At 40.9% G+C, this 115343-nt stretch carries 123 protein-coding genes, 1 tRNA gene and 3 pseudogenes (1 of these 127 running past the window's edge); 55 read left to right on the top strand and 72 right to left on the bottom strand.

What is annotated here, in order from left to right; all coding sequences use genetic code 11:
* Nucleotides 1-4: 4 nt before the first annotated feature.
* A complete protein-coding gene (locus NQ560_RS14685) occupies nt 5-247 on the top strand; it encodes a TIGR03905 family TSCPD domain-containing protein (protein ID WP_040015626.1) in 243 nt (80 codons plus the stop codon).
* Nucleotides 248-630: 383 nt separating this feature from the next.
* Here the strand turns inward: NQ560_RS14685 and NQ560_RS14690 are convergent, their stop codons facing one another.
* Entirely contained in the window at nt 631-1110 is a 480-nt protein-coding gene (locus NQ560_RS14690; RefSeq protein ID WP_040015625.1) for a DUF6147 family protein, read from the bottom strand.
* Between the two features lie 78 nt (nt 1111-1188).
* Complete coding sequence (locus NQ560_RS14695) at nt 1189-2070, bottom strand: DUF4367 domain-containing protein (RefSeq protein WP_005335032.1); 882 nt, start codon at nt 2068-2070, stop codon at nt 1189-1191.
* Between the two features lie 175 nt (nt 2071-2245).
* On the opposite strand from NQ560_RS14695, the gene NQ560_RS14700 reads away from it, so the two are divergent.
* Nucleotides 2246-3310, top strand: coding sequence for an undecaprenyldiphospho-muramoylpentapeptide beta-N-acetylglucosaminyltransferase (locus tag NQ560_RS14700; RefSeq protein ID WP_005335030.1), 1065 nt, complete (start codon nt 2246-2248; stop codon nt 3308-3310).
* Between the two features lie 75 nt (nt 3311-3385).
* Here the strand turns inward: NQ560_RS14700 and NQ560_RS14705 are convergent, their stop codons facing one another.
* Together NQ560_RS14705 and NQ560_RS14710 are read right to left on the bottom strand one after the other, a co-directional pair.
* Nucleotides 3386-3940, bottom strand: a complete 555-nt coding sequence (locus NQ560_RS14705) for an RNA polymerase sigma factor (protein WP_005335029.1) — start codon at nt 3938-3940, stop codon at nt 3386-3388.
* Between the two features lie 22 nt (nt 3941-3962).
* Nucleotides 3963-4373, bottom strand: coding sequence for an HIT family protein (locus NQ560_RS14710; protein ID WP_005335028.1), 411 nt, complete (start codon nt 4371-4373; stop codon nt 3963-3965).
* A 100-nt stretch (nt 4374-4473) separates the two neighbouring features.
* Here NQ560_RS14710 and NQ560_RS14715 point away from each other — a divergent pair, with 100 nt between their 5' ends.
* Nucleotides 4474-5304, top strand: coding sequence for a sensor histidine kinase (locus NQ560_RS14715; protein ID WP_005335026.1), 831 nt, complete (start codon nt 4474-4476; stop codon nt 5302-5304).
* Nucleotides 5305-5311: 7 nt separating this feature from the next.
* Here the strand turns inward: NQ560_RS14715 and NQ560_RS14720 are convergent, their stop codons facing one another.
* The 12 genes from NQ560_RS14720 to NQ560_RS14775 all read right to left on the bottom strand — a co-directional run bounded on the left by NQ560_RS14720 (nt 5312) and on the right by NQ560_RS14775 (nt 14674).
* Nucleotides 5312-5911, bottom strand: a complete 600-nt coding sequence (locus NQ560_RS14720) for a rhomboid family intramembrane serine protease (protein WP_005335024.1) — start codon at nt 5909-5911, stop codon at nt 5312-5314.
* Between the two features lie 52 nt (nt 5912-5963).
* Nucleotides 5964-6197 (bottom strand): hypothetical protein, encoded by a 234-nt coding sequence (locus NQ560_RS14725; protein WP_040015624.1) that lies wholly within the window; start codon nt 6195-6197, stop codon nt 5964-5966.
* A gap of 75 nt (nt 6198-6272) precedes the next feature.
* Nucleotides 6273-7016: a DUF6382 domain-containing protein gene (locus NQ560_RS14730; protein WP_005335017.1), complete on the bottom strand. Its 744-nt coding sequence runs from the start codon at nt 7014-7016 to the stop codon at nt 6273-6275.
* Nucleotides 7006-7431, bottom strand: a complete 426-nt coding sequence (locus NQ560_RS14735; RefSeq protein WP_005337518.1) for a TadE family protein — start codon at nt 7429-7431, stop codon at nt 7006-7008. Before NQ560_RS14735 ends, NQ560_RS14730 begins: the two co-directional genes overlap by 11 nt.
* Nucleotides 7428-7907 carry a prepilin peptidase gene (locus NQ560_RS14740; protein ID WP_147567789.1) on the bottom strand — a complete coding sequence of 160 codons (480 nt, stop codon included), beginning with the start codon at nt 7905-7907 and terminating at the stop codon, nt 7428-7430. Before NQ560_RS14740 ends, NQ560_RS14735 begins: the two co-directional genes overlap by 4 nt.
* Before the next feature lie 41 nt (nt 7908-7948).
* On the bottom strand, nt 7949-8773 hold the full coding sequence (locus tag NQ560_RS14745; protein WP_005335011.1) for a hypothetical protein: 825 nt from the start codon (nt 8771-8773) through the stop codon (nt 7949-7951).
* 111 nt (nt 8774-8884) lie between these two features.
* Nucleotides 8885-10342: a DUF5702 domain-containing protein gene (locus NQ560_RS14750; protein WP_040015623.1), complete on the bottom strand. Its 1458-nt coding sequence runs from the start codon at nt 10340-10342 to the stop codon at nt 8885-8887.
* Between the two features lie 14 nt (nt 10343-10356).
* On the bottom strand, nt 10357-10545 hold the full coding sequence (locus NQ560_RS14755) for a Flp1 family type IVb pilin (RefSeq protein ID WP_040015622.1): 189 nt from the start codon (nt 10543-10545) through the stop codon (nt 10357-10359).
* A gap of 95 nt (nt 10546-10640) precedes the next feature.
* Nucleotides 10641-11834 (bottom strand): hypothetical protein, encoded by a 1194-nt coding sequence (locus tag NQ560_RS14760; RefSeq protein WP_005335007.1) that lies wholly within the window; start codon nt 11832-11834, stop codon nt 10641-10643.
* 11 nt (nt 11835-11845) lie between these two features.
* On the bottom strand, nt 11846-12634 hold the full coding sequence (locus tag NQ560_RS14765) for a type II secretion system F family protein (protein ID WP_227275209.1): 789 nt from the start codon (nt 12632-12634) through the stop codon (nt 11846-11848).
* Complete coding sequence (locus NQ560_RS14770; RefSeq protein ID WP_005335003.1) at nt 12549-13760, bottom strand: TadA family conjugal transfer-associated ATPase; 1212 nt, start codon at nt 13758-13760, stop codon at nt 12549-12551. Before NQ560_RS14770 ends, NQ560_RS14765 begins: the two co-directional genes overlap by 86 nt.
* Entirely contained in the window at nt 13757-14674 is a 918-nt protein-coding gene (locus NQ560_RS14775; RefSeq protein WP_005335002.1) for a P-loop NTPase family protein, read from the bottom strand. The genes NQ560_RS14770 and NQ560_RS14775 overlap by 4 nt, the downstream gene beginning before the upstream one ends.
* Nucleotides 14675-14994: 320 nt before the next feature.
* On the opposite strand from NQ560_RS14775, the gene NQ560_RS14780 reads away from it, so the two are divergent.
* Nucleotides 14995-15645, top strand: coding sequence for a 4'-phosphopantetheinyl transferase family protein (locus NQ560_RS14780; protein WP_005335001.1), 651 nt, complete (start codon nt 14995-14997; stop codon nt 15643-15645).
* Here NQ560_RS14780 and NQ560_RS14785 read toward each other — a convergent pair.
* The 7 genes from NQ560_RS14785 to NQ560_RS14815 form a co-directional block, all read right to left on the bottom strand.
* Nucleotides 15630-15839, bottom strand: a complete 210-nt coding sequence (locus NQ560_RS14785; protein ID WP_005341864.1) for a pro-sigmaK processing inhibitor BofA family protein — start codon at nt 15837-15839, stop codon at nt 15630-15632. The genes NQ560_RS14780 and NQ560_RS14785 overlap by 16 nt on opposite strands.
* A gap of 247 nt (nt 15840-16086) precedes the next feature.
* Entirely contained in the window at nt 16087-16575 is a 489-nt protein-coding gene (locus NQ560_RS14790) for a deoxycytidylate deaminase (RefSeq protein ID WP_005334985.1), read from the bottom strand.
* 12 nt (nt 16576-16587) lie between these two features.
* Nucleotides 16588-17217 (bottom strand): uracil phosphoribosyltransferase, encoded by a 630-nt coding sequence (gene upp, locus NQ560_RS14795; RefSeq protein WP_040015621.1) that lies wholly within the window; start codon nt 17215-17217, stop codon nt 16588-16590.
* 87 nt (nt 17218-17304) lie between these two features.
* On the bottom strand, nt 17305-18366 hold the full coding sequence (locus tag NQ560_RS14800; RefSeq protein ID WP_005334977.1) for an L-threonylcarbamoyladenylate synthase: 1062 nt from the start codon (nt 18364-18366) through the stop codon (nt 17305-17307).
* An 80-nt stretch (nt 18367-18446) separates the two neighbouring features.
* Entirely contained in the window at nt 18447-19154 is a 708-nt protein-coding gene (locus tag NQ560_RS14805) for an N-acetylmuramoyl-L-alanine amidase family protein (RefSeq protein WP_040015620.1), read from the bottom strand.
* Nucleotides 19155-19284: 130 nt separating this feature from the next.
* Entirely contained in the window at nt 19285-21615 is a 2331-nt protein-coding gene (locus NQ560_RS14810; RefSeq protein WP_005334974.1) for a glycosyl hydrolase family 18 protein, read from the bottom strand.
* A 249-nt stretch (nt 21616-21864) separates the two neighbouring features.
* Nucleotides 21865-22098: a hypothetical protein gene (locus NQ560_RS14815; RefSeq protein ID WP_005334973.1), complete on the bottom strand. Its 234-nt coding sequence runs from the start codon at nt 22096-22098 to the stop codon at nt 21865-21867.
* Between the two features lie 526 nt (nt 22099-22624).
* Here NQ560_RS14815 and NQ560_RS14820 point away from each other — a divergent pair.
* Entirely contained in the window at nt 22625-23425 is an 801-nt protein-coding gene (locus tag NQ560_RS14820) for an adaptor protein MecA (RefSeq protein ID WP_005334972.1), read from the top strand.
* Nucleotides 23426-23532: 107 nt separating this feature from the next.
* On the opposite strand, the gene NQ560_RS14825 is transcribed toward NQ560_RS14820, so the two are convergent.
* Nucleotides 23533-23757: a DUF1858 domain-containing protein gene (locus NQ560_RS14825; RefSeq protein WP_005334971.1), complete on the bottom strand. Its 225-nt coding sequence runs from the start codon at nt 23755-23757 to the stop codon at nt 23533-23535.
* A gap of 422 nt (nt 23758-24179) precedes the next feature.
* Nucleotides 24180-25091 (bottom strand): C40 family peptidase, encoded by a 912-nt coding sequence (locus tag NQ560_RS14830; RefSeq protein ID WP_005334969.1) that lies wholly within the window; start codon nt 25089-25091, stop codon nt 24180-24182.
* A 274-nt stretch (nt 25092-25365) separates the two neighbouring features.
* Here NQ560_RS14830 and NQ560_RS14835 point away from each other — a divergent pair, with 274 nt between their 5' ends.
* Together NQ560_RS14835 and NQ560_RS14840 are read left to right on the top strand one after the other, a co-directional pair.
* Nucleotides 25366-25776 carry a Fur family transcriptional regulator gene (locus NQ560_RS14835; protein ID WP_005334967.1) on the top strand — a complete coding sequence of 137 codons (411 nt, stop codon included), beginning with the start codon at nt 25366-25368 and terminating at the stop codon, nt 25774-25776.
* A gap of 218 nt (nt 25777-25994) precedes the next feature.
* Nucleotides 25995-26537 (top strand): NADH peroxidase, encoded by a 543-nt coding sequence (locus NQ560_RS14840; RefSeq protein ID WP_005334966.1) that lies wholly within the window; start codon nt 25995-25997, stop codon nt 26535-26537.
* Nucleotides 26538-26751: 214 nt separating this feature from the next.
* On the opposite strand, the gene NQ560_RS14845 is transcribed toward NQ560_RS14840, so the two are convergent.
* A complete protein-coding gene (locus tag NQ560_RS14845) occupies nt 26752-27498 on the bottom strand; it encodes a Tim44 domain-containing protein (RefSeq protein ID WP_052302928.1) in 747 nt (248 codons plus the stop codon).
* A 216-nt stretch (nt 27499-27714) separates the two neighbouring features.
* Here NQ560_RS14845 and NQ560_RS14850 point away from each other — a divergent pair, with 216 nt between their 5' ends.
* Nucleotides 27715-28803 carry an NAD(P)H-dependent flavin oxidoreductase gene (locus NQ560_RS14850; protein ID WP_040015618.1) on the top strand — a complete coding sequence of 363 codons (1089 nt, stop codon included), beginning with the start codon at nt 27715-27717 and terminating at the stop codon, nt 28801-28803.
* Nucleotides 28804-28850: 47 nt separating this feature from the next.
* Here NQ560_RS14850 and NQ560_RS14855 read toward each other — a convergent pair whose 3' ends face one another.
* The 7 genes from NQ560_RS14855 to ileS all read right to left on the bottom strand — a co-directional run bounded on the left by NQ560_RS14855 (nt 28851) and on the right by ileS (nt 39264).
* The gene (locus tag NQ560_RS14855) at nt 28851-29936 is read right to left on the bottom strand and encodes a PD-(D/E)XK nuclease family transposase (RefSeq protein WP_005334959.1); all 1086 of its coding nucleotides are present in this window, start codon (nt 29934-29936) and stop codon (nt 28851-28853) included.
* A 408-nt stretch (nt 29937-30344) separates the two neighbouring features.
* The gene (gene trhA, locus NQ560_RS14860) at nt 30345-31007 is read right to left on the bottom strand and encodes a PAQR family membrane homeostasis protein TrhA (protein ID WP_005334953.1); all 663 of its coding nucleotides are present in this window, start codon (nt 31005-31007) and stop codon (nt 30345-30347) included.
* A gap of 116 nt (nt 31008-31123) precedes the next feature.
* Entirely contained in the window at nt 31124-31384 is a 261-nt protein-coding gene (locus tag NQ560_RS14865) for a GIY-YIG nuclease family protein (RefSeq protein WP_005334952.1), read from the bottom strand.
* 67 nt (nt 31385-31451) lie between these two features.
* Nucleotides 31452-32351, bottom strand: coding sequence for a murein hydrolase activator EnvC family protein (locus NQ560_RS14870; RefSeq protein ID WP_233420484.1), 900 nt, complete (start codon nt 32349-32351; stop codon nt 31452-31454).
* Nucleotides 32352-32510: 159 nt separating this feature from the next.
* Nucleotides 32511-33476 carry a SpoIID/LytB domain-containing protein gene (locus NQ560_RS14875; protein WP_005334950.1) on the bottom strand — a complete coding sequence of 322 codons (966 nt, stop codon included), beginning with the start codon at nt 33474-33476 and terminating at the stop codon, nt 32511-32513.
* 83 nt (nt 33477-33559) lie between these two features.
* Nucleotides 33560-36025, bottom strand: coding sequence for a glycogen/starch/alpha-glucan phosphorylase (locus NQ560_RS14880; RefSeq protein WP_040015705.1), 2466 nt, complete (start codon nt 36023-36025; stop codon nt 33560-33562).
* A gap of 83 nt (nt 36026-36108) precedes the next feature.
* The gene (ileS, locus tag NQ560_RS14885) at nt 36109-39264 is read right to left on the bottom strand and encodes an isoleucine--tRNA ligase (protein ID WP_005334947.1); all 3156 of its coding nucleotides are present in this window, start codon (nt 39262-39264) and stop codon (nt 36109-36111) included.
* Between the two features lie 513 nt (nt 39265-39777).
* Here ileS and NQ560_RS15905 point away from each other — a divergent pair.
* Nucleotides 39778-39852, top strand: a pseudogene (locus NQ560_RS15905) (type IV pilus twitching motility protein PilT); the annotation flags it as partial.
* Between the two features lie 292 nt (nt 39853-40144).
* On the opposite strand, the gene NQ560_RS14895 reads toward NQ560_RS15905, so the two are convergent.
* Both NQ560_RS14895 and NQ560_RS14900 read right to left on the bottom strand, forming a co-directional pair.
* Nucleotides 40145-40507, bottom strand: a complete 363-nt coding sequence (locus tag NQ560_RS14895; RefSeq protein WP_005334944.1) for an Hpt domain-containing protein — start codon at nt 40505-40507, stop codon at nt 40145-40147.
* Nucleotides 40508-40562: 55 nt separating this feature from the next.
* Nucleotides 40563-42029, bottom strand: coding sequence for a D-alanyl-D-alanine carboxypeptidase family protein (locus NQ560_RS14900; RefSeq protein ID WP_040015617.1), 1467 nt, complete (start codon nt 42027-42029; stop codon nt 40563-40565).
* A gap of 211 nt (nt 42030-42240) precedes the next feature.
* On the opposite strand from NQ560_RS14900, the gene NQ560_RS14905 reads away from it, so the two are divergent.
* Nucleotides 42241-43164 (top strand): cation diffusion facilitator family transporter, encoded by a 924-nt coding sequence (locus NQ560_RS14905; protein WP_005334942.1) that lies wholly within the window; start codon nt 42241-42243, stop codon nt 43162-43164.
* Nucleotides 43165-43794: 630 nt separating this feature from the next.
* Nucleotides 43795-43871 (top strand) — tRNA-Arg (locus NQ560_RS14910).
* A 232-nt stretch (nt 43872-44103) separates the two neighbouring features.
* Here NQ560_RS14910 and NQ560_RS14915 read toward each other — a convergent pair.
* The 21 genes from NQ560_RS14915 to NQ560_RS15015 all read right to left on the bottom strand — a co-directional run bounded on the left by NQ560_RS14915 (nt 44104) and on the right by NQ560_RS15015 (nt 60758).
* Nucleotides 44104-45570, bottom strand: a complete 1467-nt coding sequence (locus NQ560_RS14915) for a site-specific integrase (RefSeq protein WP_005334931.1) — start codon at nt 45568-45570, stop codon at nt 44104-44106.
* A 21-nt stretch (nt 45571-45591) separates the two neighbouring features.
* Complete coding sequence (locus tag NQ560_RS14920; protein WP_233420483.1) at nt 45592-45792, bottom strand: helix-turn-helix domain-containing protein; 201 nt, start codon at nt 45790-45792, stop codon at nt 45592-45594.
* 503 nt (nt 45793-46295) lie between these two features.
* A complete protein-coding gene (locus NQ560_RS14925; protein ID WP_005334926.1) occupies nt 46296-46484 on the bottom strand; it encodes a helix-turn-helix domain-containing protein in 189 nt (62 codons plus the stop codon).
* A gap of 57 nt (nt 46485-46541) precedes the next feature.
* Nucleotides 46542-46961 (bottom strand): sigma factor-like helix-turn-helix DNA-binding protein, encoded by a 420-nt coding sequence (locus NQ560_RS14930; protein WP_005334925.1) that lies wholly within the window; start codon nt 46959-46961, stop codon nt 46542-46544.
* A 239-nt stretch (nt 46962-47200) separates the two neighbouring features.
* A complete protein-coding gene (locus tag NQ560_RS14935) occupies nt 47201-47425 on the bottom strand; it encodes a sporulation initiation factor Spo0A C-terminal domain-containing protein (protein ID WP_005334915.1) in 225 nt (74 codons plus the stop codon).
* Nucleotides 47426-47539: 114 nt separating this feature from the next.
* Complete coding sequence (locus NQ560_RS14940) at nt 47540-47962, bottom strand: DUF6756 family protein (RefSeq protein WP_005334913.1); 423 nt, start codon at nt 47960-47962, stop codon at nt 47540-47542.
* A gap of 75 nt (nt 47963-48037) precedes the next feature.
* Nucleotides 48038-48757, bottom strand: coding sequence for a hypothetical protein (locus NQ560_RS14945; RefSeq protein ID WP_005334911.1), 720 nt, complete (start codon nt 48755-48757; stop codon nt 48038-48040).
* Between the two features lie 72 nt (nt 48758-48829).
* Nucleotides 48830-49294: a hypothetical protein gene (locus NQ560_RS14950; RefSeq protein ID WP_233420482.1), complete on the bottom strand. Its 465-nt coding sequence runs from the start codon at nt 49292-49294 to the stop codon at nt 48830-48832.
* 118 nt (nt 49295-49412) lie between these two features.
* A complete protein-coding gene (locus NQ560_RS14955) occupies nt 49413-50315 on the bottom strand; it encodes a conjugal transfer protein (protein ID WP_005334908.1) in 903 nt (300 codons plus the stop codon).
* Between the two features lie 14 nt (nt 50316-50329).
* The gene (locus tag NQ560_RS14960; protein ID WP_005334905.1) at nt 50330-51337 is read right to left on the bottom strand and encodes a bifunctional lytic transglycosylase/C40 family peptidase; all 1008 of its coding nucleotides are present in this window, start codon (nt 51335-51337) and stop codon (nt 50330-50332) included.
* Entirely contained in the window at nt 51334-53484 is a 2151-nt protein-coding gene (locus NQ560_RS14965) for a CD3337/EF1877 family mobilome membrane protein (protein WP_005334904.1), read from the bottom strand. The genes NQ560_RS14960 and NQ560_RS14965 overlap by 4 nt, the downstream gene beginning before the upstream one ends.
* Nucleotides 53481-55934 (bottom strand): conjugal transfer ATPase TcpF, encoded by a 2454-nt coding sequence (gene tcpF / locus NQ560_RS14970; protein ID WP_005334902.1) that lies wholly within the window; start codon nt 55932-55934, stop codon nt 53481-53483. The genes NQ560_RS14965 and tcpF overlap by 4 nt, the downstream gene beginning before the upstream one ends.
* Nucleotides 55921-56310 carry a conjugal transfer protein gene (locus NQ560_RS14975; RefSeq protein ID WP_005611098.1) on the bottom strand — a complete coding sequence of 130 codons (390 nt, stop codon included), beginning with the start codon at nt 56308-56310 and terminating at the stop codon, nt 55921-55923. The genes tcpF and NQ560_RS14975 overlap by 14 nt, the downstream gene beginning before the upstream one ends.
* 112 nt (nt 56311-56422) lie before the next feature.
* Nucleotides 56423-56926: an antirestriction protein ArdA gene (locus tag NQ560_RS14980; RefSeq protein WP_040015616.1), complete on the bottom strand. Its 504-nt coding sequence runs from the start codon at nt 56924-56926 to the stop codon at nt 56423-56425.
* A gap of 17 nt (nt 56927-56943) precedes the next feature.
* Nucleotides 56944-57339, bottom strand: a complete 396-nt coding sequence (locus tag NQ560_RS14985; RefSeq protein ID WP_005334897.1) for a hypothetical protein — start codon at nt 57337-57339, stop codon at nt 56944-56946.
* Nucleotides 57340-57354: 15 nt separating this feature from the next.
* On the bottom strand, nt 57355-57846 hold the full coding sequence (locus tag NQ560_RS14990; RefSeq protein WP_003698244.1) for an antirestriction protein ArdA: 492 nt from the start codon (nt 57844-57846) through the stop codon (nt 57355-57357).
* Between the two features lie 83 nt (nt 57847-57929).
* Entirely contained in the window at nt 57930-58457 is a 528-nt protein-coding gene (locus tag NQ560_RS14995) for a YcxB family protein (RefSeq protein WP_005334889.1), read from the bottom strand.
* Between the two features lie 79 nt (nt 58458-58536).
* Nucleotides 58537-58758 (bottom strand): hypothetical protein, encoded by a 222-nt coding sequence (locus NQ560_RS15000; protein WP_004844214.1) that lies wholly within the window; start codon nt 58756-58758, stop codon nt 58537-58539.
* Nucleotides 58755-58889: a DUF3789 domain-containing protein gene (locus tag NQ560_RS15005; RefSeq protein ID WP_005334887.1), complete on the bottom strand. Its 135-nt coding sequence runs from the start codon at nt 58887-58889 to the stop codon at nt 58755-58757. Before NQ560_RS15005 ends, NQ560_RS15000 begins: the two co-directional genes overlap by 4 nt.
* A 3-nt stretch (nt 58890-58892) precedes the next feature.
* Nucleotides 58893-60125 carry a MobT family relaxase gene (gene mobT / locus NQ560_RS15010; protein WP_005334886.1) on the bottom strand — a complete coding sequence of 411 codons (1233 nt, stop codon included), beginning with the start codon at nt 60123-60125 and terminating at the stop codon, nt 58893-58895.
* Nucleotides 60126-60344: 219 nt separating this feature from the next.
* Nucleotides 60345-60758 carry a hypothetical protein gene (locus NQ560_RS15015; RefSeq protein WP_005334885.1) on the bottom strand — a complete coding sequence of 138 codons (414 nt, stop codon included), beginning with the start codon at nt 60756-60758 and terminating at the stop codon, nt 60345-60347.
* Nucleotides 60759-60865: 107 nt separating this feature from the next.
* Here NQ560_RS15015 and NQ560_RS15020 point away from each other — a divergent pair, with 107 nt between their 5' ends.
* Entirely contained in the window at nt 60866-61066 is a 201-nt protein-coding gene (locus tag NQ560_RS15020) for a helix-turn-helix domain-containing protein (protein ID WP_005334884.1), read from the top strand.
* Here NQ560_RS15020 and NQ560_RS15025 read toward each other — a convergent pair.
* The 5 genes from NQ560_RS15025 to NQ560_RS15045 form a co-directional block, all read right to left on the bottom strand.
* Nucleotides 61058-62449 carry an FtsK/SpoIIIE domain-containing protein gene (locus NQ560_RS15025; protein WP_005334883.1) on the bottom strand — a complete coding sequence of 464 codons (1392 nt, stop codon included), beginning with the start codon at nt 62447-62449 and terminating at the stop codon, nt 61058-61060. The two genes, NQ560_RS15020 and NQ560_RS15025, sit on opposite strands and share 9 nt — an antisense overlap.
* A gap of 90 nt (nt 62450-62539) precedes the next feature.
* Nucleotides 62540-63031, bottom strand: a complete 492-nt coding sequence (locus tag NQ560_RS15030; RefSeq protein WP_005334878.1) for an SF0329 family protein — start codon at nt 63029-63031, stop codon at nt 62540-62542.
* 88 nt (nt 63032-63119) lie between these two features.
* The gene (locus tag NQ560_RS15035) at nt 63120-63503 is read right to left on the bottom strand and encodes a YdcP family protein (RefSeq protein WP_005334877.1); all 384 of its coding nucleotides are present in this window, start codon (nt 63501-63503) and stop codon (nt 63120-63122) included.
* Nucleotides 63504-63518: 15 nt separating this feature from the next.
* Nucleotides 63519-63842 (bottom strand): YdcP family protein, encoded by a 324-nt coding sequence (locus tag NQ560_RS15040; protein WP_005334875.1) that lies wholly within the window; start codon nt 63840-63842, stop codon nt 63519-63521.
* A gap of 177 nt (nt 63843-64019) precedes the next feature.
* Nucleotides 64020-67070 (bottom strand): VaFE repeat-containing surface-anchored protein, encoded by a 3051-nt coding sequence (locus NQ560_RS15045; protein WP_005334874.1) that lies wholly within the window; start codon nt 67068-67070, stop codon nt 64020-64022.
* Nucleotides 67071-67750: 680 nt separating this feature from the next.
* Between NQ560_RS15045 and NQ560_RS15050 the strand changes: the two genes are divergently transcribed.
* The 13 genes and pseudogenes from NQ560_RS15050 to NQ560_RS15110 all read left to right on the top strand — a co-directional run bounded on the left by NQ560_RS15050 (nt 67751) and on the right by NQ560_RS15110 (nt 77961).
* The gene (locus tag NQ560_RS15050) at nt 67751-68716 is read left to right on the top strand and encodes a ParB/RepB/Spo0J family partition protein (RefSeq protein ID WP_005334872.1); all 966 of its coding nucleotides are present in this window, start codon (nt 67751-67753) and stop codon (nt 68714-68716) included.
* A 14-nt stretch (nt 68717-68730) separates the two neighbouring features.
* Nucleotides 68731-69516 (top strand): ParA family protein, encoded by a 786-nt coding sequence (locus NQ560_RS15055; protein WP_005334870.1) that lies wholly within the window; start codon nt 68731-68733, stop codon nt 69514-69516.
* The gene (locus NQ560_RS15060; protein WP_005334867.1) at nt 69506-70408 is read left to right on the top strand and encodes a ParB/RepB/Spo0J family partition protein; all 903 of its coding nucleotides are present in this window, start codon (nt 69506-69508) and stop codon (nt 70406-70408) included. Before NQ560_RS15055 ends, NQ560_RS15060 begins: the two co-directional genes overlap by 11 nt.
* 78 nt (nt 70409-70486) lie before the next feature.
* Nucleotides 70487-71485: a DUF6017 domain-containing protein gene (locus tag NQ560_RS15065; protein ID WP_005334866.1), complete on the top strand. Its 999-nt coding sequence runs from the start codon at nt 70487-70489 to the stop codon at nt 71483-71485.
* A gap of 9 nt (nt 71486-71494) precedes the next feature.
* Complete coding sequence (locus tag NQ560_RS15070; RefSeq protein ID WP_005334864.1) at nt 71495-71791, top strand: hypothetical protein; 297 nt, start codon at nt 71495-71497, stop codon at nt 71789-71791.
* 7 nt (nt 71792-71798) lie between these two features.
* A complete protein-coding gene (locus tag NQ560_RS15075) occupies nt 71799-72203 on the top strand; it encodes a hypothetical protein (protein WP_005334861.1) in 405 nt (134 codons plus the stop codon).
* 149 nt (nt 72204-72352) lie between these two features.
* Nucleotides 72353-72973: an NUDIX hydrolase N-terminal domain-containing protein gene (locus NQ560_RS15080; RefSeq protein ID WP_005334860.1), complete on the top strand. Its 621-nt coding sequence runs from the start codon at nt 72353-72355 to the stop codon at nt 72971-72973.
* Between the two features lie 173 nt (nt 72974-73146).
* Nucleotides 73147-73254: pseudogene (locus NQ560_RS15085) on the top strand (TnpV protein); the annotation flags it as partial.
* A 176-nt stretch (nt 73255-73430) separates the two neighbouring features.
* Nucleotides 73431-74105 (top strand): response regulator transcription factor, encoded by a 675-nt coding sequence (locus NQ560_RS15090; RefSeq protein WP_005334858.1) that lies wholly within the window; start codon nt 73431-73433, stop codon nt 74103-74105.
* A complete protein-coding gene (locus NQ560_RS15095) occupies nt 74093-75274 on the top strand; it encodes a HAMP domain-containing sensor histidine kinase (RefSeq protein WP_005334857.1) in 1182 nt (393 codons plus the stop codon). The genes NQ560_RS15090 and NQ560_RS15095 overlap by 13 nt, the downstream gene beginning before the upstream one ends.
* 82 nt (nt 75275-75356) lie before the next feature.
* Nucleotides 75357-76421, top strand: a complete 1065-nt coding sequence (locus NQ560_RS15100; RefSeq protein WP_040015615.1) for an ABC transporter permease — start codon at nt 75357-75359, stop codon at nt 76419-76421.
* Nucleotides 76422-76433: 12 nt separating this feature from the next.
* On the top strand, nt 76434-77081 hold the full coding sequence (locus NQ560_RS15105; protein ID WP_259816069.1) for a hypothetical protein: 648 nt from the start codon (nt 76434-76436) through the stop codon (nt 77079-77081).
* A gap of 4 nt (nt 77082-77085) precedes the next feature.
* Nucleotides 77086-77961: an ABC transporter ATP-binding protein gene (locus tag NQ560_RS15110; protein WP_005334851.1), complete on the top strand. Its 876-nt coding sequence runs from the start codon at nt 77086-77088 to the stop codon at nt 77959-77961.
* Nucleotides 77962-78034: 73 nt separating this feature from the next.
* On the opposite strand, the pseudogene NQ560_RS15910 reads toward NQ560_RS15110, so the two are convergent.
* Nucleotides 78035-78091 (bottom strand): annotated as a pseudogene (locus NQ560_RS15910) (hypothetical protein); the annotation flags it as partial.
* Nucleotides 78088-78381: a penicillin-binding transpeptidase domain-containing protein gene (locus NQ560_RS15820; RefSeq protein WP_081019506.1), complete on the bottom strand. Its 294-nt coding sequence runs from the start codon at nt 78379-78381 to the stop codon at nt 78088-78090. The pseudogene NQ560_RS15910 and the gene NQ560_RS15820, both read right to left, overlap by 4 nt.
* A gap of 45 nt (nt 78382-78426) precedes the next feature.
* On the opposite strand from NQ560_RS15820, the gene NQ560_RS15120 reads away from it, so the two are divergent.
* The gene (locus tag NQ560_RS15120) at nt 78427-78636 is read left to right on the top strand and encodes a DUF6219 family protein (protein ID WP_005334849.1); all 210 of its coding nucleotides are present in this window, start codon (nt 78427-78429) and stop codon (nt 78634-78636) included.
* A 102-nt stretch (nt 78637-78738) separates the two neighbouring features.
* On the opposite strand, the gene NQ560_RS15125 is transcribed toward NQ560_RS15120, so the two are convergent.
* The 3 genes from NQ560_RS15125 to NQ560_RS15135 all read right to left on the bottom strand — a co-directional run bounded on the left by NQ560_RS15125 (nt 78739) and on the right by NQ560_RS15135 (nt 80524).
* Entirely contained in the window at nt 78739-79392 is a 654-nt protein-coding gene (locus tag NQ560_RS15125) for a CpXC domain-containing protein (RefSeq protein WP_005334848.1), read from the bottom strand.
* Nucleotides 79393-79457: 65 nt separating this feature from the next.
* Complete coding sequence (locus NQ560_RS15130) at nt 79458-79973, bottom strand: ImmA/IrrE family metallo-endopeptidase (RefSeq protein ID WP_225876977.1); 516 nt, start codon at nt 79971-79973, stop codon at nt 79458-79460.
* 92 nt (nt 79974-80065) lie between these two features.
* Nucleotides 80066-80524 (bottom strand): helix-turn-helix domain-containing protein, encoded by a 459-nt coding sequence (locus NQ560_RS15135; protein WP_005334845.1) that lies wholly within the window; start codon nt 80522-80524, stop codon nt 80066-80068.
* A gap of 247 nt (nt 80525-80771) precedes the next feature.
* Between NQ560_RS15135 and NQ560_RS15140 the strand changes: the two genes are divergently transcribed.
* From NQ560_RS15140 to NQ560_RS15270, 27 genes are all read left to right on the top strand, one after another.
* Entirely contained in the window at nt 80772-82061 is a 1290-nt protein-coding gene (locus NQ560_RS15140; RefSeq protein ID WP_330421539.1) for a Y-family DNA polymerase, read from the top strand.
* A 77-nt stretch (nt 82062-82138) separates the two neighbouring features.
* The gene (locus NQ560_RS15145) at nt 82139-82492 is read left to right on the top strand and encodes a hypothetical protein (protein WP_005334842.1); all 354 of its coding nucleotides are present in this window, start codon (nt 82139-82141) and stop codon (nt 82490-82492) included.
* 234 nt (nt 82493-82726) lie between these two features.
* The gene (locus NQ560_RS15150; protein ID WP_005334838.1) at nt 82727-82954 is read left to right on the top strand and encodes a hypothetical protein; all 228 of its coding nucleotides are present in this window, start codon (nt 82727-82729) and stop codon (nt 82952-82954) included.
* A gap of 619 nt (nt 82955-83573) precedes the next feature.
* A complete protein-coding gene (locus NQ560_RS15155; protein ID WP_005334835.1) occupies nt 83574-84233 on the top strand; it encodes a sigma-70 family RNA polymerase sigma factor in 660 nt (219 codons plus the stop codon).
* A gap of 472 nt (nt 84234-84705) precedes the next feature.
* The gene (locus tag NQ560_RS15160; protein ID WP_005334831.1) at nt 84706-89967 is read left to right on the top strand and encodes a SpaA isopeptide-forming pilin-related protein; all 5262 of its coding nucleotides are present in this window, start codon (nt 84706-84708) and stop codon (nt 89965-89967) included.
* A gap of 68 nt (nt 89968-90035) precedes the next feature.
* Nucleotides 90036-90179 (top strand): hypothetical protein, encoded by a 144-nt coding sequence (locus tag NQ560_RS15165; protein ID WP_164492145.1) that lies wholly within the window; start codon nt 90036-90038, stop codon nt 90177-90179.
* The gene (locus NQ560_RS15170) at nt 90169-90447 is read left to right on the top strand and encodes a hypothetical protein (RefSeq protein ID WP_005334827.1); all 279 of its coding nucleotides are present in this window, start codon (nt 90169-90171) and stop codon (nt 90445-90447) included. Before NQ560_RS15165 ends, NQ560_RS15170 begins: the two co-directional genes overlap by 11 nt.
* Entirely contained in the window at nt 90448-91011 is a 564-nt protein-coding gene (locus NQ560_RS15175; protein WP_005334825.1) for a PcfB family protein, read from the top strand.
* Entirely contained in the window at nt 91008-92822 is a 1815-nt protein-coding gene (locus NQ560_RS15180; RefSeq protein WP_005334823.1) for a VirD4-like conjugal transfer protein, CD1115 family, read from the top strand. The genes NQ560_RS15175 and NQ560_RS15180 overlap by 4 nt, the downstream gene beginning before the upstream one ends.
* 103 nt (nt 92823-92925) lie before the next feature.
* The gene (locus NQ560_RS15185) at nt 92926-93378 is read left to right on the top strand and encodes a helix-turn-helix transcriptional regulator (RefSeq protein ID WP_040015701.1); all 453 of its coding nucleotides are present in this window, start codon (nt 92926-92928) and stop codon (nt 93376-93378) included.
* A 251-nt stretch (nt 93379-93629) separates the two neighbouring features.
* Nucleotides 93630-93845, top strand: a complete 216-nt coding sequence (locus NQ560_RS15190; protein WP_005334815.1) for a Maff2 family mobile element protein — start codon at nt 93630-93632, stop codon at nt 93843-93845.
* Between the two features lie 19 nt (nt 93846-93864).
* Nucleotides 93865-94737, top strand: coding sequence for a VirB6/TrbL-like conjugal transfer protein, CD1112 family (locus tag NQ560_RS15195; RefSeq protein ID WP_005334814.1), 873 nt, complete (start codon nt 93865-93867; stop codon nt 94735-94737).
* 22 nt (nt 94738-94759) lie between these two features.
* On the top strand, nt 94760-95149 hold the full coding sequence (locus NQ560_RS15200) for a PrgI family protein (protein WP_005334813.1): 390 nt from the start codon (nt 94760-94762) through the stop codon (nt 95147-95149).
* Entirely contained in the window at nt 95100-97571 is a 2472-nt protein-coding gene (locus NQ560_RS15205; protein WP_005334811.1) for a VirB4-like conjugal transfer ATPase, CD1110 family, read from the top strand. Before NQ560_RS15200 ends, NQ560_RS15205 begins: the two co-directional genes overlap by 50 nt.
* Nucleotides 97555-98013: a hypothetical protein gene (locus NQ560_RS15210; RefSeq protein ID WP_003864573.1), complete on the top strand. Its 459-nt coding sequence runs from the start codon at nt 97555-97557 to the stop codon at nt 98011-98013. The genes NQ560_RS15205 and NQ560_RS15210 overlap by 17 nt, the downstream gene beginning before the upstream one ends.
* Nucleotides 98014-98064: 51 nt before the next feature.
* On the top strand, nt 98065-100308 hold the full coding sequence (locus tag NQ560_RS15215) for a C40 family peptidase (RefSeq protein ID WP_005334807.1): 2244 nt from the start codon (nt 98065-98067) through the stop codon (nt 100306-100308).
* A gap of 26 nt (nt 100309-100334) precedes the next feature.
* Nucleotides 100335-100643: a DUF4315 family protein gene (locus NQ560_RS15220; RefSeq protein ID WP_005334805.1), complete on the top strand. Its 309-nt coding sequence runs from the start codon at nt 100335-100337 to the stop codon at nt 100641-100643.
* Nucleotides 100618-101352, top strand: coding sequence for a CD1107 family mobile element protein (locus NQ560_RS15225; protein WP_005334804.1), 735 nt, complete (start codon nt 100618-100620; stop codon nt 101350-101352). Before NQ560_RS15220 ends, NQ560_RS15225 begins: the two co-directional genes overlap by 26 nt.
* Nucleotides 101353-101424: 72 nt before the next feature.
* Nucleotides 101425-103536 carry a DNA topoisomerase 3 gene (locus NQ560_RS15230; RefSeq protein WP_005334803.1) on the top strand — a complete coding sequence of 704 codons (2112 nt, stop codon included), beginning with the start codon at nt 101425-101427 and terminating at the stop codon, nt 103534-103536.
* A gap of 28 nt (nt 103537-103564) precedes the next feature.
* Nucleotides 103565-104614, top strand: a complete 1050-nt coding sequence (locus NQ560_RS15235) for a DUF5688 family protein (RefSeq protein ID WP_005334802.1) — start codon at nt 103565-103567, stop codon at nt 104612-104614.
* 82 nt (nt 104615-104696) lie between these two features.
* Nucleotides 104697-104864 (top strand): hypothetical protein, encoded by a 168-nt coding sequence (locus NQ560_RS15240; protein ID WP_005423587.1) that lies wholly within the window; start codon nt 104697-104699, stop codon nt 104862-104864.
* Nucleotides 104854-107436 carry a JAB domain-containing protein gene (locus NQ560_RS15245; protein WP_005334800.1) on the top strand — a complete coding sequence of 861 codons (2583 nt, stop codon included), beginning with the start codon at nt 104854-104856 and terminating at the stop codon, nt 107434-107436. The genes NQ560_RS15240 and NQ560_RS15245 overlap by 11 nt, the downstream gene beginning before the upstream one ends.
* A complete protein-coding gene (locus NQ560_RS15250; RefSeq protein ID WP_003864553.1) occupies nt 107433-107693 on the top strand; it encodes a transposon-transfer assisting family protein in 261 nt (86 codons plus the stop codon). Before NQ560_RS15245 ends, NQ560_RS15250 begins: the two co-directional genes overlap by 4 nt.
* Nucleotides 107683-108567, top strand: coding sequence for a YodL domain-containing protein (locus NQ560_RS15255; RefSeq protein ID WP_005334798.1), 885 nt, complete (start codon nt 107683-107685; stop codon nt 108565-108567). The genes NQ560_RS15250 and NQ560_RS15255 overlap by 11 nt, the downstream gene beginning before the upstream one ends.
* Before the next feature lie 3 nt (nt 108568-108570).
* Nucleotides 108571-108861 carry a hypothetical protein gene (locus NQ560_RS15260; RefSeq protein ID WP_005334797.1) on the top strand — a complete coding sequence of 97 codons (291 nt, stop codon included), beginning with the start codon at nt 108571-108573 and terminating at the stop codon, nt 108859-108861.
* Nucleotides 108862-109085: 224 nt separating this feature from the next.
* Complete coding sequence (locus tag NQ560_RS15265) at nt 109086-109400, top strand: helix-turn-helix domain-containing protein (RefSeq protein WP_005334796.1); 315 nt, start codon at nt 109086-109088, stop codon at nt 109398-109400.
* Nucleotides 109401-109515: 115 nt separating this feature from the next.
* On the top strand, nt 109516-109944 hold the full coding sequence (locus tag NQ560_RS15270; RefSeq protein ID WP_005334795.1) for a hypothetical protein: 429 nt from the start codon (nt 109516-109518) through the stop codon (nt 109942-109944).
* A gap of 130 nt (nt 109945-110074) precedes the next feature.
* Here the strand turns inward: NQ560_RS15270 and NQ560_RS15275 are convergent, their stop codons facing one another.
* Genes NQ560_RS15275 through NQ560_RS15300 form a run of 6 tightly spaced genes read right to left on the bottom strand, consistent with a single transcriptional unit; the run spans nt 110075 to nt 113800 of the window.
* Nucleotides 110075-110353 carry a helix-turn-helix domain-containing protein gene (locus NQ560_RS15275; RefSeq protein WP_005334794.1) on the bottom strand — a complete coding sequence of 93 codons (279 nt, stop codon included), beginning with the start codon at nt 110351-110353 and terminating at the stop codon, nt 110075-110077.
* Between the two features lie 4 nt (nt 110354-110357).
* On the bottom strand, nt 110358-110771 hold the full coding sequence (locus tag NQ560_RS15280; RefSeq protein ID WP_040015613.1) for a dUTP diphosphatase: 414 nt from the start codon (nt 110769-110771) through the stop codon (nt 110358-110360).
* Nucleotides 110761-111540 (bottom strand): FAD-dependent thymidylate synthase, encoded by a 780-nt coding sequence (locus NQ560_RS15285; protein ID WP_005334787.1) that lies wholly within the window; start codon nt 111538-111540, stop codon nt 110761-110763. The genes NQ560_RS15280 and NQ560_RS15285 overlap by 11 nt, the downstream gene beginning before the upstream one ends.
* Nucleotides 111527-111853, bottom strand: a complete 327-nt coding sequence (locus tag NQ560_RS15290) for a hypothetical protein (RefSeq protein ID WP_003864545.1) — start codon at nt 111851-111853, stop codon at nt 111527-111529. Before NQ560_RS15290 ends, NQ560_RS15285 begins: the two co-directional genes overlap by 14 nt.
* Before the next feature lie 29 nt (nt 111854-111882).
* The gene (locus NQ560_RS15295; RefSeq protein ID WP_040015612.1) at nt 111883-113436 is read right to left on the bottom strand and encodes a relaxase/mobilization nuclease domain-containing protein; all 1554 of its coding nucleotides are present in this window, start codon (nt 113434-113436) and stop codon (nt 111883-111885) included.
* Complete coding sequence (locus tag NQ560_RS15300) at nt 113414-113800, bottom strand: plasmid mobilization protein (protein ID WP_005334781.1); 387 nt, start codon at nt 113798-113800, stop codon at nt 113414-113416. The genes NQ560_RS15295 and NQ560_RS15300 overlap by 23 nt, the downstream gene beginning before the upstream one ends.
* 351 nt (nt 113801-114151) lie before the next feature.
* On the opposite strand from NQ560_RS15300, the gene NQ560_RS15305 reads away from it, so the two are divergent.
* Together NQ560_RS15305 and NQ560_RS15310 are read left to right on the top strand one after the other, a co-directional pair.
* Nucleotides 114152-114334, top strand: coding sequence for a DUF6061 family protein (locus NQ560_RS15305; protein WP_052302926.1), 183 nt, complete (start codon nt 114152-114154; stop codon nt 114332-114334).
* A gap of 880 nt (nt 114335-115214) precedes the next feature.
* Nucleotides 115215-115343, top strand: partial view of a hypothetical protein gene (locus NQ560_RS15310; RefSeq protein ID WP_040015611.1) — the 5' end (the start) only. The gene runs 627 nt beyond the window's last position; 129 of the gene's 756 nt are visible here — the first part of the coding sequence; the start codon lies at nt 115215-115217; its stop codon lies off the right edge, out of view.

Genomic DNA, 115343 nt, shown 5'->3' on the forward strand with positions numbered 1-115343 from the left:
TAACATGGATTATAAAACACATGGTGTCTGTTCCAGCATGATTCACGTAGAGCTGGACGGCGATAAAATTAAAGATGTAGATTTTGTAGGTGGATGCAACGGTAATCTTCAGGGAATCTCAAGCCTTGTAAAAGGAATGAAAGTGGAAGATGCCATCGAAAGACTTTCCGGAATCAAATGCGGTTCCAAAGCAACTTCCTGCCCGGATCAGCTTGCCAAAGCGCTCCGCGAAGCAATCGCTCAGTAAATTGATTCAATTGCAAAGTAAGTCACATGGAAAAGGACACGCAGCTTTTAATAGCTTGCGTGTCCTAAAACTAAACTTACCTAAACTTACTTCTCTTGATTGTTATAATATTTTTTCTTTTAAATTTTCTTTGAACTGTCTCCAGTTCCTTCGCCCTTCCAAAGCCCTGCGAACCAACGTAAGGGCCATGAAATATGTAGATTGCTGTGGAAGAGCGTCTAATTGTTTCAATATTCAGTTGTTATAAAATTTCTAAAGTATTATGATCCAACCTACTAACTTTACCCGAAATTTGTTTTTCCCATCATTATAATGGCCTTGCCCACTAATCTGATTGTAATTATAAATTTGTTAAATTCTTTTTCTTTTCTACAAAATCTTACTTATGGTTCCTCAATGTAAACTCCATCTGTGAAACTGCTGCTCACATCATCATTAGCAGAATGAACACATCTTACACGATAGTAATAATCGCCTTCTACATCTACATATTTTTTAGATGATGCACGATCAGCATTTTCATTAAATTTCTGCCAAGAGTCATAAAAAGTCCACTCGGTATCCTCTTCTTTTGCACGCTCAATGATAACACTTATTCCCACGCGATCTACTATACGTTCTGCCAGTGTTGTGCCTCCGGCATAGATTTCTCCTGGTCCTATTCTCACAATTTTAGAATATCCAGTTAAAAGATCCTCGCCTCTGGCAACTTTTTGATTATAGCCGATGGATTCTGCATCTGTTGTAAGTTTTGATCCGTCGATCACCTTCACGCTAGATGCCGCTTGAGTATCCGTCGATACACCAAAGCTCAATCCTAAAGCCATAGCAACTACACAGCATATGGACATACATCGTTTCATTTATCTACCTCCCATCTCTCTCCATTTAGGGTTCCCTATATAATAGACACATGAGTTGCAAAAAACTGACGCATTTTCTTATGAAAAATGTAAATTTTTTAAAATATTTTCTATTTCTTCTTTTGTTAGCTCTCCAGATAGACTGTAATACAATTTTTTATATTCAAATTCTGCTACATACCTATTTCTTTCTGTCTCAGGAGTTTCATATCCCGTCACCTCTATATCTGCAATTTTTACTTGTTTACAATGATACTGCTCTATTTTCTTATCTTCATTATCATATCCCCATGACACTTCTCCATAAGATGCACTAACAAAATATTCAACTTTTTTCCCGTTATATTGAAAATCTAATTCTGCCACTTGGATTTCTGGATCTAATTCCATTTTTTTAAATTTCATATTCGTCGGACGCCAAATAATTCTTACTGGCTCGATTCCAAATTCATCAGCTATCTTCTCATAAGCTAATTCTTCATCCTCTTCCTCGATAATCTTATTTTTATCGCTAGAATTGACTTTGGATACTTGTCTACCACCTACGGAGCTTTTTACAAACTGCAACATTCTCTCTGGTCCGCCAAAGCTTGTCATTCCAACTGCCATTACGAGAATCAGCACTGCTGCCAGCGCTACAATTCTACGGATATTGCGTTTCTTCCGGCGCATTGTATAGATTTTCTTCTCCTCGCTCTGATTCTTCAACATCTCCCGTCCAAGGCGAAGTGCTTCCTGGTCTTCTTCTGAGAGTTTCGCATATGCATCTGTCCGTTTCATATCTTCAGAACGCTTTTCACGCTCACGGATTTTTTGATCCAATGCATTTTTCATGCGGATCTTCAGCTCATTTGGGATCTCTTCATTATCGTTAAGTCCGACTTCTTCTTCAATCTGTTTCGCTTCTTTATTCAATTGATCTTTTAGGATTTCTTTCAACTGATCTTTCTTTTCACTCATAATCTACCTCTTAACGAAATCTATCCTCTCTTTCTCTTGACCAAATCTCTCGGGAACGTATAATATAATTATATGCCAAAGTTGAAAATCTTTCACTGTTTCGTAAAGTGTATACGAAGCAGAATCATCCGTACGGCATTCTTATTGTAACATATATTATCGAAAGGAGCTTTTTATGAAACGTATTATCTTAACCGGCGGCGGTACTGCCGGTCATGTTACACCTAACATTGCCCTGTTACCACGTCTTAAAGAATTACAATACGACATCCACTATATCGGCTCATATAACGGAATTGAGAAGGAACTTATCTCTCAATTCGGTATACCATATCATGGCATCTCAACCGGTAAACTCAGACGTTATTTCAGCGTCCAGAACTTCACAGATCCATTCCGCGTTATCAAGGGAATGGGTGAAGCACGTAAACTGATTAAGATTCTGGAGCCTGATGTTATATTTTCCAAGGGAGGTTTTGTCTCTGTACCAGTAGTCCTTGCCGGCAAGGGACAACATGTACCAGTCATTATCCACGAATCTGATATGACTCCGGGTCTTGCCAACAAGATTTCCATTCCTTCTGCAACGAAGGTCTGCTGCAACTTCCCGGAGACATTATCTTCTCTCCCGGCAGGCAAGGCTGTTCTCACCGGATCTCCGATCCGTCAGGAACTTTTAAGCGGAGATAAGTACCGCGCCAGAGAATTCCTTCACTTCACTTCCGACAAACCGGTCATTCTGGTTGTCGGCGGAAGCCTCGGTGCCGTTGCCGTGAACAATGCCATCCGTGCGATTCTCCCGGAACTTCTGAAAAACTTCCAGGTCATTCACTTATGTGGCCGCGGCAAGCTCGATCCTTCTTTGAACGGAACGGAAGGCTACGCACAGTTCGAATATATCAAAGAAGAATTACGTGACCTCTTCGCACTGACCGACATTGTAATCTCCAGAGCCGGAGCCAATGCTATCTGCGAGCTTCTCGCCCTGCACAAACCAAATCTTCTGATTCCGCTGTCTGCCAATGCAAGCCGTGGTGATCAGATTCTCAACGCCCGTTCTTTCGAGCGTCAAGGATTCAGTATGGTGCTTGAGGAAGAAGAACTTACGAACGAAACACTTCTCAGTGCAGTTCATGATCTCTATGATAACCGCGAGAAATACATCAATGCAATGAAGCATTCTTCCCAGCAGGATTCTATCGATACCATCATTGATCTGATCGAATCGGTAACTGCTTAGATACTTACAAAACTATCTGATTCTGACGCAGATATCTGATAGCAGAAAACAGGTGTCATATCCGGCACCTGTTTTTTATTTGCCATCCAGTTGGTGAAACTGTTCTTCGTAGTGCTTCTTAATCCATTGCTTTGCCCTGTATAATGTACTATACAGCGTATCCACAGATATCCCCATTTTGTCTGCAACTTCTTTTTGTGGTTTATCCAAAGTATATGAAACGGTAACTGCCTCATACCATCTTGAATTTTTCTCATATAGATCTGCAAAGATCGTATCGTGTAGCTCGCGGCATTCTTTCTGGCGAAGCACTTCTATGAGTTGAGCATCCAGTCCTTCTGACGAATATGGCACCTCCTGCTCCGGAACCTCTTCCATCGGCGTCTCCCATTTACTATCTCTTAGATAGTTCTTTGCCATATTCTTTGCGGTAGTGATCAGCCATGCAGGCACGGACTCCATACATATATCTCCCAGGTTGTCGTATAATTTCAGGAAAACTTCCTGCACAATCTCTTCTGCCACATAGTGATCTTCGACGTAGTACAATGCCGTTCGGTACACTTTACTTACATTTTCTTTGTAAAGCCTGTCGATTTCAGCTTTCTTTACATCTTCAGATTCCACCATTTAATTTCCATCACTTTCAAGTTTATAATTTAGACAGAATATCCTGCTTATCCTCTTCGGTAAGCTCGCCCATCTTCCAGCCAAGTCCAACTTCGTCACCTTTATAACGCGGAATCATATGTAAATGGAAATGGAATACAGTCTGTCCTGCTGCTTCGTTATTATTCTGCACGATATTGTACCCGTCACAGTGTAAGATGCCTGTAAGCTTTGTGATCATTTTCTTAGCCAGCACCATAACTTTTGCAGCCTTATCATCGTCCAACTCATACAAATTGGCATAGTGTTCTTTTGGAATAATCAGTGCATGTCCTTTCGAAGCCGGGCTGGCATCCAGAATCACGCGGAAATCTTCATCTTCATACAATGTTGCTGTAGGAATTTCTCCATTTGCCAGTTTACAAAAAATGCAGTTATCATCTTTCATTTTCATGTCCTTCTTTCCTTTAAAAAGTCATTTTAAAAATTGTTGATTATTTTATCCGCCAATGCTACACTATGAAAAAATAAATTCATAAAGGGCGGTAATCATTATGTTCACAGAATCTGATTATGAAAAATTACACCAGATCATGGCAGAAAGTCCTGAGAAAGAAGAGCTTCTCACTAGACTTCTTCACTCCCACCGTATGGATATCAGTACCATCAGCCATGAGATTCGCAACCCGCTGACTCTTATATACAGTACCTTACAGATGATCGAAGCATCCAATCCGGAAGTTCTGAATATCCGGCACTGGTCAGACTTGCATAGCGACATCGAATATATGAAACAACTACTGGAAGAGCTATCAGCATACAACAACGGTCAACGTCTGTCACCTTCTTCGACAGATTTCGACATCTTCCTCAAGAAAATTTCCTTATCCTTTGCTTCCTCCATCATTGAAACCGATATTGAATTTATCTCCCGGATAGAGCCGGGACTCCCTGTTATGCCTGCAGATTCCATCAAACTTCGGGAAGTTCTTCTGAATCTTCTTGGAAATGCGCGCGATGCAGTACTGATTCAACAATCTACATGCTCTAATCATCTTGATTCTGCCTGTAATTGTGAAAGTAACAGATCTTTGGATACCGGCAAAGCACTTACCTATTCTCCGCAAATTCACTTTCACGCATGGAAAGAGCATTCAAATCTGATTATCTCCATCTCCGATAACGGCTGTGGTATTGCACCAGAACATCTATCTTCAATCTTCGAACCATTTGTCACGTACAAATCGTCCGGAACAGGCTTAGGCCTACCACTTTCTCGCCGAATTATCGAAGCACATGGCGGAACACTGACTGTCCACTCAGAACCAGATTTGCCGGACTGCCAGCTAAAAACTACATTCACCCTTACAATTCCAATCCCTTAAAATATTTTTAATAATGTTTCGGCTTATGTTTCCAATATGTGAGTACCGCCAGTAAAAACCCGGATACCAGCCCGCCAATGTGGGCTGCGTTATCCACCCCTTGTGCGGTGAATCCATAATAGAGACTTAAGCCTGCCATCAGAACAAGTCCTCTTGTTGAAATCTCTCCGACTCGTCCATGATTACGGATTGCAACATAAAGAAGTGCTCCCACAATTCCAAAGATTGCTCCGGAAGCACCTGCTGATACCGCATAGCTTCCCTGACTCACATCAAACCATGCCGATACGAGATTTCCCATCAGTCCGCTTCCAAGATAAATGAGCAGAAAACGGATCTTTCCAATCTCTGGTTCCAGGCTGTAACCGATGACCAACAGCATCACCATATTGTTCATTAGATGACTGAATCCAAAATGCAAAAACATACTGGTGATCAGTGTATAATATCGTTCTCCGTTCATGAGATATGGAACATACATTGCTCCGTGTTCCATCATAAATGCGGAATCCTCAGTCATACCCATAAAAGACAGTCCGAGGAAGATCAGAACATTCGCTGCTGCGATTGCAATTGTACAAATTGGTAATTTCTTGTAATTTCTCATAGGAAAATTCTCTCATTAATTTTCTGTAATGTCAACGCTATTCTGCAAGATTTTACTCTTCAAACTCTACAATCAGATAGTATCCTCTGTCCGTATGTTGTATTTCTTTGATCACGCCCTGTTTTTCATGAATACGCTCGGATGTCTTGTAAATTCCGGACATTGCAACTGCCGGTTCCACTACATAAGTAAACAGGTTCGTATTCGGACTTCTCTCTGTTACTTCCACCTGCTGGCCTTCTTCCACCAGCCCCTGTCTTTCCATTTTAAACCGTTCCTGTCTCACGACAAACCGCCTCCTGTCTCTGATATTCCAGCCGGGATTTTTTTCCGGCATCATTCCTGTCAGTACAGTATAACACTAGAGATCTTCTTCTTCAATATACAGCCCGTCCCAGTCTCCCCACTTTGGTTTTCTGCGTCTGTGAAGAAAACGCTTCATCGGTGTCCACAGGTTTTCTGTCTCACGGAGTATCGTACTTCCCATTTCCTGGCTTGCGATCCAGTCATGTTCTGTCCGGTCAAAATATGTGCTTCCTTCCTTTTCTTCCTCTGCTCCAAAGTCTGTATTTTTATCCTCTGCCAAAACATTTTCTTCCTCTTCTTTTACACACTCTTTTATAATCTGTTCCAGACTGTAATTTTCTTTCATAGTCTCTTTATGCAAAAGGAACACGATCTGGACACATTCTTTATCCTGATAATCTGCACATTTCACCAGATATTCGCTCAGATGGTGAAATCCTTCCCACAGACTTTTTTCTTTCGGTGGATAATAACAAAAATAATACTTTTCTTCTGTGTAAAAAATATACTCCGGATCCATCAGAATACAATTCACATTTAGAAGATACCTTTCTACTTCTTTCACGACACGCAAAATAGATTTTAGCAATATTTTTATTTCTTCTCCACTCATCGTATGCTTTTCATAGAGCGCTTTCATGGACACTTTTCCACTCACATCATAATCATAACAGCTTTTGTCATCCATTCCCCGTCCATGCATTTCCAGCAGTCCTTCCACCTGATTTTCTTCCAGCATTTTATTTTGATAGTCCTCTGTATAAGGGACTGACTCTTCTATCGTAATCTTACGTTCCATTGACGAACTCCTTTATTTTCTTAATATCCCGAAGCTTTTTCTCCGGTTCTGTAATTGCCGCACGTTTTTCCACACTGACTTTCATCTTCCTCCATGTTCCCTGTGCCCGGACACAGACTTCATCTCCTTCCACCGTAACCTGTCCCTGGATTGTAGATAATAGGATACACTTTCCATTCACGCGACTTTGAAAAAGTGTTTCCAGTTCCGCCGCATCTGTCCCGCTTTTATCTCCAGTTCCGGTCTGTGAACCCGGTTTTTCTCTCGCCTTATTGCTTCCAACTACCGCTGTCTCATAAGCTGCTCCCGCAATTATATTCTTGTCATGGTAATAAAAAAATGCATAGATACTGCTCATGACCAGCAACATAATGATTGGCATTAAGAATGACATCTCTACTGTATAACCTCTCACGCTGCACCTCCCTGCTCTGCCAGCATCAGAATATATCCAAGAGTCAAAAATGGAAAAAATGGCATCGTCTTCACCCGCCCGCGAAATGCCAATATCACCGAACAGACTCCACTTGTAAAAAATGCTGCTGCCAGCACTCCCACAACTTTCCAAAACCCCAGATATCCTCCAAGAATCATAATTGCCACGCTGTCCCCATAACCGATTGCTTCTTCTGTCACTTTACTGACAAGAAGGAACAGCACTCCCACTCCGATTCCTGCACAGATTCCAACAAGATTCTCTACATTTGTCTGTTCCATCTTTTCCAGGAACACTCTGATCCGATAAAAGTCCACTATTTTCCAGATGACTGTCAATATTCCCCACAATGTCAGAACTCTTCTGGAAACTTTTTTATTTCTAATATCTGACACAGACAGCCCGGTTAGAATTAACAGCACAACTATATCTACCATTCTATTTATATTTCCCACATCTTGTACCTCTTCTCATTCTACTTATCATTCCTGGCATTCTACTTTCCACCACATTTTGAGCACGCGCGCTTTCCCGGTACTTCAGAAATTCTCGCTGTATATACGGTACGCTTTAATCCGCTGCATGTCAGTGAATTATGATACCGGTCACCCTGATCAGTAATATACACACTTCCACCCATACTGCTGCCATGAACACATTTCTCACAGGCATGATACTTTCCGCCACTTTCATTGCGAAGGCTATTAAGTTCCGATGACGCCGCCGCATGGATCGACAGGTCCAGATGCGTGCAATGTGGATTTTTGTGATAGACAACTCCTGTATCCGTTACATATACAATCTGATCATCTTCTTCACCAAACCCTCCTGCCTCATAGCCGGTCCATGCCTTGATCCTCATAGTTTCCTTATAAGAAATCGGCGCTATAGAAAAGCCCGGAACCGGAATCCGCACCTGATAAGATGCCTGAATTTCTCCAATTCCCGTAAACGGCGACAAATAAGATTGATTGCAATTAATTCCTGAGCTGCCACCTTCTACAATGCTTCTCTCTAACCGTTCTGCTCCAATAGAATTTACAACATCACGTTCCAGATTTGACGGAATCACTGCCGGGACTTCTACTGCCTGCACTGCAAGCTTCTTTCCCGCTTCCTGAAGTCCGCTTCGCACAGCCGTCTGCACGGATAACAACTCCAGCAGTAATACCAATGCCAGCGTCGCAAAAAAGAAGATTGGTACTGCCATGGCAGCCTCCACGGTAATGCTTCCTTTTTTTCGGGTGGATGCAGATGCCCTTCCTGTATGCTTGGATTTGTATATGCTGGATAATAAAGGGATATCTTTATCTGAGTTCATCGAATCTTTCTCCTTTCATTTTTTATGTTTTCAGTTAGCAGAAATTTTATAACTCCCAGTAGGGGGAGCGGAAGGACATCTGCACCCACCCGTTATTGATTCATTTCGTTTTTAATTGTATCCAAAATATGTCGGAAAATCGTACATGATTCCACGACGCAGATTACATGTGCTGTGAAATTCTACTCTGCTGATGCAGGCATCTGCCCGAAAAAATGTCTGTCCATATCGTATCTTTAAATTTTGTTCCACCATATCTAATGTACGCATCCCAACTTCATCCTGGGATTTCAGGAACAACAGCATGCGAAGGTATTCCCGATAAGCAAGTCCGCTTTCCATATCTTTACCACTATCTGCTGCCACATTTTCTCCTGCACTGCCAAGCTGCATCAGTCCGGAAAGGCTTAGCTTCCAATCCTCTGCGTTCTTTACAAGTGGTACTTTTCCTCCACTTATCAGCGTTCTAATATCCATGATTGCTTCACCATAAGCCCATGCAAGTAAAATTCCCTGCGCGGCACCCTCTGCCAGTTCCGGAAGTCCGATCACCGTACATAATGTAAGCGCTGCCGCCTCGGCTTCTGCTTTCTTTTCCGGATCCGTCTGGATATACGCATAATCCGGCACAAATCGGACCATAAGAAGCTTACTGGCAACCGTCTCCAAATTTTCTCTGTCGCTGGCGTGACCTTCCAGAATATATTCCAGTTCATAGTCCAGACTCCCCGCACCTGCCATGTCACCACGATTCCCGTTGCTGAAGTCTTCATTAGCAGAATCTCCTCTGACAAAATCTCCACCGACAGAATCTCCACTATTATAATTTTCATTGCCAGATTGCAGGCTATCTGAAGCCATCTTGAAATGTTCCAGCACGTACTCTCCAAACAGTAATTTACTGATTGTACTTTCCGATCCTGCTACATCTGAGAAATCTCCATATCCCTGATTTCGTTTTCTATGAGATACCATTTCCGATAACGTAATACTTTTTTTTGACATTACACGTCCCTTTGGCATAATCAGATCTACAAGAGGCATGCTTTTTAATTTCGCCACATGCGATAAGGGATTCTCTTCCTCTGGAAGTTCCTCCTTCTGCGACAACAGCTCCTGTAATTCCTGTTCCGTTTTTGCCCCGTCCCTTTCATAATTTTGTAAAGCCTCCTCTCCTGCTTTCCATGTATCTGTCTGTCCAACCAGTTTCTTCACCTTATCCAGTCCGTATTTATTTTCCATATATGCCGTCACCTGCTCGTAAAATGCACTGGCACCTTGGTCCGTCAATAGCTGAATTCTTGTAATTTCCTGATCCATCCCGCTTGCTCCGTAATAGGCCAGCCGTTCCTTTAACAATTCTTCACTGTAACTGCCCGTCTCATAACTTCCTTCCAGCGCAAAAATTCCGTAGACTTCCCAGAGTTCCTTCTGATACTCTGCAAATATACTTTCCACCGCCCGTGTCATATCTGCTCTTCTGTAATTTTTTACATTCTGTAAAGAGGCACTTTCCAGCATTGCTCCGGCAAATGAAATAAGTAAAATAAATACCAGACTTAAATACACTGTGACTTCCCCCTTTAAATACCGCTGCTCTCGCTTGTAATCTTCTCGAAAATCGTCTCGACCAGACTTGTGAGCTGAGATTTGAATATAACGACAAGTGAAATCAGTACAACCAAAATTAAGATAATTTCCACAACTCCGACTCCGTCTTTGTTTTCCAATATTTCTCTCACTCTGTGTTTTAAATACCAAACTCTCCACATAATTAATCCTCCCGCTTTCTCTATTCTTGCTTCTCTACACCCGCTTTTCTATTCCGTCATATCTTCTGTGGCATATTTTTATATTTTTACAATGCCTACATTTGTACGGTAAAAAATGCCGGGACTACAACAATCACAAGCACCTCTGCCAGCATCAGAAACATCGGAAGTAATAGCTTTGTTCCTGCTTCTTCCCCGAGCCGTCTTGCTCTTGCTTTTCGCTCTTCAAAAGACTGGATTGCCTCCAGCCGAAGCAGGTCATTTAGACCTTTTGTACCTTTTCTCAGGTTTTGTGACAGCAATGCACCAAATCTCATATATTCCTGTGTCCCGCATCTTCTTCCGAATTTCTCATAACATTCTGCTTCCGGAACACCGCCATCCATCTGTCGGCATGTATACTTCATTTCTTCATAAACTGCACGCTTCCCTTGCTGCTTTATCCGCGAATCGTAATCATTTACAATTTTTATCCATGCTTTGCGGACCGTCATTCCTGCGCCTAAAAGTAATGTCAGCTTACTGATGACTTCCGGATAATCCAGACACATCTGTTTTTGTCTTGCCTGTTTTTCTTTTATCTCGTTCTGCTTGTCCAGCGCAAAAAACAGCACGGAAATCACAACTGCAGCCGCCATAATTACTGCACCTCTCCAGTTCATTACCGTATAAAAATGTATTTCCTGTCCGTCCACCTGTTTCGGCAATGTTAACGTCCCGGATTCTCTGGTATCCTGATCTTTTTCTGCCACTGTCCGGCGCACCTTTTCTAATAACGCTCCATCACTTCCGGTCATTCGTGGATAGACCATTGCCATACATTCATACAGTATCTGTTTTTCTACATCTTCCCGATACGTCAATATGGCTGTCAGCTTCACCAGTGTCCCTTCACTTACAAGCTTATCTTCCTTTAATTTTCCGTAAATATTGATCACATCATAGCGGTCAAGCTTCCATGTAACGTCGATCGGCTTTCCTGGAATCTCTGTCAGAAGATTCAAATCCCGGTCCACATGATCCAGACTTACATTCTCCCCCAGAATCAACGAATCCATTTTCTTTACTGCCTGCTTTAATACCTGACTGATTTCCTGTTCTCCATAGACCTGCTCTGTTACTTCGATCGGGATTTCCCCCAATACCCGGTCTTTTCCCTCTACACGCAGTTCTTCCGTCCTCTTCCCTTTGCCATAAGTTTTTCTTGTGATCTCCTCTACATTTTTTCTGTAGGCACCATTGTAATCCCAGATAAGAGCTGCAACGCCCACCGAAAACACCACTAACATGATCCCGATACTCAGACTTCGATCTCGATGATCTTTCGCCCAAGCCCGTATGCGCCCAAATATATGATCAGACATCCTGTCATCACTCCTCTTCCTGCTATATTTCCGTAAAGATTTCCCATAAATTCCGGAAAACTGACAGTCATATAAAGTACAATTCCAAAAGGAATGACCGACATCACCTGAAATTCATATTTTTTCGCCGCCAACATTGTATCAATTTCCCGTTTTACATCAATTTTGTCTCCAATCTGATCCGCTGTATTGCGGATAATAGACATCAGATTTCCTCCGCTTCTCTTGGCCGTGACAAAGACTCCGGCAAAGCTTTCCACATCTGGAAGCTTTGTTCTCTCGGACAGTTCTTCTACTGCCTGTTCCACCGGTACCTGTACCCGGATCTGCCTGACCATGATTTCCAGCTCACGTAGAATTGCCGCATCATCAGAGTAAAAAATCTGCATCTCTTTCAGGCTCTCTTTCACTGCATTTTCCACAGAATATCCTGTATTCAGTAAAGAGGAAAATGTCTGTATCAGTTCTTTGAACTGTACTAGAAACTCCTGTTCTTTTCGCTTAATGCATTCGTCCAGAAGCTGTATGTAATACCACACGCCTGCCGGAATCAACAATATAACTGCCACCCATGAGCGATAATATATCCATGCCGTTCCTGTCACAATAATGATGACCTTCAAGATCATTTTTACATATTCACACTTCTTTATATCCTGCTGCCAGTAACTTCTGTGTATGAACCAGGTCGTCCATTTTTCTCCAAGTTCCCTGAATTTTCCCATCCTTTTCTCCTGTCTCTTCGAATCTGTACAGTGGACTCACCAGAATCTCACCGTCCTGATAATCCAGGATTTCTGAAACCTCCAGTACTTTACGGCTTTTATCTCTGAGTCTTCCAAGATGCACAATAATGTCGATTCCTGATGCGATCTGTCTCTGAACTGCCCCCAGAGGAAGATCCATTCCCATCAGCACCATGCTCTCCAGCCTAGAAAGCATATCCTTAGGACTATTGGCATGACCGGTACTAAGACTTCCATCATGACCGGTATTAAGTGCCTGCAGCATATCAATTGCTTCGGCTCCGCGAACTTCCCCGACAATGATGCGATTTGGTCTCATCCGAAGCGCCGTCCGAATTAATTCGCGTATAGTAATCTCACCTGTTCCCTCAAGATTGGCGCATCTCGCCTCAAGAGTTACCAGGTTTGGAATATCCAGAATCCGTAGTTCTGCGTTGTCCTCAATTGTAATGATTCTTTCATCCTTTGGTATGTATTGCGATAAAGCATTCAGGAATGTGGTCTTGCCTGATCCGGTTCCTCCACTGATGAATATGTTGTAGCCTGCCCTAACAAGCTTTACCAGAAATTCTTTTACTTCCCGGCAGATAGAACCCCACCGGATCAACTGTTTCATTGTAATTGCTTCTTTTGGAAATTTTCTTATGGTTACTATGGGCCCATTTAAAGCGATGGGCCCCAGTACCACATTTACTCTCGACCCGTCCGGAAGTCTTGCGTCCACGATTGGAGATGCTTCATTTACGATTCGATTGGATCCTGCAACGATCTGTTGAATGACATCTTCCAGCTTCTCCCGCGAAACAAACCTTTTCCCGGATCTGATCAGTTTTCCTTCCTTCTCCAGAAATATATTCTCAGTCCCGTTAATCATAATCTCCGTGATCTTATCATCTTCCAGAAATTCCTGAAGAAGATCAAATTTCCGGAATGCATTAAATAATTCTCTGCCAAGCTCCGCCTTTTTCCCAAGCGGTATATATTCTCTGCCGGATGCCTCGTCCAGCACGCGGTGAATCAACTCCGTCAGCTCCTCATCCGGAATATCTCTGGACAGATCCAGTTCCTCCAGAATCCTCGCATGAAGCTGTTCCGCCTGTATCATGTGCGTTGCTCCTTTCGTATGATCTTACGTCTGACATCCTCGTAGCCCAGAAGTTCCAGTTCTGCCTCGAACTGCGCCACCTTCGCCTCTGCGACCGGCTCATCAATCGTAAGCATGTGAATCTCATTACAGATCCGAAGCACCCGGTAAATGTCCCGAACGCCTTCATCCATATCCAGAATCACGATTTCATAAATACTTTGTTCTATAATTTTCTGTATCAGCCTGATCCACTCTTCCGAGTCAATCTCCTTAATGTCTTCGGATACAGGCATCGGTACTATATAATCCAGATTTTCCGAGTGTCTCACAATAGTTGTAAGTACCGTTCCGATATTGCTCTGTTCCTGCCTTGCATAGTACAGGACATCTGCCAGTGTCTGTGTTCCTTCCGGAAAATGTCCACCTTCTCCACCGTAAGTTTCCATTCCCAGATACAATACATTTGCCTCCTTTGCCAGTTTTCTTCCAAGCCGGATTGCATAGGTTGTCTTTCCAATTCTTCTCACCGGAGAATATACCGCAATTACTCTGCAGTTCTTTTTACCGGTAATCTTTAAAAATATCTGCTTCTCGTCTCCTGACATGCTGCACTGACGAATCATTTCCGCCAGGATCTGATCTCCCGGCTGGTATTTGTAGATCGGCACCTCCCGGTTTTCCAACGCCACCTCTCTTTCTGGTGCGATTACAAATACCATACCGGCTTTTACCTGTTTTCTGGAATCTTCCGGATACTCCGAAGATATGAACAGAAAATCGATCTTCTCTTTCTCCTGTATAGCCAATACATAAGAAAGATCACTGCATGTCCTGACACGGACCGCCAATTCTTTCTGTCTTGTAAGATACTGTGCAAACGCGGAAGCAAATTTTGTCTCTGGATCACAGATTACCAGATTTTTGCTCTCCACATATTATCCCTCCTCTTCTTGTGTGTTCTCTCGTTATCTTCTTAGGAATTCATGACCGGAATAAATGGTCGAATAACATTGAATTACTTTGAATAACTTGAATGGTTATGTCTTGCCAACTAGAATATAACAATCAGATGTCTTGGATTATAGACAGGCTTTCCCCTTTTGTCTATCCCTTTTTTAGAAAATGTAAAACTTTGTGCAACATAGATAGATTTGTTTTTATCAATCATTGAAAATCATCTGGAAACAGTTATAATATATCCATAGAATTTTAAAACTTACCGACTTTATCTCACTTGAAAGGAGTCCATATTATGGAGTTCAAATTCTTAAAATTACGCGATTTACAAGGTAAAACTCCTTCATTTCCTGCTGCGGGTGAAGTACACATTATCTATGTGCCGGAACCGGATGACAGCAACTTGCACAAAGCAGGTGCCGGGCGTGCCATGATCAGAGAAATCCTTTCTTATTATCTGTGTATTGACAAAGGTCTGGTATGCCTGCATGAATCCAGGCATGGCAAACCCTATCTTGCCTCTCCAGCAATCGGACGGAGTCTTTATTTTAATATTTCTCATACCGGAGGCTACCTTGCATTTGCAATGTCAACCTCTACACCACTAGGTATTGATATTGAAAAAGTTGACAGAAATGTCAGGCTTCAATCGCTGATGGGACGTTTTTTTCACGCGGAGGAAATTAAAAAATTTCTTGATTACTCTGACGAAGAGCGTGTAAAACATTTTATCCATTATTGGACTTTGAAAGAATCCTTCGTAAAGGGACTTGGAACGGGTATGACAACTTCTTTCACTTCTTTTTATCTTACGAAGGAATCCGAACGTACATTTTACGTCACTCCGGATAAAAAAGAACTCCAGGACGAATATTCATCCTGGAGAATCACTTCCATTCTTGCTCCCAAAGGGTTTATCTGCAGTGTTGCTTACCGGCTCTCATAAAAGGCCACACCATATAGCAGGGCAACCCCCGGGACTCCTAATGTTCCGGAGGCGGCCATTGTTATTGGATTCAGCCCCACCCTTACCGGAATCTCTTTTGACACGAAGAATCCATTTATCACAAGAATCAACATCACCCCGACTGCCATACGAATCAGAAAATTTATCATAAAATTCGAACATCTCTGTGACATATCCAAGCCTCCTTCTATTTTTATATATATCCTTGTTAAGCTTACCATATGACATATTTTAAAATATCCCCGTCTGATTTTTATTCAGAAATGCTGTTTCATTTCATAGGTTTAATCTTAAAAATCAGTATTATTTATATAGCATACTATTTTTATCCCACATGTTTTTCTATTTAAAAAAGAGGATCTCCTCCCGGAAATCCTCTCATCTGCTTCTCTATTCTGCCGATTTTTAAGAATATCTGATTTACAATTCAATCTCTATCTTGCGATCCGATCTCTTGTATTGGTGATAAGCCACTCCTGCTGCATCGAACATACGCATAGATGCCTGTACAGCTGTGCTTCCATCATATTTGTTACAGTCGTAGATAACTTCTTTGATTCCACTTTGAATGATTGCTTTTGCACACTCATTACATGGGAAAAGAGACACATAGAGCTTTGCTCCTTCCAGACTTCCTCCACGGAAATTCAGAATCGCATTCAGTTCACTGTGTACTGTATAGACATATTTTGTCTTTAATGGATCTTCTCCTTCTCTCACCCACGGGAACTCATCATCTGAGCAGCCCTTCGGCAGTCCATTATATCCCATAGATAAAATCTTATTATCCTGACTGACAATACAGCACCCAACCTGAGTATTCGGGTCTTTGGATCTAAGTCCGGATAGCTTTGCTACTCCCATAAAATACTCATCCCAGTTGATATAGTCTTTACGTTTATCACTCACTGCTGCTTCCTCCTATTTCGTTCCGAAAATACGATCTCCAGCATCACCAAGTCCCGGAATAATATACTTATGCTCATTGAGTTTTTCATCCAGAGCACCGATATAAATATCTACATCCGGATGCTCTTTCTGCATACGTTCTACGCCTTCCGGAGCTGCTATAATGCACATGAAACGAATATGTTTCACACCTTTTTCCTTCAACATCTGAATTGCTGCTACGCTTGAACCTCCTGTTGCCAGCATAGGATCCACAACAAATACTTCCCTCTCATCACAGTCTGTCGGAAGCTTACAATAATATTCCACTGGTTCATACGTTTCCGGATCTCTGTAAAGACCGATATGACCTACTTTTGCAGCCGGGATCATGCTCAGCATTCCATCGACCATTCCCAGTCCTGCACGTAAGATCGGTACAACTGCCAATTTCTTCCCACTTAATTCTTTTCCAACCATCTTACAGATTGGTGTCTCGATCTCTACATCCTGTAATTTCAGATCTCTTGTTGCCTCATAACACATAAGAGCCGCAATCTCCCCAACAATCTCACGGAACTCCTTGGAACCAACTTCTTTTCTGCGGATATAATTCACTTTGTGCTGGATCAGCGGATGATCCATAACCTGTACTTTAGACATGTTTTTCTCCTCCATCTCATGACATGTTTATCAGATTTTTTAATATCCGGCACACATCTGATTTGATCTGCACCACATAAAGAGCCATCAAGCCTCTATCACATGATGTCCTGCTGCCTTTAGCAATCGATTCATAATTGCACTGCCGATTCCTCCGGCTGCAAATGATTCACTATATATATACTCTACTTCAGCATCATCGAACTCGCGCAATACCGCATACAAATGATTGGCGATAGTTGCTTCGTCTGCCCTTGTTCCTATGCTTTTCACTACGTCTGCCTTGTATCGGCCTACAGTCTCTTGTGTTCCGATCACACCGACTCTGTGTCCTTTAGCCATACGCTCTGCAGACATCTGGTTGATCGCATCGATCACAAGTTCCATCGGTCCCTCCACAATACTAAGATCCGCTTTCGGAGCATAATGTCGATACTTCATCCCCGGAGCTTTCGGTTTCACTTTGCTGTCCGGCGTGATCAATGTTCTGTCAATGTCTACTTCACCGATAAGTTCTGTGAGCATCTCCTTTGTAATCGCACCAGGGCGTAAAATCATAGGCGGTGTTACGGTCATATCCAGAATGGTAGATTCAACTCCGATATCTACTGCTCCTCCATCTAAAATCATCTCGATCTTACCGCTTAAATCTTCTTCTACATGCTCAGCTTTCGTCGGGCTCGGACGTCCTGAAGTATTCGCGCTTGGCGCAGCAATATACCCGCCGCCCGCATCGATCAAAGCTCTTGCGATCTCATCACTTGGCATACGTACTGCAACTGTATCCAGACCTCCTGTTGTCTCATATGGCACTTCCTCTGTCTTCTGGAAAATCATTGTAAGCGGTCCCGGCCAGTAAGCATCAGCCACTTTATAAGCAACTTCCGGAATAATATCTGCAATCTTATCCAGTGCTCCCATATTCGTAATATGCACGATCAGAGGATTATCTGAAGGTCTGCCCTTTGCCGCATAAATCTTGGTTGAAGCGGTCTTATTCAAAGCATCAGCACCGAGACCATATACTGTTTCCGTTGGAAACGCTACCAATCCACCTTCTTTTAAAAAGTCTCCGGCCTGACCAATAATCTTCTTTCCTTCCTCTGTATTAAGTTGTTCTTTTGTAATTTTTTCTACTATTGTCTTCATGTTTTTTATTATACTACACCTGTTATCACTTTCCAAATATTTTTTCGAACCAAATCACGTCTGTCTGGCTATTTATCATTCTATGTACCATCGGCAGCATTTCTCAGATACTCGTCAATTCCTGTTGCGATTGCCTTGGCGATTTTTTTCTGATAATCTTTTCCCGCCAGAAGCTCTGCTTCTTGTTGGTTGCTCAGGAAACCACACTCTACGATGATTGTCGGCACCTGAGTCCTCCTGAGCAGGTAATATGTATCATTGGCCTTTTCCTGCCTCGTATTCTCACTGTCCACGCCAAGAAGCGCCTGCTGCATCAGCTTTGCCGCTGTATGCCCTTCTGCTGAATGGGAATAATAAAATACCTGTGCACCATGTATTTCCTCTTCGTGATAACTATTCTGATGAATGCTGACCGCAAGCCCCGGAGCCTTTTCATTTATCAGATCAACTCTCGCTTTCATATCCTGTATTTTGGAATTTCCGGAAGTTTCTCCTGCGAGCATCTGATCTTTTTCCCTGGTCATAACAACTTGATAACCTTTATTCTTCAGTTCTTTTTCCACTTGTTTTGAAATCTTAAGGTTGATATCTTTTTCCAGGACTTCATTGATACCAACCTTTCCCGGATCACTTCCCCCGTGACCACTATCTATAACAACAAGATCCATCTTCCGCTCTTGTTCACTTTTCACCTGATCCGATTGTACATATTTTTCCAGATTTCGGCTGACGGTATAGATTCCTGCCAGCGCCAGAAGTAATACTAACAATTCAATTTTCTTGCGCACTTCCTGAAACCTCCAAAACTTCGTATATTTCACCAAAGCACCTGTTTGTTTCAGTATATGAATTTTCCCATCTGTTCATTCAAAAAAAGAAAGACCAGAAAGTAATCTCACTCTCTGATCTTTCATCACTCTAATTTACATACTTCAAAATCAAATCCCAGATATCTGAACTTTCCTGTCCTAATGCCCATGCGGCAGTACCTGCAAGCTTATTCTCCTTCATGAGTTGAAGCTTCGGCTCAATCGAGGTTGCATCCTCCAGCCAGATTTCATATGTTACACCGTCAGCTTCCCAGGTCGCATAATTATTCCCGGTTGTTTCATCTAATGTTGTTTCTGCACCTGCCTGGCTGATCTTATCTCTGGCTGTAGACATTCCCAGTGCTTCACTTGTCACCTTCATCGGATAATCTGCTGCTTCTGTTCCTGCCTCCTGATTCAGTTCTTCCTGTGTTTTCGGCGTTTCCGACCACAGTCTTGTAAAGAACGGAATCCCATTAATCACTTTCTCTGCCGGTACTTCTTTGATCGTCTCCTCAATTCCTTCTTTTACAAATTCATAAGAAGATACTGAACCTGCTTCCAGTGAACTTCCATTATGCTCATCATATCCCATAATAATGACATAGTCTGCCATAACGCCCTGTTCTTTGCGATTGTACTGTTGATTATATCCCTTAGGAACATAATTATCCACCGAAAGTACGATACCATTTTGTCTGCATTTTACAGACAGTTCTCTGATAAATTGTATATAATGAACTCCACAATCTTTTGAAATCTTTTCAAAATCTACATTGATGCCGTCTATTCCGACCTGCATCACCGCTCCTATCAATTGATTGATAAGATTCTCTCTTCTCGAGCTATAGCTGAGTAATTGAAGTGATTCATCATTGGATCCGATTCCCCCATCGAAATCCCTGATAGCGGCCCACACTTCCAGGCCTGCCTGATGTGCATAATTTACATAATCTGTTGAAGCAATCGATTCAAGATTCCCTTCTGTATCTTTCACATGGAACCATGTCGGCACAATTGTCGTTAACCCTTTACTATCTGCAAGTCTCTGCTGCAAACCGCTATTGGCGGTACTGTTGGTTACATTATGCCATGCCATATTAATGGTATAATCTTTCTTGATACTGGTGTATTCCGGTTCCGTAAAATCGCGGGTAACATTCTTAGTTTTTTCATTCTTCAATGCATTTTTCTTCACATATCCGATATACCCGTCTTTTGTAAGAATCTTTTTCCAGTTCTGTTCATTCTCCAGAACGATCACTTCATCTTTTTTCTTCACATCTGTCACGATTGGGCTCTTAACCCCGCCGCGATATCGAACCTGTGTATCTGACTTCACTGTTGCAACCTGTTTCTTTCCCCAGTCACAAGTAATCATCACCCGGTTCGGACTATCATATACTTCATAATCTATATTCGTATATTGCTGAATAAAATCTAATGCGACATAAGTTGTGTTTTCTTCTGTCTTCAGGATAACATAATCTTCACTTTTCTTTTCTTTGGAAACACTGTAATCTTTGCTTCCGATTTCCACAGTTACAATATCTGTCGGCAGTGTGTACAAAAGCTTGTTCTCATTGGCATCCCAGTAAAAACGGCTGTTGATATAATCTCTTACAACTTCATATTGCACATACGCTTTCCCATCCGATATCATTCCGTGAGGTTCCACAATCTGATCATCTACCGTAATAGCCATCTGACTATCGTTTTCAATTCCATAATATTTTTTTACATCCATCCGTTCCTTTGACGGACTGTACTTCTTCCACAGAAATGCTCCTGCAATTGCGGCTATCCCAAGTATGATCAATAATAGGATCATCAATCCTACACGTCTTTTTCGCTTGCGTTTTGTCTGCGCTTTTCTTGCTGCCGGCCGTGCCGCCTGCTTTTTCTGATTCTTAGAGACCTTTTCTGCCTTCTGCGGTCTCTTCTTCGGTCTCTCCTGACCATCTTCTGATATCGGACGTCTCTTCTTCGGTCTCTCCTGACCGTCTTCCGATACCGGACGTCTCTTCTTCAGTCTCTCCTGACCGTCTTCCGATACCGGACGTCTCTTCTTCGGTCTCTCCTGACCGTCTTCCGATACCGGACGTCTCTTCTTCGGTCTCTCCTGACCATCTTCTGATATCGGGCGTCTCTTCTTCGGTCTCTCCTGACCGTCTTCCGATACCGCCGGTCTTTTTCTCACCTTAGATTTTCCCGCTGATGATCCTGCATTTCTCGCTCTGCGACGTTCTCTATCTTCTACGGCTGCCTTTCCTGACAAAGTTTCCGCATTCTCCCGACTTGCTTGTCCTCTCGCTCCGCCCTCAGTCTCCGTGCGGCCGGATGACTCCTGGCGTCGCTGATTCTGCAGATTGCTGGCGCTTTTTGCCCACTCCGTTTTTTTTCGCGGATCTGTGGTTCTCTTGATTTCCTTTTCGTCCATGCTGCACCTCCTACTCGCTATTATAACAAACGAGTGGACATGCGTCATCCTTTTTCGACAAATTCAGGCCTTGCTTATGAGGGTACTTACACACTTTTTTTCAAGAATGCCTCGGCATTCTTGCTGCGAGGTGCGCGTCATGCAATTACATGACACACTTCTACCGCGCACCTCTGCAAGTCTACACTCCGTTTCGGTCGGCGCAAAACCATTGTCCACCGGACAATGTGCGCCCTGCCGGAGGCTATATCATCTATCTTGTTCCTGCATCTCTACATCATCAAAACACAATTCTTTTATATCTCCATTATCATTCAACACATAATCCCGCATATAGACTGCATCCTCCCTCACAATGTGAGCCTGCACAATCTGCATGGGACTTGCCGGCACCCCGTTCATTAACATATATACTCCCTTTTTTTCATAACCTGCCAACTCTGAAAAAAGACTTTGATAATTCCTTTCTCTGGGGTCCCCCATGACTTTACCTCCTCCTCAATAATGCACTTCCCCGGTCGCATTGTCTTCGAAATCTGTATATGACAAACCAGAAGGATAAAATGCCGTGATACATTATCCCACATATCCAGACACGTCCACTTTTCTGCTAGAAAACAGCCGTGCATTACTATTCAACTATCTGTTGCTTTGTTACTTATCTGATTGATTTTTTTATGATCTGTTGTTATTTAATTGTTATTTGATTGTACTCTAATTGTTATCTGATTTTTTCTGATTGTTGTTTTTATCTGATTGTTATTACTCTTGAATCTTTGCGCGGAATTCGCGCTATTTCTCGAATTCTTATTCTGATTGGCTAGATACTGTTAAGAATTACTTTTTAAGAAATATGTTCTAAAAATATAATTACCAGGGAAAACTATTTTCTAGTACGGTCATTATAATGGATACTCTTTTTAAAAGCAAGCACTTTTTTGATTTTATATTTATTTTATTGAACAAAAAACTTTTTCTATGCTATACTATGTGAAAGGAAGTGATAAATATGAAGATTGAAAAATTAAGTGACAATCAGATACGCTGTACATTAACACGCGCAGATCTGGCCGAACGTCAGCTCCAACTCAGCGAACTGGCTTATGGTACAGAAAAAGCGAGATCACTTTTCCACGATATGATGCAACAGGCAGCACAGGAATTTGGTTTTGAAGCAGAGAATATGCCATTGATGATCGAGGCAATCTCTTCTTCCTCAGATTCAATCGTGCTGATCATTACTAAAGTCGAGGATCCAGAGGAACTCGACACGCGTTTTTCTAAATTCGCACCTCTTCCGGGGCAGGATGGAGATTCTTCCCGTCAGGGACTCCCTGACAAACTGGAAGGTGCTGAATCTCTTCTTGATCTGCTTGGCAAAGTCAAAGAGAAGATTAATGCTGCACAAAGTTCTTCCAAACCGGAAAATCCAGTCAGCTCTTCATCAGAATCTCTAGATGATCCTGAAACTGAAGCTTTGGAAAATGAAATACCAAAAGACGCTGCACCTAAGAAACCTGCAATCCGTCTGATTTCATTTGCCTCTATGGATAATGTCCTTGCGGCCTCACGATTACTTGGAAATATGTACTTTGGTGCGAACACTTTGTATAAAGATACTGCCGAAAATATTTATATCCTTGCGATGACTCAGTCAGAACATACACGAAAGGATTTCAGTCGACTCTGTAATATGTTATCTGAATACGGTACATTAGAGAAGACCTCCGGCGCTACAATTGCTTTCCTCGGAGAGCATTGCAAAGTACTACTGGAAAATGATGCAGTACAGCAACTGGCTAATGTTTAAACAAAACTAAGAAAAATCTTTCAGGCTTATGCCTGACAATAAAAAGCGGATTCCAATTGGAGTCCGCTTTTTATTGTTCTATTTTCTGTTGTTCTGCAAATCTAATATTACTCACCAAGTTTTGCATTAATTGTTGCATTCAGTTTCTCAACAAGAAGATCTGAATCAATTCCGTGAACATATGCAGCATCTGCAAGTGATTCTCCGATAGAGCTTGGGCATCCGATGCAATGCATTCCTAATCCTGTAAGAACATCTACAATTTCAGGGCACTGCTCATAATATGTCTGAAGCAGTTCTCCCATAGTCATTTCCTTTGTAACTCGTGCCATGTGTGCACCTCCTTTTCTTTTACGTTTTCTTATTATAATTGCTTTTCACCATTGTGTAAACATTTTATGACAATTTTCCATTAAAATTTGATTTTTTAAAAGTCAATACGTTTGCCGATTTTTTTCGACAAAATACTATTTTTATCATAACTTCACAAAACATTCGTTCTTTTATTTACCTTGAATTATCCCCAGTTTCCACACCTTTTTATGTGGATAATGTGGAAAACTTTTAGAAATCATGTATTTTTCCACCTTTTTTCACGTTTTTAGTGTGGAAAACTTGGATAACTCAATGTGGATAAATTTTTAACTATTTTTCAACAATCAAATTTTTTATACATTTTTGTCTATTTTGTACATCCGGCAATTTTTCACTTACTTAATCTGTTCTTTTATGCTTCTGTTCAATATGCACCAATTTAAAGTAATCTTCTTACTGTCAGGATTCCTTTATACGTGGCAGGCAATATCCCGATTCCTTTTCGGCTATTAATTGCATTTACAATTTGTCCGTCTCCCATGTAAATACCGACATGTCCATCATAGCAAATGATGTCCCCAGGAAGTGCTTCCGAATAACTGACTCCCCTGCCGGCACTTCGCATTTCTGAAGATGTTCTTGGAAGATTCACTCCAAAATGTGCGTAGACAGACTGCACAAAACCAGAGCAGTCAGCTCCATTTGTCAGGCTTGTGCCTCCCCAGACATATGGATTGCCGATAAACTGACATGCATAATCCACCACTGCCTGACCACTTCCGGCAGCCTCTCTCACAGCCTGAGCCTCTTCCTCTGCTTTCCTGGCCGCTTCTTCTGCCTCCGCAGCCAAACGTGCTTCCTCTTCTTCTCTAGATTCTGCATAAGAAAAAGCTTCTTTTGGATCTGCGCTTGCAGAAGCTTCTACGACTTCCTCTGCCTTCTGTTGAGCATTTCTTCCTATTATTATATACTGCGAATACACATACCCTGTAACCGAACCAGATTCAATCTTCGTCCATTCTCCAACTGGTCCTACGATTTTTGCTGCATAACCGGGATATAATTTACCCACCCATTCGCTCTGCTTTGTCGGTTCACTTCTTATATATAAAAATGATTCAACATCTGCAAAAGCCATATCTAAATACTCACCCTTATCTTCTGGTGCCAGATAATCCTCCACCTGAATCTCTTTCTGTGAAGAATAACAATCATTCAGCACCTGCTCAATTCCCACTCCTGGCATAGTTTGATTATCCTCGATATCAGAAGCATATGCCGTAGCTGGGAAAACTCCAATAGCTCCTGTCAAGGTAACTAGGAACAATCCTTTTCTAAGAATCGAATCCATAAACTCCCTCCTTATGTTTTCTTTTCTTATCTTTTGTAAATATTACAGAATTGTTACATATGTTACGTGTTTATTATATCACGCAGCAATCCCATGTCAAGGCTATTATCCCGACTTTTTCTCATCATATTACATCTATTTCTTCACTTTTTTTACAAAATTTTACAATCAATTGTTACAAAAGTATTACATTTATAAATTAAAAGTTGACAAATGGAACATTTTCTATTATTCTAATTATAGTAACAATTATCATTATCAAGGAGGTTATCGCATGGCTACATTGAAATACAGCAGACAGCGAGCATCCATTAAAGAATATCTCGATCATACAACTGAGCATCCAACTGCTGATACTGTATATCTTCATGTAAGAGAAGAATTCCCCCGTATCAGTCTTGGAACTGTTTACCGGAATCTGAATCTGCTTGCTGACATGGGCGAAGCAATTAAGATTACCACTCCTGACGGTGGGGACCGATTTGATGGCAATACTCACCCACACTATCACGTTGTATGCACTTGTTGCAACCGGGTATTTGATCTGCATATCGACGAAGCTCACATCAATACCATGAATAAACTGGCCGAGGAGCATTTTGATGGCACGATTGATTCACATGCAACATTATTCTATGGAACTTGTCAAGACTGTCTCACACAGAAAACATCCCGTGAGTCATAACAAACTTGTCAATCTATTTTATCAAAAAGATAAATTTAATAAAAAATATTATTGACAATGACAAGTAATTATGCTATCTTAATATCAGTAACAATTACTAATATTGATTTAGAGCTTTAAAAATAAATTCATTTACAAAAATTGCAAACGAAGCTCTGAATCATAAAACTAACTTGAACAACAAAAAATTTTAATAAAAAGAAAAGGAGATTATCATTATGAAAAAATTTGTATGTACAGTATGTGGATATGTTTACGAAGGAGAGGCTGCACCAGCTGAATGTCCAGTCTGTCACGCACCAGCTTCTAAGTTCAAAGAGCAGTCAGCCGATAGAACATGGGCTGCTGAGCATGTAGTAGGCGTTGCACAGGGCGTAAGCGAGGATATCTTAGAGGATCTTCGTGCAAACTTCGCAGGAGAGTGTTCCGAGGTAGGAATGTACCTGGCAATGGCAAGAGTTGCACACAGAGAAGGATACCCAGAGATTGGTTTATACTGGGAGAAAGCTGCTTATGAAGAAGCTGAGCACGCTGCAAAATTCGCTGAATTACTTGGTGAAGTTGTCACAGACAGCACAAAGAAAAACCTTGAGATGCGTGTAGATGCTGAGCACGGTGCAACAGAAGGTAAATTCGACCTCGCAAGAAGAGCAAAAGAAGCTAACCTTGACGCAATCCATGACACAGTACATGAGATGGCAAGAGACGAGGCACGTCACGGAAAAGCATTCGAAGGCCTGCTTAAGAGATACTTTGGCTAAGCTACAAGCTGAGCAAGGATAAAAAGAAAGCTGGCAGGATGGGGAATTTATTCACCAGACTGTCAGCTTTTCTTTTTAGACTTATTGGGCGACAGCCCTACATGAGGAAGTAGCGCCAGCGGATTCCGAATGGCTCGGCGTAGCCTCGTTGACTTATACGGCGACAGCCGTCCATGAAATAGACCGCAGGTCTATGAATGGGCATGGTGCAGCCTTACAACCGCTCCACATCCACTTCATCTTTCTGCCGGATTTCATCCAGAACCCATCTTCCATCTTCACGGATAAATACCCAATACTCATAAAATGTTTCCGGAGATGTTTTCCCACGTACAACTTCTCCTGTATCGATATTTATATAATATCCAATCATTCTTCCATGAATCAGATAAATCACCCGATCGTGTTCTTCGCCTTCTTTATCAAAGGCAAATACCGGAGCCGCATTTAAAAATCTGACTCGTTCTTGTACTGGCTTTTCATGATTTACTTCCATCCAACCCAGTTTCGAATTCCAATTTTGAATAAGATTTTTGCTCAGGTATTTTTCCGCATAAGATGTATCCTGGCGCCTCCAACATTCCTGAATAACAAAATATGCATGCTTCACATATTTTTTCATCTTTTTCGGATTCCATTCTTCTCCTGGTTTTTCAAATGATTTCATAGAACGCAGGCTCTTTCGCTTTGCTTTTTGAATTCCATAATGAAACACTATCGTTCCGGCTCCGGCCATACAAATAAATGTGCCCCACCAGATAATCATTTCAACCGGTCCTCCACGTCTTCCGCCTTGCCCGTGATAATGACTATGCGATCCACTGCCCGAACTGCTTCCAGATCCGCCCCCGGATCCTCCACTGGAACCTCCGCCACCGGCCCGTGCATATCCTGTAACCGTAAAACACATGCAGCATATAACAATTAACAGTATTCTAAATATAACTTTATGTTTTTTCATTTTCTTCTCCATCAATCCATTCGAAACATTTTATTCTATTGTAACATAGTTATTATTGTTTAATCTCGCCTTTTGCATATAGTATTTAATACTATATATAAAAGAATAGATTACTACAAGATATTGACATCGAAAACGTTTTGTTTTATAATTAAATAGTTTGAAATTCAAACTATTTAATTTCAAGCATAAATGATTCTGGAAAGGATAAATATTATGAATACAAAATTAAAACATCTTCAAATTGGTGATCTGACTGCCAGACTCCCAATTATACAAGGTGGCATGGGCGTCGGTGTCAGCCTGAGTAAACTTGCCGGAGCTGTAGCAAAAGAAGGCGGAGTCGGCATCATTTCCACTGCCCAGATTGGTTATGACGAGGAAGGCTTCGAGAAAGATCAGGCAGGATGTAATCGTCTTGCTATACGAAAACATATTCAAAAAGCAAAAGAAATCGCCTGTGGCAACGGACTTATCGGAGTAAATATCATGGTGGCTCTAAAGCATTATGAAGAACACGTAAAAGAGGCCGTTGCCGCTGGTGCCGATGTCATTATCAGTGGTGCCGGACTACCGATGAAACTTCCGGCTCTTGTCAGTGAAACTTGCCGTACAAAGATTGCACCAATTGTATCGTCTAAAAGAGCATTACAGATTATTTTAAAACGCTGGGCACACAGATATGACAGAACCGCTGATTTTATTGTAATTGAAGGTCCAAAAGCAGGTGGACATCTTGGATTTTCTACGGAAGAACTTGTTGATATTAATTCTCTTAATTATGATGAAGAAATCAAAAATATAATTGAATGTAAAAAAGAGTATGAAAAACAATACAACAAAAAAATACCAGTCATTGTTGCCGGTGGTATCTTTGACTCAGCAGACATTGCCCACGCATTGGGACTTGGCGCAGATGGTGTTCAAATTGCAAGCCGTTTTGTTGCAACAGAAGAATGTGACGCATCAGATGCATATAAGCAAGCTTACATACATGCCAGAGAAGAGGATATTCAAATAATCCAAAGCCCAGTCGGAATGCCGGGCAGAGCACTTCGCAATGAGTTCATCAAGAATATAGAACAAGAGCGTCAGCCAATAAAAAAATGCTATAACTGCCTTGCCCAGTGCAATCCTGGCACTGTTCCTTATTGCATTACTCAGGCGCTGATCAATGCTGTAAAAGGTGATGTTGAAAATGGGCTTATCTTCTGCGGAAGCAATGTTGGCAGAATTCATCAAATGACTACCGTACATAATTTGATGGAAGAACTTACCGATTTTTCTTCACTTATTGAAAGTTAAGTCTCAAAGCAGGCATCTCCGCCAATGAGCGGAGATACCTGTTTTCATTATTTATTTTCTAACTGTTCAATTTTCTTCATTAATTCTCTAATTACTTGATCCTGCTCTTTGAGCCTATCATCCTGTTCTTTGAGCCTATCGTCCTGTTCTTTGAGCCTATCGTCCTGTTCTTTAAGTTTGTTAATTTGATCTTTAATTCTATCATCCTGTCCCTTAAGTATTTCTTCCTTCTGTTTTATATCTTCTTGCATCTCGTCAATCATTAACTGTGCCGTGTTCCGATCCATTTCTGCTAATTCTTTCGAGAACATTCCCATCACCTCTTCAATATTCTGACATATTTCATAGACTTGCTGATACATTTCCTTGAAATCCGGATATTTTTCAATAACCTTCAAAATAATATCCGGATCATCTGAACCCATAAATGCAAGCCATGCATCTCGTCTAGTTTCCAGTTGTATACCTATATTTTGCTGGTATTTTAAAAATATGTCAATAGAAATAAATAAATATTTTTGCAAAAGATTCAGTTGGATTCCTGTATTTGAATGTTGTTCAAAATAATGAATATATGTGTCCGGAAATTCATGAAACTCGGTTGGACTTTTTTCAAACAGAACAATCGTGTATACATCTTTTACATCAGTATAATTAAATTTCTTTCCTTTTTTACTTCGTACTTTTTTGTATTGACGTAACAACAAATCTGCTGAATAACATGCACTTCTTGCTCCTGGAAATTTATATCCGATTTTCTGAACTTCCAGATTTACAATACTTCCATCTTCCAACTCGACTACCATATCCATAATCACAAGCGTAGATTCGTCCGAAATCCGTGTTCCATCGTTCGGAAGCACTTCCTTAATATGTACCTGCTGCCCTATCCATAATGAAAGTAATTCTTCTACTCGTTCCGGCACTGTTTCCGGATTCAAGATTTCTTTACTAATAAAATCATACATAATTTTTACACCTTTTACTCCCGTGCAAAAATCCAGAAATTCCTTTCGGTACTTTTTTTTCCAGCTATAAAATTCTTGTTTTAATTTCGGTTTTGCTTCAATTTCAGCTAATACCTCTTGTCTGGTATGAATCATTGGAAAATACTGTCGTAATTTGTTGGTCATAGGCTATACCCTCCTTCAAAATTTTGTCATCTGTTCTTTCATATCGGGTATTTGTTTCAGAAATCGAAACACCGAGATGAACGCCTAACGGCTTTGGGAATATCTGGAGACTAGATCTTCTCCTAAGATGAACGTAGCATAACATATCTTATTCAAAAAATAAAGTGTATTTTACATTTAGTAAAAATAATTAATAATTCATTAATATATCAGTGATAAGATTCCCTTCCATCTGTTATAGTCTCTAGAGAGCTTTCGTATACGCAGGAAACTACATTTTCTGCGTATACGAAAAACAGCCTGAAAGTTTTCCTCTCAGACTGTTTCTTATTCTCTGCTATTTTTTGCTTTCCTCGCTGTTTTGACATGAAAATTATGTCTGCTGCACGGCTCCTTCATCTTCATCTGCTACAGCACAAATGCGTACATCACTACAAAGTGGCACAGGCTTCCTCCCATCACGAACAGATGAAAAATCTCATGGCTTCCGAAATTTTTATGCTTGCTGTTAAAAATCGGAAGTTTCAGTGCATAGATCACTCCGCCGACTGTATAAATGATTCCGCCTGCTAAAAGCCATCCAAATGCCGCCGGTGACAGGGAGTTGAGCAGCTGTGTAAATGCAAGTACACAAGTCCACCCCATTCCGATATAAAGTACGGAAGATACCCACTTCGGGCAAAATACCCAAAACGCCTTTATCAGAATTCCCGCAATTGCGAATCCCCATACAATTGCCAGTAGAATCCATCCCATACGTCCGCCGAGCACTAACAGACAAATTGGTGTATAACTTCCGGCAATCAGTACGCTGATCATCATATGGTCAATTTTCTTCAGAATCGTATTTACCTTCTTGGAAATGTTAAATGTATGGTATGTCGTGCTAGCTGCATAAAGCAGGATCAGACTTGCCGCATAAACTGCAATAGATACAAGATAAATCCTGCCAGGCTCATGAGCTGCTTTGATAAGCAACGGAATTGCTGCAAATATTGCCATCAGCATTCCAATAAAATGTGTGATCGCACTTCCCGGATCTTTTACATGTTCTTCTATTACTTTTGCCATAACTTACCCCTCCTGAAAATAATGTTATATTCTTCTTTCGTATTTCCATACATAGTTTCGATTACTACTTGTTCTTATATCAATATTATAACCGTTATTTTCAAAAAAGCAAGTCCTTAAATATTAAATATTTCAGCTCTATTCTCAATCAATTGTAACTTCTCTTTCCTTTTCATATGCTTAATCGCATACTCCCGGCTCATTGCCTCTTCCTTCGTGGCAAATGTTTCCGAATACACCAGTTTCACCGGCAGACGGCTCTTCGTATATTTCGCTCCTTTTCCCGCATTTTGAGCCTGTATTCTTTTTTCCAGATTGTTCGTCCAGCCAGTGTAGAGACTACCGTCCCCACACTCCACAATATATGTATAATTCATGATTTCTCCTTTAATTGGGGACGTAGCAAGACTTCATTTTTACTACGTCCCCAATTATACACATTCTTTATCTTTTTGTCATATAATCTACAGGGTTTATTGGTGTTCCATCTTTTCGTAATTCCATATATACGTTGCATCCTTCCACGCTGTAATACTTTGTCGGCTGTCCGATATAGCCGAGAATGCTTTTTGCCTCTACCTGGTCGCCGACTTTTACTGGCACTTCTTTTAACTGTCCGTAAAGGACTTCGTAACCATTTCCAAGGTCTACGGTCACGGTTGTTCCTGTCTGTGCGGTCACATCAATGGATTTAATTATTCCCGGTGCACCGCACAGAACCTGGTCTCCTTCTGCTCCGCTGATAACCAATGCCGGATTATACTTGTATTGGTCTAGTGTCGCGAAGTAAACTGTTTTGTCCATGCTGTAATTCATAAGCACCGTGCCGCTTACAGGCCAGATCATCTTGCTGTCGCTTGTAAAGTTTGCGGAAGATGCACTGCCCGCTGTCCTTGCCGCCTGCTGACTTCCGTTAGTCTGACTGTTGCCGTCCTGGTTGCCATTATTTCCGGATCCATCTGTGTTTCCGGCTGTTGCAGCATTTTTGCTTGCAGTCCCTGCCGTTCCTGCACCAGATCCACTCTTTTGGGCTTTTCCACCGGTTCCGGCTCCATCCGTGCCTGACTCGGAAGCACTGTCTTTCTGTGCATTTCCACTTGCTTCCTGACTAGCTTCCTCCAGTGCTTTCTTCTGTTCCTCCAGTTGTGCTTTTGCGAGCTCCCCTTCTTTTTTCACTGTCTTGTAATCCCGCATTGTGTATGTTCCAACAATTGCTATGGCTGCCACAAAGCACAGAACTGCCGCCAGTGTCGCCTTACGATTTCTCTTTTGCTTCTGCCTTGGCGTCATTTTTTTCGGACCGGCATGTTCTTTGCCGCGATCCATCTTATTATTATCGTTCATTTTCATCACCACCTCTGACTCTATTCTTGCCAGATTGTAGTGGTACTATACAAACTACATATAAAATATTGTCTTTGACTTTTTCTAGCCTTTCTTATATGGAAATTTCAAGAATGCCTCGACTTTTTGTACAATACTATTATGACTTTACAAATTTTGCTACTCTCCTGCTCCGTCTTCCACCTGCACGATCTCCACGCCTTCTTTCAGTTCTGTCCCTTCGAAGAAATGTGCCAGTATCTCTTCCATGCTTTTTCCTTCTTTTGCCATTTGATTTGCCGTGTACTGGCTTAAGCCCAGTCCATGCCCGATACCCCGGGTCGTGATCCGCAGCTTTCCGTCATATTTCTGAAAAGAAAAGCAGCTTGATGCGAGATGATAATTGGTTCGGAATTCTTCTCCACTCACGGTGTCATTTCCAACCCGGACGCTAAGTACATATCCTGCAGTGTCTACCCCAGTCACTTCTGCATCCATATCATCTATAGTAATTGTCTGAATTTGTTCTTTCGACTCAATATCTAGCGGACAGTCCACAATCTTCAGATACGGATAATCTTCGCTCCCCAGCGCCTCCCGTCCATCCCTTGTACTTCCATTACTGAGTCTGCAAAATGGTGTCTTTGCCAGCGCATTTTCATAAGTCAGCACCTGTCCGTTGGTCTCCTCCCATGCATGCTCAAGCCGCTTATAATACTTGGAATATTGATCTGCTCCCCAGGAATCCTGCATATCTTTCTTTGTCCAGTATCTCTCTTCTAATATAGTATCTGCCCCTGCGCCAAGCGCCAGACATACCTGGGTCCGCACAAGAACTGCCTGGGTTTTTAAAGCTTCCTCCTCATAAACCGCAGGGATTTCTCTGGCCATAATTCCAATACAGTATTCACTGAGCGGCATCTGAATTTTATCCACATTTTCAGCATTAGAATCTTCCTGTTTTCCACCATCACTGCCGGACTTTTCCCCATCTGCCTTCACATTTACCATAGTCTCGTCCACTCTGGAAGCTCCATAAGCTCCCGGTCCGCTTAAGAACACGGTGATAATATAGGGCAGCAATATAATGATCAGAAGATAGCACCCCAGTTTCTTTAATCTATACTTCAAATATGCAAATCTCATATAAAAAACGCCCTCCCATATAAAATATGAGAAGACGTTCTTTTTTATTCTTCAAGAATGCCTTTGCATTGTTTCTGCATGAACTAAACTTCTACTGTCACTTTATCCAGATGCCAGATATCATCCACATACTCCTGAATCGTTCTGTCAGATGAGAATTTTCCACAGCTTGCAGTATTCAGAAGTGCCATCTTAGCCCATCTGTCTTTGTCGCGATAAGCTTCTTCAACCTTCTTCTGTGTATCCGCATAAGAACGGAAATCCTTCAGAATGAAATACGTATCGGCTTTGCTTCCACCTTGAGCTGTCAGAAGTGAATTATACAGGTCACGGTACATTTCCTTATCACCTTGTGAATATGTTCCATCCACAAGCTGGTTCACAACGCGTCGGATATCGGCATCACTATTGTAGATATCCATCGGATTGTAGCCGCCATTGTTCTCGTAATTGATGACCTCGTCAGAGCTGAGTCCGAAGATAAATGCATTCTCTGCACCAACTTCTTCAACAATCTCCACATTTGCTCCATCCATCGTTCCAAGTGTCGGTGCGCCGTTGAGCATGAACTTCATATTACCGGTTCCTGATGCCTCTTTGGAAGCTGTGGAAATCTGCTCGCTTACATCAGCTGCTGCGAAGATGATCTCAGCATTTGACACACGATAATCTTCGATGAATACAACTTTCAGTTTGCCGTTGATACTGCGGTCGTTGTTGACTACATCCGCAACGGAATTGATCAGTTTGATGATCTGTTTTGCACGGATATATCCTGCGGAAGCTTTTGCTCCGAAGATAAATGTTCTCGGATAGAAGCTTATTTCCGGATGTTCCTTGATCTCGTTGTACAAATACATCACATGTAAAATGTTAAGAAACTGTCTCTTGTACTCGTGCAGTCTCTTGACCTGTACATCGAAGATAGATCTTGGATCCACTTCAATGCCATTGTGCTCTTTAATGTATTTTGCCAGGCGGACTTTATTCTCATACTTGATGCTCATAAATTCCTTCAGAGCTTCCTCATCGTCCACCCATTTTTTCAATCCTGACATCAGAGACAGATCTGTGATCCAGTCCTTTGTTCCAAGCTTATCTGTTACCCAGTCAGCCAGCAGCGGATTTCCATGCATCAGGAAACGTCTCTGCGTAATTCCGTTTGTCTTATTATTGAATTTCTGCGGCATCATTTCGTAGAAATCACGAAGCTCCTGTTTTTTCAGGATTTCTGTATGAAGTCTTGCAACTCCATTGACAGAGTATCCGGCTACGATTGCAAGATGAGCCATCTTTACCTGACCATCTCTTAAAATCTGCATCTTTGCTACTTTCTCTTCATTTCCCGGATACATCTCACGGATCTTAGCCACAAAGCGGCGGTCAATCTCCTGGATGATCTGGTATACACGAGGAAGCAGCCTGGAGAACAAATCGATTGGCCATTTTTCCAGAGCCTCTTCCATGATGGTGTGGTTCGTGTAAGCGCAGGTCTTTGTTGTGATCTCCCATGCCTCATCCCAGCCAAGTCCTTCCTCATCAAGAAGAAGTCTCATAAGCTCGGCAACTGCTACCGTCGGATGTGTATCATTCATCTGAATCGTCATCTTCTCCGGCAGTTTATGGATATCATCATGGTTCTTTTTATATTTTTCAAGCGCAGCCTGAAGACTGGCAGATACGAAGAAATACTGCTGTTTCAGTCTCAGTTCCTTTCCTGCATAGTGGTTATCGTTCGGGTACAGGACCTCTACGATCGTTTTTGCCAGATTCTGCTGCTCTACCGCTTTGTGATAGTCACCGCGATCAAATGAATCTAACTGGAAATCTACGATTGGTTCTGCGTCCCAGATACGAAGTGTATTTACAATATGATTATCATATCCTACGATCGGATAATCATACGGAACTGCCAGAACAGACTCATAATTCTCCTGTTTAAAACGGATATCTCCGGTCTTATCATCGTACTCTACACGGATATTTCCACCGAAACGTACTTCCTTTGCATACTCCGGTCTGCGAAGTTCGAATGGATTGCCGTTCTTCAGCCAGTTATCCGGTTTTTCTTCCTGATAGCCATCTTTGATCTTCTGCTTGAACATACCATAACGGTAGCGGATACCACAGCCGTAAGCTGCATAGCCAAGAGATGCCAGTGAATCCAAGAAACATGCAGCGAGACGACCAAGTCCGCCATTTCCAAGTGCCGGGTCCGGCTCCTGATCCTCAAGTTCATTCAGGTTCAGACCCATTTCTTCCAGAGCCTCTTTCACCTCTTTATATGCCGTCATATTGATCAGGTTATTGCCAAGAGCTCTTCCAAGCAGGAACTCCATGGACATGTAATACACGATTTTCGGATCATCTTTCTCGTACTGCTTCTGAGTTGCGATCCAGTCATCGATAATTGCATCTTTTACGACATAGGAAACTGCCTGATAAAGCTCCTGCTGAGATACTTCGTCTACAGTTTTTCGGAACAGTTGCTTAACATTCTGTTCTACTTCTTTCTTAAACGCTTTTTTTTCAAATCTCGGATTAATCATATTGTTTTGATCCTTTCTTGCTCTTGTTTCAGGAAATGTAAGATAAAAGAACAGGTCTGCCGGAGCAGACCTGTTCACATCTGTTATTGCTTCTCTACTCCAAGAGTTACTGCCTCACCATTGATCTTCCACTCTTTCACATAACCTGCAGGTGGCGCTTTTTTCACCTCCAGAGCCAGTGTCTCAGCTCCGATCTCATCAGCATTTTTCGCAAATACAGTTTCTGCCTTCTCACTTCCTTCATATGTGATCACGATCTTATCCATGACCTCGAAATCAGCTTCCTTACGCATCGTCTGTACTTTGCTGATGATCTCACGCACGAATCCCTCTTCCAGAAGTTCCTCGGATAAGTTCGTATCAAGAACAACTGTGATTCCGTTGTCATCCTCAGATACATATCCTTCCATCTGTGCAGTATCGATCAGAAGATCTTCACGGTTCAGGACTACTTCTTCACCATTTACCTCAAATCTCAGGCAACCATTTGCATTCAGCTCATCCATAGCAGCATTTCCATCCAGTCCGCTGAGTACATTTTTGATTCCCCCTAACAGTTTACCATATTTTGGTCCGACTGTCTTTAGCTGAGGTTTAAAAGAATAGGACGTAAAGTCACGTACTTCTTGTGTAAATGTTACATTTTTCACATTCAATTCATCGGCAACGATGGCATCAAAGAACTCGGAAAGCTCAAAATCAGCTTTGACATACATCTGTCCGATCGGCTGACGGTTCTTGATATTTGCAGTATTTCTGCAGGCACGTCCCATAACAACCAGTTTCAGAACACGGTCCATATTCTCCTCAAGCTCTTTGTCGATGTGTGCTTCATTTACCTTCGGGAAATCACACAGGTGGATACTCTCAGGAGCATTTGCATCAATACTTCTTACGAGGTTCTGGTAAATGTCTTCTGTCATGAACGGAATCATCGGAGCTGCAGTCTTGCAGATCTCTACCAGTGCTGTGTAAAGTGTCATGTAAGCATTGATCTTATCCTGCTCCATGCCCTTTGCCCAGAAACGCTCACGGCTGCGTCTTACATACCAGTTACTCATATCATCAACAAAGCTCTGAAGTGCCTTTGCAGCCTCCGGGATCTTGTAGTTTGCCAGATCCTCATCTACTGCTTTAATCGCAGAGTTGAGCTTTGACAGAAGCCATTTGTCCATGACAGACAGCTTCTCATACTCTAATGTATATTTTGTTGCATCAAATTCATCAATATTCGCATACAGTACAAAGAATGCATAAGTATTCCACAGAGTTCCCATGAACTTACGCTGTCCCTCTGTCACTGCTTTTCCGTGGAAACGGTTCGGCAGCCACGGCGCACTGTTAATGTAGAAATACCAGCGGATCGCATCTGCTCCATATTTCTCCAGTGCATCGAACGGATCGACCGCATTTCCCTTGGACTTACTCATCTTCTGGCCATTCTCATCCTGAACATGTCCAAGAACAATAACGTTCTTATAAGGAGCTTTGTTGAAGATCAGAGTTGAAATCGCAAGCAGTGAGTAGAACCATCCACGAGTCTGGTCTACCGCCTCTGAGATGAAATCTGCCGGGAAATGTTTCTCGAACAGTTCCTGATTCTCAAATGGATAGTGATACTGTGCAAATGGCATGGATCCACTGTCGAACCAGCAGTCGATCACTTCTGGTACACGGTGCATCTCTTTTCCACATTTCGGACACTTGATCGTCACATTATCAATATATGGGCGGTGAAGCTCGATCTCATCCGGGCAGTTATCAGACATAGATTTCAGCTCTTCAATACTTCCGATCGAATGCTGGCATCCACACTCACACTCCCAGATATTCAGAGGAGTTCCCCAGTAACGGTTACGGCTGATGCCCCAGTCCTGAACATTTTCAAGCCAGTCACCAAAACGTCCTTTACCGATACTCTCCGGAATCCAGTTGATCGTATTATTATTCGCGATCAGATCATCCTTTACTGCTGTCATCTTAATGAACCATGACTCACGAGCGTAGTAAATAAGCGGCGTGTCACATCTCCAGCAGTGTGGATAGCTGTGCTCGAACTTCGGTGCATCGAAAAGAAGTCCTCGTCCGTCCAAGTCTTTTAACACTTCCGGGTCTGCCTTCTTCACGAATAATCCGGCGAATGGAGTTGTCTTGCCCATCTCACCTTTTTCATCTACTAACTGAACAAATGGCATGTCATATTTACGTCCGACTTTCGCATCGTCCTCACCAAATGCAGGAGCGATATGAACAACTCCGGTACCATCTGTCAATGTTACATAAGTATCACATGTTACATAAAATGCTTTTTTATTCTGCTTTGCGGCGCAGTCATAAGCACACTGATAAAGCGGCTCATACTCTTTGTACTCAAGATCCTGACCTTTGTATGTCTCAAGAACTTCATAAGCCTTTACACCATTCTCCTCATCGCCAAGTTTACCAAGAACCGTATCAAGAAGGGCAACAGCCATGTAGTAAGTATATCCGTCAGCAGCTTTTACCTTCGCATAATCCTCTTCCGGATTTACACAAAGTGCAATGTTAGATGGCAGAGTCCATGGAGTTGTTGTCCATGCAAGAATATATGCGTCCTCGTCTTTAACTTTAAAACGAACGATCGCTGAACGCTCTTTTACGTCTTTGTATCCCTGAGCCACTTCCTGTGCAGACAGCGGAGTTCCACAACGCGGACAGTAAGGCACGATCTTAAATCCTTTATAAAGAAGTCCTTTATCCCAGATCTTCTTCAGTGCCCACCACTCAGACTCAATAAATGTGTTGTGATAAGTAACATACGGATCATCCATATCAGCCCAGAAACCTACAGTATTAGAGAAATCCTCCCACATACCTTTGTATTTCCACACACTCTCTTTACACTTTTTGATAAATGGCTCAACACCATATTTTTCAATCTGATCCTTTCCGTCAAGACCAAGAGCCTTCTCAACCTCCAGCTCGACCGGCAGTCCGTGAGTATCCCATCCGGCCTTTCTCGGAACTTCATACCCCTTCATAGTACGGTAACGAGGAATCATATCCTTGATAACACGTGTCAAAACATGGCCGATATGCGGTTTACCATTCGCAGTCGGCGGTCCATCATAAAACATATACTGTGGACAGCCCTCACGGTCCTCCATACTCTTCTCAAAAATGTGATTGTCTTCCCAGAATTTCTCCGTTTCCTTCTCCCGGTCAACAAAATTCATGTCTGTTGAAACCTTCTTATACATAATATCCTCCTTGTTGGGGACGTAGCATTTTGCCAAAGTACCACGTCCCAATCATTGATTAAGGGTGTCCCTTTTTGCATTTTGCGGTGTCCCTTTTTTACCATTAAACATAACTTATTGTAAAGATATTACTTTCTTATACAATAAAACAGGCTCCCGTCCTGATTAGGACGAAAGCCTTATACTTACGTTTATAAACCACCTAAACATACTGACATATGCTTTCCCTGTAACGGTGGAACTCCGTCAGGTCTTACTGAATTCTGTTCCTTATGCCTGTGCAGATGCCCTGGCTCATATCACAGATCGTTCAAACTCTGAAACTCGGAAGTGATCTTCAATTATATCTTACTTGTACCGGATTCCCACCATCGCCGGTTCTCTGTATCGTTGGGATATAACCTACTGTCTTCGTCAACGTCTTTAAAATATCTCATATACTTTTTTATTATACGAGTTTTATCACAGATTCGTCAAGGGGTTAAGCCCCTTTTTACATGCAAAGTTTCTATGGACCAGAGTATTGTCAGCCAGCGTGAGATTAACGTAGATACAGAAAGTTATGTAACGGCTCTTCGTGCTTCCCTGCTTACAGCAGAAACTGCATTGGCATACGCAACTAATCCGGAGATGTTGAAAAGAAAAATGTAGGTTGTGCACGATCATCACCTGTCCGGGCGGGCTTTTGGAACTATGCTCACCACAAACACACTAAAAAAGGTCCACCGGACCTTTTTGTCGTATGCTTGGCAACAAAAAAATGAGGACATAAGTAATTGTACCGCAAAACTTATATCCTCATTTTTCTATTTTATTTCTGCTATTTTATTTTCTGGTTTTTACTGTCCCTTTTCTTCACATTTCTTGTTGGCTGGATTTCTTACTCAAGTTCCTGGATTGCCTCAATTATCTTGTGATACTCTGCTGTTACCTTGCTCATATAATCTGAAATGTTCGGATTACCTGGAACTGCAGTGTCTTCATTTCTCAATTCCTCTGTAAGCTGGCTGCTCACCTGATAAAGGCTTGTCAGTGACAGGTTCTGGCAGACACCCTTCAGTGTATGGGCTGCACGGAATGCTTCTTTGTAATCACCCTCGCTTAATGTTCTCTCAAGATCAGCGTAGCTCTTATCATCCAGAAATTTCAGGAGAAACTTTCTCACAAGCTTCTCACCCATCAGACGTCTTACTACATCATCATAATCACCGCCGATTTTCTCGTATACTTCTTTTAACTCCATTTTGACCTTTCCCCAATTCAAATACTGTACCTTACTATGTATTCGCAACTGTGTTTTACTGTTTCTTTCTCTTATTAGTTTTTCTCTTATTACTCTTTTTTCTTATGCGGAACACCGTAGCTATAAATGTTATGATCAATATTACTAAAAGAATGCTCAGCCCCAGAATAACTTTTCCTTTTGTTGTTCCAAGTGACAGGTGTTTCCCGGATTTAGTCTGTTTTTTACTGTTGTCATGTCCACTGGATTTGCTTTCGTCCTGAGTACTGTCTGTATGCGCTTTCAAATAGGATTTGCTAAGCTTCACCTTTGCAGTTCCAAGTTCATGACCATCGTAACTGTATGTCACAATTCCTGTGCTGCTATCTTCTGTATCCTGCGTGATTTTCTGATCCAAAGCTGTAAAATCCACACCATTTGGCAACATCACATAATTCGGTTCACTCTGCCCGTCTTCTGTCAGAAATGTTTCAATATCCTCAGATTTCTCCTGGGTTGTCACATCTACTTTTGTGAAATTATTAAATGCATATTCAAATAAATTCGTGGTGTCCGGATATATGTTCTTTCCGTGAGTCCTCAGTACCACACATACCAACTGAGTCTGCCCATTGTCCGCCATCGTAATCAGCGTTGACAACGCATCTGATGTATAACCAGTCTTTCCACCTATTGTATATGGATAATAATTGGAATTCGACGGCTGAAGCATTTTATGCTTTTGATGGAAAACGTGTTCTTCCGTCGTCTCGCTGGCTGGAATTGTATAATTGAGAGTCTGTACAATCTGGAAAAATTCCGGATGTTTGAACAACTCCCGTCCAATCAGCGCCATATCTCTTGCACATGTGTAATGATTCGGATCATGCAGTCCATTTGTATTAGCAAAATTGGAATTCTCACCGCCCAGTTCCTTGCATCGGCTGTTCATCTGCTCTATGAACCAGTTGTAATCATGACCGGCATTCACTCCGACACTCTCACCTATTGCATATGCTGCTTCATTGGCAGATGCCAGAAGCATCGCATGCATTGCCTGATCCAGTGTGATTACATTTCCCTCTTTTAATCCGACGGAAGAATCTCCTCTCTGTAAAAACGCTACGCTGTCGTGGCTGAATGTCACATTATCCGTCAGTTGTCCATTTTCCAGTGCTACAAGCGCCGTCAATACTTTCGTAATACTTGCCGGATATTCATGAGCATCTATATTCTTGGCATACAGGATTGCTCCCGTTCCGACTTCCATAACAATTCCGGCTTCTCCATAAGTCCCAGGTCCCTGCGGCCAGTCCTTATATCCATTCGATTCCACCGGCATATCATAGACCTGCTGCAATTCCTGAGCCTTTTGTTCTTCCGGTGTCAGTGCCTGCGCATCTGTACTCTGTGCGTCTATGGTCTGTGCATTCTCCGTAGCCGTTACCCCTGTCGCATATACACTCACCGCAGTATTGGCTGTAAACGTCACTGCCATAAGTGCCGTAAGCATCGCCGCGATGACTCGTTTGCCTGATATCATTGGCATTTCCTCCAGGTATTTTTCTTACTTAGTCTTTTTATTTTATCACATTTTTCTGCTGGATTCTATAATTATCTCCATAAAAAGACAAGATAATGACACGTATTTGCATTTTCCACAAGGATTGCTTATAATGAAAATATTTCATAACCTTGCACTGATAATAGGTAACGTTACATAAGGCACTTAAATCAAGAATAGGAGCATTTTTATGCATGTAGGAAAAAAATCACAAAAAAGAGAAAAATCTGTAATGTCAGTTTCTTTATATGGTAACGTAGTCTTTGTTGTAATCGAGCTGGTCATGGCAATTGCAACCGGCTCTCAGGCAGTCCTCCTGGACGCAGTCTACGATGGAGTGGAGTTTTTTATGCTGCTTCCGTCCGTGTTCCTGATTCCACTTTTATACCGCCCGTCAAATGAACAGCATCCATTTGGATATATGCAGCTGGAAACACTATTTGTTGTAGTAAAAGGCATCACCATGGCAGCCGTTACATTTGGACTGATTTTCAATAATATCCATCTGATGCTGCACGGCGGACACATTGTATCCTTTCATACAATTGCCGGATTTGAAATGTTCGCCTGTATTTTAAGCGTGATTGTCACAATTTATCTGCGAATTAAGAATAAAAACCTTCATTCTCCACTCATTACAATGGAGTTGCAAGGCTGGCAGATCGACTCCGTCATATCCCTCGGCATGGCATTCGCATTTTTACTGCCACTTATGATACCATTCGCATGGTTCGACCGCGTAACACCATATCTGGATCAAATCATTACGATCCTTCTGTCTGTTATTATGATCCAGACACCAGTACGCACAGTCATCACCGGAATCCGCGATCTCATGCTGATTCCACCAGAGGAAGAAACAATCGAAGACATCAAAAAGACCGTAGAACCAATCATCGGTATCTACGGCCACAAAAATCTATACTACGATATTGTAAGAACCGGAAGAAAACTCTGGATCAGCGTCTACATCACATTCGACAAAGATATCGTATCGCTGTCAAAATTCAAACACCTGCAAGATAAGTGCATCAAAGCACTGGCACAGAAATATCCAGATTTCTACTTCGAATTACTGCCAGATATCGAATTCACCGGAATTGAAGAAGAATAAAACACAATTCAAAAAGGGACAGGTTAAAGTGCAGTTGGGGACGGGGTTTTTTTGAAAAAACCCCGTCCCCAACTGGAAAAAGAAGGTTTTGTATACACAACATGTACAATAAGGATTCCAACTATATTAGCATTGGCGAAATGGCAAAGATCAATCGGACTACGATTCCGACTCTGAAGCTCTATGACTCTATGGGACTTCTCACGCCGTATTATGTGGACGAACACAGTCATATCGCTACTATATAAAGTAAAAAATCAAAGCGTCTGGCCTGGAGACGCTTGCTTTTATCTCTTATAAATGCTAAAATACAATAGCTGAGTTTCCTTAGTTAAATGGATATAACAAGCGTCTTCTAAGAAAAAGCCGAGGCAATCCCCAAATTGGGGAACGTTCTAATGTTACCAAATCGAAAAAATCTGTAGATTGACAACTCGAAATAGAGTTGATAATCTTATATATGGCCGAAGGGGAAAATCCCAGAAACCCAGTAAAATCAAGGGTTTGCGGCATGTGTCGTCATAGCTCAGCTGGATAGAGCACTCGCCTCCTAAGGGTCAGGTGGAGCAATCCCCTTTTGGAAGCGATTTATGAAATAAATTTGAAAATTGCTCCATTACAATTAAATAAGTCTCAGTACCTCAGTAGGATAGAGGGTTCGCCTCCTAAGCGAAACGTCGCAGGTTCGATTCCTGTCTGGGACGCCAGCAAACAACGCTGAAAGCCTTGATTTATCGAGGTTTTCAGCTTCTTTTGTTTTTTGGCTTATAACCTGTCGGATAAGAACATATTTAATTTATATTTTGCAATTTCTTTTGATTTTCAGAATTTGTAATTCGATATTTTTATGACTGTTTGAGTAGAAGAGTTTGCTAACACTTTTTTTATTTTGAAAAAATATCAGCAGATTTTTGAAGATTTGCTAACACTTTTGAAAAATTACTTTGAAGCTGATTGTTTCAAAAGCATTGCTTTCATCTCCGGCGTAAGTGATTTTAAAAGCTGTAAAAGCTCCATATCACTGTCTGATAAGCCGTTGTTTTCTGGCTGAACTTCCTCATTTTGTGGTTGCATTTCTGAATCATGGTTTAGAGTGGAATAAAATTGTTCGTCCATCTTTTGAGCATTGTAACGTCTATCTTCGTCTATGATTTCTGAATAAACGTCTGTAACCATTTCTGCTTCTGCATGACCTGTATCGCCTTGTACCGATTTTACATCGCCGTTGGTCATTTTCAATTTGTATCCTGTGGATAAATGACGCAGACTGTGGAAAACAACTTTTTCATAGCCATTTTGTTCGCATAACTTTTGAAATCTGTCTCTCACAATTCTACTTTCAACGGGATTTCCATTTTCCAAAGCTATAACAAGGTTGTAATTGTTATAAGCGTCTCCTAGAAATTCCTGTAATTCCTTTTGGTCTTTTTGATATTGCACCAGCAATTCTGCAACTGTCTTTGGCAACCATACGGTACGATTACTTGTTTCTGTCTTTGGTGTCTTTAATACAAGCCTTGTTGTGCAATGTGGCTTTTGTGTCGGAAAAATCTTGATAATATCTTTTTCCTTTAATTTCTGCATAGCTTGTGCATTTACTCTGGAAAGCTCTTTGTTGATGATTACCCTTGCGTTATTCGTTGCAATGGATTGTTCATCAATAATCACATCTTCCCATGTAAGACCTGTAATTTCTCCAATACGCATTGAGCAGGAAAACGCCAAATGCATACAGATGGTTAATAAATCGTCGTCTGACTGCTGAATTGCTTCACGGAATGTATCTACACTCCATACTTTTCTTTTTACCTTAGGAACTTTAGGAAGCGTTGCTAATGAAGCAGGGTTACGCTTGTTGGTATCAATATATTCCCAACGGATTGCTTGATTTAATGCACAGCGTATAATGTCGTGTATTTTCTTGATATTGGCAGGTTGTACGCAACGTCCAGTAGCTTTTCTGTTAGCTCTGGGTACTTCTGGAACACTCAATAAATCGTTGTAGTAGGCAGATAATTTCTTTGTGGTAATCTCATTTAACTTCCAATCCCCGATAAGTGGATTGATGTAATTTTCGATAGTACCGACCTTGCTACTAAATGTACTAGGCGACCATTTTGACGTACCATAGAGATTGACAAATATTTTTAAAAAGTCACAAAGCGTAATATCTTCATCGGTACTATCAAGTTCTTTTTTCGATTCATCAATCTGGCGTGCAAACTGTTCCTCTAAGGGAACAATCACATAACCATATTTTTCTTGATAATACTCAACAAATGCTTTTCTCTGCTTTGCTTCTTTCTTTGTCTCTAACGTATCCCATTTCTGTTTACGTTCTCCTGCATTGTCTAAATACCAGTAAATAACGGAAAATGTTGATTTTCTTTTTTTGATTGAAGCCATAATATATTCTCTCCTTAACAGTTAATTTTGATTTAACCATTTATCGAAAGAATCTTTAGATACCCGTATGGCTCTACCAGCACGAACATAAGCGAACTGTCCACTTTTAACCAATGCGTAAGCCACTTTTTTACTCACACATAATTGTTCTGCAATTTCCTCTACTGTATATGTCTTTTTATCCTTTTTGGGAGTTTCTGTATTTGATGTATCACTTATCACGAGTAATAATAACTCCTTTCCGTGTGATAACAGCAAAATACATACGTTTAACAAGGTCATTATAGCATATCAATAACTCTTGCGGATATGTTTTTTGCCGTTGCTAACACTTTTGCTAATACTTTTTATATGCAGACAAATGGCTTTGGCAAGCTCCACTGGTATCTCAACCATTCCCATTCCTGTGGGCTGAACCGTGTCATACGGGTGTATCATTATCCTGTGTTGCAGGTCATGGCAGAACGACTTTTCCAACGGTCGCTCCCAGATCATTGCATGAATCGCTATCTCCCGATTGGAAAAGTCACGGCGTACAATCTCTGATGGCTCACTGCAAGCACAAACGTATCTGTCTGCATTATTCAGTTGTCAAAGAACTATTAGGCTCTTGTCAGCCTGTATCAATCTGTTTTGTTAAATAGACTGATACAAAATGGCAAGCTAAGAAGTAAGCGGAACAGGAAAGAGGGAAGTGCTTATATGAAGCGTTCCGCAAATATTACCTATTCGATTTTTATGTCAAATTCCAATATCATTTTCATAATGGCTTCTCTGATACGACCTTTTAACTCCATATCCACAGCGATATATACATTTCCGTATTCATCATATAATGGGCGAATACAGCTTTTTGATATATATGGGTCATAGAAATCTAAGATTTTATCAATGGAAATTTTGTCACCGTCCATAGCCGATGAAATCACATAAAATGATGGCTTCTTATACGAACGTTTTTGTTTCAAATACTAATTTTCCTCCTCTAATGACTTTTTCATTTGTTTTAATGCATAGTGTCGGTTTTGAAATACACCACTTCGGGATATATTCTGCAATTTTGCAATTTCCGTATCACTCATATCCAAGAAATAGTACATAAGTACATTTTCACGGTAACGGTCAGATAATTGTTTAATGACTTTTGCCAGCTCATCGTCATATACATAAATGTCATGTCCACATATATTGAAAGTCGTGTAATCCGTTTTATATGTATCCCATATAGCAACTTTATCTATGATAATGTCGGGAAGCTCACAAAAGGGGATAGCTTCTGCTTGATTCTTTTTCAACTCTTTGTAATAATCTTTTACAACTCCGAAAACAGTTTTTTTTAAACAACTATCAAAACGACACATTACAGTTTTCTGGAAGTCAGATGGTTTCACGTTCTCACCTCCTCCCTGTGCTGTTTTGTATCTATCCCTCTTTCCACTCCATATAAGAAAAAAACAGGGCAGTTGCTAAGTGATTTGAAAAAATAATCGCTATTTTAGATAAAATTTATATTTGCCCTCAATATATAAGCCGATGAGAAAGGTAAAAATTATTCAATTCGATAAAAAACGACAAAAAAAGACCTGCACAGTTAATGTACAGGTTAAAGAAGTGATGATTTTTCATAAAATCAGTATTTAATTTTTGTTGCCATCGTATAAACGTATTCTTCTGGTGTAGGTCGTTTCTTTCCAAAATAACTTGAAAATTCAGCTTGCACATCTGGGTCATCGCTGTAATACATTTCATCAATGGTTGACTGAATACGTTCTTTTACTTCTGATACGGAAACACCCTGTTGATGTGCAATCGCTTTAAATACTTGTTTTGTATCACGTTTTTTGATACCCAACATCTAACCACAACCTTTCTGAATAAATTTATTTCCATTCGATAATATCACAAAAATATGAAAGAAAACACGAATAAAAATTTTGTATACTACTGATTAGTTTGCCACAAAGATAAATCATTCAATTTCTGATACCCATTTCTTTGCTTCGCCAGAACCATAGAGTATATCGTGATGATTAAAACAAAGTAAATATGAGTGATGTTGGTTTGTAATATAAAATTCAAAGCCAAAAGAATCTTCAAGTATTTTGTACAATTCCGTTCCGTTTGGAATTAAAAATGCATTTTTATCATCGGATTTATTGAAAAACATAATACACTCATTATCTTTCACATAGTTACATATCAGTGACCATGCATTTGAATTTTGATAACTTACATAATCCTTAAAACATTCCCATATGAATGTAGTATTCTTAGTACAATATTGCTTAATAATATTTGCCCGTAAATCATCAACATACACCAACGGCAATAGGTGTGATTTTAAATGATTATTTGTAATAGCTCTGTTTATTTCAGTTGCAATATATCCCATTCCATTATAAGTCCCCTTTCTATCACATTTTTTAGATTATCTTTAACGAAATCATATAAACGCTAATGAATTATTTTATTCATCACATATTAAATATGGCTCTTTACTCATTTTTTTATAAGACGGTTTCTCATAAAAATTTTTTCGTCTTCGGTTAATCATATCTACAACCATCTGTTGTGCAGATTCCTTTGAAGATAAGTGACATTGAATGTTTTCAATACAATAGTTATAAAATTGTTCACGCCATTCAATATAACAATCCCCAGAATAAAAACTGTCTTTTAATCTTTGCATATAATGTTCAAATACATCTTTTCCTTCTTCAAAATCTCCCTTTAGAAAACAAAGCATTGCCAGATGGTATAACTCCCAAAATCGTCTATATTCTGGAAGTTTATCAACTTGCTCCTGCAAACAAGATTTTGCATAGTCCATATCTGAAAATTTTCGATATTCGTCTACTTTTTCTAAAGCTTTTTTTGCCAGTTTCTCTATGCCATTCTGAAACGCCTCATCATCGTTTTTATATTCTACATAACCGACTCCGGTTCTAACTTGACACCCGTAGTTATATGATAACGATTCATTTAGACGTTCCGTAGATTCCCATAGAAACGAAACTCCTGCATTCAAGCTTGCTCCTTTTGAATAACCACTTGATGCAAATTCAACAAGAATCATATAGTATCCTTGGTCGTCTAACCAGCATCTTGAGCTTCCTATTTGAAAAAGATTTTCTGGTTCTAAAAATTTCTTAACTGTTGTTTTGATAATTTTATTATGTGGTAACATATAAATTCAGCTCCTTTTATGACATTGCTAATATTCTATATTTTTAAAAAAATCAAAAACTTCTTTATCTGACTAATCCTCAATATTAAACATTCTTTTTATAAATAGTCCCAATTCATAATCTGTTATTTTCATTGATATAATTTGAGCTTCTTCATCACTTGCTGGTACATATCCTTTGTTATCAGTAACCCATCTTTTTATCTTTAATTCATTACCAATCACTCTAATAAATATCGCTTGAAAATGTCTAGAAAATGCTATATACCCCTTATATTTTGTTTGTTTCCAGTAGTTACTTAATGCTTTCTCATCTACTTTGGGTGTTTTTTTTGCAATTTTTATTGCACGTATAACTGCATTTCCTAAATCATCGGAAGAACAATCTGGCATAACTTTTTCTGTTGGTTCAATCGAAATATGACAACCCATAGTTTTTTCAACTGCATTAGGTACAATTAAAAATCCAAAATCTTGATTATAAAATATTTGAACCATTGGTGGAATTTTTCTCTTGAATTTATCAAACAATCCCATAATTATAACTACCTCCATAATAGCGTGTTTATATATTTCTTAATTCATACTATATCATAACAAAATGCAGAATAGTATAGATAAAACAACAAATTACCATACTATTCTGCTGTAATATTTATCCTACAATCTTCCAGTTATCGTCCTTATGAAGCACAAGGTCATACTGTGAGATTTGTGTCATTTTCGACTTGTTATCCAGATACTTTACGGACACGCTGACTTTGAGGTTGTCGCAGTCTTTGGTAAAGACAGGATTTACCAGTTCTGAAAATACATAGTCGCCGGATACAGGAGCAAGCACACCGTCTTTGACATAGTAGGCAAGTTCCTTTTCCGTAGCTGTCGGGTACAGCTTAAAGAATGTTTCCAAGAAAGCGGTAGCGTCTTTGACTGAATCGGAGCTGACACTGACATCGGCTTCCTGTGCTTTCGGTTCATACTTTGATTTCTGCATTGCCGGAGCAAGGGTAGGATTCTGGGTAATGACCATTGCACCGTCCTTATCCACATGAACGGTTACAGTGTAATTTTCTGTAACTGCCTGTATCTGTTCTCCCTCTTTTACCTGCTGATCTACTTCGTAGGCAACGGTAAAATCGTCCGTTCCAGACTGTTCCACATTCCAGACCAGCACATTTGTAACAGTAGCACTGGTTGGTATGTCCGTTCTGATGGTATCGGCGTTCAAGTCCTGTAATTCTTTGGTAAGGTATTTACTGATTTCTGTTGTCCTTGCTTCAATGGCTTCCTTGCTGGTATCCCATGAGTAATAGGCTTTCGCAAAGTTCTTAACGAAATTCTCAATACCGTTGGTATCGTTCAATCTTAGCTGAATGATTTCTTTTTCATGTACCGTGTGGGTGTCAATGGCGGTAAAGTTCTTATACACACCAAAACTGGTGCTTGCCAGAAGCACCGCCCACAACAGCAGGACAGATTTCTTATGTGTCCCGACTTTCATGGTACGCACTTTCTTATTCTTAGGTGCTTTCTCTATTTTTTCTTTCTTCTTAAACATATTTCAAGTCCTTTCTATTGTTTGATTCTTCCGGCACAAATGATGTGCTGTTGCCAGTAGGCAGAGGTCAAATCGGTATAGCCGATTGGATTTCCGGCATGATACATCTGATTGTTCCCTACATAGATTCCTACATGGGTAACATAGTCACTGGTATTGTAGGTGGAATGGAAAAAGACCAAATCGCCAGCCTGTGCCTGTGACAATGGGATATGCTGGGTTGCGTCATACTGTGCCTGTGCGGTTCGTGGCAGACTGATTCCGGCTTTTCCGTAGCACCACTGGGTAAGACCAGAACAGTCAAAAGAGGTGTTCGGGTTACTGCCACCGTAGACATACTTCCAGCCTTGATATTTCAACGCTTCATTTATAACCGCCTGTACCGTTTCATTACTGAACTGTTTTATGTTCAAATATTGGTTGACCAGCTCCACATAAAACATATTTCCGTAGTTATAACGCCAGCCACCATTTTTACTGACCGCTATCGGGTTCGTATAGGTCACTTTTGTACCGCCGGATTTATTCTTTGCGAAATTCTCTGCAAGATTGAAGCTGTGCTTTTTCCCGTTCTTCGCCACATAGTCTGCATAGCCACCACCATAGTTATAAGACTGTATGACCACGTTAATGTCATTCATGCCTTTGGCTTTACAGGAAGAAAGCAGGGACGCAAAATATTTACACCCCTGCTTAATGGATTCTTCTGTACTTAATGAGTTTGGCGGTAGTCCAAGACTTTCGCTGGACTGCATGACATCGGTAGCCGTACCGCCACTTTCCACCTGTATGATGGCAAGCAGGACGTTCACATACTCCGAGATACCGTTTTCTCTGGCGTATTTTTCTACCATCGGCTGATGTTTGAGGACATCGGCTGACAGGTTCATTCCAGAATAGACAGGCGAATAGCTGTTTGAACTGTCGTCATCTTCGCCGGAAATCAGTATCCCGAAAAAGAGGACGATGGAGAAAAGGACTGGAAATATCGTACCTATGATAAGGATACGTTTTAATCTCATTTCTTCCGTCCTTTCTCTGAATGTTTCGTAACAGTTTTACGGGCAGATTTCCCATTGACCTGTGTTTTCTGTACCGTAGATTTCTTATGATTACTGATGGATTCCGCTACGTTTGACTGATTCGTTCTGGCAACAGATTTGACCTGTTGTTCCTGTCTGATATTGGTTCGGACATTTTCTTTTCCAGCCTTGACTTCTGCATTTTTTATCACAGAAGAAGTAACAGGACGTTTCATATCCGGCTTAGTAACTGTATCGGTCTGTGCAGGTTTTGGAACAAGTGTGGCAACAGGGCGTTCATGGCTTCTGGTAGCTCCGGCTGTCGCTGATCCATTCGCATGAACTGTCTGTCTTGCTTCCTGTGCTTTCTGTAATTCCTGCTTTTTCTGTGAGATATTTTCCCTGTGCTGATTGCGTTTCTGTGTACGCTGTTCCTGTCGGTTTTCCCGTTCTTCCACAACGCCACGCTTAAAGTCAGATACGTTATCCTTTGCTTTCTGTTTTGCAGAGTGGACAGCATAACCAGCCTGTGTCGGCAGGTCTTTCACATTTTCTTTCAGTGAGGAAGCACTGTCACGGACTTTATTTTTCGTATCCATCACAGCACCTACCGCAGAACCGACACGGCTTCCCATCGAAACATCATTATTCCTTTGTGGTCTGGCTGGCGTATTTTTATGTGTAGAACGAGAGTGATTATAAGCAGAACCAGCGACTGCACCAGCACCAGCTCCGACCATACTTCCTGTACCCACAGCCCTTGCAATTCGGCGTTCCATACGTCTTGCCCTGTGTCGCATGAACACCATCGGTCTACGGAATATCCGACGACCTATCTGCTGGCTGTCATTCGCATTAAGGCTGAACATACTCATTAGTTCTCCGAGCTTCATATAGATTCCGGCAAAGCAGATTATCTGCAAAAACGCCACCATAAAGAACGGATAGTCCGTGGAGATGTTGTAGAACATACTGGAAATCGAAAATGCCACGGTCACAATCAGCGTGATTCCAGCTCTTGTCATAATGGCGTTGAATACACGGACAACTGCCTGTTTCGCCATGTTCTCATAGGTCGGTATCATGGACAGTAAAAAGCTGACAGGCAAAAACATGGCATATATGATAAAAAGTATCTGGGAAAATAACATCATGCCGGTAAGCAGAAAGATAAAGATTGTGATACCGAGATTGAAAATGAGCAGGAAGAACACCATACCCAGACGGTTGACGACCTGTGGAATGGTAAGGTTGTCATTGTCGTTATCTTCAATCTCTGTTTTGACAACATTTTCCCTTGTTTCTCCATCTTCGTCTGACGGACTGGCAGATACCAGAGCTTCCACACGGTCAGCCCCGATTTCTTCGGTATCACTGTTCCCGAACTGCAATAACAGCCACGGTTTTTCTACCTGTATCGAAAACAGGCTGTCACGGATAAGGTCTACGCTGTCTTTCCCTTTGCTTTGTGAATCGGGGAGCATGATTTTTGTCCCCAAGTCCAGAGAAGCGGTGCTGATGTCCGAACTGAAATCATTGATTTTCTGGATATAGTTGGGAGCATAAGCAATAAAGGACGCAGACACAATGAACACCACCACAAAGTTGATAACAGCGTGAAGTGCCTTGCTTGTTTCCCGTTTGAGAAGCCCTGTATAGGCGGTGTAAACACCTACAATCAGAATGATAATGAGCAGGAATCCCACATAGAATCCACTGCTGGAAAATCCATGTTCGGTCACTCCGGCAAGTGTCTGGATACTTTTCCCGATACTGTCTGCCATATCATTGATGAAGTCCAGCTTATACGCCTGTTGCACCACATACCCAGTGGCATTGCTAAGATACAGGCTGATTGTCCAGACAAAATTTGTGATACAGTAAAGTCCGTACTGCACTGATTTCCCAATGCCGTCTAGCCAGTTCCACGGAAGCCATGACCAGCTATTGTCCACATAGAAATCAAGCTGATAGTTGGAAAGCGGATACTTTGAATAGAGGTTGTCTGCATTGACCGTATCATCGACCAGTCCAGACGCATGAGCTACCGTCCCAAGCAGGGACAGCAGTACCAGTGTGACGGTCACGGAAAGCAGAACCAGTTTCAGTACATGGAATACCTTTTCTTTTGTGATAGATTTCATCATTCCAAATCCACCTCACTTTTTATCGGCGGTCTGGTATCAAAAGCATGGAGCAGTTCTACAAAGACAGGGTGTATCTGTACCACACCGACACGTCCGTATAAATCCTGCATTAAGCATTGTCCGTTCTCCAAATCCCTCAACCGTTTCTGGTTGTTTTCGTCCTCACTGTCCAGACCGAAAAACTCTAAGGTCTGCTTGATTTCATTGGTATCTGTGGAGCGGAACGCAAACTTTAAGCCGATGTTATTTTTCAGACTTTCTTTCGATACGTCCCCAGAGGATTGTGTCACAAAATAGACTCCGGCGTTCATGGCTCTACCAGCACGCACCAGCTTATTTGAGAGTGTTTCTCCCTGTGCCACATTCAAGAACGCCCATGCTTCGTCAAGGTCTACAATCTTAAAAATGCTTCGGTCACTGTGAATGAAGTCAAGGGCAAAGGTACTGATAACAATTAAGATGGATACTGACAACAGTTCAATCGTGGTGTATTCCTCAAAGGTGGTATCCTTATCCGGCAGAACCAAATCTGCAACCTGTATGATGTTGAGCTGGTTATCCAGACTGATTGCATTTTCCACTGAACCGTCCGAGAACAAAAGCTGTGCAAAATCATAGTCCGTAAAACTTTCGATATGGTCTGCAATGTTACGGGATACGGCGGTATCCTCTTTTCGCAGTTCCTCAATGACCTGCAACAGCCCGTGGTTCTGATTCTGGGATACCGTGCGGACAGCTTTTCTAAGGACAGGGAACTTTTCGCCGTCCCTTGAAGAAATTCCTGTAAGGAATGTAAGAATGTCGATGGCAAGACTTTCAGCGTCCTTGACATCTTTCATAATCACATACGGGTCTAACAGTCCTTGATTGCTGGAATCACTGGTAATGTTTACAATGTTGATTTCCTCTGCAATCTCCGGCAGTGTTGCTTTCCAGTTTCCACGCTCACTTTTCGGGTCTAGGATAACTGCCTGTCCACCGAACAGGACGGAATAATATACCAGCAGGTTATTACAGAATGACTTTCCACCGCCAAGCGAACCCACAAAAGCAGAAGCCAACGCATTTGTGACCGTACCTTTTACCCCTTGACTGGCAAGGGACGGTTGCAGGTAGACATTTCTTCCTGTATCCACGGAATATCCGATATAGATTCCTGTATTTTCGCCCAACATCTGGGTAGCACCGAAGCCAAGTCCGGCTAAAAAATCGGATTTCACATACTGGATATAATCATTGATATAACGCTTGCTGGCAGGAAGAAACTCTCCATGCAGTCCCATCATATCTCCGGCAGGGCGAACCAGTTTCACATTCAAATCATCGTAAAAGTCCTTGACTTCATCACAACGGCGTTTCAGTTCGTCAAGATCGGGTGCAGACACCCGTATGACGTAACTTAACTTATACATACTTTCCTTGCTCTGGTCTAAATCTGTTTCCAGTTCATCGACACTGTCCAAGGCTTCCACCACATTTGAACTTGTTTCGTTTCCGGCTTGATAGGCGTGATTATCCAAGTCCTTTAATTCCTTTTTCTTGTTACGGACAGTGGTTAAGGCTTTCTTATTTCCCACAATCTCAACATTCATGGACGTATCCACAGGGAATGTGAACTGCTGTTGCTGGAAATAAAAGATTTCCGATGATGGGAAGTCCAGCTCTCCGACAATGGCATTGACTGTAAAGTAGGATACATAGCTTTCGCTGTCCTCATGTTCCAGACGCAAATATCGCTGGCTTTCTTCCACCACACAACGGGTAGGACGGATAAGGTCATAATACTTAATCAGTGTTTCTCTTTTTAATTTTCTTTTTGGCAGAGGATACACATAATCTTCATAAGCTATCCCGTCCCTGCCGTAGAGGTGTTCCATCAGATAGGCAAAATCTTTGGCTTTCAGTCGGCGGATTTTGAATCTACGGGAGATTTTGTTTTCCAGCAGTTTTTCCATCTTCGCATAACGGTTGATTTCATCATTGCTCATGGAAACAAAGTCATTCATCAGCGTGTGCCTTACCTCATTCAAAAACTCACGGAATGTCAGAAATACCGATTTTTTGATGTTCTTCAGATTGACTTCGTCCTCTGTGACCATGAGCTTGAATCCCAGAAAGAAACGGTAATCCACTTGATTGTCGCCTATCATGGATACAAGGGCTTCGGTCTGGTCGTCTATCTTTTGGATTGCTACCTCACGGAGCTTTCCAGTGACCAGCTTCTTTGACTGTTCCTGTATGCTTCGGATTGAACTTTCAGTTGCAATCTGCAACGCATGAATCTTTCCCTCACGGGACTGTGCGATAAGCTGACGGAAGCTGTCATGCACAAGGTATTTCTGTTCTGGGGATAAGAATGAATAATTGTACGGTATCAGCTCATAGTAGGCGAACACCTCATTGTCCTTATTCCAGACAAGGTTATTGTCGATATATTTAATCGGGAACATAGGTCACACTCCTTACTGCCGTGATAGTTTCCTCAAATTTCTGCTTATGCAGGTTCACGGCTTTTCCGGCATAAGTCACTTTGGGACGCAGGGCATACAGCACCATCGTCTTGATGTAACTGTATGGCTTTTTCCCGTCAAAGGTTTTCTGTGACATAAACCATGTGAGGGCAACGGGAATCCCGAAATATTTTAAAAATGCTCCCTCAATCATGGAAAGTGGCGGTACGTCTGCAAACAGAATGATGATAAATTCCGTCAGTACAAACCATGTAATCTGGGTAAAGGTCACAGGGAATGGCAGGTTTACATCATTGATGGCATACAGTACCTTTTCCACGTTCCAGATACTTGTATAACTTCGGATTTTCTTCACTTGTAAATGCTCCTTTCTTCATTTTCATAACAACAGGGACAGCCGGATTTCCCAGACTGTCCCAAGAGAAAAGCTGACAGTAGCACCAGTGGCGGTGCTGATCTGCCAGCCCTTAACGCAGTACCTCACAGATACCAGCGTTTGTTGCAATAAATGTCCCCTCTATATCGAGGTCACGCCCGTAGGCTTCATAGTCGATATAGTTCTGTAAAGAGGACGGGATTTCTCCGAGTATCTGTTCTTCATCAATCAGATAGTAGGCTAAATCGGTCATCGTTTCACAGCCGGAATACAGAATGATGTCGTCCTTATGTTCCACCAGTTCTTCCAGACTTCCATAGCAGGATACGAAACTGTCCAAGTCGTCCAGCAGGTAATCTGGTAATTCTTCCAACTGCTCATAGATACGGTTCAGTTCTTCGATGGAAGTATATTCGCTAATCTCCATGGGGAAGTTGTCCGTATCGTGGATTGCGTATTCTTCGTACTCTGCATTTAAGCCGATACGTTCTGCAATCACTTCTTCGTCCAACGGAAAAGAGAACCAGTCCCCGACCAGTTCTCCCTCATTGTACTTGCCAAGATTGGCTATATAGACTTGCATATCATCAATCATAAGCGGTTCACTTCCTTTCACTCATTGTATTCATAAAATCTGCCATGCACACATAAGAAATGTTCTGATGTTTTTTCCATATCTGAACAGTTCCGATGGTATGTAATATTGCAAAATCCGGCTTCCAGCTCTTGCAGGTTTGAAAACCATTCTCTTTGAATTGCAGGTATATCTTCGTGTGGGATTTCACTCTCTGAAATTGCAAGGCAGACATTGTTTAACAGGTCAAGGTCTGTATCTTGCAGGATTTCAAAAGGAAAATCATAATCACTGATAAGATAACGGTCACTGTCCGGCGGTAAACCAATGGATTGTTTTAATGCTTCTATGTTGCAGGGAAGTGTAAACCACGCACAGCCTGTATCTTTTTCCTGTTCATCAAGATTGATAACAAATACTTTCATTTCTGCCATAAGCAATACCACCTGTCAAAGTTTGAACATACCGTTGTTGCAGAGAGCATAACGTCCTTTTTCTTCCAGTTCATGGGCGTAGGCTTCCAGATTAAAATATTTCTTTCCTTTTTCGGAAAGGGCAGAAAATTCAATGTTATGCTCCAAGCGGTAACGGGCAACGTCCATGATGTTGTGGCACTCTGGATAAAACAGAAATTCTTCCGATTTCTGCAATAAATCCTCAACACCGCCACAGTAGGGAATCAACTCTTTATAAGCCTGCTGAACCTCTGGCGATAAATCCGTGTAAGCAAAGTACAGCTTGTTTAATCGTCTGACAGATGTTGTCCTTACAATGTCACCAGCAAAGGGAAGCTTCATATCTGTGATTTGATAATCATTGCTGTCAGCTTCCACACCGAGCAGGTCACGGAACAGCTCATAATCAATGGGTAAATCAAACCAGCGAGAGGTTTTATCCTCTGCTGATTTGGTCGTTTCAATCAATACGCTACATTCTTCCATCGTAATTCAGTCCTTTCTTCTAATTTTGAGTATGAAAAAAGCAGTCGATCATAACTGAAAGACTGCTTAACTCTAAAACAATATTAAAGCGTTTCTTCTTTTAAATTCTGACTCAAAAGGGATTTTAACTCTTTTACATCATTTTCAGACAAATCATTTTGATTAACAAGAACCATTTCATTTTTTATTGTTCTGATATATATGTAATTTCTGAAAATCCCCCAACATTTAAAGGCGTTCCAATGATTAGTCCCGTTACCGATATCAGAACTAACTGTAATACCATCGGTATCAAAACAATATTCACGTTTTCCCGAAGTCAATTTATTATCCATCTTTGAATGAACAATATTTATTACTTTTTTCTGAAATGTGTTAGCTCCGTTTATGATAATCCAGATAAAGAAAACCGAAAATAATAATCCAATAATACCATATCCAATACGACTATTCATAAAACAAAGAATCGTATATATTAACATTATGACAGCCATCACAGACGATAACCCTGTTGCAAATTTACGTTTCTTTACATTTTTATCACTGGCTAAAACGATTTCTTTTAAAATATCTTGTTCTTGCTGTCCGATTTCAATACTGTATCTAACCATAATAAGAATCTCCTTTAAACATTTTAATGATATTAGTATATTACCACAAGTTTGTGTTCAAAATGTGGGATTCTTAATTTTACGCTCCAATAATCTTATTGAATAACTGTAACAATACGTCTTTTACGCCGGACGCATTGAATACAAGACCAACGGCTACTAAGGCAACTACCAAGAATCCGATGAGTTTGGAAAACTCACGTTTGAATCCCAAGTAGATACCGATAACCACAATCGCCATAAGCACAAGGCTCTGTGCGTTGCTTAAAAACCAGTTATAAAGGTTCTGTCCAAAATTCATGCTTTCTTTTCTCCTTTCAGTTCCATCATTTTTCTGTCAGACTGTCTGCCAGCCTGTAAAATACACATGGCAATCACGCCAGCCGTTCCTCCTAATGAGAAAAACAGGAAATCAAATAATAATCGTTGCATTTTTCAATTCTCCTTTTCTAAAATCACATCTTCGGTAGATGTGGTCTGTTGTTCGATTATCTTGTAGTGCTTTTCCGTCAGCTTCGTGGATTTACGGATTTCTTTCAGATAATCAATTCCTGTTTTTGCTGTGATTGTTTCCAGCATTTTGAGTGTCGGGTCAACCTGCCGTTGAATCCAGCGTAGGGTTCTGTCCAGTGTGTAAGGTTCTGGTTTTGTCGTGAGCTTTAACGGCTCTCTGTTTTCTCCGATGAACCACGCCCAGCGGACAGATAATTTCCAGTCGCTCCGTTTTTTGTCCACCTCCTTATCCACGAAACGTATGTAACGGTTGATAATAGAAAATGCCGTCCGTTCAGCGTCATAGTAAGTCAGCAGGTCACGGACGGCATAATAAGCACGTTCATTTTTCAATCGTATTTCAAATCTGTTTTTTATCGGTGCTTCCTCAATGGGAATCCCAAGTTTGATGTACTGTTCATAACTTTTTTCATAGACACAGAAGTACACCTCACTTTTTAATGAGCCGATATACAGGGTGTAGCCCATACCAGCTTTGTCCTGTTCCTCATGCTTCACTAATTCGCCGGAAGCATAGGACTTAAAGGAACGGAACACCGATACACATTCCTCATTCCGGCATTTTTCGGTCAGTTCTGGAATATCTAACATTCCCGTATGGTCATTGATGGCAAGGTCAAGGCGTTTCATCACACCGCCGTCCACCAGAGCGTCCATAAGGAAATCATACCAGCTCCGTTCCTGTGCCAGCAGATAACTTTCAAACTGGCGACAGCCTTTTCCTTTCAGTTCCAGCAGGACACCTTTTTCTTCATCGGGGGAAGTATATACAAAAATATCTCCGATGTAGTAGTGTTCCGTGTAGCTGTAATGCCCGAAGTCCTCATGTATCATGTACTGGATATTGAGCTGTAAGATGTCCTTAATGATATGTCCAATATCCAGTGTCGGAAACCGTATCCTCACATAATCAAACAGCATGGTAAGCGGTGCGTCTGGATTGAATTTTTCCAGAGCTTCCAGAAGTTTTATTTTCATTTCCTCTGTGACCGCAACCTTGCCGGATTCGATACGGCTTAAATGTTCACGGCTGATTCCAGCCATGACCGCAAGTTTCGTCTGGGATACACCGTACTGCAAACGTTTGTCTGCAAAATCCTGTATCCACTCTGTATCATTCAGTGCGATACCCCCTTTACGAAAAAACTGTGACATTTTATATCCGATGTCACAGCAGTAAAAAAAGCTACCAAATGCTTGATTTCAGCCAAGAATCAGTAACTTTTGTGTATGTTTCCTTGTGATTTGTGCCCCTCTGTTAGATACCGAGGGGCTATTGTCTGCTGGCGTGGCTACCGCCACACCAGCAAGGCTAGTCCGTACCTGTGGCTTTCGCTTCGCACGCCACCTGTCCGTCCTGCCTTATGTGTGCAATCAGTCCATTTCCAGAGTAAATTTTTCTGGATTGTCCACAATATTGTATGTGCCGTCTATCTGGTTCTCCTGCCGATAGGAAAAGCTAAATGCCGAGTTGCCGGATTCAGCGTCTTTCTGGTTCTTGTAGACCGTAACAGAAAGTGCGTGGGGAATCTGAATATCATAACTGAAACGGACACTGTGAAAAGAGTTGTCCCTGCATTTTTCAAATATTTGTTCCGCACATTTCTGTTGATCGGTCACGACCAAAGTGTTGAGTATGACCGACACCCGTAGCTCATAATGGTTATCAGAGCCAGAGCCAGACGAAGAAGATACGTCCATCTGTCGTCCCCATTGCAGGTAAAACAGGATTCCTGCCAAGAGCAGAAGTATAGTGATTACTATAATTATTGTCCGTTTTCTTATCATTTTAATTTCCTCCGTACACCTGTATTACAGTACAAGTGTAGAGCAAAACAGCTTATTTTTCAATACAGCTATATTTATAATTTGATTAAAAGACGAGGTAAACAAAAATGACAGTATACATGGATTTAGAAAATCTTCTCAAAGAAAAGAATATCAGTAAAAACAAAGTCTGTGAAGCCTGTAATTTACAGAGGACACAGCTCAACAACTACTGCAAAAATAAAGTAACCAGAATCGACTTCTCCATCTTAGCAAAGTTGTGTGAATATCTGGACTGCACACCTAATGACATCTTGAAATTAAAGTAAGGCTTCGGATTGTTCGAGAGCCTTTTTTTCTGTTCTCCTTTCTGCAAGTTCCCCAATCGTACCCAAGAAATCATAGCCTTTGGGTACAAGGGGAGTGTAAAATTCTGATATGACACTTGTTCCCACATCACAGTATCCACGCCCTTTAATTCGCTTCTGGAAAAATTGTTTTTTCACATCACTTCCAAAGAGCATACCGTAACCAAGTTCACTCATGCGACCAAGCCCCACACGGAAGTTAAAGTTATCTCTGATACCGTCCCCGAAATATTTTGCGTCTGGACGCTGGCAAGCCACAATCAGAAAATAGCCAGCCTGTCTGCCAAGCATGACGATTTTCTTTAGCTGGCTTAACAGGGCGGTGCTTTCTTTTGTCGTGAGCATTTCCAAGAACGCCACATACTCATCAAATACAAGGAACTGTGGAGCAAGCCCCAGATAGGCATAGTTTTCCCCTGTACGGTAATTCGGGTGCAGTTTCATTTCTTCCGAGCGTGTGACCATGCCCTCATAAAAGGCATTGACGCACTCAATCATATCGTCTTTCGTGTGGTAGACATTTCCCATGACCGTTCCCAAGTCTGCAAGGTCAGCGTTCTTCGGGTCAAGAATGTATAAATTCGCATTGGTTCTTAGCAGGGCTTCAATGATGGTCAGCAGAAAATAGGTTTTTCCACCACCTGTACCACCGCAGATAAGGGCATGAGGAAGTGAATCATATTCCCACACCAGATTTTTCATTAACCATAGACCGCCGTTTTCAGCAATCACTTCATCAATCGAAATACGGTTCGCTATCATATCATAGAGCAGGGTGTATTCGATATAGCCGTCATGCAGTGTCTTGTCGGTCAGCTCACAGTACAGTCCTGATTCCAGTTTATCCTCTAAGGACAGGAGCTGTTCTTGATATTTTCCCATTGTAATTTCACACAGGATATGGAGCAATCCATTGTCCATCTGGTAGTAAATTTTCGGAAACCACACGATTTTTTCTCTTGATCTGCTTTGCAGGTCAGTGAAAAAAACGCTGTCTTTGGTGTTCTCCGCTTCATACCATTTATTTTCCAGCACCATGCGAGCCAGTTTTTGTCTGTGTAGCAACCGCTTGATACGGTCATATCCATAACGGTAGTAGAGAAAAGCGACCAATGCACAAACACCAGTCGCTATCAGAACCGTAATGGAATTGTAGGCAGTCCAAGTAATTCCGGCATGGAACAGGTTAAAATCTTTCCATTCTGTAACAAGAATCTGTCGCAGGTTCAGTAGCAGGAATACCGCAACAAACAGGAGCAACAGCCAGCCAATACAGAAATGATAGACCAGCGATTTGTCACTGGCACGAATCCTGTTACCTTTAGATTTTTGCCATACTTTCATATAAACTCCTTTCTTTGGACGTAAGAAAAGCAGTCAATCATGTAGACTAACTGCTTTGTGAATATAAGTATTGAATTGTAAAACTGGAATTTATAACAGTCCTTCTGCTTTTGCCCGAATCGCATAAAACTCTTGAAATGTATCTGGTTCTTCCATTATAGTTTCTTTCATAATTCTTAATCGCCGTTTACCAACTCGTCTATCCAATACAGCAAATATTTTTACGATTAAATTTTCACTTTTAAGACTCGCTTCAATATCTTGATTATCAAACTCTGCAAACGCATTATAAAAACAACGTTGGTCAAAAATACCCAATTTTATAGCTGTATCGTCCATATACGCATTTTCTACTTTCATGCGTTTCTCATATTTTTCGTCTTGAGGAAACATGTCTGCTTTCGCCCAATTGTTCCAATAGCATCCCTTGATGATTTCTTTTCCATCATATCTTATCGCCGCCCGTCCCTCATGGTCGTGACTCCTGCTATATGATGTTGCATAATACTGAATATGACCTTGCAGACTTTGAGCCAGATATTCCGTTTCCAACTTTTTCCTTATACCACTCCATGTTGCCATTCATTGTTCTCCTCAAATCCCGATTTGATTTTTTTATATTATATCAATTACATTTGAACAATACAATGAAAATCCATTAGTTACAAACTTATTTCTTCGGCGGTTGCTGGGGAGCATTGTTCTGTGGATTTCCGGCATGAGTGCCTTTGTTCTTCGGAACAATATCGTCTGCCTTTACATACCAGTCCACATCTGCACCACGGTAATTCGCATTGGCTACCGTATCTGCAACAGGATTGATAAGTTCCACTTCGGCATTGTAATCATAATCCTTTAATGGTACAGTCGCCGGAACGGATACCTGTATCATGCGTCCCTGTGTATTGCATTTTAAATCGTAAGTACGTTCCTTGATTTCTTCACTGACTGTTCCATCTTCATTCTGTACATGAACTTCACGGCGTAATGCGGAGAACTTCAACACTCCGAAAGTCTTTTCTTTATCAATGACGATTCCATTTGCTAATCTCATAATCTGAATACCCCCTTATTTATTTTCTGCTGGTAACATATCGTCTGCAAGTAAGATGTAATTGACAAATCCACGTTCTCCGATTTTATAGCCATCAGTAGTGATTCGTGGGTTGATAAGTTTTACTTTCTGCTCCGGCGAGAAATGTTTTTCGCCAGCTTTGGCAGGAAGTGTCACAACTACATCATCGGCTCTCTGCACATCGGAATACAGGTTGTAGCTTCTGGTAATGACAGCCATACGCCCGTTGATTCTCTGCTGTTCCGTAGTATTTTCTCCGGCAAACTCCAAGTTTCCGAATGTCTTTTCCATATTTGGTACGACAAATCTTAATTCCATGATAATTGACCTCTTTTCTTTCTATATATAAGTTCTTTCCTGCTGTACTTTGTGGGGAGCTACACTCCCCACGCCCCTAGTGGACTTCACGCCCCCGTAAATCAGAGCTTCACGGGAGCGTGAAGTTGCAAAAAGGGTGGCGACCTTGAACGCTCTACCAACCGCTACATTACCGCCTTATGATTTCTTTCTACGGCGTTTGAAGTAAAGCATACCGCCAAGCCCTACGCAGGAAAGACCGAGCATGGCAAGGTAAGCATAGATATTGGTATTGTCGCCTGTTTTTGGGCTGTCACTTGTCTTAACCGTAGATGGTGTATCCGGCGTGTCAGTATCCTTTGGTGTGTCTGGGACTTCCGGCACTTCCTTGATTGTCACAGTCTGTCCATCGTCTGTGATGTCCTTATGTTCTGTCACTTTCTTTGGTTCGTCTGGATTGGTCATATCGTATAATTCCTCAAATGTGACAAGGCTCTTTCCACCAAGAGAAGAACCATCAAAGGTAAATGCAATCTCAACCGTCATTTTTTCACTGTCGGCTGTAAACTCATAATCATTGGATACTTTCTTTCCATCAATCAGAAGTTCTGCATTTTCCTCTTTTAACATCTGCCAGCCGGAAAGTTTGTATTTTGTTCCAACTTCCAGACCATCTAATGTGACTTTATCCACAATCGTTACATCTTTTCCGGCTTCGATTTCTTTCTTGCCGTTCTTGTCCGTAGCGGTCGTATGGATTTTGATGATACGTTCTGTGATAAGAACCGTCTGTCCATCATCGTTGATGTCTTTATGTTCGGCAACCTTGACAGGCTCTTTCGGATTGCTCATATCGTACAATTCCTCAAATGTAACAAGGTTCTGACCGCCAAGAGCTGAACCATCAAAACTGTAAGTAATCTCAACCGTCATTTTTTCGCTGTCAGCAGTGAATGTGTAATCATTGTCTACACGTTTCCCGTCAATCAGAAGTTCGGCGTTTTCTTCCTTTAACATCTGCCAGCCGGAAAGTTTATATTTTGTTCCAACTTCCAAGCCATCAAGTGTGACTTTGTCCACGATCTTGATGTCTTTTCCGGCAACAATCATTTTTTCGCCTGTTTTCTTGTCGGTCGCTGTGGTATGGATTGTGATTTCTTTTTCGTATTCATCAGTAAGTGTCCCTAAATCTACGGTCACTTTATTTCTGGATACAACCACCTCAAAGGCTGGAATCAGCTTAAATCCGGCGTTGGAATCACACTTTAATTCCTCAATCACATAGGTATCATAGAGTAATGCACCTTTGCTGTCGTCTGGTTCAGATGTCCCAAACCATACACCGTCCTCACTGGATTTTCCGGCATTGGTATTGACCTTGTGGGAAGCCCAGCTTGAAGCAGTAGAGAACTGACCGTTTTTGTCAGTAACTACAATATGGGATTCTCCCGTTGTCTTGCTTGTAATTCTGAATGGAACACCTGCAAGACGTTTGTGTGTACCTGCACCGATTTTTACACCCTCAATATCGCCACGTTTAATCTGGTTGTAGACAGAGTGGGATTTGTCGGTCAAGTCCGCGATTTTTCCATTTTCCGTGATAAAAAAGTCGATTGCCTTTGCACCATCTGTCAAGTAGCCCTCTGGTGCTTTGCTTTCTTCTAATCTGTAATTTCCGTAAGGGAGTAAATCAGCAGAAGTAGAAGCGATTCCGTCAATTCCTGTCTGAATTTTCTTGACAGTTTCATTCTTGCTGTATAATTTTCCCTCAACCAGTACAGGACTGTCATTTAAGGAAATGATATTAAATTCTGTGTACTGTAAGGTCGCACTTCCCTGTGCTTTGGTATCCTTTGTTTCAAGGTCACGTTTCTGGATTTTCACACCGCCACGGATAACCTTATCGGATACGGAATACTGATTGCTTCCAGAGAGTATAGCAAGTTCTCCATCTTCGGAAATCTGTGTAAGGTACGTCCCCTTAATCTGTTCAGAACTTCCGTCAGCCTGCATATATGCACCATCTAATAAGTAGCCGTTTGGTGCTTTTGTTTCTGTGACAGTGAATGTACCAAGTGGCAGTACATTCTTACCGTCTTGTGTATAGAAACTGTCGCCGGATACTTTGTAGCTGTCGGCAAGTCTGGATACATAATGGATAGTTCCGTCACTGTCTTTTTCAGCAACAGTTTTCGTTGTCCATGTACGGGTAGCCTTTACAGGAAGATTGTCTGCACTGTAGTATCCGTCATAATAGCTCCATGTGAACTCTGCACCCTCTAAAGAAGCATTTCCCTGTGGAGTGGATTTTCCTGTTTCCATGTCGATTTTAAATAAATCAATCAAAGTTTCTGTGACCTTTGGAGTGTCAGCAACAGTCAATGTCGCTGTTTTTCCAACTTCCACATTTAAGGCATGGACAGTAGAATCCAGCTTATAACCCTTTGGAGCAGAAAGCTCTTTAATGTAAATTGTTCCTTCTTTTACCTCCACTTCTTTGGTATCGCCGTTTCCATCGGCAGTAAGTGTGGCAAGCTGGCTGTTACAGCCCTTATCAGAATAGACACCAAATGTCGCACCCTCAAAGGAATAGTTGGCATTGCCATCTGTGACCGTTGGATTGGAAGAAGTCTTTTTGACCTTTGCATTTCCTACATTTAACTTCGCCCAGAACTGTCCGATGTCCTGTCCTTCGCCAGTATAAATGTAACCGCCACATTCATAGCGTCCCTTATTTGCTTTCACAAATGCTTTCGCACCAGCGTACACTTCATTCTGTACCGCCTGTGAGATTTCATTATAGGAAGCTCTGACGTTGTCGCACTGCCAGCCGAGCTGTTCACTCAATCTCTGCCAGACAACACATTGTTCCAGCAAATACTTCTGGTTGTTATTCAGTCCTGTATGAGTAGCGGTATATTGCTGGACATACTCTAAGGAAAGAGCAACGTCCGCAATCTGATCACTACTCATACGTGTACTTGCGTCAGACCTTGTTTTATATCCATTCTTGAAATTGGTGTTGATGTCCACGCAGTAGGCAGTTTCGCCCTCAACTTTCATGTGTCCCTCATGGAACGTGGATTTAATAGAACCGTCATTCATAATTTGTTCAATGTAGCCGACACGTTCTGCTGATTCTGTCCAGTATTGATTGCCGGAAGCATGAACCGCCGTCACTGGTAATGCCGTAAGAATGGTTGCAAAAGCAAGCGTTCCTGTCAGCAATCGCTTTACTAGCTTATTCATATTTTCTCTTTCTCCTTTCGATTTTGGGTATGAAAAAAGCCGTCCATTTCTGAACGACTTTGGTAAACTAATTTAACCTAACGGGTATCTTGTTTCTTTGTGATAAATGATTTTAAATACGATTGTAACAAATTATCAGTAAATCCCGAAAAAGTGGTTGGTTTGCTAACAGCCTGCTAACACTCTAAAGGATATAATTGAATATTAGAGTTTATTAACAGAGTCGTTGTGCAAGCCCCTTTTCCGCTTTTTGGGGCGCTAAACGTCCCTTACAGGATAATCGAACTACTGCATACTAACCGCCACAGGGAACTCCTAAGCGAGGGGTCGGAGGTTCAAATCCTCTTGGCGACGGGCTTCAAAGCGTTCGAAAATGTTAGCTGGATTAGCTGACAACGAACGCTTTTGTTATTTTCTAATCACGTTCGTGACATGATTTTCCATTCAAAATGATCAATTTCCAGCTAACGCAATCTGATTTTTGTTAGCTGACAGCTAATCAAAATTACCGGTTTGCAAACATGGGTTTTAGGAAGTTCAGCTAACATTTGGGTTCCGCTCTGTTGTCACCCCTTATTCGGGGATGTAAATCAGAGAAAAGGCGGGAAAAGAAACAATCTCTCCCAAACCTGCAAACATGAATTAGCTGAAACAGTATTCAATTCTATTAGCTACAGCTAATGGTCAAACAGCAATGTCTGTTTGGAACTTTACTATCTATAAAAGTTCCAGGCAGGCATTTTTTATTTCCTGAATCCTGGAGGAAAGGAGTCAAGATGACTGAACCAAACAGACAATCAGAAGAAAACGAAGAAAGAATCATAGAAATTGAGATTGAGCGTCTTCGACCGTTCAAAGAGCATCCGTTTCAGGTGAAGGATGATAAGGAAATGTTTCTTCTGCAGGAAAGCATTGAAAAGTATGGAATATTAAATCCGCTGATCGTCAGACCGGTACCGGATGGATACTATGAGATCATATCCGGCCACAGAAGAAAACATGCTGCGGAGAAACTGGGATACCGTAAAGTACCGGTAATCATCCGGGTATTAAGTGAAGATGATTCCATCTTGAGCATGGTAGATTCCAATCTTCACAGAGAACGGATCAGCTACAGTGAAAAAGCTTTTGCTTACAAACTGAAGAATGACGTATTAAAAAGAAAAAGTGGTCGAAAAAAGAGCCAAGTTGACCACAAAACACCAAGAAAGCGGGCAATAGAAATCATCAGTGAAGATTGTGGTGATAGCCCAAAACAAGTGCAGCGTTATATCTCACTGACAAAACTGATACCGGAAATGTTGCAGAAACTGGATGATGAGATCATTTCTTTTTGTCCGGCTGTAGAGATAGCTGCATTAAGTGAAAAAGAACAAAGAGAACTGCTTGTAGCAATGGAGTATGCACAGGCAATCCCATCACTCTCACAGGCCCAGAGGATCCGGCAACTGAGTAAAGAAAAACAGTTGTCACTGGAAAAGATGGAAGAGATCATGTGTGAAGTGAAAAAGGGTGAGATCACAAGAGTGGCATTCACAAACGAGCAGTTGCACAAGTATTTTCCAAATTCTTATACACCGGCAATGATGAAACGGGAAATACTGGCACTGTTGAAATTATGGAAAAAAGAATCATGGGATAGTTAAAGGAGGAAGAAATCATGTGTAAAGTTATATCCGTAGTAAACCAGAAAGGTGGCGTCGGAAAGACCACCACAACCGTAAATGTAGGCATTGGACTGGCAAGAGAAGGTAAGAAAGTGTTGCTGATCGACGCGGATCCACAGGGAAGTTTAACCGCAAGTCTTGGATATGAGGAACCGGATGATCTTCGCATCACACTGGCAACGATTATGATGGATGTCATTAACGAAGAAGAAATCTCTCTGGAAGATGGTATCTTACATCACCAGGAAAATGTAGATCTACTTCCGGCAAATATTGAGCTTTCTGCCCTGGAAGTAACGATGGGAAATGTTATGAGCAGAGAAATGATCATGAAGGAATATATCGATGCGATAAGAGGCCGATACGATTATATCCTGATCGACTGTATGCCAAGTCTTGGTATGATGACAATCAATGCACTGGTCTCTTCCGATTCCGTGCTGATACCTGTACAGGCCGCATATCTGCCGGTGAAAGGACTTCAGCAGCTGATCAAGACCATTCTTACAGTAAAGAAAAGGCTGAACCGGAAACTGGCGATTGAGGGCATTCTGTTGACTATGGTTGATTTCAGAACCAATTACGCAAGGGACATTGCATCGAGAGTACATACAACATACGGAAGCCAGATAGAAGTATTTGAAAATGTGATTCCGATGTCTGTAAAAGCAGCTGAGACCAGTGCAGAGGGAAAAAGCATCTACATGCACTGCCCGAAAGGAAAAGTTGCCGAAGCATATAAGAACTTAACACAGGAGGTTTTGAAAAATGAAAAATAGAAGTGGCGAAAAGATTAAACTGGCAAGCATTGATGAACTGCTTGGTGTGGTAAATGAAGAATCTGCAATGGAGATAGAGATTAGTAAGATCCATCCGTTTAAAAATCATCCGTTCAAGGTGCTGGATGATGAAAAGATGCAGGATCTGGTTGAAAGTGTAAGGATCAATGGAGTACTGACACCGGTACTGCTTCGAATGGATGATAATGAAGAATATGAAATGGTATCCGGTCACAGAAGAATGCATGCAGCACAGCTTGCAGGACTTACAACTATTCCGGCAATCGTAAGAGAATTATCGGATGATGATGCCATTGTGGCTATGGTGGATGCTAACATTCAGCGAGAGGAATTGTTGCCGAGTGAGAAAGCATTTGCTTATAAGATGAAACTAGAGGCAATGAAAAGACAGGGAGTTAGAACAGATTTAACTTTGTCTCAAAATGAGACGAAGTTGAGATCTGATGAAGTCTTGAGCAAGCAAGTTGGGGAAAGTAGAGCTCAGGTTCAAAGATTTGTACGATTAACAGAACTTATTCCGGAACTTCTTGATCTGGTAGATAACAAGAAGCTTCAGTTTACGGTTGCTGTCAATATCTCCTACATCGATAAGGAAGTACAGGGATGGATCTACGAATATATCAGCGACACCGGATTCATCAAACCAAAACAGATTGCAGCACTCAGAAATCAGCTGAATGATGGACCAATCAATCAGATTCAGATGTTATCGATTTTCAATAACTGTGTGATGGCAAAGAAAGTATCCCGGTCTCTTACTTTCTCAGAAAAGAAACTGACAAAGTATTTTCCGGATGATTATACAGCCAAAGATATGGAGCAGGTGATTGAATCATTATTAGAAAAGTGGATGCAGGAACAGTCCTGTTAAGGAGAGAAAAAGCTAAGAAAACAATGTCAAAGAAGTTTAAAAAGAGGACTTCTTAGCAGAAAATGAAAGGAGGAAATTATGGAGAAAAAAATGACATTTAATTATTTTTACGGTACCGAAGCTGATCAGTTCAGCTTCTACCGCATACCAAAAGCATTATTTACAGACAGCTATTTTAAAGATTTATCAAGCGATGCTAAAATTTTATATGGACTGATGTTGGATCGAATGTCTCTTTCCATCAAAAATCAGTGGTTTGACGACAAAAACAGAGCATATATCTACTTTTCCATCGAAGATATCATGGAATTACTGAACTGTGGCAGAAATAAAGCCATCAAATCCATGAGAGAGCTGGATGACGAAACAGGAATTGGTCTGATTGAGAAACGCAGGCAGGGATTTGGAAAGGTGAATGTTATCTACGTAAAAACCTTTATGCCTGAGAAAACAGATGAGAAAAAATTTGGAGAGGAATTAGAGAAGTTTAAAAAACAAACTTCTGTGGAAAATGAAGAGCCTGCAGAAGTTTACAATTTAAACTTCATGAAGTCCCAAAATCAAACTTCTAGAAGTCCCGAAAACAAACTTCAAGAAGTTTACATTTCAAACCCTAATAATACTAATCTTAGTTATACTGAAATGAATGATAATAAATCTAATCCTATCATATCTGTGGATGAGAAAAGATTTGATAGCGATAACCGCTCTGAGGATTATCAGGCTTATGAAAACCTTGTCAAAGAGACCATTGATTATGAATCACTGGAAGTAACCCATCATGACGATATGCGACAGGTAGATGAAATCGTGAACCTGATCGTAGAAACTGTGATGTGTAAAAATGACAAGATATTGATTGCCAGCAACTGGTATCCGGCATCACTGGTGAAGAAAAAATTTCTGATGCTGACCTATTCACATATCGAGTATGTCTTACACTGTATGCGTGGTAACACCACCAAAGTGAAGAACATCAAGAAATATTTATTAGCATCCCTGTTTAATGCACCGTCTACGATGAACGGGTATTATCAGGCAGAGGTGAACCATGATATGCCAGGACTGGTAAGATAGGAGGTGCACATGTTTATTTTAAAACTTGCTGGGAAAATATTATTACTGCCGGTATGGCTGATCCTTTTTGTGATCGGACTGGCAGTAAAGATGACAGTACAGACTTATGCGGTTGTCAGAGGGATCCTTGGGTTTATATTCACTTTGTTGATTATAGCGACTGCATACTGTTACCATGACTGGGTACAGGTTGCATTTCTGTTTTCGCTGAGTGTAATTCTGTATCTGATCCTTTTTGCAGGAGTGTTCGTAGATACTGTACTGGACATGACAAGAGAACGCATTATTGATTTTATTATATCGTGAGGAGGATATGAAAATGAGCGAAAACAATGATTATATTCAGTTACCACCACTTAAAAAAGACACACCGTCCGATGTGGTAGCATTTATGTGGGAGTACATAAAAGTACCGGAGGATTCAAGAGAAAAAGTTAAGAATCTGCTTAAAGATGCAAATGAAAATGGCGTAAAATTAAGTCATCAGGCACCAACACTGTATGATGTTGTCCCAAAAGAAGAAATTACTGAATTTGAAGAGCTTATGCGCAAAACCATAGCTGACATTGTATCAGAAGCCAGTAGCATTGCCTGTTGGGTGTATGTGCAGAAATATGTGAAACAGAAAACTCTTGACGAAATGCTACAAGAATTGCCAGGAGCAGGCCAGTTTATCATTGTCATGGATACCTGGTTCGAAAGACTGATGGCGGAATAATGGATGCTATGATAGAATAAAGAAAACGATTTGAAGTGCAAATCGGAATTGACCGAGCTCTTAGAGCGAGGGATGCTTCTTGTCCGAAGGGCAAGAAGATGGAGGTTAGAAAGAGTTTAACAACTCGGAATTTAAAGGAGCGATAATCTATGAATAAAAACGAACAATGGCTAAAATGGGCAGTAGAATTACAAGCTATTGCTCAGGGTGGTTTGTTTTATGGAAAGGACAAATTTGATATAGAACGATATGAAAGAATCCGAGAAATTTCTGCTGAAATGATAAGCTATAAAACTGAAATATCTACAGAAAAAGTTCAAAATTTATTTTGCAGTGATGTAGGATATCAGACTCCTAAAATAGATACAAGGGCTGCGATTTTTAAAGACGGGAAAATATTATTGGTTCATGAAGCAAATGGTACTTGGTCATTACCGGGAGGTTGGTGTGATGTCGATATTTCCGTAGAGGAGAATACAATAAAGGAGGTCAAAGAGGAATCAGGACTTGATGTTACTGTAAAACGTGTGATTGCTGTTCAAGATAGGGAGAAACATAATCTTCCAATATATGCGTATAAAGTATGTAAGATTTTTATGCAATGTGAAGTGACGGGCGGTCAATTTAAAACGAATATTGAAACAACAGGTTTTGATTATTTTGGAATTGATGAGCTTCCAGAACTTGCAGAAGAAAAGAATAATAAAGAACAAATTGCGATGTGTTTTAATGCAATGCAATCAGAAAAATGGGAAGCTTTATTTGATTGACTTCCGGTTTTCTAAACTGACAACTTCAAGTTTACAGAACTGAATCAAAAGAGCTCGAAGGAGCTCTTTTTCCTTTTTTATAATAGTATCTGGGACTGTTGTTCCGTTGATAAGATTTTCAAGTTGTTGTGCGACTTCGGCTTGTTTGTTTGGATACAGACGACTATAAGTATTTAAGGTTTGAAAGAATTGTAGAGCAGATGAAACAGGCACAGGGGATCACGGAACAGTTAAAGGCAGAAAATCAGATGGAATGGGTAGCGAGAATGAACAATATGTAATCGTGTGCAAGGGAGATTGTGGATACAGAGATGGTTTATCAATAATGGAAATAAAATGAAGGAGAAAAGGCGGCAGTTTAGAAAGGCTGTTGCCTTTTAGGAATTGTTGTTTATTTGTTGTTTTTTATAAGATATACTATAAAGAAAAGATAGCATTATAGCCAGAGGTGGAATTTATGAACTATAAAATTTTAATGGTTGATGATGATAGAGAATTGCTAAAAATGTTGAATCAATACTTTACATTGAAGAATTATACAGTGATTATTGCAGAAAATGGCATAGAAGCAATGGAAAAGATAAGTGTAAATCCCGATATTATTTTATTGGATGTAAATATGCCGGGAATGGACGGAATTGAAGTGTGCAGAAGAATCAGAGATATGGTTTCCTGTCCGATTATTTTTTTGACTGCAAAAGTAGAAGAACAGGATCGAGTAATGGGATTGTTGTCTGGTGGCGATGATTATGTTTTAAAACCATTCAGTTTGAAAGAATTAGATGCCAGAATTATTGCCCATTTGAAACGTGAGGAACGTTTACATAGAAAAACAGAACAACGGTTTTATGGGGAATTAGTAATTGACTATGCCAGTAAATGCGTACATATTAAAGGAAATGCTTTAGGGCTTACTAAATTAGAATATGAGATTATAGAACTTTTATCCATGAACCCTGAAATGGTGTTTGATAAGGAACGTATTTATGAAAAGATTAGTGGATACGATGCAGAAGGAGATAGCCGAGTGGTGACAGAGTTAATTCGTAGAATTCGTAAAAAAATCAATCAATATACGGAGCATGAATATATTGAAACGATATGGGGGATGGGATATAAATGGACAAAATAAGAAATCTTTCGTTGAGAAAAACTATAGTTTTGTATATGATTGTTAGTTTGATAGTTAGTTTTTATCTTTCAGCATTGATTATGCGAATGGCAGCCACTATACAAGATGACATTTGGTGGAAATATGTAGATCAAGAAAAGTATTTTGAAATGGCAGAAGGTGAAGGTAGAAAGTATTTGACAGATGTTCCGAGACCGAATTCTTATGAAATGAAAAAATTTGATTATCATGTATCAGAGATATGCGATTTCCTTCAGACGTTTACAGTACTTATCGTGTCTGTGGTAGGCAATATCATAGCAGTGTTTCTTTTTTATAAGCATAAATTGAAAAATCCCATTGAAGAATTAGAACTGGCATCACAACAAGTTGGTCGAAATAATTTGGATTTTCATATTACCTATGAAAATAAAGATGAAATGGGAAGATTGTGCAGAGAATTTGAACGGATGAAGGAGCAGCTTGCAGAAAATAACCATCAATTATGGAAAATGATTGAGGAAGAAAAGGCTTTGCGAACAGCGATTGCACATGATATACGTTCTCCACTATCTGTGCTGGAGGGGTATCAGGAAATGCTTTCAGAATATCTCCCTAAGAAAGAGATAAATATGGAGCAAGCCCTAGATATGGTAAATGAAAGCAAAAAACAGATTGAACGTATGGATATATTTGTGGAAACAATGCGAAAGATGAGCAGTTTAGATGCAAGGGAGTTGGTGGCAGAAAAAATTACAAGTAAGCAGTTAGAAACAGACATACGTGCAGAGATGAATGTGTTTGAGAAAAAATTTGGAAAGCAATACGATTTAGAATGTTCGGAAACAGCAGAAAAATTTTCGGGAGATAAGGAAGTGATTTTAGAGGTTATAGAAAATCTTTTGTCAAATGCCTTTCGTTATGCCAAAACAAAAGTGGAAATGGAAGTTCTCCTTACTTATTCTGAATTACAAATCAGAGTAAAGGATGATGGAGTGGGATTTACAGTAGACAAACAAAAGGCAACAGAGCTTTTTTATCAGCAAAATGTGAAAGATAGTTTGAAACATTCAGGAATGGGTATGTATATCAGCAGATTGTATTGTGAAAAGCATGGCGGACAGTTACTTATAGAAAACGAAAAACAGAGTGGAGCTGTAATAACAGCAGTATTTCATCGGATTGCATAAGCAGTCCGATTTTTTTATACTGTTGTCTTTTTGTTGTGATTTATATTTTATGATGTCTATAACAAGGAAAGGAGACAAACGTATGATTGCTATTTTTAAAAGAGAGATTAAGAATTATCTAAAGCGACCGTTATTTTGGGTAGGTATTCTGCTTGTGATTTATGGTGTGTTTAATACGACAAGTCCATATTTAATGACACACTATTTAGGGCAAGGAGAGAAAATTGTCAATGATTATCCTGATACAGTTCGCTTAGGAGATGTTTATGAAGGATATATTCCTGCGAATCCTGAAAAACATCGAGAAATATGGAGTGGACAGATAAAACAAGCACTAATTGATGAATTAGAAATGTCTGATTTAGAGGCACAATCCGTAATGAGCGAACTTGTTGATATGGAGTTAGAAGAAGCATTCGTATATCTGGAGGAAAAATATGATTGGTATAGTGCAAGATATATGTACGAAGATAGTGCCTATTACAAAGGAACATCAGAAGAAATCAACGCATATCTGAACGAAAAAATGAAAAATAAGACGTTTTCTTTTTATTACTCAAGAAAATTTGCTGATTTTGCAGGGTTGTTTATGTGTTTTTTTGCAACAATTATGTTAGCGGTTCTGTTTTTACAGGATACGAAAAAGCATACTTATGAATTGCTTCACACGAAACCGATCACTGCCGGAAAGTATGTATTGGGAAAAGTAAGCGCAGGATTTGCAATTTGTTTGATTGCTCTGACTATTATAAATCTATTATTTTGGGCATTGTGTGTTATTTATACAAAAGACAGTGGGTTTGAAGTGCGGTTCTGGGATTTTATAGTTTCTACTGTACTTTATATACTTCCCAATATGCTGATGATTGTAAGTGTATATACATTGATTTCACTCCTATTTAAAAATCCACTTCCGGGAGTGCCGCTTCTGATTCTTTACATGGTATATTCCAATATGGGCGGAAGAAATGCGGAAGGAGTTTATGGATATTGGGGAAGACCTTTTGCGATTATGGTTCGATTCCCTGATCAGCTTTTCGATACGACACCGCCACCAATGGCATTTTTAAATCAGAGTCTACTTATTTTAGCATCTGTAGTGATTATTCTGATTTCAATACAGATTTGGAAGAGGAGGCGGATGTAAATGAAGAAGGAAATGAAGATTGTTCTGCCGTTTTATAAGATTGCTTATGCAGTATCTTTTGTTGTGATTTTAAGCTTGATACGTGGGGTTGTATTCACAAATGAAATAGGACTTTCCATTGAGGCACCTTTTGCTATATTGACTGCTGTTTTTTGTGCGGACACTTATGTGCAGGAAATTACAAGCAAGAGATCAGAAATCCATAGGCTGTATCCAATAAGAAAGAGAATTTGCTCCATCATGCAGCGAATAATGATACAGGAAGTTTTTTTATTACTGCTTGCTGTTTTAGGTTACGGATTGTTTTTTGTGTTTCAAAAACCGGTCACACATCCGGCAACAGAAAGTGAAATACTTCAGTTTATTGCCTATTTTTTAGCGATTGTAGTAACCATTTTCTTTTGGGGAATATTGGTCAATACATTGTCTATGCTTTTTCGCAATATGTGGATGGGGATTGGAAGCTGTCTTCTGATATGGGTAGCAACAAATTCCACGGGAGGAGATAAACTTTTTGGGGCATGGAATCTGTTTTCCTATGCTTTCAGAGATATAGAAAATACTGCTGATGTTACATGGCTGCAAGGGAAAGCTTTGTGTATTGGTATTGGATTGATTTTATTGGTAGTATTGCCGAAAATAGTTAGAAAGAGAGGGTAAGTTTATGAGTATTCATATTGAGGATTTAACAGTAAGATTTAAAAATGGTGTGACAGCAATCAATCATGCGAATTTAAATATACCGAATGGAATTTTTGGATTATTGGGAGAAAATGGAGCAGGAAAGACAACTTTGATGAGGGTTTTAACTACTGTACTTAAACCTACAAGTGGAACGGTCACATTGGACAGGATTTTATATAGTGAAGGAAACTATGAAAAAATCCAGAGAAAAATAGGGTATCTGCCACAGGAAATTGATCTTTACCCGAATTTGACAGTTCAGGAGTGTTTAGAGTATATGGGGGATTTGGCAGGTGTTCCAAAAGCGGAGTGCAAGAAACGAATAGAATATTATTTGAAAAAGACCAGTCTTGCAGAACACCGGAAAAAGAAAATGAAACAGTTGTCAGGCGGGATGAAACGACGGGTAGGATTAGTGCAGGCGCTTTTAAATGAACCGGAATTTTTGATTGTGGATGAGCCGACTACCGGTTTAGATCCAGAGGAACGTATTCGCATCCGCAATTTGTTAGTAGATTTTTCTGAAAACAGAACGGTTTTGTTTTCAACTCATGTGGTGGAAGATTTGGCTGCTACCTGTAACCAACTTGCAATTATGCACAAAGGTAGTTTCTTATATGCGGGTTCTATGAAGAATTTGACAGAAGAAGCACAGGGGAAAATCTGGATTTGCAAAGTACCTGATGAGAGAAAAGCAAGAGAAGTGGAACAGAAGTATCGTATTACATCAAAACAGTATGTTGAGGGGGGATTGCAGTTAAGAGTGATTTCTGAAATACAGCCAGAATTGGAGTGTATGTCAATTCCTGCAACGTTGGAAGATGCTTATATTTATGTGACGAATCAATACGAGTAGATAAAGCACCATCTGATGCTTTACTACCAGTTGCACGTTGTTCGCTTTGAATATTTGTGGAGAAAAAGTATGTATTATTTTGGCTTTCTATAAAACCTATAAACCAGCCATTTATATCCTGCCCGTTCACTCGTCCGGTTCCGGTTTTTCCATAAATTCTCCATTTTCAGAGGCGGTAAGATGGATGGAATTTTTGACGGCATGAATATTAGCAGGAGTAAAGTTGAAGTTGTTTCGATATAAATTTTTCAAAAGTTCAACTTGTTCTACTGGTGAAATCTTTAAGGATGACTGCATCCAGTAGGAAGAGAAATCTCCGGATATATTTTCATTGCCATATCCTATTTGCTGAAGGTATGAATTTATAGTGGAAGCTCCGAGCTGCTTGTCGATTGATTCAAAATACCAGTTTGTATATATATTTTAAAAGGTATATGATTAAGAAAAACGGCAGGAGGTATCTGAATGAAAGCACATAAATATTGGTCTATCAGTGCACTGATTACAATGCTTGGAACTTTTTATACAGGTTATAAGGGATCAAAAGAAGGCCATAAGTACTTTGCAGCAAGTACTTTGCTTTGCATGATTATGGCTATTTATACAGGACACAAGATGATTTCTGGTAAAAGTAGGAAGAAAAAAGAAGTTTCAGTAGAGAGTGTTGAAGATTAAAAAACAAAATATTTTAATAAATAACGCCGGTGCGGGATTTTTGATATCCAGTACTGGCGTTATTTATTCTACAGGGGCTTGGGGGTGTAGCCACCAAATATACTATTCGTTTTCTGCTTCAGCAAGTTTGTTAAGAATCCACTTCCGATTGATAACAATATCCTCATCATCTCGGAGATCTTTGAAATCAGTGCAGTGTGAAGAAGCAAATTCATACATATCGTCAATGTCAACTGCACCAGTGGTCTCACCCTTATTAATGATTACAAGAATATTTGTTCCGTCATCGTCGACAGCAAAGCGCAGTTCATCAAATTCTTCATCAGGATTATTTTCGAGAAGAGAATCTGTCGCAAGTAATTTAACAAGTTCCATTATCCTGTCATCTTTACCTGCATCAAAAATCTGTATCTTTTCAACGAGCTGATTTGGTGACGTTACGATTCGGGATAAATATTTTTCAGTACGAAAATCAAACAAAGCATTTTCACCATAAAACATTTCATATGTCTTTTCTACTTCTGATTCAGAAACCAGATAAATCATGATAAGATCTTCCATCTGGTGATAGAGTGTAGGATAGTTTAAACGAAAGGTCTCTCCACAGCTCGGGCAAGTATAAAGGAAAATAGATTTATTAAGTACCTTCTCTTTCATTTCAGGATCCAGTGCAGTATTAATACTGTCCCAGAGCTCAAAATCCCCCTCATGATGGCAGGAAGGACAAGTTACTTTTTCAATATGATGTCTTGACATAAATGTTCCTCCTTTCAGTGAGATAAATCTATAGTTTTCTTATTGTAGAATGCGCTTATCCTTTATTATTTTGCCAGGAAATTACTCTGAATCTCCATCGGCATATGATAAGCCTGGCCTCGTTTTGTCAGGCTGTATAGTTTAAAGCTCATGAGTTCCGGAGTTGCATTCAGAGAACTGCAGAGTCCGAAGTAATCCAGGTCTTCGTTCTGAACCATATCTTCGATCTCCTCATCATCAATCAGAAGATCGGCAGCAAACAGATTGGCCTGGTATTCTGTATTATCCGTCATATTGTAGAGTGTATCATCTTGCATCGGAGCCATTTTCAGCTGGGAACGATGCAGGATGATATGCCCTAATTCATGGGCGGCAACGATCATCTTTTCTTCTTCTGAAAGGAAACTGCTGATCATGACATAGATCGTCTTGCAGCTCATAAAACAATATCCTTTCAGTGTCTTATATCTGGAAGTTTCCCCGACAACAATGTTCATCTGATCCATGATCTCAAAGGGATCCCTGGTGCCATATTTCTTGATTAATTTCTTTGTTTCTGTATATATGTAAGTGTTTCTCAAATAAATCACCTCAAAAGTAAAAAATAAAAAGGGCAGAAATATCCTTGTAACTATAAGGTAACAGATTAGGTGTACAATAATCCCGCCTTCTATTATTTTTCCTCTTGGTTTTTCAGATATTTTTTCGGTGTAAATTTCTTTGCACGTCTTTTGGAATCCAGATAAAGGCTCTGGATCTCATCCATAAAAGCTATTTTATCTTCGTCTGTCAGTGATCCACCAGCAAACATAGCTGCAGCCTGTTCCAGGATCTGCTGAGCCTGTTTGGCACCACGGTTACCAAACTGTTCGGATGCTTCTGTGATAAAAGCTTCATCCTCACTCATGAGATAAGAAACGTCACACTGTAATGCATCTGCCAGTTTCTGATACAGAACATTTTGTTTTGGAAAACGTCCTTCTACTTCCCAGGATCGAATGGTCCTATATGAAACACCAACCATACTGGCCAGTTCCTGCTGACTCATCTTTTTTTCTTTTCTTAATGATCTTACTTTTTCACCGAATGTCATAAACATACCTCTTTCTAAGCCTTGTCTTATAAGTTTCATTAGCCGCCTCAAGGCAAAACGGGAAATGTGTCTCCTGAAAATTAAAAATTAATCTTGACAAAGGGAAATATCTCTCCTATAATGTGAATCACAGATAAGGGAAACATCTTTCCTATAAGATACACAATATTTCCTCTTTTGTCAATGGATATGTGAAATGAATTTCCTGTAATTCAATGAAAACAGGAAGGATAGACAATCATTGATAGTCAAAATGGGATACATGTTACAAAAAGAGGAAAGACGTATGGGAGGTGGCAATGTGAGTCAGGATCAGACTTCTATTATCTGTATTGATCTGAAGTCCTTTTATGCTTCTGTAGAATGCGTAGAACGTGGGCTGAATCCATTTAAAACAAACCTGGTGGTTGCAGATCCGACCAGATCAAAGTCAACAATCTGCCTGGCAATCACTCCGGCTATGAAGTCTCTTGGCATCAAGAACCGGTGCCGAATCCATGAGATACCGGATTGTGTGAAGTACATTACAGCCATGCCGAGGATGCAGTTGTACATGGATTATTCCGCAAAGATCTATGGAATCTATCTACGGTATGTCTCAAAAGAAGATATCCATGTGTACAGTGTTGATGAGTGTTTTATTGATGTGACAAACTATCTGCAGCTTTATCATCTCACTGCAAAAGAAATGGCGATAAAGCTTATGCAGGCAGTCATGGAGGAAACTGGCATCACTGCAACTGCAGGTGTGGGAACCAATCTGTATCTTGCTAAGATCGCAATGGATATCGTAGCAAAGCATGTGGATGACCATATTGGAATCCTGGATGAATTCTCTTACAGAGAGCAGCTATGGGATCATAAACCATTAAGTGACTTCTGGAGGATTGGATCCCGGACTGAAAAGAAACTGGCTGGTTACGGGATCCATACGATGGGCGATATCGCAATGGCTTCTTTAAGATCCGAAGACTGGCTGTATAAGATGTTTGGGATTGATGCAGAGCTGTTGATCGATCATGCATGGGGATATGAAACGTGCCGGATGAGTGACATCAAGAACTATCATTCGGAGGAACACAGCCTTTCAAATGGTCAGGTGCTGATGCGAAATTATTCTTTTGACGAAGCACTTGTGATCGTAAGGGAAATGACAGATAATCTGGTCCTGGATCTGTTTGAAAAAGGACTGGTAACAAGCTCTCTCACCTTATGGATCGCCTATGACCACAGGTATGAGCATGAGGCATCCAAAGGAACCGTAAAACTCGAAAGAGAAAGTAACAGTTCCAAAAAGATCATAGATGCAGTGGAAGATTTATATCTCAGGATTGCAGACAGATATACCGGAATCCGAAGAATCGAGGTGTGTGCGAACAGGGTTGCTCCTGAAAGTTATGTGCAGTACAGCCTGTTTGATGATCCCAAACAGACTGATAAAGAACGGCATTTACAGGAAGCAGTATTGAATGTAAAGCAGCGTTATGGAAAGAATGCGATCATGCGTGGATCCAATCTGCTGGAGTGTTCCACCTATAGAGAACGCAATGAACAGGTTGGAGGACACCGTGCTTAGAGGAGGTGCGAATAGTGCTGGCAAGTGCATATCAACCGTATTTATATTTACCAAGACCGGTTTCCAGGAGACATCCCATGGATGTAGGACGCAGGGCAAAACAGTTTGCTCCATTTGCGGCACTTCGTGGACTGGATGAAACGATCCGGCAACAGGAAATCATTTACGAACCAAAAAGAGATTTATCTGAGGAAAAGAAAAATGAGCTGGATATGAAATTAAGGATCCTGGTATATGGAATGAAGATACAGGCAACTTATTTTCAAAAGTCATGGAAGAATCCATTAATTGGTCAGTACCATACATTATCTGGAACCGTAGAATTTTTTGATCCATCAGTCCACTTACGGATTGATGATACCGAGATCCAGATCCAGGACATCTGTGATCTGACTGGTGATGTATTTGAAACTATTGAAATATCATGTTAATTAATCACAGCGGAATTTTTTATACCGGAAAGAGTGTGTGGTAGCTGGTGGAAGGATAAAAAAAGATGCACAGATCGACAAAGCAGATCTGATCAGAATAAAAATCGTGCTGTTCGTGCAGCTTTGGCACTTACGGAATGGATGGCATGATGCTCATAAGGCGGATTTGATTTCCCTTTGGTCCGTTGAGTAATAAATGGAGAAATATCTTATTGCTTAAAGGAGGAAGCCTATATGGGATCAGGTGCTATTAAATGGCATGTACACTGCTCTGTATGCGGAGCATTTATTGAAAAGAGCGCACAAAGCGATTCAGAAGTGGAGTGCAAAAAATGTCGCAGTACATTGGAGATATTTGTAAAGGATGATATGGTGTCGGTTCGTCCGATCCACATCAGAGATGAACAATTAAAGTCCAGGATGCGGACGTATTCCCGAAAGATGATGAATCAGGGATCATAACAGAATAGAATGAGCTGTCTTTAGTAAGCGTTGGATTTGGCAAGAACCATCAAGAACGCACCAGACAGCAAGAGTTTGTCAAGGAGCTGAACCTGACTGGAATCACTAAGAGCCCGGCAAAACATTTACGGATACACTGCAAGATCAGAAGTATTTTCTGGTTTTGGAGATTGTTGAAGTATTTGTTTTGTCGGGCTTTTTTGACGTATTTCGAAAAATTTTTAAATTTTTTGTCGTACCCCACTGTAAAACAGGCTCTCAGCATTTCGTTATATAGAGGTTGAATTCTTTTTTGCAAAAATAATTGTAAATAGAGATTTTGATAATATGACACAAAGGAGGAAGCAAAGATGACTGAAATCGAATACCAGGAATTTGTAAGGCGTTGTCCTTACGATGCTATGGGCGATTATTCCATGTTTCGCAAACAGCAAACAGAGAATAAATCAGAAGATGCACATAGCAACTGAATAAGCCAGGCAATCTGGCAAACTTAATCTAAACGCAGATACATGCGTTACAAAAGAGTCGCGGACTCCCGTTCAAAAAAAACGGGTGAGTTCGTGACCTCTTGTACTGCAGTTCTTTATTTCTGTGCAGGAATTTTATAAAAGATGGAATGGACCACCCGGAGCCGAAAGGCAGAAAGGTGGTCTTTATGTTGACATTAAAAGAACTGAAAAAAATCGTGAAAGTTGCTGATGTGGAGAAGAGAATCCCAAGCGTGAAATCCTTGAAGGAACACAAAGTTGTAGTAAAGGAAATGATCAATGCAGATACAACAATCTCTGTTTATGATCACGGATATGTACTTTATACAGCAGGAAATCAATCAACCGTATTTCCACTTCATAGTTGTGATGACTATGAATATGTGAGTGTAACTGGCGATAACAAGGAATTCAATAAAGAGTTCTTTGATAATGAAAACTGGTATATCCGTCTGCTGATAGAGGCTGAAGACCGTATGGCATACAGCCAGAGCAAAATCAGCACCAATCATGGTGTATTTTCTAACAGCGATGTTACAGATGATGCGGAGATTATGAGAGGATCTTCAAAAGATTTTGTTGACGATGTTATCGACAGAGAAATTCTGCATGCGCTGATCAAGGAATTGACAGAGAGGCAAAAGATGGTACTCAATCTGGTTTATTTCGAGGAAATGCGTCAGCAGGATGTTGCAGATTATCTGGGAATCAAACAGCAGAGTGTAAATGACCTCCTGAACAGGGCATTAAAAACGATGAAAAAAAAGGCGGAAAACGAAGAATTTTAAAAAAATTTCAAAAAATTGAATTAGACCACTGTAAAACAGGCTCTGAGCGTTTCGTTATATGAAGGGTTTGCATAGAACACCTTCATGTACCTTGAAAAATGAATAGCCTGCCCGGAGTGATATTTGGTTTGAACATGCATAGAGCGAAAAGCTGCGTGTCTGCCAGAAGAAAACGTATCAGAGATGGAAACTGATATAGGAACGGATCCGGGAAAGAAAACAGGAAAACGCTTAAATCTTAAATCAAAATAAAATGTCTGAATCTAAAAAGAGGATGACAGTAGAAATCATGTGGCGGTATTTGTGACAAACAGGTACCGCCATATATTTGTGCTGTTATCTCAGCTTGTGCTGACTGTCCCAAATAGCGCAAATTTCAGGAAAGGAGGCGATCATCTTCGTATAAAAGATAATATGCAGAAACTAACAGATAACCATACACAAAAGAATCAGAAAGGAAGGATTTAAGAGAATGAACGTGAAAAAGAAAGCACGCAGGGTGATGTCCGGTTTACTGACTGCAGTAACGGTTCTATCGACGGTACTCTCTCCCGCTGTTGCCTATGCTTCTGATGATGCCGGATCTGTAAAAAAGATTCCGTATTATGAGGAGATCAAGGATCAGTTGGATGAAGATGAAGTGGTAACTGCAAAGGATTATGAGATCAAGGTTGGAGACAATTTCGATGTAAAGAGTGATTATACCGGTCTTACGATCCAGGATGACAGCAAAGTAAAAGTTACATTTCAGGAAGCAAAAGATACGGACGGGAATGATTTTTCTACCGATTATGCCAATTCCTATAAGGCAGTCTATTATGTAGAACCACAGACAACGGATCACCCAACCTACCAGATCAATCGAAAGATCGTGGTAAAAGAAGCGGATCAACAGAAAGATTCGCAGTCAGAAAGTTCTTCTGATCAGGATGCTGGTTCTTCCGATAAGACAGAAACAGAGGATTCGGAGGCTGACTCGTCTACAGAGGAAACTGATGCTGCTGACACGGAGAGCAAAACAGAACTGACAGAAAAAGAATTTGATGCAGAAATCGAAGCAACGGAGGATCAGGAGACCGTTGATCCGGAAACAGGGATCACACTCTCAGAGGTTATGCAGGAAGCTGTTGACCAGGAAGTTGCTCTTGCAGATCTTGAAGCAGGCGAAAGTATTACTTTTGATATGCCAATGATGCTTGCTTCCGGTGAAACAGGAACAAAATCAGTCACAGTTACAGCCGGCTCCTGGTACTATTACGCAGACTATGGATTAGGTTCTTATCTGACTTGTCCATATTATGTGAAATGGGGAAGCATCAATGCGACAGCATACTGTGTTGAACCATCGAAAAAAGGACCGGGAAATGGAACTTATACGATCCAGAAACTTGCCGATGGAAAGACACTTGCAAAGGTCTGCTATTACGGAACAAAAGCAAGTGATGAGAATGGTTTCTTCGATGAGAAACATCCGGATTTTCCGGCAGGAAAGAGATTCATCATTACCCATCTTGCAGCAGCTTATGCAAATGGATCCAGTGACTGGGCATCCGGAACTAATGCAACAGGAAAGAACCTGGCAATGGAGCTTTACAATTATTGTGTAAATATGCCGGACATTCCGTCTGTAGATATGAGCTTTTCCGAATCTAATGTAAAGGCTTATGTGGAAGGAAACAGCCAGCGAACAAGTGTGATCACATTCAAAGCGGATAAACTGCAGACGGTTACTTTCAAGCTGCCGAAAGGTGTAAAACTTGTAAATGTGACAACCGGAAAAACAAGTGCTGCAGGGGCTAATGTGGAGATTTCCGGTGGTACAAAGTTCTATCTGACAGCACCACTTAATCAGGCAGAAAATGTCAGTGCTACTTTCTCTTCTAAGATGAAAGGAAGTATTGATAAGGAATATTCAGCCTATAAGATCACAACAGGATCTGGGACACAGGACCTGGCTCTTGTTTTCGGTGAAGGTGTCGGAAATGAGAAATATGTGGATTTTAAAGTAACCTGGACAAAAGAATGCAAAGTATCCATTGTAAAGAAAGATCAGGATACAGGAAATGCACTGGCTGGTGCAGTGTACGGGATCTATTCCGATGCTGCATGTACAAAGCTGATCACAGAGATGCCTGCAACTGATCAGAATGGTGCTTCACAGCTCACAATGGAAAAGACACAGGAAGTTGTTTATCTGAAAGAAATCTCTGTTCCAACAGGGTATCAGATCGATACAAAGTCTTATAATGTGACTCTTGCTATCGGAAAGACAACAACCAAAAATGCAACGGATAAGCGAACAAATGCAAAGCTCAACATTGCAAAACAGGATACTGAGACAGGCAATGAAGCCCAGGGTGATGCAACACTGGAAGGTGCGGTATATGGTCTTTATGCAAGGGAAGATATTGTTCATCCGGATGGAAGAACCGGAACAATCCATAAGAAAGACAGCCTGATCACATCCCTGACAACGGATAAGAATGGCGAAGCCTCTGTATCGGATCTGTATCTTGGAAAGTATTATCTGAAAGAACTTAGTGCTCCAGTGGGATATGTACTGGATCCGACAGAACATGATGTGGACTGTACTTACGAAGGTGCTACTGTTCCGACAGTAGAAAGAACTTCTGTATGTAAAGAAACTGTCATCAAACAGCCATTTCAGATCATCAAGGCAGCAAACAACGGAAAGACCGATGCAGATCTTCTGCAGGGAGTTGGTTTTTCAGCATGGCTTGTCAGTGATCTGAAAGTAAAAGCAGATGGAAGTTATGATTTTGATTCGGCAAGACCAGTCGTACTGACTGCAGATGGTCAGACAGAAATGTTTACCGATGAAAAAGGATATGCAAGATCGATTCCGCTTCCATATGGAACTTATGTGGTAAGAGAAACCACAAGCAAACACAACTATGCACCGGTTGATGATTTTGTAGTGAAGATCACAGAGAATCATCCGGATACACCGCAGACATGGCGAGTGCTTTTGGATAAGGAATTCAAAGCAAAATTAAAGATCATCAAAAAGGATGCAGAAACACAGAAATCTGTACTCCTGGCCAATACTGAGTTCAAGGTATACGACCTGGATAATCAGAAATATGTGGAACAGACAACATCCTATCCGAAGCCAACGGTACACAAATCCTATTTCACAAATGAGGAAGGATACCTGGTACTGCCAAAGAATCTGAAACCTGGTAACTACCGGATTGAGGAAGTGACGGCACCCGATGGGTACACAATATCCAAAAACTATGTGACAGTTGCAGTTGATACAGATACTGCTTATCTGACCGATCCTGTCACAGGAGATGCAGTCATTGATGTGGAATATACCAATGCCCCGGTCAAAGGTCAGTTAAAGATCTATAAACAGGGTGAAGTGTTAAAGGGATTTGATAAGGACTTCCAGTATGAAATGGCTGGACTTGCAGGTGCTGAATTTGAAGTTTATGCGGCAGAAGATATTTATACTGCCGATCATCAGGTAGATGCAGATGGACAGAGAACTCTGTATTTTGCAAAGGATGCACTGGTAGCAACCGTCACAACGGATGCAGATGGTTATGCAACCGTAAAGAATCTTCCACTTGGCAGGTACTATGTTAAAGAGAAGAATGCACCGGACACTTATGTGTTAAATACCGTGCCGGAAAATGTCGAATTTGCTTATGCGGATCAGGATACTGCAGTGATCGAGAAAGAAATCTCTGTCACAGATGAACGACAGAAAGTGTCGATTACTGTCGAAAAACAGGATGCTGAGACAGGCAATACAGTAGCCGGAGCAGTGTTCGGTATTTACAATGCAAAAGACATTCAGACGAAAGATGGAAAAGTGATCGTCAAAGCAGATACTCTTTTACAGGAAATGACTTCTGATGAAAAAGGTCAGGCAGCATATACGCTGGATCTTCCACTTGGAAGCTATTATGTAAAAGAATTGAAAGCACCGGATGGATTCATATCTTCTGATGAAATACTGAGATTTGATGCTTCTTATCAGGGTCAGGATGTACAGACGGTAACATTAAAATCCGTAAAGAAGAACCAGCCAACAACTGTTGAGATCATAAAATCAGATGCAACAACCGGTGTAGAATTGGATGGAGCTTATCTGAAAGTAACGGATAAAGATGGAAATGTGGTGGACAGCTGGACATCTTCCAAAGATGCACCGCATGTGATCAAATATCTGAAAGTGGGTGAGACTTATACCCTCCATGAAGAATTTGCACCGCATGGTTATCTGGTAGCCAATGATGTGACATTCACAGTTAAAGATACCGGAGAGGTTCAGAAAGTGGAAATGAAGGACGAGGTACCGGTTGGTGAACTGATCATCAACAAAAAGGGAGAATTCCTGGATTCTGTTACACTGGCCGATAAGGTCAAAGGTGTGGTGGAGCATATTTTCAACTATGTAACCGGAAAGCTGACAGATGTTACTTTTGAAGTATATGCTGAGGAAGATATTAAGGCTGCCGATGGCGTCAGTGACGATTACTATAAAAAGGATGAACTGATTGCAACAATAAAGACAGATGAAACTGGTATTGCAAAACTGGAAAATCTTCCACTTGGTAAATACTATGTGAAAGAAACAGGAACTGCTTACGGTCATGTACTGGATGGTGAGATCCGTCATGTAGATCTGACTTACGTGGATCAGAATACACCAGTTGTAGTCTATGACAAAGACTGGCAGAACAACCGCCAGAGAGTAGAAGTCAGTGTACTTAAGAAAGAAAAAGATTCTGACCGTACATTGGAAGGCGCTATCTTTGGATTATTTGCCAAAGAAGACATTAAGTCTGAGACAACAGGTAAAGTCCTGATTGAAGCCGATGAGATCATTGAACTGAAATCTACGGATGAAGAAGGAAAGATCACATTTGTTGCAGATCTTCCAATAGGAGCAACTTACTATGTAAAAGAGCTCTATGCACCGGACGGATTCGTAACCAACGATGAAGGAAAAGAATTTACGTTTGAGTATGCAGGTGAGGATCAGCCGACTGTAACCTATGATTTTACCTTTGAGAATCAGCCAACCGTTGTAGAATTTACCAAATCCAGTCTGACAACCGGAAAAGAACTTCCAGGATGTAAGCTGAAAGTGGTAGATGCCGATGGAAATATCGTGGATGAATGGACTTCCGGTAAAGAAGCACATGTGATCCGTGAGCTGACTGTCGGAAAAGAATACGCACTGGTTGAAACAAAACCGGCCGATGGTTATGTGACAGCTGAAAGCGTGAAGTTCACCATCAAAGATACTGCCGATGTGCAGAAAGTTGAGATGAAGGATGATGTGACGAAGGTGAAAATCTCCAAACAGGATATCGCCGGAAAAGAACTTCCGGGAGCAAAACTCACGATCCTTGATCAGGATGGAAAAGTTGTCGAAAGCTGGACCAGTACAGAGAAAGCACATTACATCGAAATGCTTCCAATCGGAAAATACACTCTCCGTGAAGAAACAGCACCGGATGGCTATCTGGTTGCAAAAGATGTGGAATTCGAAGTAAAGGATACTAGTGAAGTACAGCATGTAACCATGGTAGATGAGGAAAAACCGGCAGAAAAGACACCGGAAGGTGGAAAACCTGTCAGTGATTCACCAAAGACTGGGGATAACACCAATCTGTGGCTGTGGTTTATGCTTCTCGGCATTGGTGCGACTGGTACAGGAGCCCTTGCATTTATGAGAAAAAAGAAACACTAATCAAATAAGAATGAGCGTTCATGGAAACCGAAAGGAATCTGTGGACGCTTTTTTAGATGGGAGAAACCATGAGAAATATCATTATTTTTGTTGCTCTTCTGGGAGCAGCGGCAATATTTACAGTTTTGTATTGTCTCATTGCTGCCGGAAGTCAGGCAGAGAAAAAACTGACAGAAATCATGAGAAAAGAGGAAGAACAGAATGAAGACTAATAAAGATCTGATCATAGAACCAAATGCAGCTATTGAGGGAAGAAAGTACAGCGAAGAAAAGCCATGGTCCTGCAAGTACTGTTACTGGTGGGGAGGCAAAAAGAAAGGCTGTAACTTGAAGCAGTGCCATTATCTGCTTCCTGAAAAGAAAAAAGTGGTAAAAACAACACCATGTGGTGGCTGTCCGTATGGAAAACATGTTCCATGCATCGGATATTGTATTGCCCGTCTTTATTCTGAGATGAAAGGAAAGAAAGGACGTGGGTAATTGCAGGAAGAAGTAAATCAGAAAGTGATCAGCCTGAGCATCCAGGGAGTCAAGATCACTGCCAGTGTGCTAAAAGCAGCCCTTCGGAAGTTCCTGGAAATGGACAACCGTAGGAAACAGAAAGCAACGCGGGTGAAAATGGCTGAAAAGACCGGACGGGCCCAGGAGAAAGGAAGGGAAAAAGCCCGAAAAAAGATTGAAAAGAAAAAGCCACATGGAAAGCAGACCATCAAGCAGCTGAATGCACAGGGAGTACAGCTTTCCAACATAAAGATCACAGATGAAAATATCAAATCCTTTGACCGTGTGGCAAGAAAGTACGGGATTGATTACAGCCTGAAAAAAGAAGTCGGTGCGGATCCACCAAAATATCTGGTCTTCTTTAAGGCTAAAGATGTGGATGTGATGACAGCGGCTTTCCGGGAATATGCCGGAGTAGAACTGAAAAAGAAACAGGTGAAGAAACCATCTGTCAGAAAGAAACTGCAGAAATCTGTAGAAAGAAAAGCAAAGCACCGCCAGCGTGTGAAGCAGAGACAAAAATCCAGAGGTCAGGAACGATGATCCGGGAAAAATTACAGAAGATCCAGATCAAACGGCTGGTGATCTTAAATCTCCCATATTTCTTTATCTTCTATGTAGCAGATAAAGGATCCTGGCTGTACCGGCATTGCCTGGGAGAAAGCATGGTCCAGAGACTTGGCGTGATGTTAGTCAATTTTCGACTGGCATTTTTAAGCTGGCTGCCAAGTATCGCTTTGCAGGACCTTACAGTAGGTGTTCTGGTTGCAAGTGCATTAAAGCTGGTGGTCTACTATCGTTCTAAAAACGCAAAGAAGTTCCGGCAGGGTGTGGAGTATGGATCTGCAAGATGGGGAAATAGAAAAGATATCGAACCCTTCATGGATCCGGTTTTTGAAAACAATGTCATCCTCACAGAAACGGAACGTCTGACCATGAACAGCCGCCCAAAAGCCCCAAAGTATGCCAGAAATAAGAATGTGATCGTCATCGGTGGTTCCGGATCCGGTAAGACAAGATTCTATGTAAAACCCAACCTTATGCAGATGACGGACCACGTGTCCTATGTGGTCACCGATCCAAAAGGAACGATCATCGTTGAATGCGGGAAGATGCTGGTAAATGGAGGATACCGGATCAAGGTATTGAATACGATCAATTTTAAAAAGTCCATGCATTACAATCCGTTCCATTATATCCGGAGTGAAAAAGACATCTTAAAGCTGGTCAATACCATTATCGCAAATACCAAGGGTGAGGGCGAAAAATCAACGGAAGATTTCTGGGTCAAGGCCGAACGTCTTTTGTATTCTGCACTGATCGGATACATCTGGTATGAGGCACCAGAGGAAGAACAGAACTTTTCTACTTTGCTGGAATTTATCAATGCCAGTGAGACCAGAGAGGATGATGAAGAATTTAAAAATGCAGTGGATGAATTGTTTGAAGAACTGGAAGCAGAAAATCCGGAACACTTTGCAGTAAGGCAATATCGCAAGTACAAGCTTGCTGCCGGCAAAACTGCAAAATCGATTTTGATTTCCTGTGGTGCCAGACTTGCACCATTTGATATTCAGGAACTAAGAGAAATCATGTCCTATGACGAGATGGAACTGGATATGATCGGCGATCAGCGAACAGCCATGTTTGTCATCATCAGTGATACAGATGACACATTCAACTTTGTGGTAGCAATCATGTACACCCAGCTCTTTAACCTGCTTTGTGATAAAGCGGATGATGAGCATGGAGGCAGGCTTCCCTATCATGTACGACTGCTTCTTGATGAGTTCAGCAATATCGGACAGATCCCAAAATTCGACAAATTGATTGCTACGATCCGAAGCAGGGAAATCTCCGCTTCTATCATTCTGCAGTCACAATCTCAGCTGAAAACAATCTATAAGGATGCGGCTGAGACGATCACGGGTAACTGTGACACCGTTCTTTTCCTGGGTGGAAAGGAAAGTTCCACACTGAAAGAAATATCAGAAACCCTGGGAAAGGAAACCATAGATCTTTACAACACATCAGACACCAGAGGCAGCAACCGGTCCTATGGGCTGAATTATCAAAAGACTGGAAAAGAACTGATGAGTAGAGATGAGCTGGCGGTCATGGATGGAGAAAAATGTATCTTACAGCTTCGTGGAGTCCGGCCGTTTTTAAGCAACAAATATGACATCACAAAGCATAAACGGTACAAGGAACTTGCCGATTATGATAAGAAAAATGCTTTTGATGTTGAAAAATATCTGAATCATAATCTGACATTTTCAAAAGATACAGAGTTTGAGATGTTTCGGATTGATGTAACAGAGGATGAAATAAGACAAATTGAAATCATTAATTAAGAAAATTTCTATGTTACCAAAGTGGAAACATAGGAAAACCATGCTGGTTCTTTCTTTTTTAATGGTATCATTATATGATATGAATGAAAGAGAGGTAAGAAGTATGGCTTTAAATGATAACATTAAAAAAATCAGAGAAGAAAAAAAATATACACAACAACAACTTGCCGATAAACTGTACGTATCACGACAAACTGTATGCCGATGGGAGAACGGTTCAAGATGTCCAGATCTAATTACAGCAAAAAAGTTAGCAATGGAGCTTGGAGTCACTTTGGATGAACTTATATCTGATGAAGATATCACAGATATTCAATCAAAATATGGAATATGGAAGTTTGATAGGGTAAAAGAAAGGGAAAAAATTCAGATGATGCAAAAAAGGATCCTAGATTTTATAGAGATTATAGGAGGTATATTTTTAGCAATTTCTTTGTTGCTAAGAGTTCAATTTGATATGAAAGTACCAGCGTGGATTACGATAATATGTATTTTAATAGTGACAGTAACATTTTTGTTTAATTTTGTGCTGGCAAAAAAATTGGATAGGAAGTAAAAAATTTCAAGTATTTGTAAAAAGAACAAAAAGCGTTAGAGCATGTAGAAAAATCCATCTATATGCTCTATTTTTTTTATGTTTTTTTCAAGAAAGAAATCTAAAAGTAGGAAGAAAGGAGAAAAAAGTGAAGATAAAGATAAGATCGCCTTGCAGATAAAACAGGTAAAAAAAGGTCTGAATAAAAGGGAAAGGAGTAGAGCCAAACGCTTACAGACCATAAGAAAAAGCGTTTGTTCACACATTTGATTATGGCTTTTTTTAGCAGTGCAATCAATATCCTTCAGACACTGGTCGTTGCAATCGGTGCCGGCCTTGGTGTCTGGGGCGTAATCAACCTGATGGAAGGTTATGGAAACGACAACCCGGGTGCAAAATCCCAGGGAATTAAGCAGCTGATGAGCGGTGGTGGTGTTATCCTGATTGGAACACAGCTAATCCCGCTTCTGAGTGGATTATTTGGTTAAAAGAAAGGAGTAGAGATCCATGTTCAGTCAGATTTTTGATGCGATTGAGGAATGGATGAGGGAACTCTTAACCGGGATGATCACTTCCAACCTGGATACGATGTTTACTGATGTCAATCAAAAGACTGGTGAGATCGCTACCCAGGTTGGACAGACCCCGCAAGGGTGGAACGGCAGCATATTCAGTATGATCCGGAACTTATCGGATTCCGTGATCATGCCGATCGCAGGTATTATTATCACACTCGTACTCTGCTACGAATTGATTTCTATGCTGACCGAGCGCAACAACATGCATGATATTGATACCTGGATGTTTTTCAAGTACTTCGTAAAAATGTGGATCGCGGTTTATCTGGTGAGTAACACATTTACGATCACAATGGCGGTATTCGATGTGGGCCAGCACGTAGTTAATTCTGCAGCTGGTGTTATCAGCGGAAGTACCGCCATTGATATTTCTTCGGCATTGACGGATCTTTCCGCAACCCTGGAAAGTATGGAAATCGGAGAACTTGTTGTATTGGCGCTGGAAACCCTTATCGTTGGCTTCTGTATGAGAATCCTGTCTGTACTGATCACAGTGATCATGTATGGACGTATGATAGAGATTTACCTATATACCTCAGTTGCGCCGATTCCATTCGCAACTATGAGTAACAGAGAATGGGGACAGATCGGCACGAATTATTTCAGAGGACTCTTTGCCCTGGCTTTCCAGGCATTTCTGATGATGGTATGCGTTGCAATCTATGCAGTGCTTGTTGCAGGTATCCAGTATTCAGATAATCTGAGTTCTTCATTATTTGGCGTTATGGCTTACACGGTGATCTTATGTTACAGCCTCTTTAAGACGGCATCCTTAAGTAAGTCGATATTTAACGCGCACTAAATTACAGGAAGGAGTGAAAATCATGGCATATGTCAGCGTACCGAAAGATTTAACGAAGGTAAAGAATAAAGTAGCATTTAACCTGACCAAAAGACAGCTGATCTGTATCGGGATAGGTGCTGCAATGGGAATTCCAAGCTATTTTCTCTTGCGTAATGTGATGGGAAACAGTAATGCAGCAACGGTCATGGTGCTTTTAATGTTACCGGCATTTTTATTTGCCATGTACGAAAAAGACGGGATGCATCTGGAAGATGTTCTGATGCATATGATCCGGGTGAAGTTTCTTCGTCCGCCCGTCAGAAAATATGAAACTGAAAACTATTATGAGACAGATCCGGAACAGATCAGACAGTCTCCGGATGCAGGAAAACCGAAAGGAGGAAAAACGGTTGCGAAAAAAGAAAAATAAGAAAACTGTCGCAGATACCGGATACAAAAAAGTAGACAGAAAAGAGAAAAAGAAAAAAGAAAAGCAGGAAGAGAAACGTAGGCAGAAAAAACTGTCCGTCCAGCAGTCGATCGCTTATAAGGAAATGGGAAGAGATGGAATCTGCAGGGTACAGGGAAAAACTTATTCTAAGTGTATCCGCTTTTATGACATCAACTACCAGCTGGCTCAGAATGAAGATAAAAATGCAATCTTTGAAAACTGGTGTGATTTCCTCAATTACTTTGATGCCAGTATCCATTTTCAGCTGAGCTTTATCAATCATAAGAGCAGCATGAAGGAGTTTGAGCAGGTGATCCAGATCCGGCCACAGGAGGATGCTTTTGATGATGTTCGCATGGAATATGCCAAGATGCTGAAACAGCAGCTGGCGAAAGGGAATAATGGACTGGTGAAATCAAAATATATCACCTTTTCCATCGAAGCGGATAATATCCGGGAAGCAAAGCCAAAGCTGGAACGTATTGAGTCGGATATCCTGAACAATTTCAAGATCCTTGGAGTTCCGGCTTATCCATTGAATGGGGTGGAAAGACTGCAGATTTTATATGAGACTTTCAATCCAGATAACATGACAGACTTCCAGTTTGATTATGGTTCCATGATCCGTACAGGACTCAATACCAAAGATTATGTGGCACCGACCAGTTTTGTATTCAAGGACAGAAATACATTCCGCATGGGAAATACCATCGGGGCAGTCTCTTATTTGCAGATCCTGGCACCGGAGCTTACAGATAAGATGCTTGCAGAATTTCTGGATATTGATAAGAACCTGATCGTCAACCTGCATGTTCAGTCTGTGGATCAGATGAAAGCAATCAAGCTTGTAAAAAGCAAGGTTACGGATATCAACAGGATGAAAATTGAAGAACAGAAAAAAGCAGTCCGGGCCGGATACGATATGGATATCATTCCATCGGATCTGAACACGTATGGCGGAGAAGCTAAGCGTCTGTTAGAAGACCTGCAGTCACGAAATGAGCGTATGTTCCTTGTAACAGCGCTCTTTTTAAATACAGCAAAGACCAAACAGGCACTGGACAATGCCATCTTCCAGACTGCCGGAATTGCACAGAAATACAACTGTGTACTGAAACGTCTGGACTATCAGCAGGAAGAAGGACTGATGAGCAGTGTTCCGCTGGGAGTCAATCATATCCCCATCAAACGTGCACTGACCACGACCAGCACTGCTATCTTCGTACCGTTTACCACTCAGGAACTTTTTATGGCAGGAGAATCCCTATATTACGGATTAAATGCACTCAGCAACAACATGATCATGGTGGACCGCAAGAAACTGAAAAATCCGAATGGCCTGATCCTTGGTACTCCTGGATCCGGTAAATCCTTTGCTGCCAAAAGAGAGATCACCAATGCTTTCTTTGTTACGAAGGATGACATTATCATCGGAGATCCGGAAGGTGAATATTATCCGCTGGTCCATGCACTTGGCGGACAGGTAGTACACATCTCACCAACCAGTAAGGATTATATTAATCCGATGGATATCAATATGGATTATTCCGATGATGACAATCCACTTGGTGTAAAATCCGATTTTGTCCTGTCCTTATGTGAGCTGATCATGGGAAGCAGGGATGGTATTGAAGCAGAGGAAAAATCAGTAATCGACCGTTGTCTTCCACTGGTGTATCAGAAGTACTTTGCAGATCCAAAACCGGAAAATATGCCGGTCCTTGGTGACCTGTATGACTGCCTCAGAAAGCAGAAAGAACCCCAGGCCCAGAGAATTGCAACAGCACTGGAAATCTATGTAAATGGATCACTGAAAGTATTCAACCATAGAACCAATGTGGAACTGAATAACCGTATTGTCTGCTTTGATATTAAGGAACTTGGAAAGCAGCTGAAGAAAATCGGAATGCTCATCGTCCAGGATCAGGTATGGAACAGAGTTACGATCAACCGTGGCATCAAATCTACCAGGTACTATATCGATGAATTCCACCTTCTGCTCAAAGAAGAACAGACAGCAGCTTATTCTGTAGAAATCTGGAAGAGATTCAGAAAATGGGGTGGTATTCCAAGTGGTATCACCCAGAATATCAAAGATCTTCTTGCCAGCAGGGAAATTGAAAATATCTTTGAGAACAGTGATTTTATCCTGATGCTGAACCAGGCTGCAGGTGACAGACAGATCCTTGCAAAACAGTTGAATATTTCCCCATATCAGTTGTCTTATGTGACGAATTCCAGGGAAGGAGAAGGACTTCTTTTCTATGGAACAACAATTATTCCATTTAAGGACAAGTTCGATAAGAACTTGAAGCTGTACAGTTTGATGACTACAAAACCGGAAGAAGTTGAAAAACGAGAGAAAGAAATGGAGGCGGAAAAGCATGAAGGAAATCGATAAGATCCGAATCAGGCAGTGGAACCAGGATAATCCTTACATTCAGATGAAAAATCTGGAAAATGCACAGCCTGGATACCGTGTTCATACAGTCAATGATGATCATCATCTGTATGAACTTCCGCTGGAAACACAGAACATTATCCTTGACTGGGTATTCTGGAATTTTTATCCGGCACAGAAAATCTATCCGCATCTTACCAGTGATGATCTGAAAGAAGTTCTGTATAAACGTACCCAGATCCATCTGCACAACAATCAGTTCAAGGAGGCTATGCTGATCAATGGTTTCTGGCCGAGAGATCCGAGTGAATTGAACTGGGTATTTCATATCCAGGCGAGCTCTCCAGCAATCAGGACACAGGCAGATGGGTATCCTGGTATCCCGATTATTGGACGCCAGGAACTAAATGAGTACAGAAAGAAAAGTTGTGCCAGGAGGTGATGACCTATAGCCGGAAAAGAATTTAAAGGCAAAGATAAAAAGGTCGCAAAGATGACCAGAGATGGTCTGACAGAAGAAAATCTCCGTGATGGTAGTGTAAAAGACATCAGTCACAGGAGCCGAGGGCGACCGGAAAATAAAGAAGAATTTGTTCCGGAACGGGAACGAAAAAAGGCTGGGAATGAAGATTCAAAATCGGGAAAAGGGAAACGACTGCAGATGGAAAAGATCCGGAAATCATCTGTCCGGCAGGAAGCTGTTGAGGATACAGTTGAAGTTACACCGGAAGAAAAAGTATCTGGATATCGAAAGAAACTGCATCGCCATGAAAAAATCCCGGATGATGATAACAATCTGAACAGCCAAAAGAAATCCATTCGGAAGAAGCAGCTGCAAAAACAGATGACCAAAGAACAGGCAAAAGCCGGAAGATTATCCTTTGATGATGAAGGAAATCAGATGGTGAAAGGTGCTGGCATGAAACCGGGAGGGACAGCCGGGAAATACATTGCTACACAAGCTGTTATATCTGGCATGAAAGCAGTCACTTCCGAAGAGGAAGAAACAGATGAAAATGCAGGTGTGGAAAGTGCCAGACTTGCAGAGCGTGAAACAGAAGCTGCGTTACGTGGCCTACGTCATGCTCAGATCCGCAGCAAACGAACGGATGTGAAAACCCATCGCAGAGGTTATCGTGAGGCTACTGTAGAAAAGAAACTGAAATTTGGTTCTGCAGAAAGTATGGAAGGAGTCAAACATGCAGAATCGGTAAAGAACGCTGAGCAAAAGAGACATTTCTATAACCGCTTCTTTCAGAAAAAACGATATAAGGATGCATACCGGGCAGCCAGAGCCGGAAAATCCGCTGGCAGTCTAGGTGGAGCGACAACCATTACCGGTGTCGAGAACATGACGGTGAAAGCAAAGATTGCCTTGAAAGAGATTATAAAGCGTAATCGTGCCATGTTCGCAGGCATCGGTATTTTTGCGCTTCTTTTTCTTGTCATAGCAGTATCTCTGGGGAGCTGCAGTGCCTCTATTGAGGGTGCTGGATCTGTGATCGGTATTACAACGTATCCAAGTTCAGACGAGGATATCTATGCTGCCGAAAACAGATATGCCGCTTTGGAAAGTGCCTTGAATCAGCAGATCAATGAGATGGAACGAAGACATCCAAATTATGACGAGTATCAGTACAACATTGCTGAGATTGGTCATAATCCATACCATCTTATCTCGTATCTTACCGCAAAATACGGGGACTGGACGTACTCAGATGTTGAAAACGAGCTGCAATCTCTTTTTGAAGCACAATATCATCTGAATACAGAAGGTCGAACAGAAACGGTGACAGAAACCAGAAATGTTCGCGTTGGAGAATCATTGGGACAGGTAGTGACAAGCGGATATTGTAATTGTCGAATCTGTTGTGGTGTATGGTCCGGAGGTCCAACTGCCAGTGGTGCATATCCAACTGCAAACCATACCATTGCTGTAGATGCTTCCAATCCATTTGTGCCGATTGGCACTAAGGTAGTAATGAATGGTGTGGAATACACAGTTGAGGATACCGGAGCCTTTGCACGATATGGTGTCCAGTTTGACGTTTACTATGATAACCATGCTGCAGCCTCTGCTCATGGACACCAGACCTGGGAAGCTTATATCGCAGATGACAATGGCAGTCAGGAAGTAACCGTTACCAGTACAAGCACCAAGAAGATTCTGTATGTGACACTGACAAATGGAAGTTTTGATGCTGTGGCAAGAGCCAATCTGAATGCAGAACAGCTGATTATTTACAATGCGTTAAATACGACCTATGGAAACAGAAATTATCTGTGGGATGTAAACAATGTGACCAGTGGATCAGGCGGTAATGGAATGAGCTATGAGATTCCACCGGAAGCACTGCAGGATGAAGAATTTGCCCGGATGATCCGAGAAGCGGAAAAATATCTGGGAGTACCTTATGTATGGGGTGGTTACTCTCCGTCCGGATTTGACTGCTCAGGATTCGTATCTTATGTCATTAACCACTGTGGTAATGGCTGGAACTATGGACGATTGACCGCAGATGGATTAAGAGGCGTATGTACTTATGTATCACCGCAAGAAGCAAAACCAGGAGATCTGATCTTCTTCCAGGGAACGTATAACACATCCGGTGCAAGCCATGTGGGTATCTATGTCGGTAACAATATGATGATCCATTGCGGGGATCCGATCCATTACTCAAATATCAGCACATCCTACTGGCAGCAACATTTCATGTGCTTTGGAAGACTGCCATAAAGGGGTGAACGAAGGGAGGTGAAAGTTTGAATAAAAAGATTAAAAAATATCTGGATGAGATTGCCAAGACAGAGAAAAAGATCGCGGATCTGCAGCAATATCTTAGGGGTGTCCAGGCTGCATTAAAGCAGGAAGAGGACAATGAGATGATCAGGTGCATCCGTGGTATGAAGATGGATAATGATCAGTTATATGATCTTTTGGATGGTATCCAGAGTGGAAAAGTTAAATTTCAGGTAAGCAGGGAGTCTGACGATGAAGGTTCAGGCTCCTTTGTATTCACAGAAGAAAATAAGGAGGAATATCAGAATGGTGAAATGGAAGAAAATGAATAAGAAAATGGCAGGACTGCTGTTGGGAGTCATGATGCTTTTTACAGCATCAACCACAGCATTTGCCTATGTGGATGAATCGGCAGAGGCATCCAAAGTAGAGACAACTCAGACGGAACAGTCAACAGACAAAGAAGAGAAAAAGGACGAGGCGACAAACACAAACGAGGTGCTGCCGGAAGATGGAACAGACAAGGGAACTGCATTTACGACACCTGGCAATGGTGAAGTCAAGGATGACATTACCGATGATTCCACAAAGGAATTTCTTACGGTTACAACGAAGAATAACAACACATTCTATATCGTGATCGACCGTAGTGCCACATCACAGAATGTCTATATGTTATCCCAGATTGATGAGAATGATCTGTCCGAATTTCTGGATAAAGACAGCACTGCTACTGTCGTAACACCACAGCCAGATAAATCAAAGGTAGTGCTGGATGAAACAAATAATGAGGATGTAGACAAGGAAGCTACCATTGATCCGGAGAAAACAGCATCTGCAAAAACCAATATGGGTGCAATGGCAACAATCCTGATTTTGGCTCTCGGCGGTGTGGCAGCTTACTACTACTTCAAGATCTATAAACCTAAAAAAGAGGAAGATGAGGATGATCAGCCGGAAGGTTTGGAAACAGGTGGACTGGAAGAAGTTCCGGATGAGGAAGAGTCTGAAGACGAAGATTTTGAAGAAAATGAAAAATAAATAAACTTTTTTAGTGGAGGGGGCTGTAAAACATGCTCTCTCCGTTTCGTTATATGAAGGAGGTAATACATCATGTATTTAGTAATTGCAGAAAAACCAAGTGTATCAAGAGCAATCGCAGAAGTGATTGGAGCACAGGAACGAGAAGACGGATATTTACAAGGAACCGACTGTATGGTCAGCTGGTGCTTCGGACATCTGGCCGAATATGTTTCACCGGATGCTTACGATGAGAAATTTAACCAGTGGAGATATGAAGATCTCCCGATCATCCCGAAAGACTGGAAAGTTACAGTCTCAGAAGATAAGAAAGATCAGTTCTATATCTTAAAAAGACTGCTCAACAGTCCGGAAATTGAATACGTCGTAAATGCCTGTGATGCCGGACGTGAAGGAGAATTAATCTTCAAACATGTCTATGACTTATCCGGAAGTAAAAAGCCGGTGAAACGATTATGGATCAGTTCTCTGGAAGATTCAGCAATCCTTGATGGAATGCAGCATCTGAGATCCGCAGAGGAATACCGACATCTGGCCGAAGCTGCTGTATGCCGTTCTCAGGCTGACTGGCTGGTAGGAATGAATGCAACCAGAGCTTATACCACAAAGTACTTCAAAAAGCTGACCGTTGGAAGGGTTCAGACACCGACACTTGCCATGTTGGTGGAACGTGCCGGACAGATCAGCAATTTCCAGAAAGAAAAGTATTTCAATGTGGAACTCGATTGTGATGGAATTCCGGCTGTAAAGCCAAAAATCTTTGATCCGGATGAGGCGGAACAGTTAAGAAGTAGATGCCAGGGAAGTGAAGCTATTGTCACAGCAGTAAAAGAAACGGAAAAGAAAGTAAAAGCACCAAAGCTTTATGATCTGACCACACTGCAGAGAGAAGCAAACCGTATCTACGGAATGACAGCCAAACAGACACTGGATACCGCTCAGAGCCTGTATGAAAAGAAACTGATCACTTATCCAAGAACGGACAGCCAGTATCTGACCGAAGATATGGAGCAGACAGCAAGAAATGTGGTTCGTCAGATTTATGAGAAATATCAACTGACAGGTCCGTTTGATCAGCCGGAGCAGCCAGATGTGAAGAAAGTCATGAATAACAGCAAGGTGACAGATCACCATGCAATCATTCCAACGATGGAACTTGCATCCTGCCATCTGGATGAATTGAAATCCTGGGAAGAAAAGATTCTTTTCCTGATTGCAGTCCATACGGTCATGGCAATGAGTAAGGATCACATTTACCAGGAAACAGAGATTGAAGTGGAATGCCTGGGAGAAATCTTCAAAGCAAAAGGAAGAACTGTGTTGCAGGATGGATGGAAACTCTTTGAAAACTGCTTCAAGAATAAGGATCGCATGGCAATCGTAGATCCGGATCAGGAAATGAAAGAGAGGATGCCGAAAGTAACCCAGGGACAGACTTTCTATGCTGTAGCTGCAGAAAAGACAGAACATTTTACATCGCCACCAAAACCATACAGTGAAGATACTCTCCTTGCAGCAATGGAAACTGCTGGAAATAAGGAATTCGATGAAGACACAGAAAAGAAAGGATTAGGAACTCCGGCAACAAGAGCTGGTATCATCGAAAAACTGATCTATTCCCAGTATGCCACCCGAAAAGGGAAACAGATCCTTCCAACAGATGATGGAAAAGTCCTTGTGGAGATCCTGCCAGACTTTCTGAAATCTGCAAGTATGACTGCAGAATGGGAAAATCAGCTGCTCTTGATGGAGCATGGAGAGATTGCACCGGAACAGTTTATGACCGAGATCAAAAACATGCTGACCATGATGCTGAATGGATGCGATGCGATTTCCGAAGAAGAAACAAGAAGATTTCAGACCAGAGAAAGCATTGGAACATGTCCGGTATGTGGAAGCCTGGTATATGAAAGCAAAACCAACTTCTATTGTAGCAACCACGATTGTCACTTTGCTCTCTGGAAAGATAACCGCTATCTGCAGAGCATGGAAAAAACCATGGATAAAAAGATGGCTGCAGAACTTCTGAAAAGTGGATGTGTGCATGTAAAAGACCTGTATTCCAGAAAGAAGAATATGTACTTTGAGGCAGATCTTCATATGGATGCAGATGAAACCGGAAGGGTGAATTTTTCTTTATCCTTTCCCAAAAAGAAACCAAAAAACAAAAGCAAAAAGAAATAAGAAAACAGATTAGAGGAGGAAACGAAGAATGAATTTTAATGAATTTGTAAATGAAGTAAAGGACAATATCAGACTCTTTTTACCGAAGGATTATGAGAATGCTGAGGTGTCAACGATGGAGTGTCAGAAACTGAACCGTGCCTATACGGGATTGATGGTGAGAAAAGAAGGGGAGATGCTTACTCCAACAATTAATCTTAACCAACTGTATGAAGCATATAAAGCACAGCCTGGCGTAACAATGGAAACTGTATGTAGAAAGATTGCAGATATAGTCATTGAGGCACCGATACAGGTTGATCTGAAATCCATTTTAAATTATGAAGATGTGAAGGACAAGCTGTTTATCCGTGTATCATCAGCCGAAGCAAATAAGGAAGTCCTCGAAAATGCGCCACACCATCTGAAGGAAGATCTCGCAATCACCTATCATGTGGCAGTAGGCAAGGATCAGGATGGATTAAGTTCCATGTTTATCAAGAATGATCTGCTTGAACAGTATGGAATCTCTGCAGAACAGCTTCATGAAGATGCGATGAAAAGTTCACCGCGTGTCATGGCTCCGGAGGTATCAAGTATAGGTGCATTGATAGATGAAATGTACCAGAAAAATATTCTCATGCTGACACCGGATGAACGTGAAATGCTGCAGGAAACATTGCAGGAATCAAGCGAGATGCCGACATTCTTTGTTGTTACGAATACAGACAGAATTGATGGAGCCGGTGTGATCTTTTATCCGGAATTCATGGATAGCATGGGGGAACTTCTTGGAAATGATTTCTTCATTTTGCCATCATCCATCCATGAAATGCTGGTCTTGCCAGATGACGGGCAAGTGGATGCAGAAATGTTAAGAGATATGGTAAAAGAAGTCAATGCGACTCAGGTAGCACCAGCAGAACGCCTTACCAATGATGTATATCACTTTGACACAAAGGATCACGTCTTTGAAAAAGCCGACAGATTTACAGAACGTCAGAAAGAAAAAGAAGCGCAGGCTGCAAAAACAGAGAAAGCAGGAAAAGAACAGCCGGATCAGAAACCGAAAACAAAGAAGCACGATATGGAACTCTAATATCAAGCATGAAACCCGTTAAATGAGCAAACGCCCTGCGGCATAAGGAAATGTCGTGGGGCATTTTGAAAAGGAGAAGATTATGACGAAAGAGAACATTAAAACAAATACAAGCTTAAGATACAGCCAGTATCGAAAAAGATTATCACACACATTTTCGTTTAAAAAATTGAAGAAGCAAATTGAGACGTTACATGATCAGGAATTTATTATAAATGTGCCGATTGGAGGTGTTGCTGATGGCAGATAAATTAGAACAGGTAGCAATTCGTATGGTGGAACAGCCACCACTTTATAGTAATGAACCTATGAATAATCCAGATGTAGCAATTCGTGTTATGAATGAATTTCTTTCCCAGATGGATCGGGAACTCTTTTGTATTGTTAATTTACAGGCAGATTTAACACCGATCAATATGAATATCGTATCTGTAGGATCGCTGAATGAAGCATTAATTAATCCAAGAGAAATATTTAAGAGTGCAATTCTTTCGAATGCTCATTCAATGATGCTCATTCATAATCATCCGTCCGGAAATCTGACACCATCTACATCGGATATCCAGACTACAGCAAGAATGCAGGAATTAGGGGAATTGATGGGGATTTCATTGGTTGATCACATCATTACAGGACGGAATGGGAATTACTATTCCTTTCGAGATAAAGGAGAATTTCCAGATAGCAGGGTTCGTTTTTCTACTCGTGTTGAAGATATTGATCTGACTAAAGGAATGGTGACTGAAGCCACCGCACCCTATGAAGAAGTAACAGATACAAAAGAAAAGGGTGACGTAAGAGATATTCCAACAGTGCAGACAGCAACAATTCCATTACCGGTTCAGGGAAAAGATATGGACAGCATTATGCAGTCACTGGAATCCGGTGTGGAAGAACTTTTTACAAGTAACCGCTATCAGGAATTTCTTAAAACCATGGCAAAGTTTCACAATTATTCCTTTAATAATACAATGCTGATCGCCATGCAGCGACCGGATGCCACACTTGTTACCAGCTACAAAAACTGGCAGTCCATGGGTAGACAGGTCATGAAAGGCGAAAAAGGAATTACAATCATTGCACCGGCACCATATAAGAAAATGAAGGAAAAAGAGGTTCTGGATGAAAATCAGCGACCGATCATGGGAACCGATGGAAAACCTAAGACTGAACAGGTGGAAGTTACAGTTCCGCATTTTAAAGCAGTTACCGTCTTTGATATTGCTCAGACATCCGGGGAACCAATCCAGACACTGGCACCGGAATTACTGACTGCAGCTGTACAGGATTTTGATTCTTTCATGCAGGCTATTCAGAAAATATCCCCAGTGCCGATACGATTCGATGAGATCGATGGCAATGCCAATGGATATTATCACAATGCAGATAAGGAAATCGTGATCAAAAAAGGACTCAGTGAAAGCCAGACCTTAAAGACTGCTATTCATGAAACTGTCCATGCTAAACTGCATGACAAGGAAATCATGGAAAGCCTGGGTGTAGAAAAAGACCGTCTGACAAAAGAGGTTGAAGCAGAATCTGTTGCTTACTGTGTGTGTTCTTCCTTTGGTTTGGATACATCGGATTACAGTTTTCCTTATATTGCAGGGTGGAGCAGCAGCCGGGAAATGAAGGAAATGAAAGCATCTATGGATGTGATCCGCAAGACAGCCGGTGAAATGATCGATCAGCTTACAGAAGAACTGGAAATCATTCTTGAAGAAAAACAGAAAACAGAATTACATGAAAAATACGGCATTCTGGTAGATGCACTGGAAGCAGCCGGATACCGCTATGATTATCGGGAAAGCGAACCGGGACATATTGTACTGGCACCGGATGGGACACATGAAATTGCCGGGTATTTGCAGTTTGAATCATGGGGAGATATCAAAGACTGGCTGGAAGATACGATTGCAGAAGGGACGGATGTTTCGGAGAGAGTTGATCGGGCTATGTACCCATTTAAGTATGATTATACCCTAGAGGAAGAAATGTTCAGAGGTAATGGTGACCTCTATGCGATTTATCATGTGGATGAAGACACACCGGGAAAACAACATTTATTTATGAATATGGCAATGGTCAAAGAAGATGGAATTACAATCGATGCAGAAAATTATAAATGTGTCTATTCTGGCAGATTACATGAAAATGAAAAGCTGGATGATTTGTACGCTATGTTCAACGATAATCCACCGGCAGATTATAAAGCACATGCTATGTCGGTCAGTGATGTTATCATTACAAACCGTGGTGGGGATATGCAGGCATATTACGTGGATCGATTTGGATTTGCAGAACTTCCAGACTTTGCAGCACAAAGAGAAAAAATACTCGATATTGTCCCGGAAATAGAAAATGTGGATTATGAAAATGATCTTACATGTATCAGCTTTTATGCGGTTGAATGTGCTGAATTTCCTGTAATGGGTGAAGTACATTATGACCTGACATTACCAGAAGCCTTGGAAGCTTATGAGAAAATCCCATCAGAACGTATGCATGGACTGAAATGTGTTGGCTTTGATCTGAAAGACGGAAGTGATTATGAAGGAATGCAGAGTCTGATGATTGAAGGAAAAATACAGAAAGAATTTTTGAATTCGATTCCTGGATTTAGAGAAAATTCTTATGTGCAAAATGCAATCAGTCGTGTGGAAAAATACTTGGAAGAAAGACATCCAAATGTGGAAAATCCTCTGGAATCCAATAAGAAAGTGGATAACGAAAAAAATATAAGAGAAGAAAAAAACGAGAAGGAGCTGAATATACAGATGAAACCAATACCGAAAAAGAAAAGGGGGGAAATGAGCCTATGAGAAATGTAAACCTGGAAGAAAACGAACTGACTATTACTGCTATCTTCCAGCAGCACACAAAGGAAGAAACAATCCAAACACTGAAAGAAGCTTTGGAAGTTTTGGAACAGGAAGAAAGTGATCCTGAGAATGATGAAATAATTGAGATCATCAATTCTACAGTTGGAAAATTACAGCAGATCGAAGACAAATACTACTATTCTCTGGATCTGAATTATTATCTGAATAACTTGGAGGATGATGCCTATGAAGCTTAATCAATTTGCAGTCTACCGAGTAGATCAGCAGACAGCAGGAAAAGCACTGTGGCATCTGCCATATCAAGAGGCAAGACAGCAGAATGTGTCGATTACTGTCGAAAATTACCGATTAATCTCGATTCATGAAATGCAGGAAAATGAAAAAGTCGCTGACATCTGGAAACGGACGAAAAATCAATGCGAAGTCAGTGACGTGCTCGTATTGAACAAGAATGGAGAAATCAGCTGCTACTATGTAGATGAGAACTATCCACAGTATCTGGCCGGATTTATTCGTATCAACACATCCGGTGCACTGATCACTATGGAAACTGAGAATTATCAGATTGATGGGAAAAAGGGGAACTGGATTGCAACAGACACCGTCATTATTGATGGAAAACAGTTTTATTTGATGGAACATCAGGTATACCGAGATCAGGCCCAGGGTGTTATCCTGGATGCTTATGGAAAAATGGTTGTCGAAGAATGTAAGAAATTCGATGAAAAGACAAAACAAAAGATTCATGATTACATCCAACAGCAGGTACCGCTAAATCCGGTCGAACAGCTAAAACAAGATGGTAAAATCCGTCTGGAACATTACCAGAAATTCTACCAGAACGGCACTTATGAACGAAGCAGAGAATCTGGTACAGAAGCTAACTATGATATGGTGGACGGTCTGGTGAATAATCAGAAGAAGAACCTGGAAAAAATTTCTGATGCACGCAACAACAAACAGACGTCCCGAAATCAACAAAATAATAAACCTAAGAAACGAAGGTCCGTAATCAAACGACTGCATCAGAAACAGATTGCCATTGCTCGCCGGTCCGGAAAGCCGATACCAAAGTACCTGGATCAGGAAATGGAAAGAAAGCGGGGATAGAATATGCGAAGGTTAAAGTGTGAAAAAGAAACGATTATTCTGACTAATGAAGATGATGGATTCTATGATGTGTATACCTTCAATCAGAGCTTGCAGAAACGGTTGAGGTCTTTTGCGGAGAAGTATCCGGATGATTGCTGGTTGAAAGGATCTTCGGAGGATGGTAGTGAAACGTATATGATTAAAAAAGGGCGGTTATCATTGAATTTAAGACCACCCTATTCCAAGGATAGAATTCATAAAGCAACCGAACGAATTATTGAAGAACAGAAAGAGCAATCGAAGGATTCATAGAATGCGATTTAAGAGAAAAAAGCCTCATGACCATGAGAAAAAATGAAAGCAAAATACGTTAGCTGATAAAGTGTATAGGCTCAAAAGGGAAAGTGCCCTTTTGGGCCTTTTTAATTTAAAATAGTTCTAAAGAACAAGTTAACAATCTGTAGATTCTGTATGTTTTAAAGATCAATCGTTATACTAATTTTAGACCGAATTATCGTTCTAAAGGAGGTGTCACAATGGATTTAAAGGCGGTTGGTCAGAGAATAAAAGCTGCAAGGGAAGCTAAGAATCTTACACAAGAAGAATTGGCAGGACTGGTAAACTTGAGTCCAACTCATGTAAGTGTTATAGAGAGAGGACTGAAAGTAACAAAACTTGATACTTTTATTGCGATTGCAAATGCATTAGATGTTTCAGCAGATACACTATTGATTGATGTTGTGACACATTCGGTTAGCGGCGTTACGAATGAATTATCTGAAATGATAGAGAAACTACCTAAAGAAAAGCAACAGAGAATTATCAATGCAGTGAGAGCATTGGTGGAATAAATACGTGAATAAGAAGATGGAAGGGCTTATTGCTCTTCTTTTTTATTTGGTTTAACGTGAAAATATGATATAGTAGTTCTAAAGACTTATATATAATTCTGAGGAACTTGATAAAATGAAGAAAAATAATATAACACTTGTATTTGTTGCTATCGTTTTTTCGATTATTGTTGGAATGATAATTGGAAAAAGCTTATTAAAGTATAAAGAAGGTGATCCAGATGTAGTTGGCAGTTTTTCTATGAATAGAGATGAAAATCTTACAGTAGTTGCTAACAGAAAAAATATTTCTGATAAAGAAGCATTTGCAAGACTGCTTTTAAAAATGTATAAAGAGAATTCATTTCATTCAATAAAATTTTCTACAGATCATGGATATGCAACCAGCCTTGATATGACCGTATATTCTTGGAAAGAAGATATCGAAAATGGCGAATCCATTATGCAGATAGAATTTAGACCAATTGAATATGGAAAAGATTATGATCTTGTTCATAATCCGGATAAATATGTGCTTTTTATCGATGGAACAGAAATAAAATGAAATATATAGATATGCAGATAAAGCGCAGAAAAAGAGGATTGCTCAACACAGGAGGATATTTTCAATTACCCTCAAAATGATAAAAGCGAGGCAGCGGAAAATCCGTTGCCTCATTTCAGTATTATGACAATTAATCTAGTTCCGCCCCTAACTCATACCTCCAATATTCTGCCGCTTCATACTCTCTAGGTTCTGAGAGTACTGGTACGGTAAAGAGTTCAACCGGAACACCGAGTGTTGATGCGAAGAGTTTCATAAGATCCTCTTTTGGTGTTCGGACATCGCCTTCATATTGAGCAATCCGGACATCAGCACAGCTGTCGGGAAATCCAACAGCTATGCCAAGTTCTTTCTGGGTGAGATGATTTTTCTGTCTTAAGTGTTTTAATTTTCTTCCAAATGTAATCATAGTATTATTCTCCTGTACTTCCAAAAGCCCCGGTTCCTCGTTCATTACCAAGGTCCAGGACAAAATCTGCGATCACGACCGGTGTAATCACCAGCTGACCGACGCGTGTGTCTTTATGAATGGTCTGAGAAGATGTGCTCACATTGCTGATAATGGCATGAATCTCACCACGGTAACCGGAATCAATCGGTGGAAGTTCGCATACCAGTCCTTTTGCTGCCATGCTGCTTCGTGGAAAGACATATCCGGCAAATCCATCTGGGATGATGAGACCGAATCCAAGTGGAATTCTTGCAACCTCGCCTGGTTTTAATACGCAATCATAAGGCATGAATACATCCGCACCGGCATCATTTTCATGTGGTCGGAAGGGATGATGATCTGCTTTCAGACCAAAGTCAATCAGTTTAATCTTTATGGCTGCTCACCTCCTTCCTGATGAGCAATGGATAATCTTCTTTTAAGATATCAGCAGGAGTCCAAAGTTTTGAAATAGGATTCTGGCAGGACATCTGTTTTTCCATGCAGCTTCCTCTCTGACAGAATGGACCGGTAAGATCCGGTGCAAAAAGGATTGGGCTCAATTTGTGCAATCTTTGCCAGATCTGTAGCATCACAATCCTTGTTTCATCCGTATTTCTTCGGCAGGTTCTTTGGCCAATCATATGCTTCCACTGGTAAGGTGTCGCGCTGATGATCAGTACGTTTCGAAGTCCCTGAGGTGTGGCATATCCGGCTGAATCATGATCAATGCCTAAGGCACAAAGCTCTGCATAATGATCCAGATCTGACTGACAGCTTTTCTTGTAAATATCCTGGATTTCTTTATCTGCTTTCATGATTCCATATGGAATAGCAAATGCAGCATGACCGGAATAATTGCTGTACTGCAGAGATGCACTCATGTATTTCACTTCGTTCTGATGCCTGGTGATCTGTGCCAGGAAGCGTCTGCTTGCACCAACAACAGCCACGGAAATGACCATGAATTTCTGTACTGTTGGATGCGGAAGTCCTGCAATGTTTTCTACGGTTTTCTGACTGTAGGATTGATGGTAAAGCTCCATCAGATCTGCCATGTTCTGGATCGTATGACCGTGTTGTGTGAGCCTGGCAGCAAAGACCATATTCTGTTCTGCTTCCCGGATTCCATAGCAGTTTAAGATAGCTGTTTCAATGTGATCCATAGGCCTGTTCCTCCTTTACCAGAGCTTTTAAAAGGATAAGATAATTGATGCAGTCTGTGATTTTTTCATCCCACTGTTCCATGTCAAAATGTAACAGAGTGGAATAACACATATCGTAAAGGGATACGACATGTTTCGACATCATACCGGCCAGTGCTGCTTTTGGATCGCAGTTTTGTAAGGCGGCAGCAATCTTGAATGCACTGAGGCGGTCAATATTGTCACCGGTATATTCTTTCTTTTTATGTGCCAGAATATCGGCACACTTTCTCATCTGAAGTTCAAATACAATATTAAATTCTTCTTGTGTCATGTGATAGTTCCTCCTTTGTTTTGTGATGGTTATCGTTCGAGATCCTTGGTTTTTGATCTTACTGGTTCCGGAATCTGCATCTGAAGAATGGCATCAACATTCTGATCGGCAGTATCCAGATCTTTTAATTTTTCTTTCAAGCTGCTTATTGCTTCTTCTTCGGAAGCTATCTGCTGTTGCAGTTTTTCTTTTTGTAAAGTCAAGGTTTTTAGGCTTGTCATCTTTCCATCCTGATAAAAGGATTTCAGCCAATCTCTGGCTTCTTCATATTTCTGAATTTCCTTCGCATGTTCTTTCCGGTACTTTTCTTTGTACTTTGATTTTGAAAACTGGGAATAAACTTCTTTATTTGCATAGTACTGTCCGGTATAACGGATCTGATTGTTGAGGATCCTTAGATCGGAACGATGCTGAGCAACCTGTGTCTGCATTTCTTTTAGTTCTTGCTTTGATGCAAGCAGTGTGTTTTTCAAATCTGACTGTGTATCAAATCCATGTTCTTGCACATAGATAATGGTATTTGCCATTTGCTGCAGGTTAGAAAGTTTTACCCGATGAGCATAAGCCGGGCTCTGCATTGCTTTCACATTTGTCTGGAGATTTACAATCAGGCGCAGGTGAGATCTGATGTAGAGAATGGCCAATGGATCCTTGCGTAAGAAGGTCTGTTTCAGGTATTCTTTTCCATATCGTGTTCCCAGTGCACGTTCAGTAATCCGCTTCTGTCGATCAGGATGAAGATAGCTGTATCTGCCACGATGCTCAATCACAGAGATTTGAAATTGTTCCAGAAGTTTGGATTGGAATTCATCAAAACTATTGGATGTGGCAGCACATTCATCAATTGCATTTCGCAAATATTCTTTCTGTGTAAGGAACACGGTGGATGTTGGCTTGAGACCATCTTCGATGATTTTCTGATTGATTTCATCTAATTTTTGCTGACCATGTTTCTGTGCCATATACTCTTTCTGAGTGATTTTTTTCTCAGCCGGTGCAAGAAGATCTATTTGGTGAAGTCCTTCCTGTTGGCACCGATCCATGACGGTTTTCTTAAAAGTGTTCATGAATTTATCAGTGGATCGATGCTTGTAACCGGCGGCTTCCTCATGTGGTTTATCCATATAAGGCCGCCTTTCCACTACAGTCTTTCGCACACTGTTGATGACGATATGAGTATGAATATTTCCGGATTCATTGTGACCATCAGTATGAGTAACCACCAGTGCCTGATATCCGGGAAACATCTGCTTTGCAAGGTCCAAACTGATTGCCTGTGCTCTCTCTCCGGTAAGACCGTTTTCTGTAACATCGGCTGGATCGTAGCTGATAATGTAGTGGTGACTTTTGATATCTTCACGTTTCTTATTTTTGTGAAAATGAGCATTTGTCAGTTCACATTCCTTGTCAAAAGACATCGGATCACAGTTCAGTCCATCCATATAAAACTCTTTTCGTAGGATGCTTCGTCCGGATTCATCTACTATCTTTTTCCCGGTTTTTTCATCATGTTCAAACAGAAGGTAATTGATAGCAGCCGAGTAATTTGCATTTCTGCTTTTAATGTGTTTTACGATTGCCATTCATACCACCTGCCAGTTTCAGTACCTCTTTTCTCAATAGGAATAAGTCCGTGATGCACTGATGGATTTCATTTTCTATAGCACGAGACTGACTGCCACCACTGTTAAAATGCTTGGCGATCTGATTGAGATTCGATCCGATTTTTCCATATTCACTGACCAGTTTTCTGAGATCATTCATGTCTGCAACAACTTCAATCTGATGATGGATTTGCTTTTCCAATAGAAGTTTCCTCAGATATTCTGATCGGCTAACAGATAAACAAGCAGCGCCTTGGTCTAATAAATCCAGTTCGACATCTGTAAGACGTAATCCTATAAAATGTCTGTGATTCAGTTCTTTATCTTTGTTTTTTGTTCTCATACTCCTCCTTTCGCTGAGACTATTCCTCCCGCCGGGAATCCACGTATTTCAATATCGGCTGTCCCTTCCGATATTAGAAATAGTGCTGTGAACACCTTTAGGTGGAACCAACAGACAAGTGAAACGTCTGTTATTGAGAGGGTATGGGGAGATCCCCATCAAGATAAATCCCATAGGAGAACAGGATGCCAAATGGCAATACTGTTAAACATGGGTGGATCTTGCTCTGTATGTGTACCCCTCTATATAACGAAACGCTGAGAGCCTGTTTTACAGTGGGGGAAAAGAAAAAATATCAAAAAAATGATGATTAATGGTGAGCTTGTGATAGAATGAAAAAAAGAGAAAAGCATAAGTGTTGGATATATGCTTCGCATTGATTGCTGGGGAGCTGAAAAAGATTTAAAAACCACATATGGATCAGAATGTGCGCTTACTTCATTGGCTGTGGATGAGCCTTTAGAATATGCAAGATTATATCTCGATGGCAATTTACAGATGTGGATAGATTCAGAAGATTCACTTGAATTATAGAACAAGAATAACGGGTAGAAAACTTCTGATGCCCATTTTACAAGGGGTTCGAGTTTTTTATGTCTGCTGGCGCTATTTCTCTGCTGGAGTACTATTTTCGGGATAATGGCGAAAGGCTTTAGCGGTATAGTTAGAAGCACCGTTTCCATATTTTGTATTGGTTATGGTTTTTATATAATCGCTGGAATAATAGTCAATTGTAGAGCAAATGAAATAGACACAGGGGATTAAGGAAGAGTTGAAGGCAGATAAACAGATGGAATGGGTAGCAAATAAATACTATACAAGAGTGTGAAAAGGGAATTTTGAATAAGGAGATGATTTGGCAATAAGGTGCAGTAATCTGGTGGAAAGCAAGTCTGAAAATGGCTTGCTTTTTGCTTTACAATGTGGTTAGTTGATGTATATAATTATGATAAAGAGATAAAATTGATTTTTATATTTTGGTTCGATATTGTGATGCAGTTTTTATCCCAAAAAGAGTAAAAATCGAATTATCCGCATAAACACAGGGATTTTAAGCAATATGAAACAAAAAATAAAAGAATTTTACCACTAATTTACTACGAATGAAAGAACCTTGATACGACAGAGAAAACAGCATAAATAAAGGCAAAATTGGCATTTCATACAGAATATGAGATGTCTTTTTTGTTGCTGTAATACAGTATAACTATTCTTTTTCTGCTTGATTATTAATCATTTTTTAGGACATGAATTGTCAAGAGCTTGTTGCGTAGCAATGTTTACACTCTTGATAATTTATGGAATAAAAAATATTCTGACAGATACTAGAAAAGTGATGACTACTCAATTTTCTAATGATATAATATGATAAATAATAATAGATAAACTTGAAGTGATTAAGGAAGTGTATGCCATGAAAAAATTTTTGAAAATAATGTTAATCATAATTGGAGCGATTTCTTTGATTTTTGTAGCTCTGATAGGGATTGGTTTATTTGTTGATGTTGAATATGATGACCATATTGAAAATGGTCGTTATACT

Source organism: Dorea formicigenerans, from assembly GCF_025150245.1.
Taxonomy (GTDB): domain Bacteria; phylum Bacillota; class Clostridia; order Lachnospirales; family Lachnospiraceae; genus Dorea; species Dorea formicigenerans.

Excerpts from the sequence above, each read along its gene's own strand:
- NQ560_RS15155 (WP_005334835.1), top strand. The coding sequence starts at position 83,574 with ATGGACCACCCGGAGCCGAAAGGCAGAAAGGTGGTCTTTATGTTGACA.
- NQ560_RS15065 (WP_005334866.1), top strand. The coding sequence starts at position 70,487 with ATGGAGAAAAAAATGACATTTAATTATTTTTACGGTACCGAAGCTGAT.
- NQ560_RS14720 (WP_005335024.1), bottom strand. The coding sequence starts at position 5,911 with ATGAGAAATTACAAGAAATTACCAATTTGTACAATTGCAATCGCAGCA.
- NQ560_RS14800 (WP_005334977.1), bottom strand. The coding sequence starts at position 18,366 with ATGAAGACAATAGTAGAAAAAATTACAAAAGAACAACTTAATACAGAG.
- NQ560_RS14815 (WP_005334973.1), bottom strand. The coding sequence starts at position 22,098 with ATGGGGGACCCCAGAGAAAGGAATTATCAAAGTCTTTTTTCAGAGTTG.
- NQ560_RS15140 (WP_330421539.1), top strand. The coding sequence starts at position 80,772 with ATGGGAGGTGGCAATGTGAGTCAGGATCAGACTTCTATTATCTGTATT.
- NQ560_RS15040 (WP_005334875.1), bottom strand. The coding sequence starts at position 63,842 with ATGGAATTAAGATTTGTCGTACCAAATATGGAAAAGACATTCGGAAAC.
- NQ560_RS15160 (WP_005334831.1), top strand. The coding sequence starts at position 84,706 with ATGAACGTGAAAAAGAAAGCACGCAGGGTGATGTCCGGTTTACTGACT.
- NQ560_RS15120 (WP_005334849.1), top strand. The coding sequence starts at position 78,427 with ATGAAAGCACATAAATATTGGTCTATCAGTGCACTGATTACAATGCTT.
- NQ560_RS14845 (WP_052302928.1), bottom strand. The coding sequence starts at position 27,498 with ATGAAAAAACATAAAGTTATATTTAGAATACTGTTAATTGTTATATGC.
- NQ560_RS14830 (WP_005334969.1), bottom strand. The coding sequence starts at position 25,091 with ATGGATTCGATTCTTAGAAAAGGATTGTTCCTAGTTACCTTGACAGGA.
- NQ560_RS15185 (WP_040015701.1), top strand. The coding sequence starts at position 92,926 with ATGGCTTTAAATGATAACATTAAAAAAATCAGAGAAGAAAAAAAATAT.
- NQ560_RS14700 (WP_005335030.1), top strand. The coding sequence starts at position 2,246 with ATGAAACGTATTATCTTAACCGGCGGCGGTACTGCCGGTCATGTTACA.
- NQ560_RS15050 (WP_005334872.1), top strand. The coding sequence starts at position 67,751 with ATGGTCAAACAGCAATGTCTGTTTGGAACTTTACTATCTATAAAAGTT.
- NQ560_RS15180 (WP_005334823.1), top strand. The coding sequence starts at position 91,008 with ATGATCCGGGAAAAATTACAGAAGATCCAGATCAAACGGCTGGTGATC.
- NQ560_RS14865 (WP_005334952.1), bottom strand. The coding sequence starts at position 31,384 with ATGAATTATACATATATTGTGGAGTGTGGGGACGGTAGTCTCTACACT.
- NQ560_RS14955 (WP_005334908.1), bottom strand. The coding sequence starts at position 50,315 with ATGTTTAAGAAGAAAGAAAAAATAGAGAAAGCACCTAAGAATAAGAAA.
- NQ560_RS15070 (WP_005334864.1), top strand. The coding sequence starts at position 71,495 with ATGTTTATTTTAAAACTTGCTGGGAAAATATTATTACTGCCGGTATGG.
- NQ560_RS14870 (WP_233420484.1), bottom strand. The coding sequence starts at position 32,351 with ATGAACGATAATAATAAGATGGATCGCGGCAAAGAACATGCCGGTCCG.
- NQ560_RS15245 (WP_005334800.1), top strand. The coding sequence starts at position 104,854 with ATGGCAGATAAATTAGAACAGGTAGCAATTCGTATGGTGGAACAGCCA.
- NQ560_RS14965 (WP_005334904.1), bottom strand. The coding sequence starts at position 53,484 with ATGATGAAATCTATCACAAAAGAAAAGGTATTCCATGTACTGAAACTG.
- NQ560_RS15125 (WP_005334848.1), bottom strand. The coding sequence starts at position 79,392 with ATGTCAAGACATCATATTGAAAAAGTAACTTGTCCTTCCTGCCATCAT.
- NQ560_RS15215 (WP_005334807.1), top strand. The coding sequence starts at position 98,065 with ATGACCAGAGATGGTCTGACAGAAGAAAATCTCCGTGATGGTAGTGTA.
- NQ560_RS14685 (WP_040015626.1), top strand. The coding sequence starts at position 5 with ATGGATTATAAAACACATGGTGTCTGTTCCAGCATGATTCACGTAGAG.
- NQ560_RS15295 (WP_040015612.1), bottom strand. The coding sequence starts at position 113,436 with ATGGCAATCGTAAAACACATTAAAAGCAGAAATGCAAATTACTCGGCT.
- NQ560_RS15255 (WP_005334798.1), top strand. The coding sequence starts at position 107,683 with ATGAAGCTTAATCAATTTGCAGTCTACCGAGTAGATCAGCAGACAGCA.
- NQ560_RS14710 (WP_005335028.1), bottom strand. The coding sequence starts at position 4,373 with ATGAAAATGAAAGATGATAACTGCATTTTTTGTAAACTGGCAAATGGA.
- NQ560_RS14990 (WP_003698244.1), bottom strand. The coding sequence starts at position 57,846 with ATGGAAGAATGTAGCGTATTGATTGAAACGACCAAATCAGCAGAGGAT.
- NQ560_RS15250 (WP_003864553.1), top strand. The coding sequence starts at position 107,433 with ATGAGAAATGTAAACCTGGAAGAAAACGAACTGACTATTACTGCTATC.
- NQ560_RS14840 (WP_005334966.1), top strand. The coding sequence starts at position 25,995 with ATGAAAAAATTTGTATGTACAGTATGTGGATATGTTTACGAAGGAGAG.
- NQ560_RS14760 (WP_005335007.1), bottom strand. The coding sequence starts at position 11,834 with ATGTTAGTGGTGTTTTCGGTGGGCGTTGCAGCTCTTATCTGGGATTAC.
- NQ560_RS15095 (WP_005334857.1), top strand. The coding sequence starts at position 74,093 with ATGGACAAAATAAGAAATCTTTCGTTGAGAAAAACTATAGTTTTGTAT.
- NQ560_RS15060 (WP_005334867.1), top strand. The coding sequence starts at position 69,506 with ATGAAAAATAGAAGTGGCGAAAAGATTAAACTGGCAAGCATTGATGAA.
- NQ560_RS15100 (WP_040015615.1), top strand. The coding sequence starts at position 75,357 with ATGATTGCTATTTTTAAAAGAGAGATTAAGAATTATCTAAAGCGACCG.
- NQ560_RS15275 (WP_005334794.1), bottom strand. The coding sequence starts at position 110,353 with ATGATTACATTTGGAAGAAAATTAAAACACTTAAGACAGAAAAATCAT.
- NQ560_RS15290 (WP_003864545.1), bottom strand. The coding sequence starts at position 111,853 with ATGACACAAGAAGAATTTAATATTGTATTTGAACTTCAGATGAGAAAG.
- NQ560_RS15190 (WP_005334815.1), top strand. The coding sequence starts at position 93,630 with ATGGCTTTTTTTAGCAGTGCAATCAATATCCTTCAGACACTGGTCGTT.
- NQ560_RS14935 (WP_005334915.1), bottom strand. The coding sequence starts at position 47,425 with ATGTTGGGTATCAAAAAACGTGATACAAAACAAGTATTTAAAGCGATT.
- upp (WP_040015621.1), bottom strand. The coding sequence starts at position 17,217 with ATGTCTAAAGTACAGGTTATGGATCATCCGCTGATCCAGCACAAAGTG.
- mobT (WP_005334886.1), bottom strand. The coding sequence starts at position 60,125 with ATGTCACAGTTTTTTCGTAAAGGGGGTATCGCACTGAATGATACAGAG.
- NQ560_RS14855 (WP_005334959.1), bottom strand. The coding sequence starts at position 29,936 with ATGACCAACAAATTACGACAGTATTTTCCAATGATTCATACCAGACAA.
- NQ560_RS14980 (WP_040015616.1), bottom strand. The coding sequence starts at position 56,926 with ATGATTGATGATATGCAAGTCTATATAGCCAATCTTGGCAAGTACAAT.
- NQ560_RS15270 (WP_005334795.1), top strand. The coding sequence starts at position 109,516 with ATGAAGAAAAATAATATAACACTTGTATTTGTTGCTATCGTTTTTTCG.
- NQ560_RS15055 (WP_005334870.1), top strand. The coding sequence starts at position 68,731 with ATGTGTAAAGTTATATCCGTAGTAAACCAGAAAGGTGGCGTCGGAAAG.
- NQ560_RS15285 (WP_005334787.1), bottom strand. The coding sequence starts at position 111,540 with ATGGATCACATTGAAACAGCTATCTTAAACTGCTATGGAATCCGGGAA.
- NQ560_RS14915 (WP_005334931.1), bottom strand. The coding sequence starts at position 45,570 with ATGGCTTCAATCAAAAAAAGAAAATCAACATTTTCCGTTATTTACTGG.
- NQ560_RS14880 (WP_040015705.1), bottom strand. The coding sequence starts at position 36,025 with ATGATTAATCCGAGATTTGAAAAAAAAGCGTTTAAGAAAGAAGTAGAA.
- NQ560_RS14950 (WP_233420482.1), bottom strand. The coding sequence starts at position 49,294 with ATGGGATTGTTTGATAAATTCAAGAGAAAAATTCCACCAATGGTTCAA.
- NQ560_RS15210 (WP_003864573.1), top strand. The coding sequence starts at position 97,555 with ATGAAGGAAATCGATAAGATCCGAATCAGGCAGTGGAACCAGGATAAT.
- NQ560_RS14995 (WP_005334889.1), bottom strand. The coding sequence starts at position 58,457 with ATGGTTAGATACAGTATTGAAATCGGACAGCAAGAACAAGATATTTTA.
- NQ560_RS14945 (WP_005334911.1), bottom strand. The coding sequence starts at position 48,757 with ATGTTACCACATAATAAAATTATCAAAACAACAGTTAAGAAATTTTTA.
- NQ560_RS14825 (WP_005334971.1), bottom strand. The coding sequence starts at position 23,757 with ATGGCACGAGTTACAAAGGAAATGACTATGGGAGAACTGCTTCAGACA.
- NQ560_RS15075 (WP_005334861.1), top strand. The coding sequence starts at position 71,799 with ATGAAAATGAGCGAAAACAATGATTATATTCAGTTACCACCACTTAAA.
- NQ560_RS15015 (WP_005334885.1), bottom strand. The coding sequence starts at position 60,758 with ATGATAAGAAAACGGACAATAATTATAGTAATCACTATACTTCTGCTC.
- NQ560_RS14780 (WP_005335001.1), top strand. The coding sequence starts at position 14,995 with ATGGAGTTCAAATTCTTAAAATTACGCGATTTACAAGGTAAAACTCCT.
- NQ560_RS14900 (WP_040015617.1), bottom strand. The coding sequence starts at position 42,029 with ATGATATCAGGCAAACGAGTCATCGCGGCGATGCTTACGGCACTTATG.
- NQ560_RS15235 (WP_005334802.1), top strand. The coding sequence starts at position 103,565 with ATGAATTTTAATGAATTTGTAAATGAAGTAAAGGACAATATCAGACTC.
- NQ560_RS14850 (WP_040015618.1), top strand. The coding sequence starts at position 27,715 with ATGAATACAAAATTAAAACATCTTCAAATTGGTGATCTGACTGCCAGA.
- NQ560_RS14985 (WP_005334897.1), bottom strand. The coding sequence starts at position 57,339 with ATGGCAGAAATGAAAGTATTTGTTATCAATCTTGATGAACAGGAAAAA.
- NQ560_RS14745 (WP_005335011.1), bottom strand. The coding sequence starts at position 8,773 with ATGAACTCAGATAAAGATATCCCTTTATTATCCAGCATATACAAATCC.
- NQ560_RS15240 (WP_005423587.1), top strand. The coding sequence starts at position 104,697 with ATGACGAAAGAGAACATTAAAACAAATACAAGCTTAAGATACAGCCAG.
- NQ560_RS14960 (WP_005334905.1), bottom strand. The coding sequence starts at position 51,337 with ATGAGATTAAAACGTATCCTTATCATAGGTACGATATTTCCAGTCCTT.
- NQ560_RS15205 (WP_005334811.1), top strand. The coding sequence starts at position 95,100 with ATGCAGGAAAACCGAAAGGAGGAAAAACGGTTGCGAAAAAAGAAAAAT.
- NQ560_RS14810 (WP_005334974.1), bottom strand. The coding sequence starts at position 21,615 with ATGGACGAAAAGGAAATCAAGAGAACCACAGATCCGCGAAAAAAAACG.
- NQ560_RS14695 (WP_005335032.1), bottom strand. The coding sequence starts at position 2,070 with ATGAGTGAAAAGAAAGATCAGTTGAAAGAAATCCTAAAAGATCAATTG.
- NQ560_RS14905 (WP_005334942.1), top strand. The coding sequence starts at position 42,241 with ATGCATGTAGGAAAAAAATCACAAAAAAGAGAAAAATCTGTAATGTCA.
- NQ560_RS15000 (WP_004844214.1), bottom strand. The coding sequence starts at position 58,758 with ATGAATTTTGGACAGAACCTTTATAACTGGTTTTTAAGCAACGCACAG.
- NQ560_RS14755 (WP_040015622.1), bottom strand. The coding sequence starts at position 10,545 with ATGTGGAGAGTTTGGTATTTAAAACACAGAGTGAGAGAAATATTGGAA.
- NQ560_RS14785 (WP_005341864.1), bottom strand. The coding sequence starts at position 15,839 with ATGTCACAGAGATGTTCGAATTTTATGATAAATTTTCTGATTCGTATG.
- NQ560_RS15265 (WP_005334796.1), top strand. The coding sequence starts at position 109,086 with ATGGATTTAAAGGCGGTTGGTCAGAGAATAAAAGCTGCAAGGGAAGCT.
- NQ560_RS15005 (WP_005334887.1), bottom strand. The coding sequence starts at position 58,889 with ATGCAACGATTATTATTTGATTTCCTGTTTTTCTCATTAGGAGGAACG.
- NQ560_RS15035 (WP_005334877.1), bottom strand. The coding sequence starts at position 63,503 with ATGAGATTAGCAAATGGAATCGTCATTGATAAAGAAAAGACTTTCGGA.
- NQ560_RS15230 (WP_005334803.1), top strand. The coding sequence starts at position 101,425 with ATGTATTTAGTAATTGCAGAAAAACCAAGTGTATCAAGAGCAATCGCA.
- NQ560_RS15030 (WP_005334878.1), bottom strand. The coding sequence starts at position 63,031 with ATGGCAACATGGAGTGGTATAAGGAAAAAGTTGGAAACGGAATATCTG.
- NQ560_RS15045 (WP_005334874.1), bottom strand. The coding sequence starts at position 67,070 with ATGAATAAGCTAGTAAAGCGATTGCTGACAGGAACGCTTGCTTTTGCA.
- NQ560_RS14895 (WP_005334944.1), bottom strand. The coding sequence starts at position 40,507 with ATGGAGTTAAAAGAAGTATACGAGAAAATCGGCGGTGATTATGATGAT.
- NQ560_RS15150 (WP_005334838.1), top strand. The coding sequence starts at position 82,727 with ATGGGATCAGGTGCTATTAAATGGCATGTACACTGCTCTGTATGCGGA.
- NQ560_RS14835 (WP_005334967.1), top strand. The coding sequence starts at position 25,366 with ATGGCTACATTGAAATACAGCAGACAGCGAGCATCCATTAAAGAATAT.
- NQ560_RS15090 (WP_005334858.1), top strand. The coding sequence starts at position 73,431 with ATGAACTATAAAATTTTAATGGTTGATGATGATAGAGAATTGCTAAAA.
- NQ560_RS14940 (WP_005334913.1), bottom strand. The coding sequence starts at position 47,962 with ATGGGATATATTGCAACTGAAATAAACAGAGCTATTACAAATAATCAT.
- tcpF (WP_005334902.1), bottom strand. The coding sequence starts at position 55,934 with ATGTTCCCGATTAAATATATCGACAATAACCTTGTCTGGAATAAGGAC.
- NQ560_RS15200 (WP_005334813.1), top strand. The coding sequence starts at position 94,760 with ATGGCATATGTCAGCGTACCGAAAGATTTAACGAAGGTAAAGAATAAA.
- NQ560_RS15020 (WP_005334884.1), top strand. The coding sequence starts at position 60,866 with ATGACAGTATACATGGATTTAGAAAATCTTCTCAAAGAAAAGAATATC.
- NQ560_RS15110 (WP_005334851.1), top strand. The coding sequence starts at position 77,086 with ATGAGTATTCATATTGAGGATTTAACAGTAAGATTTAAAAATGGTGTG.
- NQ560_RS15105 (WP_259816069.1), top strand. The coding sequence starts at position 76,434 with ATGAAGATTGTTCTGCCGTTTTATAAGATTGCTTATGCAGTATCTTTT.
- trhA (WP_005334953.1), bottom strand. The coding sequence starts at position 31,007 with ATGGCAAAAGTAATAGAAGAACATGTAAAAGATCCGGGAAGTGCGATC.
- NQ560_RS14705 (WP_005335029.1), bottom strand. The coding sequence starts at position 3,940 with ATGGTGGAATCTGAAGATGTAAAGAAAGCTGAAATCGACAGGCTTTAC.
- NQ560_RS15135 (WP_005334845.1), bottom strand. The coding sequence starts at position 80,524 with ATGAAACTTATAAGACAAGGCTTAGAAAGAGGTATGTTTATGACATTC.
- NQ560_RS14715 (WP_005335026.1), top strand. The coding sequence starts at position 4,474 with ATGTTCACAGAATCTGATTATGAAAAATTACACCAGATCATGGCAGAA.
- NQ560_RS14730 (WP_005335017.1), bottom strand. The coding sequence starts at position 7,016 with ATGGAACGTAAGATTACGATAGAAGAGTCAGTCCCTTATACAGAGGAC.
- NQ560_RS14820 (WP_005334972.1), top strand. The coding sequence starts at position 22,625 with ATGAAGATTGAAAAATTAAGTGACAATCAGATACGCTGTACATTAACA.
- NQ560_RS14925 (WP_005334926.1), bottom strand. The coding sequence starts at position 46,484 with ATGGACGGTGACAAAATTTCCATTGATAAAATCTTAGATTTCTATGAC.
- NQ560_RS14690 (WP_040015625.1), bottom strand. The coding sequence starts at position 1,110 with ATGAAACGATGTATGTCCATATGCTGTGTAGTTGCTATGGCTTTAGGA.
- NQ560_RS15145 (WP_005334842.1), top strand. The coding sequence starts at position 82,139 with ATGGATGTAGGACGCAGGGCAAAACAGTTTGCTCCATTTGCGGCACTT.
- NQ560_RS15260 (WP_005334797.1), top strand. The coding sequence starts at position 108,571 with ATGCGAAGGTTAAAGTGTGAAAAAGAAACGATTATTCTGACTAATGAA.
- NQ560_RS14765 (WP_227275209.1), bottom strand. The coding sequence starts at position 12,634 with ATGGGAAAATTCAGGGAACTTGGAGAAAAATGGACGACCTGGTTCATA.
- NQ560_RS14770 (WP_005335003.1), bottom strand. The coding sequence starts at position 13,760 with ATGATACAGGCGGAACAGCTTCATGCGAGGATTCTGGAGGAACTGGAT.
- NQ560_RS15170 (WP_005334827.1), top strand. The coding sequence starts at position 90,169 with ATGAAGACTAATAAAGATCTGATCATAGAACCAAATGCAGCTATTGAG.
- NQ560_RS14875 (WP_005334950.1), bottom strand. The coding sequence starts at position 33,476 with ATGAGATTTGCATATTTGAAGTATAGATTAAAGAAACTGGGGTGCTAT.
- NQ560_RS15195 (WP_005334814.1), top strand. The coding sequence starts at position 93,865 with ATGTTCAGTCAGATTTTTGATGCGATTGAGGAATGGATGAGGGAACTC.
- NQ560_RS15300 (WP_005334781.1), bottom strand. The coding sequence starts at position 113,800 with ATGAGAACAAAAAACAAAGATAAAGAACTGAATCACAGACATTTTATA.
- NQ560_RS15080 (WP_005334860.1), top strand. The coding sequence starts at position 72,353 with ATGAATAAAAACGAACAATGGCTAAAATGGGCAGTAGAATTACAAGCT.
- NQ560_RS15025 (WP_005334883.1), bottom strand. The coding sequence starts at position 62,449 with ATGAAAGTATGGCAAAAATCTAAAGGTAACAGGATTCGTGCCAGTGAC.
- ileS (WP_005334947.1), bottom strand. The coding sequence starts at position 39,264 with ATGTATAAGAAGGTTTCAACAGACATGAATTTTGTTGACCGGGAGAAG.
- NQ560_RS15165 (WP_164492145.1), top strand. The coding sequence starts at position 90,036 with ATGAGAAATATCATTATTTTTGTTGCTCTTCTGGGAGCAGCGGCAATA.
- NQ560_RS15225 (WP_005334804.1), top strand. The coding sequence starts at position 100,618 with ATGGTGAAATGGAAGAAAATGAATAAGAAAATGGCAGGACTGCTGTTG.